The sequence below is a fragment of the Bradyrhizobium sp. SZCCHNS30572 genome (genome assembly GCF_032484415.1).
GTDB lineage: Bacteria > Pseudomonadota > Alphaproteobacteria > Rhizobiales > Xanthobacteraceae > Bradyrhizobium.
Map to the genome: position 1 here is coordinate 115343 of NZ_JAUESY010000007.1, position 115343 is coordinate 230685.

At 65.8% G+C, this 115343-nt stretch carries 98 protein-coding genes and 1 pseudogene (1 of these 99 cut by a window edge); 62 read left to right on the top strand and 37 right to left on the bottom strand.

What is annotated here, in order from left to right; genetic code table 11:
• Positions 1-384: 384 nt before the first annotated feature.
• The 3 genes from QX048_RS20295 to QX048_RS20305 form a co-directional block, all read right to left on the bottom strand.
• Complete coding sequence (locus QX048_RS20295; protein WP_315716350.1) at positions 385-867, bottom strand: A24 family peptidase; 483 nt, start codon at positions 865-867, stop codon at positions 385-387.
• Between the two features lie 329 nt (positions 868-1196).
• On the bottom strand, positions 1197-2609 hold the full coding sequence (locus QX048_RS20300) for a mannose-1-phosphate guanylyltransferase/mannose-6-phosphate isomerase (RefSeq protein WP_315716349.1): 1413 nt from the start codon (positions 2607-2609) through the stop codon (positions 1197-1199).
• Positions 2606-3103 carry a hypothetical protein gene (locus tag QX048_RS20305; RefSeq protein ID WP_315716348.1) on the bottom strand — a complete coding sequence of 166 codons (498 nt, stop codon included), beginning with the start codon at positions 3101-3103 and terminating at the stop codon, positions 2606-2608. Before QX048_RS20305 ends, QX048_RS20300 begins: the two co-directional genes overlap by 4 nt.
• 1278 nt (positions 3104-4381) lie before the next feature.
• Between QX048_RS20305 and QX048_RS20310 the strand changes: the two genes are divergently transcribed.
• The 6 genes from QX048_RS20310 (at position 4382) to QX048_RS20335 (ending at position 8094) form a co-directional block, all read left to right on the top strand.
• Positions 4382-4663 (top strand): type II toxin-antitoxin system RelE/ParE family toxin, encoded by a 282-nt coding sequence (locus tag QX048_RS20310; RefSeq protein ID WP_315751358.1) that lies wholly within the window; start codon positions 4382-4384, stop codon positions 4661-4663.
• Between the two features lie 11 nt (positions 4664-4674).
• Positions 4675-4980 (top strand): HigA family addiction module antitoxin, encoded by a 306-nt coding sequence (locus QX048_RS20315; protein ID WP_315751360.1) that lies wholly within the window; start codon positions 4675-4677, stop codon positions 4978-4980.
• A gap of 1255 nt (positions 4981-6235) precedes the next feature.
• Positions 6236-6988, top strand: a complete 753-nt coding sequence (gene aqpZ / locus QX048_RS20320) for an aquaporin Z (RefSeq protein WP_315826528.1) — start codon at positions 6236-6238, stop codon at positions 6986-6988.
• 133 nt (positions 6989-7121) lie between these two features.
• On the top strand, positions 7122-7400 hold the full coding sequence (locus QX048_RS20325; RefSeq protein WP_315826529.1) for a hypothetical protein: 279 nt from the start codon (positions 7122-7124) through the stop codon (positions 7398-7400).
• 70 nt (positions 7401-7470) lie between these two features.
• Complete coding sequence (locus tag QX048_RS20330; protein WP_315826530.1) at positions 7471-7788, top strand: hypothetical protein; 318 nt, start codon at positions 7471-7473, stop codon at positions 7786-7788.
• Positions 7789-7908: 120 nt separating this feature from the next.
• Positions 7909-8094, top strand: coding sequence for a hypothetical protein (locus QX048_RS20335; protein ID WP_315751364.1), 186 nt, complete (start codon positions 7909-7911; stop codon positions 8092-8094).
• Between the two features lie 30 nt (positions 8095-8124).
• Here QX048_RS20335 and QX048_RS20340 read toward each other — a convergent pair whose 3' ends face one another.
• Positions 8125-8535 carry a flagellar basal body rod protein FlgC gene (locus QX048_RS20340; protein WP_315716344.1) on the bottom strand — a complete coding sequence of 137 codons (411 nt, stop codon included), beginning with the start codon at positions 8533-8535 and terminating at the stop codon, positions 8125-8127.
• A gap of 116 nt (positions 8536-8651) precedes the next feature.
• The gene (locus QX048_RS20345) at positions 8652-8897 is read right to left on the bottom strand and encodes a hypothetical protein (protein ID WP_315826531.1); all 246 of its coding nucleotides are present in this window, start codon (positions 8895-8897) and stop codon (positions 8652-8654) included.
• Between the two features lie 376 nt (positions 8898-9273).
• Here QX048_RS20345 and QX048_RS20350 point away from each other — a divergent pair, with 376 nt between their 5' ends.
• The 10 genes from QX048_RS20350 to glgA all read left to right on the top strand — a co-directional run bounded on the left by QX048_RS20350 (position 9274) and on the right by glgA (position 21170).
• Complete coding sequence (locus tag QX048_RS20350; RefSeq protein ID WP_315826532.1) at positions 9274-10221, top strand: sugar-binding transcriptional regulator; 948 nt, start codon at positions 9274-9276, stop codon at positions 10219-10221.
• A gap of 163 nt (positions 10222-10384) precedes the next feature.
• A complete protein-coding gene (locus QX048_RS20355) occupies positions 10385-11716 on the top strand; it encodes a sugar ABC transporter substrate-binding protein (protein ID WP_315716341.1) in 1332 nt (443 codons plus the stop codon).
• 406 nt (positions 11717-12122) lie between these two features.
• Positions 12123-12995 carry a sugar ABC transporter permease gene (locus QX048_RS20360; protein ID WP_315826533.1) on the top strand — a complete coding sequence of 291 codons (873 nt, stop codon included), beginning with the start codon at positions 12123-12125 and terminating at the stop codon, positions 12993-12995.
• 2 nt (positions 12996-12997) lie between these two features.
• The gene (locus QX048_RS20365) at positions 12998-13828 is read left to right on the top strand and encodes a carbohydrate ABC transporter permease (RefSeq protein WP_315826534.1); all 831 of its coding nucleotides are present in this window, start codon (positions 12998-13000) and stop codon (positions 13826-13828) included.
• Positions 13829-13842: 14 nt separating this feature from the next.
• Complete coding sequence (locus QX048_RS20370; RefSeq protein WP_315716338.1) at positions 13843-14850, top strand: ABC transporter ATP-binding protein; 1008 nt, start codon at positions 13843-13845, stop codon at positions 14848-14850.
• 47 nt (positions 14851-14897) lie between these two features.
• On the top strand, positions 14898-15671 hold the full coding sequence (locus QX048_RS20375) for an SDR family NAD(P)-dependent oxidoreductase (protein WP_315826535.1): 774 nt from the start codon (positions 14898-14900) through the stop codon (positions 15669-15671).
• A 29-nt stretch (positions 15672-15700) separates the two neighbouring features.
• Positions 15701-17350, top strand: coding sequence for an FGGY-family carbohydrate kinase (locus QX048_RS20380; RefSeq protein WP_315826536.1), 1650 nt, complete (start codon positions 15701-15703; stop codon positions 17348-17350).
• A complete protein-coding gene (locus tag QX048_RS20385) occupies positions 17350-18297 on the top strand; it encodes a carbohydrate kinase (RefSeq protein WP_315716335.1) in 948 nt (315 codons plus the stop codon). Before QX048_RS20380 ends, QX048_RS20385 begins: the two co-directional genes overlap by 1 nt.
• 144 nt (positions 18298-18441) lie before the next feature.
• Positions 18442-19707, top strand: a complete 1266-nt coding sequence (glgC, locus tag QX048_RS20390; RefSeq protein WP_315716334.1) for a glucose-1-phosphate adenylyltransferase — start codon at positions 18442-18444, stop codon at positions 19705-19707.
• Entirely contained in the window at positions 19704-21170 is a 1467-nt protein-coding gene (gene glgA / locus QX048_RS20395) for a glycogen synthase GlgA (RefSeq protein ID WP_315826537.1), read from the top strand. Before glgC ends, glgA begins: the two co-directional genes overlap by 4 nt.
• A 26-nt stretch (positions 21171-21196) precedes the next feature.
• On the opposite strand, the gene QX048_RS20400 is transcribed toward glgA, so the two are convergent.
• Positions 21197-22234: a zinc-dependent alcohol dehydrogenase family protein gene (locus tag QX048_RS20400; protein ID WP_315826538.1), complete on the bottom strand. Its 1038-nt coding sequence runs from the start codon at positions 22232-22234 to the stop codon at positions 21197-21199.
• A 255-nt stretch (positions 22235-22489) separates the two neighbouring features.
• Between QX048_RS20400 and QX048_RS20405 the strand changes: the two genes are divergently transcribed.
• Positions 22490-23962 carry a D-aminoacylase gene (locus QX048_RS20405; RefSeq protein ID WP_315826539.1) on the top strand — a complete coding sequence of 491 codons (1473 nt, stop codon included), beginning with the start codon at positions 22490-22492 and terminating at the stop codon, positions 23960-23962.
• 5 nt (positions 23963-23967) lie between these two features.
• Here the strand turns inward: QX048_RS20405 and QX048_RS20410 are convergent, their stop codons facing one another.
• From QX048_RS20410 to QX048_RS20425, 4 genes are all read right to left on the bottom strand, one after another.
• Positions 23968-24990, bottom strand: a complete 1023-nt coding sequence (locus QX048_RS20410) for a caspase family protein (protein WP_315826540.1) — start codon at positions 24988-24990, stop codon at positions 23968-23970.
• Positions 24879-25307: a hypothetical protein gene (locus QX048_RS20415; RefSeq protein WP_315826541.1), complete on the bottom strand. Its 429-nt coding sequence runs from the start codon at positions 25305-25307 to the stop codon at positions 24879-24881. The genes QX048_RS20410 and QX048_RS20415 overlap by 112 nt, the downstream gene beginning before the upstream one ends.
• A gap of 94 nt (positions 25308-25401) precedes the next feature.
• Positions 25402-25872: a hypothetical protein gene (locus QX048_RS20420; RefSeq protein WP_315716328.1), complete on the bottom strand. Its 471-nt coding sequence runs from the start codon at positions 25870-25872 to the stop codon at positions 25402-25404.
• Positions 25873-25891: 19 nt separating this feature from the next.
• A complete protein-coding gene (locus tag QX048_RS20425) occupies positions 25892-26353 on the bottom strand; it encodes a DUF1843 domain-containing protein (protein WP_315716327.1) in 462 nt (153 codons plus the stop codon).
• A 79-nt stretch (positions 26354-26432) separates the two neighbouring features.
• Here QX048_RS20425 and QX048_RS20430 point away from each other — a divergent pair, with 79 nt between their 5' ends.
• Together QX048_RS20430 and QX048_RS20435 are read left to right on the top strand one after the other, a co-directional pair.
• Positions 26433-27959 (top strand): radical SAM/SPASM domain-containing protein, encoded by a 1527-nt coding sequence (locus QX048_RS20430; RefSeq protein WP_315826542.1) that lies wholly within the window; start codon positions 26433-26435, stop codon positions 27957-27959.
• Positions 27946-28404, top strand: a complete 459-nt coding sequence (locus tag QX048_RS20435; RefSeq protein ID WP_315716325.1) for a hypothetical protein — start codon at positions 27946-27948, stop codon at positions 28402-28404. The genes QX048_RS20430 and QX048_RS20435 overlap by 14 nt, the downstream gene beginning before the upstream one ends.
• 358 nt (positions 28405-28762) lie before the next feature.
• On the opposite strand, the gene QX048_RS20440 is transcribed toward QX048_RS20435, so the two are convergent.
• From QX048_RS20440 to QX048_RS20450, 3 genes are read right to left on the bottom strand one after another with little or no spacing between them, the layout of a single operon-like run.
• The gene (locus QX048_RS20440; protein ID WP_315826543.1) at positions 28763-29512 is read right to left on the bottom strand and encodes a CoA-transferase; all 750 of its coding nucleotides are present in this window, start codon (positions 29510-29512) and stop codon (positions 28763-28765) included.
• Positions 29509-30327, bottom strand: a complete 819-nt coding sequence (locus tag QX048_RS20445; RefSeq protein WP_315826544.1) for a CoA transferase subunit A — start codon at positions 30325-30327, stop codon at positions 29509-29511. The genes QX048_RS20440 and QX048_RS20445 overlap by 4 nt, the downstream gene beginning before the upstream one ends.
• A gap of 57 nt (positions 30328-30384) precedes the next feature.
• The gene (locus QX048_RS20450) at positions 30385-31446 is read right to left on the bottom strand and encodes a LacI family DNA-binding transcriptional regulator (protein WP_315826545.1); all 1062 of its coding nucleotides are present in this window, start codon (positions 31444-31446) and stop codon (positions 30385-30387) included.
• A gap of 122 nt (positions 31447-31568) precedes the next feature.
• Between QX048_RS20450 and QX048_RS20455 the strand changes: the two genes are divergently transcribed.
• Together QX048_RS20455 and QX048_RS20460 are read left to right on the top strand one after the other, a co-directional pair.
• Positions 31569-32870, top strand: coding sequence for a Xaa-Pro peptidase family protein (locus QX048_RS20455; protein WP_315826546.1), 1302 nt, complete (start codon positions 31569-31571; stop codon positions 32868-32870).
• 155 nt (positions 32871-33025) lie between these two features.
• Positions 33026-33991, top strand: coding sequence for an NAD(P)-dependent oxidoreductase (locus tag QX048_RS20460; RefSeq protein ID WP_315826547.1), 966 nt, complete (start codon positions 33026-33028; stop codon positions 33989-33991).
• Positions 33992-33997: 6 nt separating this feature from the next.
• Here the strand turns inward: QX048_RS20460 and QX048_RS20465 are convergent, their stop codons facing one another.
• From QX048_RS20465 to QX048_RS20475, 3 genes are all read right to left on the bottom strand, one after another.
• Complete coding sequence (locus QX048_RS20465) at positions 33998-35311, bottom strand: tetratricopeptide repeat protein (protein ID WP_315826548.1); 1314 nt, start codon at positions 35309-35311, stop codon at positions 33998-34000.
• 2 nt (positions 35312-35313) lie between these two features.
• Positions 35314-36324 (bottom strand): aldo/keto reductase, encoded by a 1011-nt coding sequence (locus QX048_RS20470; RefSeq protein ID WP_315826549.1) that lies wholly within the window; start codon positions 36322-36324, stop codon positions 35314-35316.
• Between the two features lie 158 nt (positions 36325-36482).
• Complete coding sequence (locus QX048_RS20475) at positions 36483-36905, bottom strand: PaaI family thioesterase (RefSeq protein WP_315716316.1); 423 nt, start codon at positions 36903-36905, stop codon at positions 36483-36485.
• An 80-nt stretch (positions 36906-36985) separates the two neighbouring features.
• On the opposite strand from QX048_RS20475, the gene QX048_RS20480 reads away from it, so the two are divergent.
• Together QX048_RS20480 and QX048_RS20485 are read left to right on the top strand one after the other, a co-directional pair.
• A complete protein-coding gene (locus QX048_RS20480) occupies positions 36986-37615 on the top strand; it encodes a CoA pyrophosphatase (protein WP_315751410.1) in 630 nt (209 codons plus the stop codon).
• A 25-nt stretch (positions 37616-37640) separates the two neighbouring features.
• Complete coding sequence (locus QX048_RS20485) at positions 37641-38822, top strand: hypothetical protein (RefSeq protein ID WP_315826739.1); 1182 nt, start codon at positions 37641-37643, stop codon at positions 38820-38822.
• An 18-nt stretch (positions 38823-38840) separates the two neighbouring features.
• Here QX048_RS20485 and QX048_RS20490 read toward each other — a convergent pair whose 3' ends face one another.
• Positions 38841-39143, bottom strand: coding sequence for a hypothetical protein (locus QX048_RS20490; RefSeq protein WP_315716313.1), 303 nt, complete (start codon positions 39141-39143; stop codon positions 38841-38843).
• Positions 39144-39316: 173 nt separating this feature from the next.
• Between QX048_RS20490 and QX048_RS20495 the strand changes: the two genes are divergently transcribed.
• The 5 genes from QX048_RS20495 (at position 39317) to QX048_RS20515 (ending at position 44409) form a co-directional block, all read left to right on the top strand.
• A complete protein-coding gene (locus QX048_RS20495; RefSeq protein ID WP_315716312.1) occupies positions 39317-39793 on the top strand; it encodes a hypothetical protein in 477 nt (158 codons plus the stop codon).
• Between the two features lie 208 nt (positions 39794-40001).
• On the top strand, positions 40002-40964 hold the full coding sequence (locus QX048_RS20500; RefSeq protein WP_315716311.1) for a TAXI family TRAP transporter solute-binding subunit: 963 nt from the start codon (positions 40002-40004) through the stop codon (positions 40962-40964).
• A gap of 156 nt (positions 40965-41120) precedes the next feature.
• On the top strand, positions 41121-43214 hold the full coding sequence (locus QX048_RS20505; protein ID WP_315826740.1) for a TRAP transporter permease: 2094 nt from the start codon (positions 41121-41123) through the stop codon (positions 43212-43214).
• Entirely contained in the window at positions 43211-43585 is a 375-nt protein-coding gene (locus QX048_RS20510; RefSeq protein WP_315751414.1) for a DUF1850 domain-containing protein, read from the top strand. Before QX048_RS20505 ends, QX048_RS20510 begins: the two co-directional genes overlap by 4 nt.
• A 23-nt stretch (positions 43586-43608) precedes the next feature.
• The gene (locus QX048_RS20515) at positions 43609-44409 is read left to right on the top strand and encodes an SDR family oxidoreductase (protein ID WP_315716309.1); all 801 of its coding nucleotides are present in this window, start codon (positions 43609-43611) and stop codon (positions 44407-44409) included.
• Positions 44410-44556: 147 nt separating this feature from the next.
• On the opposite strand, the gene QX048_RS20520 is transcribed toward QX048_RS20515, so the two are convergent.
• The gene (locus QX048_RS20520; protein WP_315826550.1) at positions 44557-45327 is read right to left on the bottom strand and encodes a hypothetical protein; all 771 of its coding nucleotides are present in this window, start codon (positions 45325-45327) and stop codon (positions 44557-44559) included.
• A 325-nt stretch (positions 45328-45652) separates the two neighbouring features.
• Between QX048_RS20520 and QX048_RS20525 the strand changes: the two genes are divergently transcribed.
• From QX048_RS20525 to QX048_RS20545, 5 genes are all read left to right on the top strand, one after another.
• Positions 45653-46402, top strand: coding sequence for a tetratricopeptide repeat protein (locus QX048_RS20525; protein WP_315716460.1), 750 nt, complete (start codon positions 45653-45655; stop codon positions 46400-46402).
• Positions 46403-46503: 101 nt separating this feature from the next.
• Positions 46504-47886: a tetratricopeptide repeat protein gene (locus tag QX048_RS20530; RefSeq protein WP_316235510.1), complete on the top strand. Its 1383-nt coding sequence runs from the start codon at positions 46504-46506 to the stop codon at positions 47884-47886.
• 123 nt (positions 47887-48009) lie between these two features.
• Entirely contained in the window at positions 48010-49914 is a 1905-nt protein-coding gene (locus QX048_RS20535) for a propionyl-CoA synthetase (RefSeq protein WP_315716306.1), read from the top strand.
• A 97-nt stretch (positions 49915-50011) separates the two neighbouring features.
• Positions 50012-50284, top strand: a complete 273-nt coding sequence (locus tag QX048_RS20540) for a hypothetical protein (RefSeq protein WP_315826551.1) — start codon at positions 50012-50014, stop codon at positions 50282-50284.
• Between the two features lie 183 nt (positions 50285-50467).
• Positions 50468-51199 (top strand): OmpW family protein, encoded by a 732-nt coding sequence (locus QX048_RS20545; protein WP_315826552.1) that lies wholly within the window; start codon positions 50468-50470, stop codon positions 51197-51199.
• Positions 51200-51484: 285 nt separating this feature from the next.
• Here QX048_RS20545 and QX048_RS20550 read toward each other — a convergent pair whose 3' ends face one another.
• On the bottom strand, positions 51485-52180 hold the full coding sequence (locus QX048_RS20550) for a DUF1013 domain-containing protein (RefSeq protein ID WP_315716303.1): 696 nt from the start codon (positions 52178-52180) through the stop codon (positions 51485-51487).
• Between the two features lie 267 nt (positions 52181-52447).
• On the opposite strand from QX048_RS20550, the gene ispH reads away from it, so the two are divergent.
• The 3 genes from ispH to rnhA all read left to right on the top strand — a co-directional run bounded on the left by ispH (position 52448) and on the right by rnhA (position 54999).
• Positions 52448-53416, top strand: a complete 969-nt coding sequence (gene ispH, locus QX048_RS20555; protein WP_315716301.1) for a 4-hydroxy-3-methylbut-2-enyl diphosphate reductase — start codon at positions 52448-52450, stop codon at positions 53414-53416.
• A gap of 147 nt (positions 53417-53563) precedes the next feature.
• The gene (locus tag QX048_RS20560) at positions 53564-54538 is read left to right on the top strand and encodes a homoserine kinase (protein ID WP_315826553.1); all 975 of its coding nucleotides are present in this window, start codon (positions 53564-53566) and stop codon (positions 54536-54538) included.
• Positions 54535-54999, top strand: coding sequence for a ribonuclease HI (gene rnhA / locus QX048_RS20565; RefSeq protein WP_315826554.1), 465 nt, complete (start codon positions 54535-54537; stop codon positions 54997-54999). The genes QX048_RS20560 and rnhA overlap by 4 nt, the downstream gene beginning before the upstream one ends.
• Positions 55000-55123: 124 nt before the next feature.
• Here rnhA and QX048_RS20570 read toward each other — a convergent pair whose 3' ends face one another.
• The 6 genes from QX048_RS20570 to QX048_RS20595 all read right to left on the bottom strand — a co-directional run bounded on the left by QX048_RS20570 (position 55124) and on the right by QX048_RS20595 (position 62894).
• Positions 55124-55597 carry a YcxB family protein gene (locus tag QX048_RS20570; protein WP_315826555.1) on the bottom strand — a complete coding sequence of 158 codons (474 nt, stop codon included), beginning with the start codon at positions 55595-55597 and terminating at the stop codon, positions 55124-55126.
• Positions 55598-55860: 263 nt separating this feature from the next.
• Positions 55861-56346, bottom strand: coding sequence for a peroxiredoxin (locus QX048_RS20575; protein WP_315826556.1), 486 nt, complete (start codon positions 56344-56346; stop codon positions 55861-55863).
• 144 nt (positions 56347-56490) lie between these two features.
• A complete protein-coding gene (locus QX048_RS20580; protein ID WP_316170782.1) occupies positions 56491-58182 on the bottom strand; it encodes a long-chain fatty acid--CoA ligase in 1692 nt (563 codons plus the stop codon).
• A gap of 191 nt (positions 58183-58373) precedes the next feature.
• The gene (locus QX048_RS20585; protein ID WP_315826557.1) at positions 58374-59789 is read right to left on the bottom strand and encodes a D-alanyl-D-alanine carboxypeptidase family protein; all 1416 of its coding nucleotides are present in this window, start codon (positions 59787-59789) and stop codon (positions 58374-58376) included.
• Between the two features lie 173 nt (positions 59790-59962).
• Positions 59963-61753 carry a glucan ABC transporter ATP-binding protein/ permease gene (locus tag QX048_RS20590; protein WP_315751427.1) on the bottom strand — a complete coding sequence of 597 codons (1791 nt, stop codon included), beginning with the start codon at positions 61751-61753 and terminating at the stop codon, positions 59963-59965.
• An 85-nt stretch (positions 61754-61838) separates the two neighbouring features.
• The gene (locus QX048_RS20595; protein ID WP_315751428.1) at positions 61839-62894 is read right to left on the bottom strand and encodes an ABC transporter substrate-binding protein; all 1056 of its coding nucleotides are present in this window, start codon (positions 62892-62894) and stop codon (positions 61839-61841) included.
• 276 nt (positions 62895-63170) lie between these two features.
• On the opposite strand from QX048_RS20595, the gene QX048_RS20600 reads away from it, so the two are divergent.
• From QX048_RS20600 to QX048_RS20620, 5 genes are all read left to right on the top strand, one after another.
• Positions 63171-63572: a hypothetical protein gene (locus QX048_RS20600; RefSeq protein WP_315716292.1), complete on the top strand. Its 402-nt coding sequence runs from the start codon at positions 63171-63173 to the stop codon at positions 63570-63572.
• A gap of 105 nt (positions 63573-63677) precedes the next feature.
• Positions 63678-64079, top strand: a complete 402-nt coding sequence (gene hisE, locus QX048_RS20605) for a phosphoribosyl-ATP diphosphatase (protein WP_315716291.1) — start codon at positions 63678-63680, stop codon at positions 64077-64079.
• A gap of 69 nt (positions 64080-64148) precedes the next feature.
• Complete coding sequence (locus QX048_RS20610) at positions 64149-64730, top strand: YqaA family protein (RefSeq protein ID WP_315716459.1); 582 nt, start codon at positions 64149-64151, stop codon at positions 64728-64730.
• Positions 64730-65359, top strand: coding sequence for a hypothetical protein (locus tag QX048_RS20615; RefSeq protein WP_315826558.1), 630 nt, complete (start codon positions 64730-64732; stop codon positions 65357-65359). The genes QX048_RS20610 and QX048_RS20615 overlap by 1 nt, the downstream gene beginning before the upstream one ends.
• Positions 65360-65502: 143 nt before the next feature.
• Positions 65503-66471, top strand: coding sequence for a nitronate monooxygenase family protein (locus QX048_RS20620; protein ID WP_315826559.1), 969 nt, complete (start codon positions 65503-65505; stop codon positions 66469-66471).
• An 81-nt stretch (positions 66472-66552) separates the two neighbouring features.
• Here the strand turns inward: QX048_RS20620 and QX048_RS20625 are convergent, their stop codons facing one another.
• The 4 genes from QX048_RS20625 to QX048_RS20640 form a co-directional block, all read right to left on the bottom strand.
• Positions 66553-68124: an ABC transporter substrate-binding protein gene (locus tag QX048_RS20625; RefSeq protein WP_315826560.1), complete on the bottom strand. Its 1572-nt coding sequence runs from the start codon at positions 68122-68124 to the stop codon at positions 66553-66555.
• Positions 68125-68336: 212 nt separating this feature from the next.
• Positions 68337-69869 carry an ABC transporter substrate-binding protein gene (locus QX048_RS20630; protein ID WP_315826561.1) on the bottom strand — a complete coding sequence of 511 codons (1533 nt, stop codon included), beginning with the start codon at positions 69867-69869 and terminating at the stop codon, positions 68337-68339.
• Positions 69870-70000: 131 nt separating this feature from the next.
• Positions 70001-71611 (bottom strand): ABC transporter substrate-binding protein, encoded by a 1611-nt coding sequence (locus tag QX048_RS20635; protein WP_315826562.1) that lies wholly within the window; start codon positions 71609-71611, stop codon positions 70001-70003.
• Positions 71612-71655: 44 nt separating this feature from the next.
• Positions 71656-72291: a hypothetical protein gene (locus QX048_RS20640; RefSeq protein ID WP_315716285.1), complete on the bottom strand. Its 636-nt coding sequence runs from the start codon at positions 72289-72291 to the stop codon at positions 71656-71658.
• A gap of 519 nt (positions 72292-72810) precedes the next feature.
• On the opposite strand from QX048_RS20640, the gene minC reads away from it, so the two are divergent.
• The 4 genes from minC to QX048_RS20660 are packed head-to-tail and all read left to right on the top strand — an operon-like array spanning position 72811 to position 75409.
• On the top strand, positions 72811-73506 hold the full coding sequence (minC, locus tag QX048_RS20645; RefSeq protein ID WP_315826563.1) for a septum site-determining protein MinC: 696 nt from the start codon (positions 72811-72813) through the stop codon (positions 73504-73506).
• A 20-nt stretch (positions 73507-73526) separates the two neighbouring features.
• Complete coding sequence (gene minD / locus QX048_RS20650) at positions 73527-74342, top strand: septum site-determining protein MinD (RefSeq protein ID WP_315716283.1); 816 nt, start codon at positions 73527-73529, stop codon at positions 74340-74342.
• Complete coding sequence (gene minE, locus QX048_RS20655; RefSeq protein WP_315716282.1) at positions 74339-74614, top strand: cell division topological specificity factor MinE; 276 nt, start codon at positions 74339-74341, stop codon at positions 74612-74614. Before minD ends, minE begins: the two co-directional genes overlap by 4 nt.
• Before the next feature lie 21 nt (positions 74615-74635).
• On the top strand, positions 74636-75409 hold the full coding sequence (locus tag QX048_RS20660) for a thioesterase family protein (RefSeq protein WP_315826564.1): 774 nt from the start codon (positions 74636-74638) through the stop codon (positions 75407-75409).
• Positions 75410-75743: 334 nt separating this feature from the next.
• On the opposite strand, the pseudogene QX048_RS20665 reads toward QX048_RS20660, so the two are convergent.
• Positions 75744-75917: pseudogene (locus QX048_RS20665) on the bottom strand (methyl-accepting chemotaxis protein); the annotation flags it as partial.
• A gap of 112 nt (positions 75918-76029) precedes the next feature.
• Here QX048_RS20665 and QX048_RS20670 point away from each other — a divergent pair.
• Positions 76030-76443, top strand: a complete 414-nt coding sequence (locus QX048_RS20670) for a DUF1801 domain-containing protein (protein ID WP_315826565.1) — start codon at positions 76030-76032, stop codon at positions 76441-76443.
• 547 nt (positions 76444-76990) lie between these two features.
• Complete coding sequence (locus QX048_RS20675) at positions 76991-78007, top strand: hypothetical protein (RefSeq protein ID WP_315751438.1); 1017 nt, start codon at positions 76991-76993, stop codon at positions 78005-78007.
• Positions 78008-79254: 1247 nt separating this feature from the next.
• Here the strand turns inward: QX048_RS20675 and QX048_RS20680 are convergent.
• Positions 79255-80817, bottom strand: a complete 1563-nt coding sequence (locus QX048_RS20680; RefSeq protein WP_315826566.1) for an AMP-binding protein — start codon at positions 80815-80817, stop codon at positions 79255-79257.
• A 154-nt stretch (positions 80818-80971) separates the two neighbouring features.
• Between QX048_RS20680 and QX048_RS20685 the strand changes: the two genes are divergently transcribed.
• The 4 genes from QX048_RS20685 to QX048_RS20700 all read left to right on the top strand — a co-directional run bounded on the left by QX048_RS20685 (position 80972) and on the right by QX048_RS20700 (position 83788).
• Positions 80972-81601, top strand: coding sequence for a hypothetical protein (locus tag QX048_RS20685; protein WP_315826567.1), 630 nt, complete (start codon positions 80972-80974; stop codon positions 81599-81601).
• A gap of 57 nt (positions 81602-81658) precedes the next feature.
• Entirely contained in the window at positions 81659-82630 is a 972-nt protein-coding gene (locus tag QX048_RS20690) for a nitronate monooxygenase (RefSeq protein WP_315826568.1), read from the top strand.
• Positions 82631-82712: 82 nt separating this feature from the next.
• Entirely contained in the window at positions 82713-82979 is a 267-nt protein-coding gene (locus QX048_RS20695; protein ID WP_315716274.1) for a hypothetical protein, read from the top strand.
• A gap of 182 nt (positions 82980-83161) precedes the next feature.
• Complete coding sequence (locus QX048_RS20700) at positions 83162-83788, top strand: hypothetical protein (RefSeq protein WP_315716458.1); 627 nt, start codon at positions 83162-83164, stop codon at positions 83786-83788.
• Positions 83789-83882: 94 nt separating this feature from the next.
• Here QX048_RS20700 and QX048_RS20705 read toward each other — a convergent pair whose 3' ends face one another.
• Both QX048_RS20705 and QX048_RS20710 read right to left on the bottom strand, forming a co-directional pair.
• On the bottom strand, positions 83883-84362 hold the full coding sequence (locus tag QX048_RS20705; protein ID WP_315826742.1) for a hypothetical protein: 480 nt from the start codon (positions 84360-84362) through the stop codon (positions 83883-83885).
• A 126-nt stretch (positions 84363-84488) separates the two neighbouring features.
• A complete protein-coding gene (locus QX048_RS20710) occupies positions 84489-85340 on the bottom strand; it encodes an NAD-dependent epimerase/dehydratase family protein (protein WP_315716273.1) in 852 nt (283 codons plus the stop codon).
• Between the two features lie 189 nt (positions 85341-85529).
• Here QX048_RS20710 and QX048_RS20715 point away from each other — a divergent pair, with 189 nt between their 5' ends.
• From QX048_RS20715 to QX048_RS20735, 5 genes are all read left to right on the top strand, one after another.
• A complete protein-coding gene (locus QX048_RS20715) occupies positions 85530-87569 on the top strand; it encodes an NAD(+) synthase (RefSeq protein ID WP_315716272.1) in 2040 nt (679 codons plus the stop codon).
• Positions 87570-87660: 91 nt separating this feature from the next.
• Positions 87661-88350, top strand: a complete 690-nt coding sequence (locus QX048_RS20720; protein WP_315826569.1) for a substrate-binding domain-containing protein — start codon at positions 87661-87663, stop codon at positions 88348-88350.
• 100 nt (positions 88351-88450) lie between these two features.
• Positions 88451-89683, top strand: coding sequence for an MFS transporter (locus QX048_RS20725; RefSeq protein ID WP_315716270.1), 1233 nt, complete (start codon positions 88451-88453; stop codon positions 89681-89683).
• A gap of 126 nt (positions 89684-89809) precedes the next feature.
• A complete protein-coding gene (locus QX048_RS20730) occupies positions 89810-90031 on the top strand; it encodes a hypothetical protein (protein WP_315716269.1) in 222 nt (73 codons plus the stop codon).
• A gap of 85 nt (positions 90032-90116) precedes the next feature.
• The gene (locus QX048_RS20735) at positions 90117-90743 is read left to right on the top strand and encodes a hypothetical protein (protein WP_315716268.1); all 627 of its coding nucleotides are present in this window, start codon (positions 90117-90119) and stop codon (positions 90741-90743) included.
• A 114-nt stretch (positions 90744-90857) separates the two neighbouring features.
• On the opposite strand, the gene QX048_RS20740 is transcribed toward QX048_RS20735, so the two are convergent.
• Complete coding sequence (locus tag QX048_RS20740) at positions 90858-91100, bottom strand: hypothetical protein (RefSeq protein ID WP_315716267.1); 243 nt, start codon at positions 91098-91100, stop codon at positions 90858-90860.
• A gap of 1274 nt (positions 91101-92374) precedes the next feature.
• Between QX048_RS20740 and QX048_RS20745 the strand changes: the two genes are divergently transcribed.
• The 6 genes from QX048_RS20745 (at position 92375) to QX048_RS20770 (ending at position 113301) form a co-directional block, all read left to right on the top strand.
• Positions 92375-94891 (top strand): M64 family metallopeptidase, encoded by a 2517-nt coding sequence (locus tag QX048_RS20745; protein ID WP_315826570.1) that lies wholly within the window; start codon positions 92375-92377, stop codon positions 94889-94891.
• Positions 94884-98390, top strand: a complete 3507-nt coding sequence (locus QX048_RS20750; RefSeq protein ID WP_315826571.1) for a DUF6603 domain-containing protein — start codon at positions 94884-94886, stop codon at positions 98388-98390. Before QX048_RS20745 ends, QX048_RS20750 begins: the two co-directional genes overlap by 8 nt.
• Before the next feature lie 51 nt (positions 98391-98441).
• On the top strand, positions 98442-101738 hold the full coding sequence (locus QX048_RS20755; RefSeq protein WP_315826572.1) for a hypothetical protein: 3297 nt from the start codon (positions 98442-98444) through the stop codon (positions 101736-101738).
• 37 nt (positions 101739-101775) lie between these two features.
• On the top strand, positions 101776-107445 hold the full coding sequence (locus QX048_RS20760; protein WP_316192224.1) for a hypothetical protein: 5670 nt from the start codon (positions 101776-101778) through the stop codon (positions 107443-107445).
• Positions 107438-109321 (top strand): hypothetical protein, encoded by a 1884-nt coding sequence (locus QX048_RS20765; protein ID WP_315826574.1) that lies wholly within the window; start codon positions 107438-107440, stop codon positions 109319-109321. Before QX048_RS20760 ends, QX048_RS20765 begins: the two co-directional genes overlap by 8 nt.
• Positions 109322-110196: 875 nt before the next feature.
• Positions 110197-113301 (top strand): DEAD/DEAH box helicase, encoded by a 3105-nt coding sequence (locus tag QX048_RS20770; protein ID WP_315826743.1) that lies wholly within the window; start codon positions 110197-110199, stop codon positions 113299-113301.
• 297 nt (positions 113302-113598) lie between these two features.
• Here the strand turns inward: QX048_RS20770 and QX048_RS20775 are convergent, their stop codons facing one another.
• The 3 genes in view from QX048_RS20775 to QX048_RS20785 are tightly spaced (at most 21 nt apart) and all read right to left on the bottom strand, a layout consistent with a single transcriptional unit that may run on beyond the window.
• Entirely contained in the window at positions 113599-114096 is a 498-nt protein-coding gene (locus QX048_RS20775; RefSeq protein ID WP_315716258.1) for a 2Fe-2S iron-sulfur cluster binding domain-containing protein, read from the bottom strand.
• A 21-nt stretch (positions 114097-114117) separates the two neighbouring features.
• Positions 114118-114648 (bottom strand): luciferase family protein, encoded by a 531-nt coding sequence (locus QX048_RS20780; protein WP_315826575.1) that lies wholly within the window; start codon positions 114646-114648, stop codon positions 114118-114120.
• A 7-nt stretch (positions 114649-114655) separates the two neighbouring features.
• On the bottom strand, positions 114656-115343 hold the 3' portion of the coding sequence (locus QX048_RS20785; RefSeq protein ID WP_315826576.1) for a 2Fe-2S iron-sulfur cluster binding domain-containing protein. The gene runs 302 nt beyond the window's last position; 688 of the gene's 990 nt are visible here — the last part of the coding sequence; the start codon falls outside the window, past its right edge; its stop codon occupies positions 114656-114658.

Genomic DNA, 115343 nt, shown 5'->3' on the forward strand with positions numbered 1-115343 from the left:
TCTACAGGATGTCAAACGGACGACCGAGCTTCGACGGGAGTATGGCATTCCCCAACAAGAGAGAGGTAGCTTTGGCTACGGCTGCCTGAAGAGTGTCAGGCAGGATGTCATCATCGGAGTGCGATTGTTATACGAGCCGTTGAGTAGCCAACAGTGTTGACGGATACGCTGACCGAATGGTCGATGTTGTGACCGAGAACGGCAGCTGCGCATCGGCGCCACTGAGGATGACCAAAGCGCCATGCAGCAAGCACTCCACTGCTCCAGTGGCGGGTGCACGATCGACCTTCAGCTCTATTCCCGAAACTGACGACGTTCTAAGCTTGATGGTTCAAACGCCCAGGGCTGGGAGAATCCCCCTGCGGGTGCCCGGATGTATACGAATCAAACGAGCCATCGACTTTCCTGCGCAGCAAGGGTGACGAGCAGCCCAAAAGCCAGAAATGGTCCAAACGGGACCGCGCTCTTCCGTGTGACGGAGTAGCCAGCCGCATGTAGGGTGGCGACTACCGCGAGCGCCGATAGTGAGGCGGACAACAACTGGAGAGGGATGCCGACCGAACCAACCCAAAAAGTCGACGCAGTCAGTAGCTTCACGTCGCCTAGTCCCAGGCCCTGCTGCCTTCGGATGACGAAATAGAGCCAGCGTAGGAGCCAGACGGCAGCAGCGACGATCATTGCCTGGAGAACTGTTTCGACGACGGCAGGCAATCCGCCCAGGGCAGCTGCCCGAAACGCCCCAATTAGGGCGATCGTCGCATTCAGCGCGTTGGGTATTGTTCTGCGCTTGAAATCGATCCAAGCCAGCAAAACCAAAAGGCCTGGTAGGAAGATCAGACAAGCCGTAGCTACCCCAAGTCCGGTCATCGCGTACTAATGAGCTGCGCGCGGGGATAGTGCTGGATGCAGTCGAATCCGAATCCCCACAGTGCACATTTGATTGGGAAAATCACCTTCTCGCCCCGCGCGTGAAACAGGCGATTGATATTGCCAACAAAATCTCCGCGTCCGAGTGCTCGATAACCCTGAGTAAACACTCACGCTATTCCCCCATTTCAAGTGTCAATGCGGGAAGTCACGACTTCGCTTCTGGCCGATGTTTTGGTCGTGTTCTCCGTCAAAGTCGGGAGGCAGGCCAGCGGCTTGCCGAGCATCGCCCCCAGCTCGGCTCGCGTGATTCGCGGCGAGACCCCGCCCTACTCGCGGCGGTAATCGTCCTCGATGCGGATGATGTCGTCCTCGCCGAGATAGGATCCGGTCTGGACCTCGATCAGTTCCAAGAGGATCTTGCCCGGGTTCTCCAGCCGGTGCACTGCGCCCATCGGAATGTAGATCGATTCGTTCTCGTGCACGGTCTTGACCGTCTCGTTGATGGTGACCCGCGCCGCGCCGCGCACTACGATCCAGTGCTCGGAGCGGTGATAGTGCTTCTGCAGCGACAGCCGCTGGCCGGGCTTGACGATGATGCGCTTGACCTGGTGACGCTCGCCATTGTCGACCGAGTGATAGCTGCCCCAGGGCCGGTGCACCTTGATGTGCGCCTCGGTTACTTCGGGCGCGACGGTCTTGAGCTTGGCCACCAGCCGCTTCAAGCCGTTGGCATCGCGCTGGCGCGACACCAGCACGGCATCCTGCGCCGCCACCACGACGAGATCGTCGACGCCTTCGAGCGCGACCAGCGCCTTGTCGGTGACCACGTTGCAGTTGCGGGAGTCCTCGAACACGGCGGTGCCGCGCGCGGCATTGCCCTGCCCGTCCTTGTCGGACAGTTCCCAGACCGCATGCCAGGAGCCGACGTCGGACCAGCCGCACGACACCGGGGCGACGGCCGCCCGCTCGGTCTTCTCCATCACGGCATAGTCGATCGAGATCGGCTTGGCCGCGGCGAAGGCGTCGGAGTCGAGGATGATGAAGCCGAGGTCGCGGGCGGCTTTGGCGACCGCATCGGTCACCGTCTGCACGCTGGCGGCATCGAATTTGCGGTATTCGTCGAGCAGGACCGACGCGCGGAACATGAAGTTGCCGCTGTTCCAGAGATAGCCCTCGCGAATGTAGCGCTCGGCGGTCGGCTGATCCGGCTTCTCGACGAATTTTGCGACCGCCCGCACCTCCCCGCATACCGGTGCACCCGGGCTGATATAGCCATATTCGGTGGCCGCGCGCTCCGGATTGACGCCGAAGGTGGCGATGCGGCCGGCCTCGGCGGCAGCGAGCCCCTGGCGGCACGCCGCGAGGAAAGCCGCGGTGTCGCGAACGACGTGATCGGCCGCCAGCGCCAGCACGACGGCGTCCTGATGGCGCGACTGGGCGAAAGCGGCTCCGGCGGCGATCGCCGGGCCTGAATCGCGCCGCATCGGCTCCAGCACGACGTCGGCCTCGATGCCGATCTCGGCCAGTTGCTCCAGCACCATGAAGCGATAGGCCAGGTTGGTGATGATGATCGGCCGCTCGAAAAGATCGGCATCGGAGACGCGCAGCAGCGTGTCCTGGAACGTGGAACGGGCGCCGAACAGCGGCAGGAACTGCTTCGGCCTGACCTCGCGCGAGGCCGGCCAGAGCCGGGTCCCGGCGCCGCCGCACATGATGAGAGGAATGATGCGTCCGGTCATGAAATCAACCCGTCAAATCCGATGGTAGTCGCGGTACCATTTTGCAAAACGTCCGATGCTGTCGGCGATCGACGTCGCCGGCCGGAAGCCGATGTCGCGTTCGAGGTCGCTGACATCGGCATAGTTCGTCTCGACGTCTCCGGCTGCATCGGAAACATCTTCATGATGGGCGGACGGCCGAACTCCTTTTCAAGCACCTTCCCGAGGGCACGCGTGGCCGGGAGTACCGAGCCCGGATCGGCTTGGTGGGCACTGTCAATCGGAACGGTGACGAAGACGCAAGCAGCCGCGGCCGTCTCGCTCGGATCGGTGGTGAAGTGCAAGTCCGGCCGATTCAGAGTGGCCGACGGGATCTCATAGCTGCTGTCCCTACCGTCTTCTAGCTTGGCCATTTGGACGACGTCGATGTCAAATCCGATCGCCGGGTGGCCGGCTTGCACGAACGCTGCCGCGACCGGCGAGCCGGCATAAGCACCGCCTATCGCTGCGATCATTAGTCCATGGGACATAAACTGGTGTTCCGGTTGTTTGCGAGGCCATTGACGCCACCCCGCGGCTGTTTAGCCACTGGGGCGTCAGTACCGCAAGGGGGGCGGTCTCCGCCGCGGCATCGCCTAAAGTCCGGCCCCGCTAGGAGGGGAGTTGCGCGTCGCGCACTCGACTTCGGAATCTTAAGAGCCAAAGTTGCCATGGCGTGGGTGCATTTTGACTCCCCTCTTTGGATCGCGGCTCGCTCGCGTCTTTTCGGGCCAATGAGCTCGAATTCGCCGGACGCATCATGGCCAGCGCGAGAACATTCTCTCGGCGCGTACTGGCGGGGGCCTTCATCGATCAGCCAGCGGAGATTCTCCACGTAGCTCAGGCCAGAGCGGGGGGTAAACTGTGGCGGAGGAGAGATGATCGTCGGGTACACTGGCAGGTACACGATGCCTTTGGAGCGCGAAAAACATCATATTAATCATGCTGATAGAGAAATTTTCGATTCCGCCCCTGGGCACCACGCTTCGCCCGTTGGGCTACGCGTGGCGCAGCCGCGCTGTAGCCCAACGGGCGAAGCGTGCCCGGCGAAGCCTCTTGGCGAAGCCGGGCGTTTGAGCCCCCCAAGTCTCGCTTGAGACCCGCTCTCTGATCTCCGATCAACCTTGTCAAACAGCCTGCCGCTCGTCGCCGTAGCTCGCGCCCATGCGCTCGCAACCTCGCGGCTGGATTGGCCCGAGCTCCGCTGCATGTGAGCGTCCTCATCAATTGAGAGGGCGCAGGGAAGGCCGAGTGCCGACTGGCACCCATGGCCCCCGTGCGAAAGAAGTGCACGGGGCAGGAACCACAGGCTCAGCCGGAAACAACCCGGCCTTCCCTGCGCGATGGTTTGAACGGCTGCTCCGCGCTCTCCCAGGGGACCGGGCTTGCTTGCCCCCGTCATCGGGATGTCGCCGACCAAGACACCAGCATCGGGGTGTCGGGACCACACGGCTTGACCGTCCACGGAACGACGTTCGTCCGCACCCCAAAGGAGATGCTGCGTCGCCCCGCGGCCACCGCTCCCCGCCGCAACGTCTCGTGACGATCGCGATGCGCCCCTCTCAGTGCGGGCGGGATGGCGGGAAATGTGCAGGTGATTTGCCCGACGACCCAAGGGGAATCAGCACGACGGGCAGTTTGTACAGGGCTGGGATACGCTGGCCGACATACGAGTTGGCAGAAACAGCGCGAGCAGCTCAGAGACATCGCCATTGCTTGACGTATGTATCATTAAATGATACATACGTTGGCACATGATCAGAAGCTTCCGCGACAAGATCACCGAGGCTGTCTTCGACGGCGAGAACCCGAAGGGCTTTCCGTCGGATCTGTCAAAAGTGGCCCGCCGGAAGCTGCGTTACCTCAACGCTGCAGCCGATCTCCGCGACTTGCGATCGCCTCCGGGCAATCGGCTGGAGGCGCTGACGGGGGATCGTCAGGGGCAGCATTCGATTCGCATCAATGATCAATTTCGGGTGTGCTTCGTTTGGACGGCGGAAGGTCCGGCGGACGTCGAGGTCGTGGACTATCACTAAGAGGCACTGCAATGACCAAGAAGCTGAAACCCATGCATCCCGGTGAGGTTCTGCGGGAGGAGTTCCTCGATCCTCTCGGGATCTCCGCGGGCGCTCTCGCCAAGGTGTGTGGCCTGCCGCGGACACGAATCGAGCGGATCGCGAGCGAGCAGAACGGCATCACCGCCGACACCGCGCTTCGGCTCGCCAAGGCGCTCGACACGACGCCCGAGCTTTGGCTCAACCTGCAGACGGACTATGACGTCCAGATCGCGAAGCGCGACCTCGGCAAGACTCTCGACCGGATCGAGACGGTGAACAAGCCGCGAGCGGCGTGACCGGGCCACGGCCGCCGAGCGGTCGCGCACTGCGGCCCGGAGTTTCATGCAGCGTCACCGTAATGCGCAGCTTGAAACTCGCGAGAGCGCGGGTGCTATCAAAACGAAAATCAAAGACGCAATCTCACCCGAGCATCACGACACGCGAACTGACGAAGATGATTGAGGGAGTTTCGACCGTCACGATGTCAGCAATCAGGTCCAAGTTCAGGGCGGACCTCAAACGACCAAGAGAACGAGGCGTGCCGGTGTGCATGTAACGTCGAATTCGTTACCAAGTGTGCACTCCGGAATCACGGTGATTTCCTGAATGCCCTTCTTTTTTGTTGCATGCACGGCCACACTTTGGACACGGCTCTCCGCACCTTATCTCAGGAAACTCCTTCTTGGTTTGTTTCTTTGCAGTGGAGGCCTTCTTGGTAGCGGAGGTCTTCTTTGTAGCGAGGCCGCGTTTGACGCTCCTTTTGGTTGAATTCTTCATTTCAAATACTCTTCATTATTATCGTTGCAACTTTAAGTTCAATTTTGCATTCGCGTATTGATGTAGGTCAATATTTGTCGGGGCAGGGCTAGACGTCGATGTGATCTTTCTCACAGCCCGCCACGCGATGGCGCGTCAATGTCGTCCCGTGTGGTCCTGGCACGCCGAACACGCGAGGTGATGACATGCGCTGGAGTGACTCAGCCAAGGGATTTGCGGTCGTTCTGGTGGTGACCGTCGCGGGGTACGTGTCCACGACCTATGTCGACCACCGGTTTGCCGCGCTTGACGCATCCGCGGATGCGACAACGAGCCCGCCTCCGACATCCTCCGCTTGCGTCGGCGAAGATGGGCGCTGGCACAATTGGCCGTGGGCGAACGTGCCGATGCTCTCGCCGGCATGTCGGCAAAATCGATAGCACGTAGCGGATGAGCGGAGCATCATCCGCCATGCGGGATCATCGATGTCGGCCTGGACCGTCGGCCGCAAGCTCGATGAGCAACCCCTCGCCGATCAAGCTGGTTCACGGCAGGAACGAGCTTCCGCCAGGAATGAGCGCCGACGACTGTTGGCAAGCAGCGTAAGCTGGCGGATGACGCTTCGCTCATCCGCCCTACGAACTACGAACGGTCGGACTCTTTCTGACTCAAAGTCACAGGCATCCCACGGCCGACCGCGAATCCGCCTTTGACTCCAGGTTGTCGAAGTGATCATCTTCTCCATTGACGGGAGAGGCAGGCTCCAGCCAATCACACGCACCCAGGGAGGCGATGATGAACGGCATCAACAACAAGCTCGTGGCGGAGGCGATCGGGACGTTCTGGCTGACGTTCGGCGGTTGCGGCAGTGCGGTGATCGCGGCCGGCGTGCCGGATGTCGGGATCGGCATGCTCGGCGTGGCGCTGGCGTTCGGGCTCACCGTGGTGACCATGGCCTATGCGATCGGGCACATCTCGGGCTGCCATCTCAATCCGGCTGTCACCGTGGGACTGGCGTGTGGCGGGCGTTTCCCGACCGGGCTGATCGTGCCCTACATCATCGCGCAGGTGGTCGGCGCCATCGTTGGCGCGGCCGTGCTGTATGCGATCGCCAGCGGGGCGCCGGACTTCAGCACGGCGAGCGGCTTTGCCGCCAATGGCTATGCGGAGCATTCGCCCGGCAAATATGGGCTCGGGGCCTGCCTGCTCAGCGAGTTCGTGCTGACGATGATGTTCCTGTTCGTCATCATGGGCGCGACCCATGGCAAGGCGCCGGCCGGGTTTGCGCCGCTGGCGATAGGGCTGGCGCTGACGCTCATTCACCTGATCAGCATCCACGTCACCAACACCTCGGTGAACCCGGCGCGCAGCACCGGGCCGGCGCTGTTCGTCGGCGGCTGGGCGCTGGCGCAGCTCTGGCTGTTCTGGGTGGCGCCGCTGCTCGGCGGCGCGGCCGGCGGCTTCATCTATCGCTGGCTGAGCCCGGAGCCGGCCGGCGAGGTGACCGGCGAGCGGACGGGGCAGGGCGCGGTCGCGAAAAGCGCCTAGGAGATCTCCCCACGCAGTTGGATCGGGCCGCGTCACGGCGTGGCCGATGCCGTGGTCGCGCCGCTCTTGATCGCGGTCGGCTCTGCTGGATAATGCGCGCCTTGTCAGCGTGCACGATTTTGCAGGTGTCGTGATGAGCCGGAGGAACAACGAGCCGCTGTCCGATCGGGTCGCCAGGGTGGCCGAGGCGCTGCTGGCCGACCAGCATTACGTCAGCGTCGCCGACCTGTTCTGTGGCCTCGGCTGGCTCGATGCGTCGCTGCTGGAGCAGTGGCGGCGTGGGCAGGTTGGGTCGCTGGAGGAGGTCACACGCTCCGGTCTCCCGCGCATCCAAGGGGCCGAGCCCGAGCGAGACCGCCTATGTCGCACAGACGCCAAGCCGGCAGCCGCTGCGGTTCAGCCGCAGCAATGATCCGCAACTTGAAGAGCTGTTCCGGACGCATTGGGTCTCGCCGGCGCTCTCCGAGAAGAAGCGCGAGCGCGTGGCAGTGAAGGCGAGCCGGGCGCCGGAGCTGGTGGCGATCGCGCCGGCGCGGGACGGCTGGAGCTGTCATCGCTGCGGCGGGACCGGCGATGTCCTCATGATGGAGGATGGCGGTCCGGCGTGTCTCTCATGCGTCGGTCTCGGCGATCTCGTGTTTCTGCCCGCCGGCAACGCGCTGCTGTCGCGGAGGGCCAAGGCGAAGAGCAAACGCCATGCGGTCGTGGTGCGCTTCAGCCGGACGCGCGGGCGCTATGAGCGGCAGGGGCTGCTGGTGGAGCCAGGGGTGCTGGCCGAGCTGGGTCAGGACACCGCGTGAGCACGGCGCAGGACGCGCTGTCGGTCGTCTCCATGATCTCGCCGTGCTACGATGCTCGTCGTCCGCAGGGGCATCCGGTCCGCCCGCTCCGGCGTTCTGCAGCGACAGGTGAGGGCCGCAATGTTCGTCGACTTGCCCGGCCACTGGCCGCATGATCCGAAGCCGGAGCCGCCGAAGCGACGGCTGTCGCCGCGGCGTGAAAAGCTGCTGCTCGTGCTGATCGGCTTCAACATGATGCTGCTTATGGTCGCGCCTATTGGCGGTGCCACGCTGATCCACTGGCTAGTCGCCGTATTCTCGCGCTGACGCGGGAGACGCCGGGCTATCGAGGCCGGCCTACACCTTCATGTCGATCACGGTGCGGCTCATCTCGTCGCTCGCCTTCAGCACTTTCGCGTTCGCGGCGAAGCTGTATTTGGCGACGAGCTGGCTGATCATCTCCTGCGCGAGATCGACATTGGGCGCGGCGACGAGGCCATCCTTGTTGGCGAACGGCGCGGTGGGATCGTAGCTCGCGGACGTACCCGAGCTCGAACGCGTGATGGTCGTCTGCGTGCCGCCGCCGGCGACGTCGCTCTGCACCAGCTCGAGCGGGTCGTAGGCCTTCGGCGCGCCGGCCGGCAGCGTGCCGTCGGCATTGGGCAGCGCGCCCGTGCTCCTGGCATTGGCGACGTTCGAGGCGGACACCTCGAGCCGGCGCGAGGCGGCTTGCATGCCGGAGACTGCGATGGTGGCGGTGGGACTCATGGCGGCGCTTGCTGATGACGTGATGCGCCAGCTAAGCCCGCGGCGCACCAAGCAAGTGTCAAGACCGCCGATGAGACTCGAGCGTCCGGCTCAAGGTTTTGTTCACCATCACGAACTCAACGCGGCCCGTTTGGATCGTCGCGCAGCAGCGCCAAGGCGGTGGGCACATCCATGGCTGCGGAGACGAGCACATATTCGCCGCGTGCCGCGTGGACGCCCCCGGTGACCACGACCGCCCGCTTCGGGCAGAGGCCGAAGCAGCTCGTCGCGATGACGCGGGCGGGCTTCTCGCCTGCGCGGTTGCCGGGGCTGCCGCGGGATTCCAGCGCGTGCTTGAGGGCCTTCTTCAAGGCCTTGTTCAATGCTTTGGGGTCATCGCTGCGCTTCAGGCAATTGCGGCAGACGAACACCGGAGCGGCGCGGTGGGGGCGGACGAGAGAGGGGAGGGCCATGCCCCCGAGCTAAGCGGCCGGCCGAGCCGCCGCATCCCGCGGGGATGCGCAGCCGTCGTGCGCCGAGCGAGGATCCGCGACGCTGGGCGCAACCTGCCGAGATTGGGCTATTGCCCACGATCAGAGCATATGATCTGGTCTGGATGACCCTGCCGCGTTCCTCCTGGGGATGGTGGCGCGCCTCGGTCCCCGGCGCCGTGAGCGCCATGGCATAGTGCAGGCCGATCAGCGTCGGGCCGCGCTCGGCCGGGAAGACGTGTTCTGAAAGGGAGGCCGGCTCGGCGTCATGGCGGGCGACAGCGACAAATCACGGCTCGACGATGCCGCTCGCGCCGGCTGGCTGTACTTCATCGCGGGCCATACCCAGGACGAGATCGCCCGGATGCTGCAGGTGTCGCGCGCCTCGGCGCAGCGGCTGGTGTCGCTGTGCCTTGCCGAGCGGCTGATCACGTTCCGGCTCGAGCATCCGATCGCCTCGTGCATGGCGCTGGCCGCGCAGCTCAAGGCGCGCTTCGCGCTGGTGCACTGCGAGGTGGTCCCGACCGATCCGGCCGCGCCGGCCGGCGCGGCGGGGATCGCCGAACGCTGCGCCAACCTGCTGGAGACGACGCTGCGCGCCGAGACGCCGGTCATCATCGCGCTCGGCACGGGCCGGGCGGTGCGCGCCGCGGTCGAGCGCGTCTCGCCGGTCGACCGGCCCGAGCACCAGATCGTCTCGCTGGTCGGCAACATCCTGGCCGACGGCTCCGCCAGCTTCTTCGACACCGTCGGCCGGCTCGCCGACCGCACCGGCGCGCGGCATTATCCGATGCCGCTGCCGTTCCTGATGGGCACCGAGGACGAGCGCGACCGCATGGTCCGGCTCGATGCCATCGCCAAGGTCAAGGCGGTCGCCGACAAGGCCGACCTCAAGCTGGTCGGCATCGGCCAGATGGACCAGAAGGCGCAGATGCATGTCGACGGCTTCGTCACCCGCGACGAGCTCACCGAGATGATGCGGCTCGGGGCCATCGGCGAGATCACCGGGTGGGCCTATGACGCCAACGGCAGGGTGATCGCCGGCGGCACCAACCGCAGGCTCACCAGCATTCCGCCCGAGGTGCCGGCCCGCGCGATGACGATCGCGGCGGCGCTGGGACCGGCGAAGATCCCGGCCATCCGCGCCGCGCTGACCGGGCGGCTCATCAACGGCCTGATCACCGACGAGGCCACGGCGCGCGCCATCCTGGCGTGAAGGCCCGCGGCGCTGCTGCGCATTGTTCTATCAAAGATCGGATTCCTGTCGCGCCGCACAACCTGTGGGCGCCGGCGCATGCTTGACAAAGCCCGATCAGTGTTGTGAACATCAGCCCAGCCCGTGAGCATATATTCAATAACCGCGGGAATGGGAGGAGACCGTGAAGACCATCTTCACTCGGACGAGCACGCTTGCCGCCCTGCTGGGCGCCGCCACGCTGCTGACACATGCGCCCGCACTGGCGGAGACGAGTCTGACGATCGCCACCGTCAACAACGGTGACATGATCCGGATGCAGGGCCTCACCAGCGAGTTCACCAAGGCCAATCCCGACATCTCCGTGAAATGGGTGACGCTGGAAGAGAACGTGCTGCGCCAGCGCGTGACGACGGACATCGCCACCAAGGGCGGCCAGTTCGACATCCTCACCATCGGCACCTATGAGGTGCCGATCTGGGCCAAGAAGAACTGGCTGGTGCCGCTCGACAAGCTCGGTGCCGACTATGATGCGGGCGACATCCTGCCCAAGATCAAGGACGCCGTGTCGGTCGACGGCAAGCTCTATGCAGCGCCGTTCTACGGCGAGAGCTCGTTCGTGATGTACCGCACCGACCTGTTCGACAAGGCCGGGCTGAAGATGCCGGAGAGCCCGACCTGGGACTTCGTCGTCGACGCCGCCAAGAAGCTCACCGACAAGCAGGGCGGCGTGTACGGCATCTGCCTGCGCGGCAAGGCCGGCTGGGGCGAGAACATGGCGTTCCTGACCGCGATGTCGAATTCGTTCGGCGCGCGCTGGTTCGACGAGAAATGGCAGCCGCAGTTCAACACGCCGGAATGGAAGAAGACGCTGACGACGTATGTCGAGCTGATGAAGGAGGCCGGCCCTCCCGGCGCCAGTTCGAACGGCTTCAACGAGAACCTCGCGCTGTTCAACTCCGGCAAATGCGCGATGTGGATCGACGCGACCGTGGCGGCCTCGTTCGTGACCAACCCGAAGGAGTCGAAGGTCGCCGACAAGGTCGGCTTCGCGCTGGCGCCGAACACCGGCCTCGGCAAGAACGCCAACTGGCTGTGGGCGTGGAGCCTCGCGGTGCCCGCCGGCTCGCAGAAGGTCGAGGCGGCGGAGAAGTTCATCGCCTGGGCGACCAGCAAGGACTATCTGAAGCTCGTCGCGTCGAAGGACGGCTGGGCCAACGTGCCGCCGGGCACGCGCACCTCGCTCTACAAGAACGAGGAGTACCTGAAGGTCGCGCCGTTCGCCAAGCTGACCCTGGCCTCGATCGATGCCGCCGATCCGAACAAGCCGACGGTCAAGCCGGTGCCTTACGTCGGCGTGCAATACGCCGCGATTCCTGAATTCCAGGGCATCGGCACCGCGGTGGGGCAGCAGTTCTCCGCTGCGCTGGCCGGCTCGATGACCGTCGATGCGGCGCTCGCGGCGGCACAGTCCTCCACCGAACGCGAGATGAAGCGCGCCGGCTACATCAAATAGGCGCGCAAAGTTATCAGCTCGACACGAAACTCCTCCCGAGCTGATCACTGGCGGCCATCCCTCCCCACAGGGATGGCCGCATTTTCTCTCCAACGTTGTTCGAGCTCTCGCCCGGACGACGGTGCGCTCCCTCTCCCCGCTTGCGGGGAGAGGGTTGGGGTGAGGGGGACTCTCCACGAATACCGCGCTCGCGGAGAGTCCCCCTCACCCGGATTGCATCTGCCGATGCAATCCTCTCCCCGCGGGCGGGGCGAGGTGCACCGAGCCCGAGGCTTTATTCTCACGGCGGCGTGGTCATTGCGAGGAGCCGAAGGCGACGAAGCAATCCAAAGTCCCCCCGTGATTGTGGATTGCTTCGCTTCGCTCGCAATGACGGCAGTGTTCATCGAGCAAATGGACAGCGGCAATGGCCACCAGACAGACGCAACTCCTCGCCCGCGCGCTGATGTCGCCAGCGGTCATCCTGCTGTTCATCTGGATGATCGTGCCGCTGGCGCTGACGATCTATTTCTCGACCCTGCATTACAGCCTGCTCGATCCCGGCTCGGAGAGCTTCGTCGGCTTCGAGAACTTCACCTACTTCCTCACCGATCCCGCCTTCCTCGCCTCGCTGCAGAATACGCTGGTGCTGGTCGGTTCGGTGCTGCTGCTGACCATCGGTCTCGGCATTCCCCTCGCGATCCTGCTCGACCAGCCCGTGATCGGCCGCAACATCATCCGTCTGATGGTGATCGCGCCGTTCTTCGTGATGCCGACGGTCAGCGCGCTGGTCTGGAAGAACCTGCTGATGCACCCGGTGTCCGGCCTGTTCGCCTGGATCGCGACCTCGCTGGGGCTGACGCCGATCGACTGGTTCACCGACGCGCCGCTGCTCGCGGTCATCTTCATCGTCGCCTGGCAGTGGCTGCCGTTCGCGACCCTGATCCTGCTGACCGCGCTGCAGTCGCTCGACGAGGAGCAGAAGGAGGCCGCCGAAATGGATGGCGCCGGCGCGGTGTCGCGCTTCATCTATCTGACCGTGCCGCATCTGGCGCGCCCGATCACGGTGGTGATCCTGATCGAGACCATCTTCCTGCTCACGGTGTTCGCCGAGATCTTCGTCACCACCGGCGGCGGGCCGGGGTTGCAGACCACCAACATCGCCTTCCTGGTCTATTCCCAGGCGCTGATCCAGTTCGACGTCGGCACCGCCTCGGCCGGCGGCCTCGTCGCGGTGGTCATCGCCAACATCGTCGCCTTCTTCCTGGTCCGCATCGTCGGCCGCAATCTGGAGGCCTGACCATGGCGCGCAAGGTCACTGGACGTCATGTCGCGATCTCGACCGTGGCCGCTTGGCTGGCCGGCTTCGTGATCTTCTTCCCGATCCTGTGGATGGCGCTGGCGAGCTTCAAGACCGAGCTGGAGGCGTTCGCGACGCCGCCGTCGTTCCTGTTCTTCCACTGGACCACCGAGAACTACGTCACCGTGCAGGAGCGCAGCGACTATCTGCACCACGCGCTGAACTCGCTGATCATCGCCGGCGGTTCGACCCTGATCGCGATGCTGATCGCGATCCCTGCGGCGTGGTCGATGGCGTTTGCGCCGACCAAGCGCACCAAGGACATCCTGCTCTGGATGCTCTCGACCAAGATGATGCCTCCGGTCGGCGTGCTTGTGCCGATCTATCTCATCTACAAGAATTTCGGTCTGCTCGACACCCGCACCGGGCTGGTCTTCATCCTGTGCCTCGGCAATTTGCCGATCGTGATCTGGATGCTGTTCACCTACTTCAAGGAGATCCCGAAGGACATCCTCGAGGCAGCGCGGATGGACGGCGCCACGATCGGGCGCGAGCTGATCTACGTCCTGACGCCGATGGCGATCCCGGGGCTGGCCTCGACCCTTCTCCTGAACCTGATCCTGGCCTGGAACGAGGCGTTCTGGACCTTGAACCTGTCGACCTTGAATGCGGCGCCGCTGACGACCTTCATCGCGTCCTATTCGAGCCCGGAAGGCCTGTTCTGGGCGCGGCTGTCGGCGGCGTCCACGCTCGCGATCGCGCCGATCTTGATCATCGGCTGGTTCAGCCAGAAGCAGCTCGTGCGCGGACTGACCTTCGGCGCAGTGAAGTAACGAAAGGGCTGACCATGGGACGGATCACGCTGGAAGGTGTGCAGAAATCGTTCGGGCCGGTCCACATCATCAAGGGCGCCGATCTCGACATTCCCGACGGCGCCTTCGTGGTGTTCGTCGGCCCCTCCGGCTGCGGCAAGACTACGCTGCTGCGGCTGATCGCGGGACTTGAGGACGTCTCCGGCGGACGGATCCTGATCGACGGCAACAATGTCGTCGATGTGCCACCGGCCAAGCGCGGGCTGTCGATGGTGTTCCAGTCCTACGCGCTGTATCCGCATATGAGCGTGCGCGGCAACATCGCCTTCGGCCTGAAGATGGCCGGGCTGCCCAAGGCCGAGATCAACCAGAAGGTCGAGGCGGCCGCGGCCACCTTGAACCTCACGCCCTATCTCGATCGAAAGCCGCGCGAGCTGTCCGGCGGCCAGCGCCAGCGTGTCGCGATCGGCCGCGCCATCGTGCGCGAGCCCAAAGCGTTCCTGTTCGACGAACCGCTGTCCAATCTCGATGCCGCGCTGCGCGTGCAGATGCGGCTCGAGGTGACGCGGCTGCAGAAGCAGCTCGGCACCACCGCGATCTACGTGACGCACGACCAGGTCGAGGCCATGACCATGGCCGACAAGATCGTGGTGCTGAACGCCGGCCGCATCGAGCAATATGGCTCGCCGATCGAGCTCTATCAGCGCCCCGCCAATCTGTTCGTCGCCAGCTTCATCGGCTCGCCGAAGATGAACCTCATCACCGGCGCGGAAGCGGACAAACACCATGCGACCACGATCGGCGTGCGGCCCGAGCATGTCGCGGTCGTCGACGACGGCGGCGAGGGCTGGCCCGGCAAGGTGGTGATCGCCGAGCATCTCGGCAGCGACACCTTTCTGTACGTCGATGCCGGCGCGCTCGGGACGCTCACCGTGCGCGTCGTCGGCGAGAAACGACTCGGTGCCGGCGACACTGTGACGCTGCGGCCCGAGCCCAGCCGCATCTACCGCTTCGACGAGAGCGGCAATTCGATCTTCGCATGAGAGGTGACGTCCCCTCCGGGCGTCAACGACAACAACGGACCACGACGATGTATCTCGAAAAATTCAAACTGAACGGCAAGACCGCGTTGGTCACCGGCGGCGGGCAGGGCATTGGCCTGGCTTGCGTCGAGGCGCTGGCGGAGGCGGGCGCGCATGTCGTGATCGCCGATCGCGACGCCAAGGCGGCGGCGGACGGGCAGGCGGCGATGAAGGCCAAGGGCTATGACACCGAGACCGCGCTGATGGACGTCACCAACTCGGCTCAGGTCAACGAGGTGGCCGACGATCTGGTCGCGCGCTACGGCGGCATCGACATCCTCGTCAACAATGCCGGCATCGCGCGCAGCGAGACGCCGGCCGAGACCGTCACCGACGAGCACTGGCTGAACGTGCTGGACGTCAATCTCAACGGCACCTTCTGGTGCTGCCGCGCCTTCGGCAAGCACATGCTGGCGGCCAACAGTGGCGCCATCGTCAACATCGGCTCGATGTCCGGCTTCATCGTCAACAAGCCGCAGGAGCAGTGCTTCTACAACGCGTCCAAGGCTGCGGTGCACCATCTGACCAAGTCGCTGGCGGCCGAATGGGGCGCGCGCGGCATCCGCGTCAACGCGGTCGCGCCGACCTATATCGAGACGCCGCTGAACGCCTTCGTGAAGAGCAATCCGCGCATGTACGACGCCTGGATCGGCGGAACCCCGATGGGCCGCATGGGTCAGGTCGAGGAGATTGCCTCGGTGGTGTTGTTCCTCGCTTCCGAGGCGGCAAGTTTGATGACCGGCAGCGTCGTCGTTGTCGATGGCGGCTACACTTGCTGGTAAGCTCGCGTCAGAATTGACGGGAGCGAAACATGCGGCAGGCGTTCATCGGTGTCGATGTCGGCACAACCAGCACGCGCGCCGGGATTTTTGACGGCAACGGCCGGCTGCTTGCCGCGGCGCGGCATCCGATCCAGACTTGGCACGAGGCCGGTGATGTCGTCGAGCAGTCGTCCGACGACATCTGGCGTGCGTGCTGCGCGTCGGTCAAAGCCGCGCTAGCGGAGGCCGCGATCGCGCCGGAGCTGATCAAGGGGGTCGGCTTCGATGCCACCTGCTCGCTGGTGGTGCTGGACCGCCAGGGCGCGCCGGTCACCGTCAGCGGCTCCGGCGACGCCAGCCGCAATGTCATCGTGTGGATGGATCATCGCGCGCTGACGGAGGCGCGCGACATCAATGCCACCGAAGACGAGGTGCTGCGCTATGTCGGCGGCTCGATCTCGCCGGAAATGGAGATGCCGAAGCTGCTGTGGCTGAAGCGGCATCTGCGCAAGAGTTTCGATGCGGCCGGCCATTTCTTCGATCTCGCCGACTTCCTCACCTGGCGTGCGTCAGGCTCTCTGGCACGCTCGATGTGCACGGTCACCTGTAAATGGAATTATCTGGCGCACGAGACGTGCTGGAGCGCGGCCTTTTTTCGCCGTATCGGGCTGGAGGATTTCGTCCGCGAGGATTACGCGCGGATCGGCACCGAGATCGTCGCGCCCGGTACGCCGCTCGGCCGTGGGCTGTCGCAGGACGCGGCCGAACAACTCGGGCTCGTCGCGGGTACGCCGGTCGGAGCCGCGCTGATCGATGCCCATGCCGGCGGCATCGGCGCCATCGGTGGCCGCGCGGCTGACGGCGGGGAGGTCGATGTCTGCGACCGGCTCGCCTACATCATGGGGACTTCGGCCTGCATCATGGCGACGACGCGGGTGCCGTCCTTCGTGTCCGGCGTGTGGGGACCGTATTATCAGGGCATGGTGCCTGGGTTCTGGCTCAACGAGGGTGGCCAGTCTGCCGCGGGGGCGGCGATCGATCATCTGCTGCGCTCGCACCCGGCCGCGGCCGAGGCGACCGCTGCGGCGCGCGCGGAAGGGCTCGACCTGATCACCCTGCTCGAAAAACGGATCATGGCGCGGGTGCCGAATGCCGGCAGCGCGGCGCTGCTGGCGCGAGATCTTCACATTCTCCCGGAATTTCTCGGCAACCGCTCGCCCTATGCCGATCCGGACTCGCGCGCCGTCATTGCCGGCCTTGATCTCGATGCCGATGTCTCCGCGATGGAGCGGCTGTTCATGGCCGGGTTGTGCGGGCTCGCCTATGGCCTTGCCGACGTCATCGATGCCTTCGCCGCCAACGGCGTTACCAGCCGGACGCTGGTCATGGCGGGTGGCGCCTCACGCAGCCCGCTGGTACGCCAGATCATGGCCGATACGACGGGATTGACGGTGGCGCTGCCGGGCACCCAGGAGCCGGTGCTGCTCGGTGCGGCCATGCTCGGCGCGGTCGCCAGCGGCGCTTTCCGCTCGATCGGCGATACGATGGCCTCGATGTCCTCGCTCGGGCGTCTCAGCGACCCGACCGATCCGAACATCGCGGCCTTCCATCGCCGCAAGCGGCGCATCCACGGCTTGCTGCGAGCGCTTGATCGCGAGAGCCGTTCCGTGATGCATGGTGCCGATGAGGAGGCACGCTGATGATCCTGAGCTGCGGCGACGCGTTGATCGATTTCGTCCCGGCCAGATTGGCCGACGGGCGCGATGCCTTGCGGCCAGTGGTCGGCGGCTCCTGCCTGAACGTCGCCGTCGGCGTGGCGCGGCTCGGCGCGCCCACGGGCTTCGTCGGTGGCATCTCGACCGACCTGTTCGGCACCATGATCGCGGCGCATGCCCAAGGCTCGCACGTCGACCTCGGCTACGCCGCGCGCAGCCCGGACCAGACCACGCTCGCTTTCGTGCGCCATGTCGGCAGCGAGGCGCAGTATGCCTTCTACGACGCCGAGACCGCCGCGCGGAAGTGGACGTTCCGGCCGGGCAGTATTGCCTTTGCAGACATCGACGCCATCCATGTCGGATCGACCACGTTGATCCACGATCTCGGTGCCGCGGAGACCCGTGCGCTGATCGCCGCCACGCAGGGCGCGGTGACGATCTCCTTCGACCCGAACTGCCGTCCGAATCTGGTGACTGATAAGGCTGGCTACCGCGCTGAGATGGATGGGTTCGCCGCGAGCGCCGACCTGATCAAGATGTCGGATGTCGATTTCGACTATCTGCATGGCCACGACGACTACGCTGCGCGGGCGGACGCGCTGCTGGCGCGCGGCGCCAGCCTGATCGTCGTCACGCGGGGTCCCAAGGGGGCGCTCGGCTGGCATGCGCAGGCCGGCGCGGTCGAGGTCGCGGTCCCCGCGATCGAGGTGGTCGATACGATCGGCGCCGGCGACTCCTTCCAGGCGGGGCTGTTGTTCGCGCTGCGCAAGCTCGGCCGCATCGACCGGGAGGCCCTGAGAGGATTGAGCCAGACCGAAATGCGCAAGGCGCTCGCCTTTGCCGCAGCCTGTGCGGCCGTCACCTGCACCCGCGAGGGCGCCGACCCGCCGCGCTGGGACGACGTGGCTGCAACCTGGGATCGCCTGGGCTGAAGCTCCCCATTGCACTCGTCATTGGGAACTGGTTGGCTGTTCCCCCGTCATATGTGAGTACCGGACGAGGAAGCGCGATCGCGAGACTCCTCTGCCCGGGCCGCGGAAATCTTGACGCGACAAAGAGTTGCAGGGAGGAGAACCATGGCACCCGCCGCACGGACCGAGCCGCTGTCCCGTCACGCGCTGGCCTTCGTGTTGGCTGGCGGACGCGGCAGCCGGCTGCTGGAGCTGACCGACCGGCGCGCCAAGCCCGCCGTCTATTTCGGCGGCAAGTCGCGCATCATCGATTTCGCGCTGTCGAACGCCGTCAATTCCGGCATCCGGCGCATCGCCGTGGCGACACAGTACAAGGCGCACAGCCTGATCCGCCATCTGCAGATGGGCTGGAACTTCTTCCGCCCCGAGCGCAACGAGAGCTTCGACATCCTGCCGGCGAGCCAGCGCGTCTCCGAGACGATGTGGTACGTCGGCACGGCCGACGCCGTGTACCAGAACATCGACATTCTCGAGACCTACAACACGAAATACATCGTCGTGCTGGCCGGCGACCACATCTACAAGATGGACTACGAGCTGATGCTGCAGCAGCATGTCGACCAGCGCGCCGACGTCACCGTCGGCTGCCTGGAGATGCCGCGCGAGGACTCCTCAGGCTTCGGCGTCATGCACATCAATGAGGACGACACGATCCGCGACTTCATCGAGAAGCCGGCCGATCCGCCGCCGATGCCGGGCAAGCCCGACAAGTCGCTCGCGAGCATGGGCATCTACGTGTTCGACGCCAAATTCCTGTTCGAGGAGCTGAAGCGCGACGCAGCGGAACCGAATTCCAACCACGATTTCGGCCGCGACATCATTCCCTACATCGTCAGGAACGGCCGCGCCGTGGCGCACCAGTTCTCGCGCTCCTGTGTCCGCGCCGCCCACGATCAGGGCAGCTACTGGCGCGACGTTGGAACGGTGGACGCCTATTGGGCGGCCAATCTGGATCTGACGGACGTCGTGCCCGAGCTCGATCTCTACGATCGCTCCTGGCCGCTCTGGACCTATTCTGAGATCACGCCGCCGGCCAAGTTCGTCCATGACACGGATGGACGCCGCGGCGAGGCGACCTGCTCCCTGGTGTCCGGGGGCTGCATCGTCTCCGGCGCCCAGGTGCAGCGCTCGCTGCTGTTCACGGGAGCGCATCTGCATTCCTACGCCAAGCTGCAGAACGCGGTGCTGCTGCCCTACGTCAACGTCGCGCGCCATGCGCGCCTGACCAACGTGGTGGTCGATCGCGGCGTGCAGATTCCGGAGGGGCTCGTGGTCGGCGAGGATCCGGAGTTCGACGCCAAGCGGTTCAGGACCACGGAGAACGGCGTGACCTTGATTACCCAGCCGATGATCGACGGGCTCAATTCATGACGCCACTGCGCGTTCTGTCGGTTGCGTCGGAGGTCTATCCCATCGTCAAGACGGGCGGCCTCGCCGATGTCGTCGGCGCCCTGCCGTGGGCGCTGATGGCGGAGGACGTCGAGGTCCGCACGCTGATCCCGGGTTATCCCGCGGTCATGAAGGCGTTGGAGCAGGCCAGCGAGATCAGCTCGCTGCCGAACTTCTTCGGCGGCAACGCCCGGCTGCTCGGCGGCAGCCATGGCGCGCTCGATCTGTTCGTGCTCGACGCGCCGCATCTCTACGACCGCGAGGGCAACCCCTATCTGGGGCCCGACGGCAAGGACTGGCCGGACAATGCGTTCCGCTTCGCGGCACTGGCCCGCGCGGCGTCCTATATCGGCCTCGGCGCGGTGCCGGCTTTCGTGCCCGATGTCGTCCACGGCCACGACTGGCAGGCTGGGCTGGTGCCGGCCTATCTGCTGTACAGCCACCGGCCGCATCCCGGCACGGTCATGACCGTGCACAATCTGGCGTTCCAGGGCCGCTTTCCGCGCCACTTCCTGCCGCCGCTCGGCCTGCCGCCGGAATCCTTCTCGATCTACGGCCTCGAATATTACGGCGACATCAGCTTCCTCAAGGCGGGTCTGCAGTTCGCCGACAAGATCACGACGGTGTCGCCGACCTATGCGCGGGAAATCCAGAGCGACGAGCAGGGCATGGGCCTCGGCGGCCTGCTGCGTCAGCGTGCGTCGGACCTCGTCGGCATCCTCAACGGCATCGACACGGCGGTGTGGGATCCCGGCAGCGATCCGGCGATCGCCTCGCATTTCGGTATCGACCGGATCGAGGCGCGGGCGCCCAACAAGGCCGCGCTGCAGACGCGCATGGGCCTGCAGGTGGCGCCGGAGACGTTCCTGCTCGGCGTCGTCAGCCGGTTGACCTCGCAGAAGGGGCTCGACCTGCTGCTGTCCTGCCTGCCGACCTTGACCAGTAGCGGCATCCAGCTGGCGCTGCTCGGCGACGGCGAGGCCGAGCTGCGCGACGCGTTCCGTGCCGCGGCCGCGAACGAGCCCGGAAAGATCGGCGTCGTCATCGGCTACGACGAGGACTTGGCGCATCTCATCCAGGCCGGCTGCGATGCGCTGGTGGTGCCGTCGCGGTTCGAGCCGTGCGGGCTGACGCAGCTCTGCGCCCTGCGTTACGGTGCGCTGCCGATCGTCACTGCGGTGGGCGGTCTCGCCGACACCGTCATTGACGAGACCGAGGCCGGCGTCGCCGCAACCGGGTTCAAGTGCGCGTCCGTGACAGCGGAGGCGCTCGATCAGACCCTGCGCCGCGCCGCTGCGGCCTTTTACGCCGCGCGCAGCAACGCCTCGAACTGGACCCGCATGCAGCTCAATGCGATGCTGACCGACGTCTCCTGGCGCCACCGCGCCGGCCGTTACGCCGAACTCTACCGGCAGATCGTCGCGCAGCGGCGTCCGGCAGGCTGAGCGCCGCGGCGTACGGGTCGGGAGGCCTATGCCTCGATGAGAACCTTCAACGCATGGGTCTTGGCCGCGGCGCCGAACGTCTCGTAGGCATCGAGGATCTGATCAAGCCTGAAGCGATGGGTGATCAGCCGCTTCGGTTCGAGCTTGCGCGACTGCACCGTCTTCAGCAGCATCGGCGTCGTCACCGTATCGACCAGCCGCGTCGTGATCGCGATGTTGCGGTCCCACAGCTTCTCCAGATGCAGGTCGGCCTTGACCCCATGCACGCCGACATTGGCAATGGTGCCGCCGGGGGCGATGATGTCCTCGCAGGTCACGAACGTGGCGGGCATGCCGACTGCCTCGATCGCGGTGTCGACGCCGCGGCCATTCGTCAGCGCCAGGACCTTCTCGACGGCCTTGCCGTCGGCGTTGTTGACGACGCTGGTGGCGCCGAAGCGGGTGGCGACCTCGAGCCGGTTGTCGTCGAGGTCGATCATGATGATCTCGGCCGGCGAATAGAACTGTGCCGTCAGCAGCGCCGCCAATCCGATCGGGCCGGCACCGACGATCGCCACCGCCGATCCCGGCTCGACCTTGCCGTTGAGCACGCCGCATTCGAAACCGGTCGGCAGGATGTCGCTCAACATCACCAGCGCATCTTCCTCAGTCCCAGGAGGCACGTGGTAGAGGCTGGTGTCGGCGTGAGGCGTGCGAACATACTCCGCCTGCGTGCCGTCGATCTTGTTGCCGAGGATCCAGCCGCCATGGCGGCAATGCGAATACATGCCGCGCCGGCAATAGTCGCAGGTTCCGCAGGCCGAGATGCAGGAGATGATGACGTGGTCGCCCGGCTTGAACGCGCGCACGGCGCTGCCAACCGCGTCGACCACGCCGACGCCCTCGTGGCCGAGAATGCGGCCCGGTGTACATGTCGGCACGTCACCCTTGAGAATGTGAAGGTCGGTGCCGCAGATCGTCGTCTTCAGGATTTTGACCACCGCATCGCCAGGCTCGATGATGGTCGGCTTCGGGCGCTCGTCGAGAGATTTCTGGCCGGGACCATGATAGACCAGGGCTTTCATGACGTACCTCCGCAGGTTGCTTCCCGGAGGATGGATGGCGCCAGAGAGATCGCGCGCCGTTGAGGCGTATCAATCCTGGCCAGAGTCCCTATCACTATCGTGTGTCCCGGGTGGCCAGGACGAAAGGCGACGGCGGATGCGCGTCGCGCCTCCAATGCAGTCCAGCCCGGCTCGGATCACATGCGCATCGCTCTGGACGCATCGGTGCGGCTCGCGGATAGTCTCCCGGCTTCCTACAATTCCGCGTGAGATTTCATGACCGACAACCAGCCTTCGTCCGAGTCCTTCGACCTGATCATCCGCGGCGGCACCGTCATCGACGGCACGCGTGCGCCACGCTTCGAGGCGGATGTCGGCATCAAGGACGGCCGCATCGTCGCCATAGGCGGGCTTGACGGCCGGCGAGCCACGCGGGAGATCGATGCCACCGGCCTCATCGTTGCGCCGGGCTTCATCGACTCCCACACCCATGACGACAGCGCCGTGCTGGTCGATCCCGACATGACCTGCAAGGTCTCGCAGGGGGTGACCTCCGTCGTGACCGGCAATTGCGGCGTCAGCATCGCGCCGCTGAAGCCGGGCTCGCCGCGGCCGATGCCGCTCGGCTTGCTATCGCCAAGCGAGGGACAGGTGGTCGAGTATGCCGCGTTCGCCGACTACGTCGCCGCGCTGCGCACGGCGCCCGCGGCGGTCAACGTAGCGCCCATGGTCGGCCACACCGCGCTGCGTGCGTCGGTCGTGAGCGACCTCGGCCGGGCCGCGACGGAGGTGGAGATCGCCGAGATGCGCGCGCATGTGCAGGACGCGCTCGACGCCGGCGCCATCGGCGTCTCGACCGGGACGTTCTATCCGCCGGCGGAGGCGGCGCCGACCGAGGAGATCATCGAGGTGTGCCGTCCGCTCACCGGCAGTGGCGGCGTCTATGCCACGCATATGCGCAACGAGGCGAACGAGGTGATCCAGTCGCTGGAGGAGAGCTTTGCCATCGGCAAGGCGCTCGACGTCCAGGTCGTGATCTCGCATCACAAGGTGGTGGGGCCAGCGAATTTCGGCCGCACCAGGGAGACGCTGCCGCTGATCACGAAGGCGATGAGCTGCCAATGCGTCGCACTCGACTGCTATCCCTACAACGCCTCGTCGACCATGCTGCACACCGACCCGGCCAAGCTGCAGGTCAAGGTCGTCGTCGCGGCCTCCGGACCCCATCCGGAAATGGCGGGTCAGGATCTCGCCGACATCGCAGCCGCCTGGGGCGTCGACCGGCTCGAAGCCGCCAAGCGGCTGCAGCCGGCGTCGGCGATCTACTTCGCGATGGACGAGGCCGACGTGCAGACCATCCTCGCCTTCGAGCCGACCATGATCGGCTCCGACGGTCTGCCGTTCGGCGAGCGTCCGCATCCGCGGCTCTGGGGCACGTTCCCGCGCGTGCTCGGCTACTACTGCCGCGAACTCGAGCTGTTCTCGCTGGAGACCGCGGTGTGGAAGATGAGCGGGTTGACCGCGCGGAATTTCGGCGTCAAGGGACGCGGCACGATCGCGGTCGGCAACCATGCCGACATCACGATCTTCGATGCCGCCAGCGTCCGGGACAGCGCGACCTATGATGCCCCCTGCGTGCCGGCCGCCGGCATCGAGGCCGTCATCGTCAATGGCGCGCTGACCTGGTGGCAGGGCACGCACCAGAAGGCGCGTGCGGGGCAGGTGATCACGCGCGGATCACGGCGGTGATCTAGCTAGATCGTGAACGGGCGCTGGCTGTCGTACTCACGATCTTCCTTGCCGGTCCTGTAATGGTTCGGCGATTGCGTCGGCAGCATCTTGCGCTGAATCTGAAGGTGGAAATCGTTGTAGTTGCCCTTGAATTGACCGTTCGCCCAGACCAGCAGCAGCGCCGCGGTGAAGACGCTGTTGATGGCGCCATCGAATGACACCTGATTGTCCTGGCAGCCCGAGATCAGACGGATGCTGGCCTTGGCGACATCCCTCGACTCCGCACCCGGCGCGCCCTTTGCGGCCCGGCCGATGGCTTCATAAAATGCGCGGTTCTGCTCATAAGTACGAAGGGCGATATCCTGCGGCAAGAACTTGGGCGCATAGCTGATCCCTTTCGTCGCGGCCCTGCCGGCCACGGCGATATCCAAATTCCCCGCGAAGCCGGCGGCCTGCGCCATCTCGTAGTAGCTCACCTTGGCCACAGTGCCGCTATGGCAGGAATCGGAGAGAATCAGAACACGAACACCATCGGCGATCGCGCCGTACACGCGATAGAGTTCATCATCGATCATCTGTCCGTCATAGAGGCACCAGGTCTCATCGAGTGCGTCGATCTCGTCACCATCGAGGTCCGGAACCTGGCTGCCGTGGCCCGAATAGGTCAGCAGCAGAATGTCTCCGCTGTTCAAGTCGCGGGCGGCCATCGTCAGCATGTCGGTCACGGCGCCGCGCGTGGCCTGCTCGCTGAGCAGAATGCCGGTCCGATAGCCCGCCGTCTTCGCAATCGCCTCCATTGCGCGCGCATCATTCTCACAGGCGTTCAGCTTGCCGTCCCACCCAGCATAGTGCTTCGGATCCAGCCGATTGAGACCGATATGCAGCGAAATGCCCTTGGCCATTTCCGTCCCCCTGATGTCTCGGCTCGCAAACATCAAGCCGGCGGTTCGAGCCGATTGCCGCTTTCCGTGACCACCCAGGCGCAGACCGCGCAGATCGCATCGCCGTAGTCGCCGTGCCAACGGCAGTTCGCGCGGATCGAACACCGCGGCAGCGCCACGGTCCGCTCATTCGGCAAGAGCTCCAGCCCGTGCTCGTTCAGGATCTTGGCGACACCACAGCGCTTGCCGTCCCACTTTCCGCAGCCGCGCGCGAGGCACGGCGACGAGAAGCGGAAGCGCTGTTCCGGCGGACGTCCCTGCCGGGCGATCGCGACGAAGGCGGCGTCGACCTCGAAGCGCTCGGGAATGAAATCGATCCGGCCCTCGGCATTGACGATGCCGAGCAGCGTGTTGCCGTCGGCGCAGCGCGAACTCGGGCACATCGGCACCGACTTCGGCTTCACGGATGCTGCATCGGACATCGCCTGAACGCCTCTCGATTAGCTCTCGCCTCGCCCGGCTTGCTTGGTCTGGACATCGCCGTGATCCGAACGTGTGCCGGGCATTCGACCGCACTCAGGGATTATCCAGCTTCGGTCGATAGACAGCTCCGTAAATGTGGGAGCCAGGTCCCGCTCCGAACGCCTTGATCTGCGACAGCGGCGTCGCAACCATGTCGCCGCGCGTATCGAGCTTTGCGATTTCAGCCGTCACCGCCTTCTGAATGGCTTGCTCGATCTCAGACTTCAACTGGCCGGAGAGCGGACCGCCATCGATCTGAGCGACGAAGCGCTCCATCTCCGGCGCGGGCGCCGCCTTGTCGCCTCCACGCTTCGCAATCTCAGCGTCCAAAGCGGCCAGCGCCGCAACAAGATCACCCTGGACGCCGACGATCTGGCGCGCATGGTCGCGCAACGACACCAGATCGTCGATGGATGCGGGCCCTTTGACGGCCGCCGCCAACGCGTTGCCAATGGCAACGCCATAGACCATGATTGCTCCACCGGCGAAGGATGCGATTCCGCCAGCTGTACTCTTCTCGGTCATGATGTCGCCCTCCAAACCTTCAAGGCGCTGACTGAAGATCGATCGTGGCGATCAGACCCGCAGTGGCGCCGCCGTGCGTTCCCCCGAACGATTGGATTTGAGACAACGCCGTGATCTTCAGGTCGCCGCCGCTGTCGTGAGCGGCAATGGCAGCCTTCACCGCATTATTGACGGCCTGCTCGATGCTCTGTCTCGCCTGTGGCTCGATCGGAAGGCCGGTGATCTGCACGGTGAAGCGTTCGGATGGCACCACCTCGGCAGGCGCCGCGCCCTTGGCGGCCGCCTGTCCGCCGCGCTTGACGATTTCCTCGTCGAGCGCGTTCACCGCAGAAACCAGATCGCCTTGAGCGTCGACGATCGCCTTCGCGTGCGAGCGCAATGTGACCAACTCGTCCAGAGTGATACCGCCACTTGCGAGCGCATTGCCGATCGCAAGGCCGTACAGAGGCACCACTCCGCCTGGAACGCCTTCCTTCGCCAAATTCGCCTCCCTCGTCCTCTATACAATCTAAGGTTAGTATTTTACGATACCAATCGTCAACGATGTCGCGGCAAATTTCATGTTCTCTCGTGTACCCCACGCCGATACCGAGATGCCGGTCCGATCAATCCCTTCCGGCGGCTTGCCTACCGCTCAACCGCGCTATGTGGTCTGGGAGATCACGCTCCTCTGCAACCTGAAGTGCAGCCATTGCGGGTCCCGGGCCGGCGCACCTCGCAATGACGAGCTGACCACCGCGGAATGCATCGCTCTGATTGGCGAACTTGCGCGCGCTGGCACCAAGGAGATCGTTCTGATCGGCGGCGAAGCTTACCTCCGCCCCGATTGGCTGGTCCTCGTCGAGGAGATCACTCGCAACGGCATTGTCTGCGGCCTGCAGACCGGCGCCCGGGCACTCACGGAAACGAAGATCGAAGCAGCCGCGCGCGCCGGACTCAAGACCGTCGGCGTTTCCATCGACGGCCCGGCCGCTACACATGATCGGCTCCGCGGTATCAAGGGCAGCCACGGCCAAGCGGTGGCCGCGATCCGGAACGCGCGAAAGCATGGGCTGATGGCGACCGCCAACTCGCAGGTCAATCGTCTTACCCTGGGCGGCCTGCGCGACATTTTCGATACGATCATCGACGCCGGGGCGTCCGCCTGGCAGATTCAGCTCACCGTGCCCATGGGCAATGCGGCCGATGCTCCATCCTTGCTGCTGCAGCCCTTCGATCTCGCTGCGCTGATGCCGGAGCTGTTTGCACTGTTCGAAGAGGGCCTCGATCGCGGCCTGCAGCTTATGCCCGGTAACAACATCGGGTATTTTGGCCCATACGAAGCGGCTTGGCGCAGTACCTCCGGACGATTCGAATACTACGGCGGCTGCCAGGCCGGACGGGCTGGCCTGGGAATCGAGGCTGACGGCGCCATCAAGGGCTGCCCGTCGCTCCCCACGGCCGCCTATGTCGGCGGCAATATCCGCGATCGATCATTTACCGACATCTGGAACGACAGCGCCGAACTGCGTTTCATGCGCGATCTCGACGAGAGCCGCGGGCGCCGCTGGGGGTTCTGCGCCAAATGCTACTACGGTCCGATGTGCCGCGCCGGGTGCAGTTGGACCACGCACGTGCTGTCGGGACGGCCTGGCAACAATCCGTTCTGCCACTACCGGGTATTGCGGCTGGCCGAACGCGGCTGGCGCGAGGTGATCGTGCAGCGGACGAGGCCATCGGGACGACAGCCGTTCGACCATGGCTGCTTCGACATCATGATCGAGGACGCCCACGGCCGCCGATACGGCCAGGAAGTGTACGCGAGCGACGAGTTCCAGGATCTCGCGCCTGACGCGGCGGCGAGGCTGGACCAGCTGCTGCTCTGCGAGTCCTGCAAGCACTTCTTCTATCAGGGAGAGCCGGAATGCCCGCATTGCCACGCAGGCGCGGACGCAACGAACAGTGCCGATGATCACGTGCGGGTCGTGCAACGCGTCATGCAGCACCACAACGAGATCGAACAAATCCTGCGCCGTATCGCGGCGCCGGCGAAAGTCGTCTGGTCCAATCAAACCCAACCGAGGAGAGTATCCCATGAATGCAAATGAAGACGTCAGAGCCGCGCTGGCGAACATTCCCGTGTCCTGGCTGCACATGCCGGCTCTGGCGTTCGCTGAAGCAGGAGCAGCGGGCGCGAAGGAATTCGGTCCGAAGATCGCGCCCGCCGTGCTGGCGCTCGGCGCTGCAGCCGCAGGAGCGATCATCGGCGGTGGCCTGCAACTCACGCATCAATACCTTCACGACAGCAAAGCCGGACCTGTATCGTATCAGGGCATCGACAAGGTGATCTGCACGGCGACCTTCGCCGAGATCGAAGCAGCCGCAACGCGCATCTACCAGGAGTCCGCCCAGGCCAAGGACGGCAATGCGCTGCAGCAGATCATCGATACTGCGGCAGGCGCGAAGTTCGTTCCGGCGCTGGCGCCCGTTGCCGGAGCGGCGGCGGCCTTCATTGCCGGTGTCTATGCCGGTGCTGCGGCGGCACGTCACTGATCAACAGTGAAACTGATCAACGCTGAAGGCGGCGCGCGGCTTGCCCGTGCGCCGGTTTCACCGGCGCGGCATCGCATGATGCCGACCGAGTCGACGGGCGGCTTTGGCCCCCCGGGCATCGTGGACGGCGCGTGCGCCAGACCCGCCGCTACCAGCGGCGGCAAACCGTTCCGGTCGCAGCATAGCTCAGCGGAATGGCGATGGGCCTGAGTTTTCTTACTCGTTCGTCCATTTGAGCCTTGGCGGATTTGCCGAGTTCAAAATGCCCGCCCCGCGGCGCGCGGTGGCCTATCCATCCAATTGGCGATCCGATTTTGGCGTCGGCACCAGCATGGACAGGCGTAGCCTGGATCGCTAGCTAAGCCGCTGCAGCCATCGCGCGCGCGAATTCCGGATAGCATTCGGCGAGCTCGTCGAGGATCCGGCCGCGGATCAGCTCGACCGTCGCCCGGTCCGGCGCGGGCGTGGGCGGCACGATCTCCGGCACCGCATAATCGAATCCGGTGCGATCGCGCACGTCGTCGGCGGAGTAGCCCGGGTGCACCGAGCGCAGCCGGAAGCTGCCGCGCTCGCGGTCGAAATCGAACAGCGCCAGATTGGTCAGCAGCGCCTGCGGGCCGCCGCGCCGCTTCACCTCCGGCGTGGTCGCGGCGGCGCTGACGAAATCCACCTTCGGCACCAACACGCGCGGCGAATGCTCCTCGCGAAACAGGATCACCCGCGGAATGAGATGGTAGAGATAGGCCGAGCCGAACGAGCCCGGCCAGCGCACATCCATCCGCGGATAGTCGCCGGTGCCGACCAGGTTGATGTTGCCGCTACCGTCGATCTGACCGCCGCCGAGAAAGAACGCGTCGACGCGGCCCTGCGCGGCGCAGTCGAACAGCTCGACGCCGCCATTGGTGAAGAAATTGTGCCGGCTCGAGCCGAGGATCGAGATGCGGACCGGCGGCTTGCCCGCTTGCGCGTTCCGTGCGCGCAGCAGCATCGCGCCGGCCGCCGGGATCGGCGACGAGGCGCCGACAGCGACATGGCGGATGCCATCGAGCAGGTCGGCGATGGTGGTGATCAGCAGCTCCTTGCGCGCGCGTTCATCGTGCATGGTCATGCCACCTCCTTGCTGCGGGCCAGGAAGGCGGAGAGATAGCTGCGAAAGCCCTCGTTGGTGCGCGCCATCGCGGCGTAGCGCGCCAGCTCGGCGCCATCGGTCTCGTATTCGTCCCACAGCGGCAGCGGCCAGGCCCCGTTCGCGGCCACCGCGATGGCATCGACATACAGCGCCGGCAGCACGCCGGCCGCCGAGTCTTCGGTCGCCATCAAATCGCGATCGACGATGCGCTCGACGGTGACCAGCGTGCGCTTCGCCGCATAGGCCATCGTCGCCAGCTCGCGGTAGCGACCGATGCGGACATTGCCGAAGCGGTCGGCCTCGGGCGCATGAAACAGCGCCACGTCGGGCGTGATCGCCGGCACCACGACCACCTTGCCGGGCTCGCCGACCGGACTGTCGATCATCTTCCAATCGGGGCGGACCTGCAGCAGATCGCTGCCGATGATGCCGGCGATCGGCATGAACGGCACGCCCTTCTGCCCGGCCAGCAGGCCGGCATGGATCGCAGGGCAGGTGGCATCGCGCAGGCGGATGCTGCCGTCGCGCACGGCCGAGACGAAGCGCGGTGCGCCGCCGGCCTCGCCGAGCGAGACGGCGCTGGTTTCCACCACCGCGGCCACGCCGGCGCCGATCAGCAGATCGGCCTGGAGGCCTGATATCGGCACGCAGACGAGATGCAGTCCGGTGAGGCCGGCCTCGATCATGGCCGCCGTCGCCGCCATCGAGACGCCGGCACGGTCGACCGGGATCGCGATCGATTGCCCCGGTGCGATGGATGCGACGAGCGCCTCCAGACCGACCATCTCCGTCATCGGCGTATCCTCCCGTAGTTGCTTTGCCGCGCAGTGTAGCGATGCCCCGCGGACCTGTCAGTGCTCGTATGCGATCGTCGAGCCGCGGATGATGAGCTCCGGCGCCAGGACGATGTGGTCGGTCGCTGCCTCGCGCCCGGCAAGGCGGTCGAGCAGCAGCCGCGCCGCGGCTTCCCCCATGTCCCGCTGGGCGATCCGCACCGTGGTCAGCGGCGGCGCGACCATGTCGACGAACGGCATGTCGTTGTGGCCGACCACGGAGACATCACCGGGGCAGGTCAGGCCGCGCGCGGCGATCGCGTCATAGACGCCGAGCGCCAGCAGATCATTGGCGGCGACGATTGCGGTCGGGCGCGTCCGCCGCGCGAGCAGGCGCAGCGCAGCCTCGCGACCCGCCGCCCGCGTATAGGCTTCGACGGCTTCGACCTTCGCATGGCGGGCGGACAGTCCCGCGACCCTGATGCTGGCCTCGAAGCCGGCGCGGCGCCGTGCGCCGGTCGAGATGTGCTGCGGGCCCGCGACGTGACCGATGCGGCGGTGGCCGAGCGCGACGAGATGCTGGACGGCGAGACGCATGCCGGCGGCATCGTCGCTGGCTGCCGAGGGCAGGAGTCCGGCGGCATCGACGCGATTGACCAGCACCACCGGCAGCGCCACGTCCAGGCAGTGCTTCACGACATCGTCGCGCAAGCTCACCGTCGCCAGCACCAGACCGTCGACGCCGCGGGCAATCAGCCGGTCGACCAGATCCTGCTCCGAGCCCTTGCTGCCGACGTCGACGACGATCGTCGCATAGCCCTCGGCGTTGAGATGATCGGCGATGCCGGACAGCACGGGTGGGAAGCCGGGATCGGCGATATCGGGCGCGAGCACACCGATCAGGCCGCTGCGCCCGGTGCGCAGGCCCTTCGCGGCCATGTTCAGCCGATAGCCGAGCGCGTTGGCGGCGGCCTGGATCCGCTCCACGACATCGCCCGCCACCAGATGCTTCATGGCCGGGCTGAGCGCGCGCGACACCGTGGAGGGATGCACGTCGCAGCGCGCGGCGACGTCCTTGATCGTCGGGCGTGAGGACGCCGTTGCGCGCGGGCTCCTTGTCGATGACGACGTCCGTTTCATCCCCGCTCCCCGATGCCGCAGCGCAACGACGTTTTGATCGCGCGGTACCTTGACACATTTTGTGTGCGTGCAATAAATCCGGCTCTGCAATCGATTGCAACAGCACAATGGGAAACGTCCACATGACAGCCAGCGCGTTGAAGCCGCATCTGGTCAGTCCGGAGCATCTCGATCCGCATTGGCGCTGGGGGCGGGCGATTCCGTCGCATGGCCATGTCTCGGTGGATTTCGAGCGCCGCGTCGATTTCGACAGGTTGCGGCGCTACCGGCTGGCGCGGGCGCGCGCGGCGCTGAAGGCGTCGGGCTATGGTGCGCTGCTGCTGTTCGACGTCAACAATATTCGCTACGTGTCCGGCACCAAGATCGGCGAATGGGAGCGCGACAAGCTGTGCCGTTTCGCGCTGCTGGCCGGCGACGGCGAGCCGATCGTGTGGGATTTCGGCTCGGCGGCCGTCCACCATCGTCTGTTCTGTGACTGGCTGGCGCCGGAGAACTGCCGCGCCGGCATGCTCGGGATGCGCGGCACCGTGCCGCCCGCGGTCGGGCTGATGAAGGCGCATGCCGAGGAGGTCATGAGCCTGTTGCGGTCGGCCGGCGTTGCCGACATGCCGGTCGGCGTCGACCTTGCGGAAACGGCGATGTTCTTCGAGCTGCAGAAGGCCGGCATGAAGGTGGTCGATGGCCAGCAGGTCATGCTGGACGCGCGCGAGATCAAGAACATCGACGAGATCATGCTGTTGAATCAGGCCGCGGCCATGGTCGACGGTGTCTATCATTCGATCTACGAACACCTGAAGCCGGGCGTGCGTGAGAACGACATCGTCGCGCTCGCCAACAAGATGCTCTACGAGATGGGCTCCGACGACGTCGAGGCGATCAATGCCATCTCCGGTGAGCGCTGCAATCCGCATCCGCACAATTTCACCGACCGCATCCTGCGTCCGGGCGACCAGGCGTTCTTCGACATCCTGCAGTCCTATCAGGGCTACCGGACCTGCTACTACCGCACTTTCAACGTCGGCCGCGCCACGCCGGCGCAGCACGACGCCTACAAGCAGTGCCGCGAATGGCTCGATCATGCGATCGCGCTGATCAAGCCGGGCGTCTCGACCGACACCGTCGCCAAGGTCTGGCCTAAGGCCGAGGAGTTCGGCTTTCCCTCGGAGATGGCCGCCTTCGGCCTGCAGTTCGGCCACGGCCTCGGGCTCGCGCTGCATGAGCGCCCGATCATCTCGCGGCTGGTCTCGCTGGACAATCCGATGGAGATCAAGACCGGCATGGTGTTCGCGCTCGAGACCTACTGTCCGGCGACCGACGGCTTCTCGGCCGCGCGGATCGAGGAGGAGGTGGTGGTCACCGACAAGGGCTGTCAGGTGATCACGCTGTTCCCGGCCGAGGAATTGCCGATCGCCAACCGCTATTGAGCGAACGGACGGTGCGACCAGGAGAGTGGTCTTCGTGTTTTCGTCATTGCGAGCGAAGCGAAGCAATCCAGGGCGGCATCCGTGACTCTGGATTGCTTCGTCGCTTCGCTCCTCGCAATGACCGCATCCGTGATAAGTAGGACGAGGAGACGACAATGACCACGACGCATTCGCTCGGCTGGATCGGCATGGGGCGCATGGGCTATCCCATGGCCGAGCGCCTGCTCAAGGCCGGCCACAAGGTGTCGATCTACAATCGCACCCGCGCCAAGGCCGAGCCGCTAGCGGCGAAAGGCGGCGTGATCGTCGATCGTCCCCGTGATCTCGCCGCGTGCGACATCGTGTTCACGATGGTGTCGACGGGCAAGGATCTCGAGCAGGTCTATTTCGGCGACAACGGCCTGGTGGCCGCCAGTTCCGGATCGCGTCCCCGGATCCTGGTGGACTGCTCCTCGATCGGCATCGAGCAGTCGGAGGCGATCGCCGCCAGGCTCGTTCGACTTGGCTGTGAGTTCGTGCGCGCGCCGGTGTCCGGCAACGGCAAATGCGTCAAGGCCGGCAAGCTGTCGTCGGTGGTCTCCGGCCCCAAGGCCGCATTCGAGGTCATCGCACCGTATCTGGCGAAGATCGCTGTCTCCGGCGTGTCCTATGTCGGCGAGGGCGAGCTCGCGCGCATCTGCAAGATCGCGCACAACGTCTTCCTCGGCGTCGTGATCCAGAACCTCGCCGAGATCACCATCCTGGCGCAGAAGGCCGGCGTGCCGCGCCATGCCTTCCTGAACTTCATGAACGCCAGCGTCATGGGCTCGACTTTCACGAAGTACAAGAGCAACGCGCTGGTCAATCTCGACTGGACCACAACCTTCACGCCGCCGCTGCTGCGCAAGGATCTCGATCTCGGCCTGTCGGCAGCGCGCCAGCTCGACGTCGCGATGCCGGTGACGGCCGCGACGCGCGAGGCATTGCAGGCCCATGTCGGCGCGGCCTCGCTCCAGGTCGATCCCGCCGCTTATCTGGAGAAGGATTTCGCGGCGCTGCTGGAGACCGTGGCGCTCGCGGCGGGTCTCAAGCTGCAGCCCGAGAATGTGCCGATGCCGACCGGGCTGGAGACCGAGGGATAATCCGGCTCACCTCGCGGTGAGCGCCCGCCAGCGTGTGTCGCGCGCGGAGGGGCGGCGGTGCAGGCGGGCATCGAGCAGGTCTCGTGCCTGGGCCAGCGCGCCGCTGCGGATCAGCGCCAGGATGTAGATGTCCTCGATCACCTCGCGCTGGGCGTGGCTGCCGCCGATGCGGGGGAGATCGCCGATGACGGGCGCAAGCTCGCGCGCGCATCCGCGCCAATTGTCGTCGGCGAACGCACGCAGCGCCCGCAACATGTGCGGCACGATGCGCCCGGCCGGCAGCCTGCCCTCGGCCTGCCGCCGCTCGATCGCGGCAAGGCGTCCCTTGAGCGCGGTGCTGTCATGCGTTGCTGCCGCGATCATCACCAGATGCATCTCGGCGAAGGCGAGGGTCGAACCCGTGAAGCGCGTGCTCGCATAGGCCGCCGTGTCGGCCCATGCGTTGGGCGGCACCGGTTGCTCGTCAGCCATCAGCCGCCACAGCAGCGAGGCGCAGTCGGACAGGGTGTTGAGCGGCGGCGCCGAGTCCATCGTCGGCACCAGCACGTCGGTATAGACCGCCCGCGCCTTGTCGGCATCGCCCCGGTCCAGCGCGCCGAGCGCCTGGTGCCAGCAGATATGGCCATGCAGCATTCCTGTGCGGTCATAGTCGCCGATCCACCCCTCGACGAGCGCATCGGCCTCGTCCACCGCGCCTTCCTCGAACATCGCATGCAGCAGCGCATGCACGGCATAGGCGTTGTGCCGGCGCAGCGCGAAGCTGCGCTCGGTGACGGCGCGGCCCTTCGCCAACTCGCCGGCCTCGGTCAGGGCCCAGCCATGGTTGGACATGAACCACCAGTCCTCGCCATAATCAGCGGCGAAGCGGTCGCAGAGGTCGCGGCGGGCGGCATCGTGATCGGCGCGGCCGGAGAAGGCGAGCAGGCCGAAAGCGCCGAGCGGGAGCGCCATGATCATGGCGTCCCGCGGCCAGTTCGCCAGATGCGCCAGGGTCGATGTCAGAGCGTCAGTGCTGCGTCCCTCGATGGCGAGCACCAGGGTCGCGACATGGCTCTGCTCGCGCGGGGTGCCGCGCTTGGCAGCGAGGTCGCGGGCGCGTGCGATGGTCTGCAGCGCCGCCTCGCGCTGCATGTAGATCGCGTGGATGCGGGCACGCGCCGCGTGCGCCAGCGCGAACTCCGGATCGAGCATGATCGCCCGCTCGAACGCGTCAATGGCCCCGGGCCAGAATGCGAGCAGCAGATCCATGCCCTCGCGATAGGCTGCGGCCGCGTCAGTGGAGGCGGTCGACAGTGGCAGGCCGTAGCGATCCTCCTCCATCTTTAGCCCACCCGCGGCCTGCGGCCCTCGATCGGATAGGCCGGATCGTTGTAGCCCGGCGTCGAGGCGTGACCGGTCACGACCAGCCGGTCGATCAGCGCCTCGTCGTCGGCGGCAAAGGGATAGTCGAGCGCGCGGATGTAGTCGTCCCATTGCGCCTCGGTGCGCGGACCCGCGATCACGGAGCTGATGAAGGCCGAGTTGAGCACCCAGGATACGGCGAACTGTCCCGGCGTGAAGCCCTTCGTCTCGGCGTGACGCTTGATCTCCTGCGCCAGCTTCAACGATTCGGGCCGCCACTCGGTCTGCATCATCCGCGTATCGTTGCGGCCGGCGCGGGTGTCCGTGTCCGGCGGCGCATCGGGGCTGTACTTTCCGGTGAGCACGCCGCGCGCCAGCGGGCTGTAGGGCACGACGCCGAGGTCGTAATAGCCGCAGGCCGGCAGGTGCTCGACCTCGGGCATCCGGTTCATCGCATTGTAGTACGGCTGGCTGACGACAGGACGGTCGATGCCGATGGCTTCGCAGAGATTGCAGATTTCGGCGAGCCGCCAGGCGCGGTAGTTGGAGACGCCGAAATAGCGGATCTTGCCGGCACGCATGAGATCGCCGATCGCGCGCACGGTTTCCTCGAGCGGTGTCGCGTGATCTTCCTTGTGCAGGTAGTAGATGTCGATGTGCCCGGTGCCGAGCCGCCGCAGGCTTTCGTCCGCGGCCTGCAGCACCCAGCGCCGCGACAGGCCGGCGCGGTTGGGATCGTCGCCCATCGGATTGGCGAGCTTGGTGGCGACGATCCAGCGGTCGCGCTCGCGCGCGATGGCGCGGCCGACCACCTCTTCCGAGACGCCGTTATTGTAGGCATCCGCGGTGTCGATGAAGTTGATGCCGGCGTCGCGCGCTTTGGCGATGATGCGGGCGGATGCCGGCTCGTCGGTGGGACCGCCGAACATCATCGTGCCCAGGCAGATCGGCGACACTTTCAGGCCGGAACGGCCGAGCTGGCGATAGTCCATTGATGCCTCATTCTTGCCACACGCGCGCATGGGTTTGATAGGACGATAAACCCATCAACGCGTCATTGCGAGCGCAGCGAAGCAATCCAGAGTCCTTTCCGCCACCCTGGATTGCTTCGTCGCTGCGCTCCTCGCAATGACGGCGGAGCGAGTGACCCCTATTCGCTCTTCAAGATCTTGAACACGCCCGAGGCCATCGCGATCACGCGAGGTCCGGCCGTGACCTCGGTGGTGATGAACACCAGGCTGCGGGTGATCCGCACCACATGCGGCCGCGACACCAGGGTCTCGCCGATCTTGCCGGACTCGACGAAATGCGTGTCGAACTGGATCGTCGCCATGTGCTCCTTGCCTGCGGCGTAGCGGGCCGTCATGCCGCAACTGCGGTCGGCCAGCGTCATGATCACGCCGCCCTGGACCAGGCCGCGGCGGTTGTGGTGCTTGTCCTCGGTGACGATGGCGTACTCGTGGACACCGCCGACGACCCGCTGCCACAGCGGGCCGATCAGATGCAGGAAACCGGAGGTGTCGACGATCTCCCAGCCGTCGGACGTCATCCTGGCCGCGGCCGATTTCGTCATCGCTGAAGACCCTTCCCGTTGTGGCCCGAGCCGGCCTGGAGGTCGTTTCATCTGTCGCCGGCCTGGTGTAGTCAAGCTGCATGCCGATGCCGTTCGACGATGCCACCAGGCGGAAAATCGCAAGCTGCTGCGCGGGCTTCGTGCGGTTGGAGGCGACTGCGGCGGCGGCCTCGCTGAAGCGCGCGGCGGTGGTGATCGCGCTGGCCCCCCACCACGAGACCGGCAACACGGCGCTGCTGCTCACTCTGCGTGCCGCAGGGCTGCGCAGCCATGGCGGGCAATGGGCGCTGCCGGGCGGACGCTGCGACGCCGGCGAAACGACGGTCGAGGCCGCCCTGCGCGAGCTCGCAGAGGAGCTCGGGCTGATCCTGGCGCCGGATGCGGTGCTGGGCCTGCTCGACGACTACCCGACACGGTCGGGCTATCTGATTACCCCGGTCGTGGTATGGGCGGGCGATGGCCGCACGCTGCGGCCGAATCCGGACGAGGTCTCCTCGGTGCACCGGATCGGCCTGGATGCGATCACGGCGGATGACGCGTTCGACTTCACCGTGATCCCAGAGAGCACGCGGCGCGTGATCCGCTTTCACGCCCGCGAGGGCCTCATTCACGCGCCCACCGCAGCGCTGATCTATCAGTTCCGCGAGGTGCTGTCCGGCCGCGACACCCGGGTGCATGAGCTGGAACAGCCGGTGTTTGCCTGGAAGTAGCCGCCGTTTCGGCTACAAGGGCGGCATGCTTCATCAGCCGATTCGCACGCTTGTCCTGATTCTCGCCTGCGCGGTCGCGGGCGCACCGCCATTGCTGGCCGTGGAACCCGCGCCAGTCGCAGCTCCGCGCGATGCCTTGGCCCAGATGGCCTCGCCCGCCGCGATCGCGGAGTACCAACGCAGGCTCGCCGAATATCAGCAGGCGCGGGCGGTGTTCGACCAGGAGGCGGGCGCCTACTGGAAGGCGATCTCGGATAAGCGCCGCATCCGCAACGCCAAGCGCCGCGACCGCCAGCCGATCGGGCTCGACGACTACGTGCTGGAGCAGCCGCCGGTCTACACGGGGCCGAAGCGGCCGGTGAACCCCGAGCCGGAACCTGAGGGCGAGCCGCGCGAGCGCAAGTACATCCCCGTGGTCGCCGACCTCGTGAAGGCGGCACAGGAGCATTTCCAATGGTCGCCGCAGCGCCCTGCCAATGACATCGATTTCAAACGCGCCTATGCGCGCTTCGCCGCGGCGTCGGGACTGACGCGCGAGCAGGCGGTGCGCGTCTATGCCTTCGAGACCGGCGGCAACGGCAAGCACGACTCGCAATCGGGCTTCAAGGGCAACCGCGCGATCTCGACCGCGATCGGCTACAATCAGCTCTTGACCACCAACAGCGTCGAGCTGCTGGCCGAGCAGGGGCCGCTGTTCATCCGCCTGCTCGGCGAACGCGTGGCTCGGACGTCCGGCCCGGCACGCGGCGCGATGGAGCACAAACTCGCGGTCCTGAAGAAGATGGTCGCGATTGCGCGCTCCGTGCCGGACGACTGGTCGGCGCATGAGAAGATCGGCAACACGCCGCAAGGCTGGGCCATGCATGCGATGGTGCTCGACATCGACGTCGGGCCGATGCTGCAGACCCACAAGCTCTTGACCTCGGTGCTGTTCGCACGCGCCAAGGGCTACATGAGGCCGCTTTCGGCCGCCGAGCTCGAGATGATGAATCTCACCGGTGACGGCACGGGCTTCGACATGGTGACGATGCCGCTCGAGATGCGCGATCAGGTTCCGACCGCCAACTTCTTCCAGCGCGGCGGCTACGAGCGCAATCCGGTCGCCGTTCGCCACAACACCGTGGCGAAGCTGCTTGCAGTGACGGATTCCAGGATGGACTCGCTCAGCAGCCTGCCCGGCGCCAAGGAACTGGCGGCCGCGTTCTGAGGCTGCGCTCGCTCGCCTTTACTCATCCGCGCCGAACGAGAAGCTGCCGTCGCCGTCGAGATAGGGGGCCGTCCGCATGTAGAGCTGACCGTTCTGGCCGACGAAGAACAGCGTGCCCTTCGGTACCTTCTTGGCGCCCTTGAGCAGCATGTCGGCGTTCTTGGTGCCCATCTTGTAGGCGAGCGTCCGGCCATCCTTGCCATAGGCGTAGCCCATGTCGGGCTTCAGCTCCCACGGCTCCGGTGGCGCCGCGCGCACCGCGCTGGTCAGTGCACCCAGCGCACCGAGGGCGATCAGGGCTTTCAGAACCAAGCTCTTCATGTCCTCCTCCAATCGATGTCGTCTCGAACAAATCACGAACGCTGACGCGACGTCAACGTCGCCCCGTCGCAGTGCAGTGATCGTTGGGCGGATTTTCCATTCGCCGATCTCGCGATTATCCTGCAGCGTGGTTTAGAAACATAGGCCAAGAAAACAATTTGGGGATGATTCGGATGAGCCTTGTCACGAAGATCGGTTGGGTTGCGGCGTTGTCGCTGGTGACGTTGGCATCCGCCCGGGCCGACGACTTCAAGCTGTCCAACAACCAGCGCATCGCCTGCAGCCGCGGTCTCTCCGCCGGCAAGCTCAATACGGCCGTCTGCAAGTCCTACGCCTACCTCTTCAACGTGAAGACCTCGGAATATTTCCGCTGCCAGGTCTCACTGTCGCTGACCCGGGACAACAAGGAAGTCATCAACGTCCAGACCGACGGCGGCTGCACCAGGAAGCCGCGCGTGTTCGACACCGATTCCAAATATGAGTTCGACGCCACCGAGACCGAGCCGGCGAACACCAATTCCTTCTTCGGCAATGGCGGCTATTCGATCTGGGTGGCGGATACGACCCAGCAGAAGGTGCGCGGCTGCATGACGATCTCGTCCGGGCTCGGCTCGGACATCTCCAAGTGCCTCGACATGACGTTCCAGTGACCGGCGGCCTTGCGAGCGAGGCGGCCCGCTCCTCTGGGCTGCACCTGCGGTTCAAGCTGGTGGTGCTGTCAATGTAAGATTGAACGCGGGGCGCATCGGTCCCGGCCTCGCGCCGTGGGAGCGGGAGAGGCTGGTGCGCCAGTCTTTCGGATGGGTTGACCCCGCGCCCGCAGCCGTCCAATTTGCGGCAAAATCAATGGGAGGATCCATGCGCTTCTCGAAAATCTCTGGCACTGCAACCGGTTTCATTCTGGCAGCCGCCTGTCTGCTCGCGGCGCCAGCGGCGCAGGCCCAGAGCTTCATCAACGTGCTCACCGGCGGCACGTCGGGCGTCTACTATCCGCTCGGTGTCGCGATCGGGAAGATCTACGGCGACAAGATCCCCAATGTGAAAACCCAGGTGCAGGCGACCAAGGCCTCCGTCGAGAACCTGATCCTGCTGCAGCAGGGCCGCGGCGAGCTCGCCTTCGCGCTCGGCGACTCCCTGAAGGCCGCCTGGAACGGCGAGGAGGAGGCCGGTTTCAAGACCAAGCTGGACAAGCTGCGCACGATCGGCGCGATCTATCCGAACTACATCCAGATCGTCGCGACGGCAGAGTCCGGCATCAAGACGCTGGCGGATCTCAAGGGCAAGAGTCTGTCGGTCGGCGCGCCGAAGTCCGGCACCGAGCTCAACTCGCGCGCGATCCTCGCCGCCGCCGGCATGAGCTACAAGGATCTCGGCAAGGTGGAGTATCTGCCGTTCGCCGAATCGGTCGACCTGATGAAGAACCGGCAGCTCGGCGCCACCTTGCAGTCGGCTGGCCTTGGCGTCGCATCGTTGAAGGATCTATCGACCTCGTCGCCGATCACCGTGGTGTCGGTGCCGAAGGAGGTCGTCGACAAGATCGGGCCCCCGTTCGTCGCGGCGACCATCCCGGCCAACACCTATACCGGCCAGGACAAGGACGTACCGACCGCGGCCGTGATCAACTATCTCGTCACCAGCTCGGCGGTATCCGACGATCTCGCCTACCAGATGACCAAGCTGATCTTCGAGTCGCTGCCGGAGCTCGCCAATGCGCATGCCGCCGGCAAGGAGATCAAGCTGGAGACGGCGGCGCAGGACAGCCCGGTGCCGCTGCACCCCGGCGCGATCCGCTACTACAAGGAAAAGGGCATCCTGAAATAAGGACGCTGCTCGCCCGGCCTGCCTTGTAGGCCGGATCATTCGCAACCGGCTGCGTGGGAAACATTCCGCGCAGTCTTGTCGTTCAGGTGATTGCGGCCATGGTCAGCAGCGCCTGATGGGCGCGTTGGGGGGATCATGACGATCGAAGCCGTGAACATGGAAACGCCGGTCAAGGTCGAGTTCGACAATTTCGAGCACGGCTTTCCGGAAGGCTTCGGCCCCGGCCGCTGGGGCTATCTCGCCTACGGCATCGGGCTCGCCTTTGCGATATTCCAGCTCTACGTCGCCGCCTTCAACTATCTGCCGAGCCAGGTCGTGCGCGGCGTCCATGTCGGCTTCCTACTGCTGCTGACCTTCGGCCTGATCGGCAACTTCACCGCCAGGACCGACGCCGGGCGCATCGCGGGCTGGACCATCGGCGCCATCGGCTTCCTGTGCGGCCTCTATCAGTGGATTTTCTATGCCGACCTGATCGCGCGCGACGGCGATCCGACGCGCACCGATCTCGTGGTCGGAACCCTGCTGGCGGTACTGATCTTCGAGGGCACGCGCCGGCTGATGGGGCTCGCGCTGCCGCTGATGTGCGGCGCCTGCCTGTTGTACTGGTTCTTCGGCCAGTATCTGCCGGCGCCGCTCAACCATCGCGGCTATGATTTCGATCAGGTGATTACACACCTCTCCTTCGGCACCGAGGGCTTCTACGGCGTGCCGATCTACGTCTCGGCGACCTACATCTTCCTGTTCATCCTGTTCGGCTCGTTCCTCGAGCATGCCGGCATGATCCAGCTGTTCACCGACGTCTCGCTCGGCCTGTTCGGTCGCACCCGCGGCGGTCCTGCCAAGGTCGCGGTGTTCGCCTCCGGCATGATGGGCACGATCTCCGGCTCGGGCGTCGCCAACGTCGTCACTGTCGGCCAGTTCACGATTCCGCTGATGATCAGGTTCGGCTATCGCCGCGCCTTTGCCGCCGGTGTCGAAGCCACGGCGTCGATGGGCGGCCAGATCATGCCGCCTGTGATGGGCGCGGTCGCCTTCATCATGGCCGAGACGCTGGGAGTCGACTACTCGGTCATCGTCAAGGCCGCCGTGATCCCGGCGATCCTGTATTTCGCTTCGGCGTTCTGGATGGTGCATCTGGAGGCCGGCAAGCACGGCCTGACCGGCATGAAGCCGTCGGAGATCCCGAGCGCCTGGAAGGCGCTGGTGGCGCGCTGGTATCTCGTGCTGCCGCTCGCCGCGCTGGTCTACATGCTGTTCGAGGGTTTCACGCCGCTGTATGCGGGCTCGATGGGACTCGCGCTGACGGTGGCGCTGATCCTGGGCACCTCGATCACCATGGGCTTCTCCAACCAGGTGCTGCGCTACGTCTTCTGGATCGGGCTCGCGCTCGTCGTCGGCGCGCTGTCGCGCAACGGCCTGCAGATCATTCCCGTCGCCTCCGTCGTCGTTGCGCTCATCGTCATCACCGGCTTCGTGCGCGGCGGAATGGGCACCTTGCACGCCTGCCGCGATTCTCTGGCTGAAAGTGCGAAGTCGGCGCTGACCGTCGGCATGGCCTGCGCGATCGTCGGCGTCATCATCGGCATGATGACGCAGACCGGCGTCGGCTCGATCTTCGGAAGCTGGGTGATCGGCCTCGGCAAGACCAGCCTGTTCGCGGCGCTGATCATGACCATGCTGCTGTCGATCCTGCTCGGCACCGGCATCCCGACCATCCCGACCTACATCATCACCGCGGCACTGGCGGCCCCCGCGCTCGCCAAGCTGGGCGTGCCCCTGATCGCGAGCCACATGTTCGCGTTCTACTACGGCATCATGGCCGACCTTTCGCCGCCGGTCGCGCTGGCCGCGCTGGCGGCCGCCCCGATCGCCAAGGAGAATCCCGACAAGATCGGCTGGGAGGCGATGCGGATCGCGCTCGCCGGCTACGTCATTCCGTTCCTGTTCGTCTACTCGCCCGCGCTGATGCTGCAGCCGGGTGACCCGATGGAGACGCAACTCGGCTTCATCGGCGCGGTGGCGTATGCTTCCGTCAAGGCGCTGATCTCGATCGGCCTGTTCGGCATGGTGGCGATCGGCTTCCTGTACGTGCGCATGACCCTGGTCGAGCGCCTGCTGGCGTTTGTCGCGTCCGTCTGCCTACTCGGCGAATTTCCCTACAGTGACGTGCTGGGATTTGCCCTGGCGGTGGTGATCGTGGCGTGGCAGTGGCGGCAGCGGCCGCCGGCTGCCGTGGCGGCGTCCGCTTGAGCCTCTGCCTCGCCTCATCAGGTGTGGTGAAGGCGCTGACCCTCGCCGGCTTCACCTTGGCCTGGACCCACTCGGTCGAGAGGACCGCGTGGCAGGAGGACTGGCGCGTCACGTCTGACGGTCTCGAACTGGTGCAGGCGCGCGTCAAGGGCTCCGGCGCGGGCATGGAGCCGCCGCCGGAGGCGCGGCTGGTCGACGGCTGGTTCCAGTGGCAGACCCAGCGGGGGCCGCTGTCGCGGATCGTGCTCGCCAATTCCGGCGCGGCCGGCGAGTGGCGCATCTGCGCGGACGGGCAATGCCGGACGCTGTCGGACATCTTCGGCCATGACATCGGCGCAGCGACCATCACGATGAGCGCCTGTACCGAATAACGAATAAGCGACGGGAGAACACGATGGATCGTCTCAGGGGCAAGGTGGCGCTGGTGGTCGGTGCGGGCTCGATCGGGCCGGGCTGGGGCAACGGCAAGGCCACGGCCGTGACCTTTGCGCGGCAGGGCGCCAAGGTGTTCTGCGTCGACCGCAACAAGGACGCCGCCGCGGAGACCGCCTCGATCATTTCAGGCGAAGGCGGGCAGGCCGAGGCGTTCACCGCCGACGTCTCGAAGGCCGTCGAGGTCGAGGCGATGGTGAAGGCTTGCGTTGCCGCCTATGGCCGTATCGACGTGCTCGACAACAATGTCGGCATCGCCGAGATGGGCAGCGTCGTCGATGTCGAGGAGGCCGAGTGGGATCGCGTGTTCGCGGTCAACCTCAAGAGCGCCTATCTCGCCATGAAGCACGTCATTCCGGTGATGATCGGGCAGGGCGGCGGCTCCATCATCAACATCTCTTCTGTCGCCTCGATCCGCCAGGTCGGCATCTCCTATGTCAGCTATGGCGCCAGCAAGGCGGCGATGAACCAGATGACGCGCACGACCGCGGTCGAGTTCGCGCCGAAGCACGTCCGCGTCAATGCGATCCTGCCCGGGCTCATGAAGACGCCGATGGTCGAGCACTCAGCGGGGCTGGCCGCGAGCTACGCCAAGGGCGATGTCGAGGAGATGTGGCGCAAGCGTGATGCGCAGGTGCCGATGGGGCACATGGGCGACGCCTTCGACGTCGCCAATGCCGCCTTGTTCCTCGCCTCCGACGAGTCGCGCTATGTCACCGGCACCATGCTGGTGGTGGATGGCGGGCTGACCTGCCGGAGTTAGGTCTCGCCGCGCGCGTCATTGCGAGCAACGCGATGTGTCCGCCGTCGCTCGAAGAGCGAAGGCGGAAGTCTCCAGGAAGCACTGGATTGCTTCGTCGCCTTCGGCTCCTCGCAATGACGCGTGTTACAGGAGAGATCAGCGCTGCGGCTATTGCGCCATCGCCAGCATGCCGCCTGCAATCGCATGCCACGTCGAGGTCATGCTGATCGGCCAGTTCAGGAGCTTCACGGCGATCAGCGCCAGCCCGCCATAGACGTAGACCCGGTGGACGCGTCCGAACGTGCGGCGGTCGTGGACGATCGCAACGACGAGCAGCAGGTAGGCGACGAAGGCCGGTGGGATCGTCACGAACACCGGCGGCGGGCCGAGCGGGCCGGGCGGCGCCAGGAATGTCAGGAACCAGCGCGCCACGGCGGCGTCGAGCAGCGAGATGCCGGCGAGCAGCATCAGCCGCTTGTGCGTTTCCGGCCGGCGCAGATGGACAACCGCGAGCGCAAAGACCACGGCGAAGAAGGCGATGCCGCTGAGGGGCACGATGGCAAAGGCGATGCCCTCGTTGGCCTGACCCATCGCCGCGGAGCGCTTCATCGCCTCGACGGCAACGAGGAAGCCAAAGATCGTCATCGCCGTGGCGAGCGATACGCCGAAGATGCCGAGCGAGCGGTGCCGCGCCGTGCGTCCGGATGCGGCAAGCCAGCTCTGCAGCGCGAAATACAGAGTCCAGGCGAAGAACAGGAAGCCATGGAAATGAATCACGGGCGCGCCGGAGAATGAGCCGCGGGCCAGTGGCAGCCAGTAGGTCGGTGCGAAGCCGATGATCGCAATGGCCATGCAGGCCAGAGCCATGTTGAAATAGAAATAGCGCGCAGGGGACGCAACGACGCCGCGTGCGCGCGAATTGTCGGTCAGAATAGTCATGCGGTTGTGTCTGCGGGGACCGCAACAGGTTCAAATGGCGACCGAGGACGTCGCCGGGGTGCGCATCCACAACATCTTGAGGGGAATGCGCGGCACGATCACGCGCATTTCAGTCGAGGCCGCAATCCACTCGCGAGCTCCCGTTCGCAAAGGTCGCCTTCTCCCGGAAAGGGACTGTCGCACCGCTGCTGCCGCTGTATAGTTGAAGTGCCGCGGCGGCGATTGCGCCCCCCGCGCGCCGTGCCGGATCGCCCACGACCTGAGAGAGCCATCTGCCTTGACCGCATCCGTCTCCTCGTGGGCTGCTGCCGATCGCCGGGATGGGGTGCTGCGCCTGGCCGCGCTGGTCACGCTCGGATGGCTGGTCTCGACCCAGGCCCATGCGGTCGGCGCGGCCGAGCCCGGCAAGGAGCCGGCGGTGGATGCCGGTGCCTGCATCGCGGCCTCGGAGGCGCACGATGGCGACAAGGTGCTCACCGAATGCGGCGCCGTGATCGACAATCCCAAGGCCGCGAGGGTCGATCGCATCAACGCACTGATCGCGCGCGCCTCGATCTTCATCACCAGGGGTGAGATCGATCGCGCCATCGCCGATTACGGCGTGACCTTGCAGCTCGACCCGACCCTCGCCAGCATCTTCAACGCGCGCGGCGAACTGCATCGCAAGAAGGGCGACCGTCCGAAGGCGCTGGCCGATTTCGCCGCGGCGCTGCGGCTCAATCCGGATCACGCCAGCGCCCGCAGCAACTACCACGCACTCGCTGTGGAGCTCGAGCGCCTGGGCGCGCAGATGGCCGTCGCGGGGCGGCCGAGCTTCAATTGCGCCACGGCGCGTCGCGCCGTGGAGAAGGCGATCTGCGCCGATCCGGAGCTCGCCAATCTCGATCGCGAGATCGACGGCGCGCAGGCCCGCGTCGTTCGCGAGGCGGCCGGCCCCGCCGCAGCCCGCGCCCTGCAGCGCGAGCAGGACGCGTTCATCGCGCGGCGCAACGCCGGCTTTGGCAAGCCCGGCTACGATCTCAAGAAGGCGATGGAGGACCGCCTGCGGCGGCTGAACGGCGTCGACGGCTATTAACCATCGGCGTGGCCGCTTGAACCGGGTTCCGGCCGGAGACGACAACGGGGGAGATCAGCGTCTCACCCGCAACAGTCGAAATTCGAGCCGAGTCCATGCCGATGCACGCTTTCATTCGTTCGATTTCATCCTGCTCATCCTACCTCGCGCTGGGTCTTGCAGCCGGTCTTGTCCTTGGCCTCGGGGCCCAGCCTGCATTCGCCGCGGACCCCGAATGCGCTTTGGGCAGCAAGGCGCCCCCGTCCGAGCTCATCACCGCCTGCTCGACCGCAATCGAGCAGGCATCGAGTTCGCCGAAGGATCAATCCATCGCCTTGGTTGCCCGCGCCGATGCCCGTGCGCGTACCTCGGGCGGCCTGACCCAGGCCCTGAAGGACCTCGACCGTGCCATCGCGCTCGACGGCAAGAATGCGCGCGCCTATCGGCTGCGTGGCGACCTGATGCGCGAAGCCGGTGGCGATGCCGGTAGGGCGGCGGCCGATCTGAGCATGGCGATCTCGCTCGATCCGAATGACGCCGAAGCCTATGAGCTGCGTGGCGTTGTCTATACCGAGCAGCGCCGTCTTGATCGCGCTCTGGCCGACTACGACCAGGCGATCCGGCTGAAGCCCGACTACGCGCAGGCCTTTGCCGACCGCGGCGTCGCCTTCTACCTGCGCGGCGACAACGAGAAGGCCGTGCGCGACTATGACGAGGCGATCCGGCTCGACCCGAAACGGCCGCGCACATTCACCAACCGTGCCGCGGCCTACAAGAAGCTTGGCCAGATGGACAAGGCGCTGGCCGATGACGATGAGGCGATCCGGCGCGATCCGAAGGTGTCGGAATATTACGACAATCGTGGCCTCACCTACGCCGCCATGAAGGAGTACGACAAGGCGATCGCCGATTATGATCAGGCGATCAGGATGGAGCAGCGGGCAAATTTCTTCACCAACCGCGGCGATTCCCATCAGTTCAAGGGCGAGCTCGGCGCGGCGCTCAGCGACTACGACGCCGCGCTGCGGCTCGATCCGAATTTCGCGCTCGCCTACAACAACCGGGCGGTGCTGTACAAGAAGATGGGCGAGCGCGCCAAGGCGCTGGCCGACTACGAGGCCGCGCTGCGGCTGGATCCCGGCAACGACAATGCCATCGCCGGCCGGCGCGTCATGCTGGCCGAGATCAAGAAGTTCGGCGCCGAGCCGCCGCGTCCGTTGAACGCGCCGTCAGAGCGAAGCGGTCCGTCGTTCGATTGCGCCACGGCCGCGCGCGAGGTCGAGAAGGTCATCTGCGCCGACCCGCAGCTCTCGGTGCTCGATCTCGGCATTTCCGAAAGCTATGCCCGGCGCTTGAAGTCCTCCCGCGGCCGCGCCGCTGCCGAGCTGCGCGGAACGCAGCGTGACTTCATCGCGGAGCGCAATGCCCGGTTCGGCAAGCCCGGCTACGACCTTCGTCTAGCCCTGCAGCGTCGCCTGGATACCCTCCGCGATGGAGCGCATTGATCCGGCCCGGAAAATGGCGCGGACGTCCGGGCCTGCCTGATCTGGATCAATTCATGACGGCTTGAACTGTCGCTTTGTCCCGTGACAATACTCGGGAATAAACACAGATCTTGGGGAAACGTCATGAGCGCTGCGAGCCGCTATCACGAGGTCCATGCACGGTCGCTGCAGGACCCGGAAGGGTTCTGGGCCGAGGCCGCCCGCGCGATCGACTGGATCGAGCCGGCCAAGACCATCTTCGATCCCGCGATGGGCGCCTACGGCCGCTGGTTTGCGGGGGCCGTCGTCAATACCTGCTACAACGCGCTCGACCGCCACGTCGCCGCCGGCCGCGGCGATCAACTGGCGCTGATCCACGATTCGCCGCTCGCCAGCTCGGTCACGAAGCTCACCTATGCCGAGATGCTGAAGGAGGTGCAGACGCTCGCCGCGATCATGCAGGATTTCGGCGTCGGCAAGGGCGACCGCGTCATCCTGTATATGCCCATGGTGCCCGAGGCGATGGTCGCGATGCTGGCCTGCGCGCGCATCGGCGCGGTGCATTCGGTGGTGTTCGGCGGCTTCGCGGCCAAGGAGCTCGCGACCCGCATCGACGACGCCACGCCCAAGCTCGTGCTGTCGGCGAGCTGCGGCATCGAGCCCGGCCGCATCGTGCAATACAAGCCTCTGCTCGATCAGGCGATCGAGCTCGCCGACAACAGGCCCAAGGCCTGCATCGTCCTGCAGCGTCCCGAGCATGTCTGCGAGCTGAAGCCCGGCCGCGATTACGACTGGGCGGCGCTGCGCAAATCTGCGCTCGCCAATGGCAAGCTGGCGCCGTGCGTGCCGGTGCTGGCGACCGATCCGCTCTACATCCTCTATACCTCCGGCACGACCGGCAAGCCGAAGGGCGTGGTGCGGGACAATGGCGGGCACCTCGTCGCGCTGAAATGGTCGATGGAGAATCTCTACGGCATCAAGCCGGGTGAGGTCTGGTGGTGCGCCTCCGACATCGGCTGGGTGGTTGGCCACAGCTACATCATCTACGGCCCGCTGATCCATGGCGCGACCTCGGTGATGTATGAGGGCAAGCCGGTCGGAACGCCCGATGCCGGCGCGTTCTGGCGCGTCATCAGCGATCATAAGGCGGTCGCTCTGTTTACCGCGCCCACGGCATTCCGCGCCATCCGCAAGGAGGATCCGGAAGGTACTTTCTTGCGCAAATACGATCTATCGCATTTCCGCACCCTGTTCCTGGCCGGCGAGCGCGCCGATCCGCCGACGGTGGAATGGGCCGAGCAGCAATTGAAGGTGCCGGTGATCGATCATTGGTGGCAGACCGAGACCGGCTGGTGCATCGCCGGCAATCCGGTCGGCCTTGGCCTGTTGCCCGTGAAGCACGGCTCGCCGACGGTGCCGATGCCGGGCTACCAGGTCGACATCGTCGACGAGGCCGCCAAGCCGGTGCCCGCCAACACCATGGGCTCGATCGTGATCAAGCTGCCAATGCCGCCCGGCTGCCTGCCGACCCTGTGGCAGCAGGAGGACCGCTTCAAGGAATCCTATCTCAGCGAATTCCCCGGCTACTACAAGACCTCAGACGCCGGCTACAAGGATGAGGACGGCTATGTCTTCGTGATGGGCCGCACCGACGACATCATCAATGTCGCCGGCCACAGGCTGTCGACCGGCGGCATGGAAGAGATATTGGCCTCGCATCCCGACGTCGCGGAATGCGCCGTGCTCGGCATCAAGGATGCGATCAAGGGCGAGGTGCCGTGCGGCTTCATCGTGCTCAAGGCCGGTGTCTCGCGCAGCCCGTCGCAGATCGAAAAGGAGATCGTGGCGCTGGTACGCGACAAGCTCGGACCGGTCGCTGCGTTCAAGCTCGCCATCACCGTCGGCCGGTTGCCGAAGACGCGCTCCGGCAAGATCCTGCGCGGCACGATCAAGAAGATCGCCGACGGCGAGCAATGGAGCATGCCGGCCACGATCGAGGATCCCAAGGTGCTCGAAGAAATCGGCGAGGCGCTGAAGAGCCGCGTCTGACGCGCCGCCGCTGAACGTGCCCCGGGCTTGACCCGGGCGCCCATTCTCGTCAAGCAACGGCGTCAGACCAGCCCGATTGACGAGAATGGAACGTTCGATGCGACAGACCTCCGCCCGCCTGGCCCTGGTGCTGATGGCCGTATTTTCGCTCTCGGCCTGCGCCTCCCGCAACCAGGGTGCCGCGGTGGCGCTCGGCAATGACGATGATGATGCGGTCTGTCAGGCCGGTGGCAAGGTCGCGCCGGGCTCCGCCGAATATGTCGCCTGCCGCAAGGACCGCGACGTGCAGCGGCAGCGCGCCGAGGCACGTGCCGACCGCCGGCAGCGCGATCTCGGCGAATACATGATGAACCATCCCGACCGGCCCTGAGCGCCAGTGCAAGCGCCTCTCATGGCGCGTGACTTCGATGCAACAGTTGCGTGACATCGGCACTGCAACAATGCCGATTGATTGAGATCAAATCCAAGCCCATGGCGTCCCTGCCACATCTGTGACCGCAAGGCGCGGCCGTGCCCGCGCAAATGTTGCTCAAGGGTGGCTATGGGGATCTCGATGAACAGGATGTTGAAACTCTCGTCGTCGCTGCTGGTGCTGGCGGCGATCTGCGGAGCCATGGGCTCGGCGCAAGCGGCCGACCTGCAGGCGGCGCCGGTCTACACCAAGGCGCCGGTGGTCGAGGCGTGGAATCCGTGGATGCTTCGTGTGCGCGCGCTCGGCGTGCTGCCGGATGCTGGCGGCTCCACCGTGAACGTGACCGGCGTGCCGGCGCTGTCGTCGCCGAACTCCGGCCTGTCGATCTCCAACTCGGTCGTGCCCGAGCTCGACATCAGCTACTTCTTCACCAAGAACATCGCGGCCGAGCTGATCCTCGGCGTCACCCGGCATTCCATCGGCGGCACCGGCTCGCTCGACGGTCTCAACATCGGCAAGGCATGGCTGCTGCCGCCGACGCTGACCCTGCAATATCATTTCACCGATTTCGGCGCGTTCAAGCCCTATGTCGGCGCGGGCGTGAACTACACGGTTTTCTTCAACCAGAGCGCCGCGAACCAGGTGTGGAACGGTCTTGCCGTCACCAACCTGCACATCTCCAACCAGTGGGGTGCCGCGGTCCAGTTCGGCTTCGACTACATGCTCGACAGGCACTGGGGCCTGAACGTCGACGTCAAGAAGCTGTGGCTGCAGCCGAACTACTCGGCGACCGTCAACGGCGCAATTCCGGTCACCGGCCGCGCCAACATCGATCCGTGGCTGGTCGGCGTCGGCGTCACCTACAAGTTCTGATTTTTTCAGTTCCTCCCAAGACTGTCATGGCGCCGGCATTCCCGGCGCCATTTTTTTGGACTGTTTGCGGGTCGCGAAGCTCGGGCTCGGGCCTGTAAAACAGGTGTCGTCCCGGCCTTGAGCCGGGACCCATACGCCGCAGCGGGAGTGAGGAAAGACGCGCTGAGTTACAGCCAGCTTGGGCCGTCACGCAATCCTGTGGTTATGGGTCCCTGCGTTCGCAGGGACGACACCGATGGTGGGGCAGTCGCGGGTGAATTGACCCGAGGACAGGAGGTGCCCGTCCTACTCCTCCTCGTCGTCCTGCTTCTTGCCGCCGATGGTCTTGAGCTTGGCGAACACGGCGTCGACGTTGAGATCGTCCTCGTCGCGGCCCGCCGGCTCGTACTCGTCCTTGCGCGTGGTCTCGGAGGCCGGGAGCAGGGTGGCGCCGCTGTAATTGGCGTCGAGCGGCTTTTCCTTGGCGGCACGCTGGACCTCGAAGTCGAGCTCGATCTGCGAGCACAGGCCGAGCGTCACCGGATCCATCGGCGTCAGCGTCTGCGCGTTCCAATGGGTGCGGTCGCGCACGCTCGCGATCGTGGTCTTGGTGGTGCCGACCAGGCGCATGATCTGGGCGTCCTTGAGCTCGGGATGGTTCCGCACCAGCCAGAGAATGGCGCTCGGGCGCTCGTGGCGGCGCGAGACCGGGGTGTAGCGGGGGCCCTTGCGCTTGGGCTGCGGCGGCAGCACCACCTTGCTCTCCTGCAGCCGGAGCCGGTAATTCGGGTCGCGCTCGGCTTTCTCGATCTCCTCGCGGGTGAGCTGCCCGGTCGAGATCGGATCCATGCCCTTGATGCCCTGGGCGGCGTCCCCGTCGGCAATGGCGCGCACCTCCAGCGGGTGCATCTTGGTGAAATCGGCGACCTGGTCGAAGGTCAAGGCGGTATTGTCGACCAGCCACACGGCAGTTGCCTTCGGCATCAGCGGGGCGTTGCTCATGGCAAATCTCCTTTGTGCTCCGCCCCGGCCCTGGAGGCGAAACCTGCGGTCATCGGCGATGACGGGAATTGGCCCTATATAAGCCGTCCCGGGGGCAGGGCGCAATGGCCTGGAGAAAACGGCCTTGACAGCGCTCGAAAGCAGTCCCAAGTCCTACCCAAACGAGTGTCAGACCCAAGTTCTTCGCGTATCGACCGCCCCCGCTTGCCGGCCCGGGGGTCCGTGGTCGCCGAAACCAGCCCGCATAGATCAGCTCAGACCAGCCCCATGGCAGCCAAACCAGACCTCAAAATCGTGCTTTGCTCGCCGCGCGGCTTCTGCGCCGGCGTGGTGCGCGCCATCGACACCGTGGAACGGGCGCTCGCCATCTATGGCGCCCCGGTCTATGTCCGACACGAGATCGTGCACAACAAATACGTCGTCGACAGCCTGAAGACCAAGGGCGCCATCTTCGTCGAGGAACTGGCGGAGATTCCCGACAGTACCAATGCACCGGTGGTGTTCTCGGCCCATGGCGTGCCGAAATCGGTTCCGGCCGAGGCCCAGGCGCGCAACTTCTTCTCCCTGGACGCGACCTGCCCGCTGGTGACCAAGGTCCACCGCGAGGCGGCGATCCACTTCAAGCGCGGCCGCGAGATCCTGCTGATCGGCCATTCGCACCATCCGGAGGTGGTCGGCACCGTCGGCCAGCTTCCGGCCGGCGCCGTGACGCTGATCGAGACCGCCGAGGACGCGGCGACCTTCACCCCGAAAGACCCCAACAACCTCGCTTTCGTCACCCAGACCACGCTGTCGATCGACGACACCAAGGATATCGTCGCGATCCTCAAGGGCCGTTTCCCGAACATCTCGGGCCCGCACAAGGAAGACATCTGTTACGCCACCACCAACCGCCAGCTGGCGGTCAAGAAGGTGGCCCCGGTGGTCGATGCGCTGATCGTGGTCGGTGCGCCGAACTCGTCGAACTCGCAGCGCCTGCGCGAGGTCGCCGAGCGCGAGGGCTGCCCGATTGCCGTGCTGGCGCAGCGCGCCTCGGACATCGACTGGGCGCGCTTCGAGGGCATCAAGAGCCTCGGCATCACAGCCGGCGCCTCGGCGCCGGAGGTGATCGTCGAGGAGATCATGGGCGCCTTTGCCGAGCGCTACGTGCTCCATGTCGAGACGGTCTCTGCGGCGGAAGAGAACGAATTCTTCCCGCTGCCGCGCTCGCTCCGGCCGGAAGCGGCAGCCGAGTAAGTCGGCCGCTTCTTTTCCGCCCTCGGCGGCCTCTCGGCCTTGAACGCGGCGCCCGCATGCGCGATGAAGGGCGCTACGGGCCTGTCCGGTGACGAAGTTCGCATCGGAGAGGCGGGGGCAGGCGAACTTCGATAACTGGGATAGCGCATGGCGGTCTATACCGACGTCGCCGCCGACGAGCTTGCGGATTTCCTCAAGACCTACGACATCGGCGAGCTGCTCTCTTACAAGGGCATCGCCGAAGGGGTCGAAAACTCCAACTTCCTGCTCCACACCACCAAGGGCTCCTTCATCCTCACGCTGTACGAGAAGCGCGTGGCGGTGGATGACCTGCCGTATTTTCTGGGCCTGATGGCCCACCTCGCCGAGCGCGGCGTGAGCTGTCCGCAGCCCGCCCGCAACCGCGACGGGGCGGTGTATTCGAGCCTGTCCGGCCGGCCCGCGGCGATCATCAACTTCCTGGAAGGCATGTGGCCGCGCAAGCCGAACGTCACCCACTGCGCCGGCGTCGGCGCGGCGCTGGCGCAGATGCATCTGGCCGGACGCGACTTCCCGCTGGTGCGCAAGAATCCGCTCTCGGTGACCGGCTGGCGGTCGTTGTTCGCGCAGGCCGCCGGCCGCGCCGACACGGTGCAGGCCGGCCTCTCCGCGCTGCTCTCCGCCGAGCTCGATCATCTCGGGCGCTCCTGGCCGACGCATCTGCCGGAAGGCGTCATCCACGCCGACCTGTTTCCGGACAACGTGTTCTTCCTCGGCGACAAGCTCTCAGGGTTGATCGACTTCCCGTTCTCCTGCAACGACATTCTGGCGTATGACGTCGCGATCTGCCTCAACGCCTGGTGCTTCGAGGTCGATCATTCGCTGAACGTCACCAAGGCGCGCGCCTTCTTCAGCGCCTATGGCCGCGTCCGGCCGCTGTCGGAGGCCGAGCTGGAGGCGCTGCCGCTGCTGGCGCGCGGCGCCGCGATCCGCTTCCTGCTGACGCGGCTGGTGGACTGGCTCAACGTGCCTCCCGGCGCGCTGGTGAAGCCCAAGGATCCGCTCGAATATGTCCGCAAGCTGCGCTTCCACCAGGCGGTGACCAGCGTGCGCGACTACGGCATCGGTGGAGCAGTGGCGTGAGCGAGCATCCGGTCGTCAGCATCTACACCGACGGCGCCTGCTCGGGGAATCCGGGGCCGGGCGGCTGGGGCGCGATCCTGCGCTTCGGCGACAACGAAAAAGAGCTCAAGGGCGGCGAGCCGCACACCACCAACAATCGCATGGAGCTGATGGCCGCGATCTCGGCGCTGGAGGCGCTGAAGAAGTCGTGCCAGGTCGAGCTCTACACCGACAGCCAATATGTCCGGCAGGGCATCACCGGCTGGATCCACGGCTGGAAGCGCAACGGCTGGAAAACCGCCGACAAGAAGCCGGTCAAGAACGCCGAGCTGTGGCAGCGGCTCGACGCGGCGCTGAAGCCGCACAAGGTCAACTGGCACTGGGTCAAGGGCCACGCGGGCCACCCGGAGAACGAGCGTGCCGATCAGCTCGCACGCGATGGCGTGGCGATGGCCAGGATGCAGAAGAACGTGCGGGGCTGACGGGTTGGTTAACCGAATCATCGCCCCACACTCGACTTTCGTCGCCCGGCTCGAGACCGGGCGATCCAGTACTCACCACCGGTCGTGTTCAATCGGCGTACTGGATATGAATCAGGGCGGGCCCCTAATTTGCACCGCGCCGATGCCAGGTCTCAACTGCCGCTGCGAAGAGCCGCTTATGTTCCTCCGAGTCGAATGCTCGGCGCGGAATCAAGAGGGCATTTCCGTTCTTCCCGGTGATTGTGACTAGCTCAGGCGTCTCTTCGATCGTGGATATCTCTCTCCAGCTCCATGCACGGCTCTTGTTGCCGATCTTGGTGTAGAGGCCATCTTCGCTGGCTGTGAGCTCTCGGTGCTGCGGCTTGAACATCAGCTGTGGGAAAGCGACGAGAAACGCCACGAAAACGCCAGCGGCAAGCAGGCCATAAAGCAGTTTTGCGTAATCATGCGGTGGCCAATGGCCATCCCAAATGAGTGCGAGCGCAATGAAGAAAAGAGCGGAATATGCGTGCAGCACCCAGAGTTTCTTGCGCCAGGCGCGCCAATACCAATCCCAGACCTCAGCCCGAGTACTGGCGTATTTCAGCGTGACGGCCATCTGAACTTTCGACGCTGGCGAGAGGCGGGGCGGGCTGGCGCAGATGTTCGTCGGTGATATCGTCGATGAGCTGCACCGGCGCTCAATCCCACCCGTTAGTCTTATTATTCAACCGTCATCGCCCGGCTTGACCGGGCGATCCAGCACTCACCGGCCGTCGTGTTCTGGCGATAGGCCGAGGCTTACTGGATTCCCCGCTTTCGCGGGGAATGACACTGGTGAGTCGGGAGGCGGTGTGCCTCGTATCGGAGGCCGGCGCGGCTTTACAGCTGCCCGAGCAGCGTGTCGCCGCCGGAGACCTCGACCTTGCCCGGGGCGGCTTCGAGGTTCAGCTTGGTGACCTTGCCGTCCTCGACCAGCATCGAATAGCGCTTGGAGCGGATGCCGAGGCCGGCGCCGGACGCGTCGAGCTCCATGCCGATCGCCTTGGTGAACTCGGCATTGCCGTCGGCCAGGAACACGGCCTCGTCGCGCTGGTCGGTGTCGCGCTTCCAGGCGTTCATGACGAAGGCGTCGTTGACCGAGACGATCGCGATGGTGTCGACGCCCTTGTCCTTCATCGCATAGGCGTTGAGGAAGATGCTGGGCAGATGCATCTTGTGGCAGGTGCCGGTGTAGGCGCCGGGCACCGCGAACAGCGCGACCTTCTTGCCCTTGAAGATGTCGTCGGTGGTTTTGACCTGCGGGCCTTCGCCGGTCATGACGCGGAATTGGGCCTGCGGCAGCTTATCGCCAACCTGGATGGTCATTCGAGTTACTCCTTCCCCTGGATGTGTCTTGCGCGGTGCGCGCTACACTATTCGGCGGGCCGGAAACGGCAACGGCCCGCCGTGATCACGTATCCGTCATCGCACGTCCCTCATCGCGCGCCGGGGCTTGCGGCGCCAATGGACTCAGGCCGCTGCTGCCGGCTTCTTCTTCTCGTCGCGCAGCTCCCGGCGCAGGATCTTGCCGACATTGGTCTTCGGCAGCTCGGTCCTGAACTCGATCTGCTTCGGCACCTTGTAGTTCGTGAGCTGCTCGTGGCAGTGCTTGATGATGTCCTCGGACGTGAGGTTGGGGTCCTTCTTCACCACGAACGCCTTGACGACCTCACCGGTCTTCTCGTCCGGCAGCCCGATCACGGCGGTCTCCAGCACGCCCGGATGGGTCGCGATGACCTCTTCGACCTCGTTCGGATAGACGTTGAAGCCGGAGACCAGGATCATGTCCTTCTTGCGGTCCACGATCTTGACCGAGCCGTCCGCGGCCATGACGCCGACGTCTCCGGTGCGGAAGAAGCCGTCTGCCGTCATCACCTTGGCGGTCTCGTCGGGACGATTCCAGTAGCCTGCCATCACCTGCGGGCCCTTGGCGCAGATCTCGCCGGGTTGTCCCAGCGGCACTTCGTTGCCGTCGTCATCGCGGATCGAGAGCCAGGTCGATGGCAGCGGCAGGCCGATGGTGCCGGTGAATTCCGTTGAGGTCGGCACGTTGCAGGTCAGCACCGGCGCGGTCTCCGACAGGCCGTAGCCTTCGGCGATGCTGCAGCCCGTCACCTGCTTCCACTGCTCGGCCACCGGGCGCTGCACGGCCATGCCGCCGCCGTTGGAGACCTTCAGCTTGGAGAAATCGATCTTGCGGAAGTCAGGATGATGCAGCAGGCCGTTGTAGAGCGTGTTGACGGCCGGGAAGGTGGTGACCTGATACTTCATGAGCTCCTTGATGAAGCCGGGGATGTCGCGCGGATTGGGGATCAAGAGATTGGCGCCGCCCGCGCGCACCGCGAGCAGGAAGCAGCAGGTCAGCGCGAAGATGTGGTAGAGCGGCAGCGCGCAGACGATCAGCAGCTGATCGACATGCGGCGGCTTGTCCATCACCGGCTGCAGCCACGCATCGTTCTGCAGCACGTTGGCGACGACGTTGCGGTGGAGCAGCGTGGCGCCCTTGGAGACGCCGGTGGTGCCGCCGGTATATTGCAGGAAGGCGACGTCGTCTGGACCGATGGTGGGCTTCTGGAAGCGCTTGCCGCGGCCGGCGGCGAGCGCATCGTTGAAGGGGACCGCGCCCGGCAGCGAGAACGCCGGCACCATCTTCTTCAGGCGGCGGACGACGAGGTTGACGATCACGCCCTTGAAGCCGAGCAGGTCGCCCATGCTGGCGACGACGATGTGCTTGACCTGGGTGTGGCCGACCACCTGCTGCACCGTGTGGGCAAAGTTCTCCAGCACGATGATCGCCTCGGCGCCGGAATCCTTGAGCTGGTGCTCGAGCTCGCGCGGCGTGTAGAGCGGGTTGACGTTGACGACCGCGTAGCCCGCGCGCAGCACCGCGGAGATCGCGATCGGATATTGCAGCACGTTCGGCATCATCAGCGCGACGCGCGCGCCCTTTGCCAGCCCCAGGCCCTGCAGATAAGCGCCCATCGCGACCGACATATCGTCGAGCTCGCGATAGCTGATCGCCTTGTCCATGCAGATGAAGGCCCGGCGATCGGCGAATTTCCTGAAGCTCTCTTCCAACAGGTCGACGAGCGACGGGTATTTGCCCGGATCGATATCGGCGGGAACGCCGGCCGGATAGTGCTTGAGCCAGATGCGCTCCATGACCCTTCCTCTCTGATCGTCTCTTGTTCGTCTATCGGCAGCCGCCGGCCTCGCTCGGGCCGGCGGCGCCAATATCGAATTTCCGGCCGTTCAAGGCAAGCGGCCGGCGCGGCGACGAAAGGGGAGGGACGGGCGGTCCGGGCCGAGGGCCCGTGCCAATTGCTGGCTGCGGCCGTATGCGCCGCGCGGGATCAGCCGTCCTTCGGCGCGGGCTTGCCGTCCGTCTTCGGCTTTGCGGCAGCCTTGGGTTTGGCGGGCTTGGGCGCGTCGGAGCCGGCTTTTTCCGCCGTTTTTCCGCCGGCTTCGTGCTTGGCGGCGACGTGGCGGGCCGCGCCCGGCTTGGCCTCAGCCGGCTTGGCCTGCGGCTTCGCAGCGGCCTTCGCATCCGCATCGGTCTTGGCGGCGGTCCGGGTCGCCGGCTTGGCGTCCTTCCGGGCGGCGGCATGCGCCTTCTTGCCGCGGTGCCTGGCCGGCGTCTGCGCGTCGGCATCGGCGGCGACCGCGGCGATCAGCGCCGCGCCGGTGCGCGTCGGGCCGGTGTAGACCAGCACCGGCTCGGACGGGGCGGGCGCCGCCGCCAGCAGCTCGGACGGCTTCATGGTCGGCGTCTGCAGGCCGGCGAGCAGGGTGCCGCCGGTCGCTTCGCCGTCCGCACCGGCAACGGTGTCCTCGTCGTCGTCGCTGGCTGGTCGGTGGCGGCGGCCGTTGCACATGTCGTCGCGCAGGTTGGGCGGCGTCGCGTCGACGGGGGCCAGCTGATCGACCGTGCCCAGCGGCGACTTCAGCCAGCTCAGCTGGTTGCCGTTGAAGCCGCGGTCCAGCATCTGGATCGCGCGCACGGCGCGCATCTGTCCCGAGGAGGCGCCGAGCACCACCGCGATCAGGCGCTTGCCGTTGCGGGTCGCCGACGCCACGAGATTGTAGCCGGAGGCGCAGATGAAGCCGGTCTTGAAACCGTCGGCGCCGGGATAGCGCCCGATCAGCTTGTTGAAGTTCTGCACCACGCGGCGGCCGTAGCGGATCGACGGGATGTGGACGAAATATTCGTACTCCGGAAGATCGCGGATGATGGCGCGCGCCAGGATCGCGAGATCACGCGCCGAGGTGATCTGGCCGTCGGCAGGCAGTCCGTTCGGATTCACGTAGCTGGTCTGCGTCATGCCGAGCTTGCGGGCGGTGTCGTTCATCATCGCCGAGAAGCCGTCGATGGAGCCGCCGACGCCCTCGGCCAAGACCACCGCCATGTCATTGGCGGACTTCACCAGCATCATCTTCAGTGCGTTGTCGACGGTGACCTGCGTGCCGGGCCGATAGCCCATCTTCGACGGCGACTGTGATGCCGCGGTCGGTGAGACCGTGAACAGCGTGTCGAGCGTGATCTTGCCGTCCTTGACCGCCTTCAAGGTGACATAGGCCGTCATCAGCTTGGTGACCGATGCAGGATACCACGGATAGGTCGCGTTCTGCGCCTCCAGCACCTTGCCGGTGTCGGCTTCGACGAGCAGCAGCGCCTCGGCATGGGCCCAGCGCGGCGCGAGCACGAGAGCGGCAGCGAGAGCGATGATCTTGATCGGGGCGTAGCGGAACAACAGGCGAAGCGTCTGCACTGGTCTGGTCCGGTCCTTTGAGACCCGCCTCGCGCGGCGAGGTGGGCAAGCGGGCTTTCGGGTTTCAAGCGTGTCCGGCGCCGCTTTGGTTGCGGCAGGCCGCGAACCTATACCGGCTCGACGCTGGCGAACAGAGGCCAGCCATTCAATTCCACGATGAAAGCGTCCCGCGATCAGGTCTTGACGATGGTGCCGTCGCTCTCGGGCGCTGCGAGAGTCGCGCGCGCGCTCTCCTGCACCATGAACTGGGCCTTCGCGAGTTCCGCGAAGTGGCCGCCCTTGGCGACGAGTTCATCGAACGTTCCGCTTTCGATCACGCGTCCGTTCTCGAACACCAGGATTCGCGTCGCGTTGCGGATGGTCGAGAGCCGGTGTGCGATCACGAAGGTCGTGCGTCCCCTCATCACCTCGTCGAGCGCCGCGTTGAGCTTGGCCTCGGTGACGGCATCGAGCGCGGAGGTCGCCTCGTCGAGAATCAGGATCGGTGGATCCTTCAAGAGGGCACGCGCGATCGAGAGCCGCTGGCGCTCGCCACCGGACAGCATGCGGCCGCGCTCGCCCGCGTTGGTATCGAAACCCTGGTCGGCACGATCGATGAAGTCGAGCGCCTGGGCGCGCGCGGCGGCGGTGCGCAGCTCCTCGTCGGTCGCGTCGGGCTTGCCGACCAAAAGGTTCTCGCGGATCGAGCGGTTGAACAGGAGCGCCTCCTGGAACACGACGCCGATGTTCCGGCGCAGCGCCGCGAGCTTCAATCCGCGCACATCCATGCCGTCGATCTTGATGAAGCCCGACTGCGGATCGAAGGCGCGATGCAGGAGCGCGATCGCCGTCGACTTGCCGGCGCCGGTCGGGCCGACCAGCGCGATGGTTTGGCCGGGCAGCGCGGTGAAAGTGAGGTCCTCCACCGCCGGCCGCTTGCCGTCATAGGAGAACGACACATCGTTGAATTCGACCAGGCCCGAGAGTCGGCCGACCTCGATCGCGTCGGGGCGGTCGCGCACGGCCGGCACGGCATCGAGCACGGTGAAGAACTCGGCCAGCCGCGGCGCCTCCATGAACACGTTGTTGATGAAGGACACGACCTGCTCCAGCTTCTGGATCAGCATGGTCGCGAACGACACGAACATCACGATCTCGCCCACCGACGTCAGCCCGGCCTGATGCAGGGCGATGCCGAGTGTGAAGATCGCGAGCACGGTGATGGTGGTCGAGGCACGCGTGATGACCGTCACCAGCGCCCACCAGCCGAGCACCGGCATCTGCACCGACAGCAATTGTCCGGCGACGGTGCGCAGGCCCTGCACCTCGGCATCGATGCGCACGAAGCTCTGTACCAGCGCGACGTTGCCGAGCGCGTCGGAGGCACGCGCCGACAGGTCGCTGTAATGCTCCTCGACCTCGCTCTGCATGCCGTAGGTCTTGCGCACGACCAGGGTCGTCAGCACGGTGAACACGACGCACAGCACGAACAAGAGGATCGCGAGCCGCCAGTTGAGATAGAGCGACAGCGGCAGCAGCACCAGCACCGACATGATCGCGGCGAAGTGCTCGCGGAAGAACGACAGCCACAGCTTCCACAGCGCGTCGGTGCCGTTGATCATCACCTTCATCAGCCGGCCGGAATGGGTGCCGGAATGGAACGTCAGCGGCAGCTGCAAAATGTGCTCGAAATAGCTCGTCAGCACCGCATGGCGCTGCCGGTGCGCCAGCCGGTCGGCCTGCAGCGCGACCCAGGCGCTGGCCAGAATCGTGAACAGGCCGAATCCGGCCCAGGCCGCGAGCAGCGGCCAGGCGGTGCTGGCCGAGGCCTTGCCGGAGAGCGAGTCGACAATGCGTCCGAACAGCACCGGGTCGGCGAACTGCGCCACCGCCAGCGCCAGGTTGGCGATCGCGAGAAACCAGCCGAGCCGCGCCTCCTTTCCGAGCAGATGGAGCACGCGGGCATAGATGCGGAGCAGGGACATGGCGGGGCGCTTCGTGTCGGCAGTTGGAATCAGCGCTGGGCGCGCGGCACCATGTTAGCAAGGGAACGGCCGCCGCGGCGAGCGCTCAGTTGACGAGCCGGCTGTCGGCGGGCGGCAGGAAGCTGTCGTCGAAGATGTCGGCGGGTTGCGGACGCTTGTGGTGGAATTTGCCGTCCTCCGCGAGCTGGTCGAGGGCCCGCTCGAACCGGGCGGGCTCGATGCTGCCGATGCCATCGCGGCGGACGTCCGGCGTCAGCACGTTGTCGACGAGCACGCTCTGCAGTCGCTGCAGCTCGAGCTCGCGGGAGCCGTCATCCATCCGGCTCACCACGTCGGCGATCGCGCCGGCAGGGTCCTTGATGGCAAGCTGGAGCCCCGATGTCAGCGCGCGCAGGAAGCCCTTCACCGCCGCCGGCTGCTTGGCCGCAAAGCCGGGATTGACGATCACCGCATGGCCATAGGCCTCGCAGCCATAATCAGCGAAGCGCAGCACCGCGAGATCGGCGGCGGGCACGCCGCGGTCGCGCAGATTGATCGCCGAGAGATACGAGAAGCCGCTGACGGCATCGACCTGGCCGGCGGACAGGATCGGCTCGCGCACGGCCGCGCCAACGCGCGACAGCTTGATGGTCTCGGGCCTGAGATGGTTGTGCCTCACGACCGCCGGCCACAGCCGGATCGAGAGATCGCCCTCGGCGACGCCGAGCGTCTTGCCTTCGATGTCGCCGAGCCCGTTGATGCCGCGACTCCTGCGCGCGATGATCGCATAAGGCGCCCTGTTGAACAGCACGAACACGGCCTTGACCGGCTGGCTGTTCGACGCGTCGCGATAGCGGATCAGCTCGTTGATGTCGGCGAGCGCCATGTCGGTCTCGCCGGAGGCCACCCGCGCGATCGCATCGGGAGAGCCCTTGGCCGTGGTGATGGTGACGGTCACGCCCTCGGTGGCGAACAGCCCGCGGCTGGCGGCGAGGACCAGTGGCGCCATGCTGCCATCGAGCGGCCGATCCAGCGCGAACATGACGGCGACCGGACGTTTCGGCTCCTCCGCTGCGGCTTCCTCTCTCGACAGGCATGAGGGCACGACGAAGGCGGCGAGGAGCGCCAAGGCAAGCAGGGTGACGGGTCGTCGCATGCGCATCATGTCACGCCGGTATTCGCAGGCCGTACCGATCTTGTCACGCCGGTATTCTAATCAGTTCGCCGGCCATCGCGGGATCGAGATGTCAATTTCGTGACAGCGTCGCGGTGTCGCTGCCGCTCGGGGCCGGCGGTGCCTGATCATGTCGGATCGAATGTGAACGGTCCATGAGCAAGGCCTGCGGCGATTTGCGGCTTCGACTCCGGGTTTCGCGAGGGGAACTGTGGGCGCAGTTCGCGAGTTGGTACCCGAGATTAGATCGTACGGAGGATCCACATGATCGCACAGCGCGGAAGTTTTTCACGCTTTGGCCGTGCTACCGTCCTGGCGACGGTGGCCGCGGTGACTTTGACGGCCGTGCAGCCGACACTCGCCTTTGCCGGCTCCGCGCCGGCCGAGAAGGGCGTCGTCGCCAAGACGGCCAATGATGGCGGCCTGACCGATGTCAGCGCGCGCCGGCGCCACTATCGCGGCAATGGTGGCGCGGCGGCTGCGGCGGCGTTCGCCGGGATCGTCGGCACCGGACTTGCCATCGCGGCGACGCAGAACCGCCGCTCCTACTACGAGGACAACTATTACTATGGCCGGCCGGCCTATTATGGCTACGGACCGCGCTATCAGTATTACGGCGGCGGCCCCTATTACGGTGGCGGCTATTACCATCACCCGCATTGGTGATGTGAGATCGGACGAAACGATCCGCCGGCCGCCGTGCCGGCGGATTTTTTCTTGCCTGCCGCGAACGTTAATATGCGGACCATCGAATTTAACTATTGTGGCCAGATGACTGATTCGATCGATCGGCTCTATCGCGCTGTCCTGGCGGCCAGGGATCTCGACCCCGCGCGATCGCGCACGGCCAAGCTGATGCAGCAGGGCACGGCCAAGATGGCCAAGAAGCTCGCCGAGGAGGCGATCGAGGTTGCGATCGATGCCGTCGGCGGCGACGCCCAGGCCGTGGTGCGCGAAAGCGCCGACCTGATCTACAATCTGGCCGTGCTGTGGGCCGAGCTCGATGTCCAGCCCGAGGACGTCTGGCGCGAGATGGAACGGCGCGAGCTGATGCTCGGCATCGCCGAGAAGCTGCCGAAATCGCCGGTCAAGGTCGCCAAGGCCGCGCCCGGACGGGTGGCGGGGCGACCGATCGTCGCGGCCGAAAGCCGGACCATCCGCAAGCGGCACTAGTGTGGCGGTCCGATTCGGGCCGACATATGGGCCATGGACAAATCCTGCCCGGTTTGCTTCATCGCCAGCATGCTCAGACGGATCTACGACTGGTGTATCGACGCCGCCCACAAGCCGCATGCCATGTGGATCATGGCCGCGGTTGCCTTCGCCGAAAGCTCGTTCTTTCCGGTGCCACCGGATGTGATGCTGATCCCGATGTCGCTGGCGAAGCCGCAGCGGGCGTGGCTGTTCGCCGGCGTCTGCACCGCGGCCTCGGTGGCGGGCGGCCTGGTCGGTTATGCCATCGGCGCGCTGCTCTACGACTCCCTCGGCCATTGGCTGATCCAGCTCTACGGCCTCGGCGACAAGGTCGAGGCGTTCCGTGCCTCCTACGCCGAGTGGGGCGCCGTCATCATCCTGGTGAAGGGATTGACGCCGATCCCCTACAAGCTGGTCACGATCACGTCGGGCTTCGCCGGCTACAATCTCTTTCTGTTCGTCGTCTGCTCGATCATCGCGCGCGGCGGCCGCTTTTTCATCGCCGCGATATTGCTCAACCGCTATGGCGAATGGATCAGGGTGCGCATCGAGAAGCATCTCGGCCTGTGGGTGGCGATCGGCGCGGCCGTGCTGGTGGCCGGATTCGTCATCGCCGTGAAGCTGATCTGATGCGGCCGCTGCGCCCGGGGCTGGGGGCAGGCGCGGCGCTGCTCGCCGTCGTCTCGGTTCTCTCCGCCGCCGCGGCATGGGCGCAAACGACGCCTTCCTTGGGGCTGCGAGAAGCGCCGCAACAGCCACCGCAGCAGGCGCGTGCCGTCCAGCCTGCGCCGCCTTCCAGTCCGGGTCTGGTGGAGGAGCTCGGCAAGCTGTTCGAGAAGATGTCGATCATTCCGCTGAAGCCTTCGGGCGATGCCCGCGCCGGGCCGCCGGCGGCCGGCAGCGATCCCACCGGCGCTGCCGCGGATCAGCCCGCTGCGACACCGGTGCAGCCCGGTGGCCCGGTCGCGCCGAAGGGCGGCGCCGACGTGCTGAAGGAGACCGGCGAGACCTTGTCGCGCCTCGCCCAGCCCTCGAGCATGATCTCCGGCCGCTCGGTCTGCCCGATCGCCGCCAACGGCACGCCGGATTGCAAGCTCGGCGCCGACCGGTTGTGCCAGGGCAAGGGTTACAAGGAAGGCAAGAGCCTCAACACCGATTCTGCGGAGACCTGCTCGGCGCGGGTGCTGATCCCCGGTCGCGAGCGCAAGCCGGGCGATTGCCGGACGGACACCTACGTGACCTCGGCGCTCTGCCAATGACGCCGGCACGCCAGCGTCTCAACGCAAGACCCTGGTCCGGCTTTTCCGGTCCCTCTGCGAGCGAATTGCCATCACGGCATGATGTCGGGCATGCTCGCGATCACGAGTGTTTCCGCATTTCAACGCAAGAGGAATTCCCATCCATGTCCATGCCCGCCTTGTTCAAGGGCCGCCTGACGATCCCGGTGATCGGCTCGCCGCTGTTCATCATCTCCGTGCCCGACCTGGTGATCGCGCAGTGCAAGGCCGGCGTGGTCGGTTCGTTTCCGGCGCTCAACGCGCGGCCGGCCGCGCTGCTCGACGAATGGCTGGCGCGCATCACGGAGGAGCTCGCTGCCTATGACCGGGCGCATCCGGAACGCCCGTCGGCGCCGTTCGCCGTCAACCAGATCGTGCATCGTTCCAACAACCGGCTCGAGCAGGATCTCGCGCTGTGCGAGAAGTACAAGGTGCCGATGATGATCACCTCGCTCGGCGCGCGCGAGGAGCTGAACCAGGCGGCGCACGGCTGGGGCGGCATCGTCTTCCACGACGTCATCAACCAGACCTTCGCGCACAAGGCGATCGAGAAGGGCGCCGACGGCTTGATCCTGGTCGCGGCGGGCGCCGGTGGACATGCCGGCACGATCTCGCCGTTTGCCTTCGTGGCGGAGACGCGGAGCTGGTTCGATGGCCCGATCGCGCTGTCGGGCGCGATCGGGAACGGCCGCGCCATCCGTGCCGCGCGCGTGCTCGGCGCCGACTTCGCCTATATCGGCTCGGCCTTCATCGCCACCAAGGAGGCGAATGCGGTCGAAGGCTACAAGCAGATGATCACCAGCTCGGGCGCCGACGACATCGTCTATTCGAACCTGTTCACCGGCGTGCACGGCAACTATTTGAAGCCGTCGATCGTCGCAGCCGGCCTCGATCCGGACAATCTCCCGACCTCCGATCCGTCGAAGATGAGCTTCGGCACCGACGCCTCGGGCGAGCGCGCCAAGCCGAAGGCATGGAAGGAGATCTGGGGCTCAGGGCAGGGCATCGGCGCCATCAAGGACGTGCTGCCCGCCGCCGAGCTGATCGCGCGCTTCAAGAAGGAATATGACGAGGCAATCGATCCGCCGCTCTAAGCGGCTCCGCGACGGACAAAAGAAAAGCGCGGCAGCCAGGGCTGTCGCGCTTTTTTGTTGAGGTCGCAACAAGCGGGCGGGCTATTCCAGCTCGATCGCCTGGAACTTGCCGCGCTCGTCGAGCGCCGTGCCCCAGATCTTATGCGAGGCCTGGTGTTCGGCGCGGCCGAAGCCGAGCTTGGCGCCGAGACCGAGATCGATGTCACGCATGTTCTCCAGCGTGTCGATCAGCGCCTCGGTGTCGAGCTGCGGGCCGACCCGGCGCAGCGCCTGGACCAGCACGTTGGCCGAGACGTAGCCTTCGAACGACACGTAGGACGGTGCCTCGCCCGGGAAGTACTTCTCGAGCGCGCTCTTGTATTCGAGCACGGCGCTCGAATAGCCGCCGACGGCCGGCACCACCTGGGTGACGATGACGCCGCTGGCATAGCGCGGGCCGAGCAGCATCAGCTCGTCCGAGAGCTCGGTCGAGCCCACGAAGGAGACGTTGGTGTAGATCATGTGCGGGAACAGATCGCGCGTCTTCTCGATGAACTTCGCGGCGGCGCGATAGGTTGCGACCATGACGATCGCCTTGGGCGGGTTCTTCAACGCCCTCAGCTGGTTGACCGCGTCGTCCACATCGACCGTGTTGCGCTTGTAGTTGAGGCGCAAGATGGACGTGTCGGCAAGGCCGAGCGAGCGGAAGGCCTTGGCCACACCGGAGAAGCCGGCATCACCATAGGCGTCCTGCTGCGCGAACACGGCGATGTCCTTGGCCGGCAGGCGGCGCAGCTTGACCAGATAGCGAACGACGGTGTCGGTCTCTTCGGCGTAGCTGGCGCGATAGTTGAACACGTACCGATCCGGCGGATCGTTGCGCAGGAGGTTGGCGCCGGTGAACGCGCCGTAGAACAGCACGCGGCGCTGCAGGGCGTAGGGCATCGCCACGGCAGACGTCGGGGTACCGACATTGCCGACGAAGCCGAACACCTTGTCCTTCTCGTAGAGCTGCTTCATCGCGTCCAGCGTCCGCGACGGCTCGTAGCCGTCGTCGGCCGAATAGAGCCGCAGCGAGCGCCCGGCGATGCCGCCGGCGTCGTTGGCGCGGTTGAAGGCGGCCTCGATGCCCATCTTCATCTGCCGGCCGAGCTCCTTGGCAGCGCCCGAGAATGGAGCGGCGATGCCGAAGCGGATCTCGTTGGCGGTGACGCCCTGCACGTTGGTGGTGGACGCTGGCGGCAGCGTCGCGGTCGGTGCCGTCGCAGCCACGGCCGCGGACGGGGCGATCACCCCGGCGAGGCTGGTGGCGGTCTGGCTCGGCGCGCTTTGCCCGAGCGAGCGCTCGAGCTCGGCGAGCTGGCGGCCCGCGGAGTTACAGTCGGTCTGAGCCGCCCCGACGCGGTTGCGTCCATCGGCGACGTAGCCGTTGAAGACGCGGGTGAGCTCGTCACGATCCGAGCCGCCGGTGGAGGCCTCCCGGATCACCTCGCGAAACTTGTCGACAATGGCCTGAACGCGGCCCTGGTCGATCGCCTGACAGGCGGATGCTGCTCCCACGATCGGCCCGACCCGGCTCGCAAGATTACGCACCACATCCGCATTGGTGCCCGCCGCGCTGGCGGGCGTTGCGAGCAATGCCGCAACCAAGAACACGCTACAACGAAAGTTCATTGCCACTATCCCACTTTGGACCCCATCCAGGTCTTCCGCCTGGTGAATTGACGCCGTGTCTGCGACGGAGAAGACATAAGACCGTCACCATGCACAGACCAGCCTTTCCTAAGAGCATGACCATTTCGGTAACCCGACACGCCTTTTTCCGATCATACTTTAGGACCTGCTAACGAAACGTCTTCACCAGTTCTTCCCCTTAGAAGCTAATTCTACTCAAGTTCGATTGCCTGATACGTGCCGGTTTCGTCGAGGGCGGTACCCCAGATCTTGTGCGAGGCCTGGTGCTCCGCGCGTCCAAATGCGAGCGTCGTGCCGAGGCCGAGATCGAGGCTGCGCATCGATTCGAGCGTGTCGACCAGTCGCTCGGTGTCGAGCGGATTGGTCTGCTTCAGCGCCTGGATCAAAATCGTCGCCGCGATATAGCCTTCGAGAGACGTATAGTCCGGCGCCTCGCCGGGCGCGTATTTGGCCAGGGCGTTCTTGTAGTCGAGCACGAGGCTCGAATAGCCAGAAACCGCCGGCACGCCCTGCGTCACGATGACGCCGTTGGTGAAGCGCGGGCCGAGCAGCTTGAGCTCGGCCGCGAGCGAGGTCGAGCCGACGGCGGACACGTTGGCGTAGATCAGGCCCGGCACCGCGTCGCGCGTCTTCTCGATGAACTTCGCGGCGGCGCGATCGGTCGCTACCATGATGACCGCCTTGAGTCCCGGCTTGTGCGCCTTGACCTGATTGACCGCCTCTTCCACGTCCATCGTCGCGCGCGGATAGTTGATGCGCGTTACGGCATCGCCGATGTTCAACTGCCGGTAGGCCTTCGCGACACCGGCGAAACCGTCGTCGCCGAATGGGTCCTGCTGGGTGAACACCGCGATCTGCCTGGGCGAGACGCGCTTCATCTTGATCAGGTAGCGCACCAGCGCGGCCGTCTCCTCGGCGTAACTCGCCCGATAGTTGAAGACGTAGCGATCCGGCGGATCGCGTCGCACCACTGCTGCGCCGGTGTTCGGTGCAAAGAACAGCGTGCGCCGCTCCAGCGCATAGGGGATCGCCACCTGCGAGTTGGCGGTGCCGACGTTGCCGATGAAGCCGAACACCTGCTCCCTGTCGTAGAGCTGCGTCATCGCCGCCAGCGTGCGGCCCGGATCGTAGCCGTCGTCCGCCGCCACGAGACGGAGCATGCGCCCGTTGACGCCGCCGGCGTCGTTGGTGCGTGCGAACGCGGCCTCGATGCCCTGGCGCATCTGACGCCCGGTCTCCTTGCGGATGCCGGAGAACGGCAGGACCATGCCGAAGCGGATCTCGCGGTCGGTGATGCCGCGCACGGGGCTCGCGGTGACGGCGCCAGTCGTCGTTTCGGCCTTGACCGGTGTGATCGGGGCCGTCGCCGCAGCCGGCTGGTCGAGCGAGCGTTCGAGCTCCGTCAGTTGCCGCTCCGCGGCGGCGCAGGTCGCCTGCGAGGCGCCCGTACGACTACGGCCCTCGGCGATGTAGCCATTGAAGCTGCGGGTCAGCTGATCGCGCTCGCCGTCATTGCTCGTCGCCTGGCGGATGGCTTCGCGGAATTTGTCGACCATGCTCTGGACGCGGCCCTGCGCGATGTCCGGGCAGGCGGACGCCTGTCCCACGATCGGTCCGACACGGCCGCCAAGCTCCCTGACGACGTCGGGAGCCGCCGCCAAAGCGGGGCTGAAGGGAGCTACGAAAACACTCCCGATGATCAACGCGGACCAACGCACGGCCATCGAACCTTCCACCTGCTCAGCTTGTTTCAAACCCTCTTCGTTCTACTATTCGTGGCATTTCGAATTAATGTCGGGTTTCTCTGTCGCTCTTTTGTCCTGGTAGTTGAGGCCGTCGCGCCTCTAGCGGTATCCTATTCAAGTTCGACGGGTTGGTAGGTGCCGCTCTCGTCCAGTGCCGTGCCCCAGATCTTGTGCGAAGCCTGGTGTTCGGCGCGGCCGAAGCCGAGCTGCGTGCCGAGGCCGAGATCGATGTTGCGCATGTTCTCGAGCGTTTCGACCAGTTGCTCGGTATCGAAGTTCGGACCGGCGCGCTTCAGTCCCTCGATCAGGATGCTCGCCGCGATGTAGCCCTCGAGCGAGGTGTAGTCGGCCGGCTCGCCCGGGGCATATTTCGCAAGTGCGGTCTTGTATTCGAGCACCAGGCTCGAATAGCCGGAAACGCCGGGCACGGTCTGGCTGACGATCACGCCCTCGGCGTAGCGCGGTCCGAGCAGCATCAGTTCGCTGGCGAGCGCCGAGCCAGCAACCGCGGAGATGTTGGCGAAGATGACGCCCGGAAATACGCCCTGGGCCTTCTCGATGAACTTGGCTGCGGCGCGCGTCGTCGCCAGCATCACCACCGCCTTGACCGGGGTCTTCAGCAGCTTCAGCTGATTGATGGCGTCGTCGACCTCGACCGTGTTGCGCGGATAGTTGACCCGCACGATCGAATTGTCGCTGACGCCGAGCGTGCGGAACGCCCTGGCCACCCCGGCGAAGCCGGCGTCGCCGAAGGCATCGTTCTGCGCGAACACGACGATCTGGCGCGGATGCAGCCTTCGCATCTTCACGAGATAATGGACCAGCGCGTCGGTCTCCTCGGCATAACTCGGCCGGTAGTTGAAGACGTAGCGGTCGGGCGGATCGTGGCGCACGACGTTGGCGCCGGTATAGGGCGCGAAGAACAGCGTGCGGCGCTCGAGCGCGTAGGGGATGGCGACCGCGGCGGTGGCCGAGCCGAAATTGCTGATATAGCCGAACACCTGCTCCTTCTCGTAGAGCAGCTTCATCGCATCCAGCGTGCGCGCGGGATCGTAGCCGTCATCGGCGGTGACGAGCTTCAGCATGCGGCCGTTGACGCCGCCGGCCTCGTTGGCGCGATTGAACGCCGTCTCGACGCCGATCTTGAGCAGTCGCCCGCTCTCCTTCACCGGTCCGCTGTAGGGAATGACCATGCCGAGCTTGATCTCGCTCTGCGTCACCCCGCGTACGTTGCCGGCCGGCGGCAGCAGTTGCGCCGGTACAGTCGCGGCCTGCGCCGTCGCAGGTCCGATGCTCACGGCAGACAGGTTCGCGCGCGCCGGAGGCGGCGCTGCGATGGATTGTTCGAGATCGGCAAGCTGCCGATTGGCGCCGCCGCAATCCAGCCGGCCCGACGTGACGAGGCTGCGACCTTCGGCGACATAGCGGTCCAGCAGGCGCGTCAGTTCGTCACGGTCGGCCTCGCTGGAGGCGGCCTCGCGGATGACGAGCTGGAATTTCTCGATGATGGCCTGGATGCGCGGCCGGGCGATGTCGCGGCACGCGAGCGCGGCGCCAATGATCGGGCCGACGCGGCTGCCGAGCTGGCGCGCCACGCTCACACTCTCGCCGGGCGCAGCAGCGGCCTCGCCGGCCACGAGGGACGCGAGCAGGATGGCTGCCATACGGGCGTGAGCCAGCGGACGGCGTGCTGCCGCTTTCTGCGGTAGGACGTCGATCATCGTCGCCTGTGATGTGTTGGAAGTCGGATCAGTCGTGCAGAGGGTTAGCGAACCCGCTCCATCTGACCCGTCTTCTGGTTCCACTGCATGAACTGCTGCAGCATGGGCTTTTCTGGAGTATCGGTCTCTGCCGTCGGCGCCGGAGCGTCCGCGAGCAGCGATTTGAACTGCGACAGCGCCGGAGCCTGCGGCTCGACCCGCTCGGGCAGCGCGCTGGTCTGGTCCGCCTTGGCGTCCTGGACGTCGGCGGCGACCGGCGGCAGCGTCTTCATCGACTGCACGGCTGCGACGAAGGACGAGCTGGCGTCGGGCTGGCGCCACACCGGCACGATGTTGACGAAGAACAGCGCGACGACGGCGGCGACGCCGGTTGCGGCGGCGAAGCGGCCGGCCACCTTGAACACGACCGACCGGCGGTCGCGCTCGCGCTCCAGATCCGGCGGCTCGCGCATGACTTGCGGATTCAGCGACTGGCGAAGGGATTCGAACACGGCGGTCTCCAGGCGAGCATCGAGCGGTCCTTGCTGTCCCGAAGCGGGACGCTCGGCCGCCTCCGCTGCCTTGGCATTGTCACCGACGAGAGATAGACGCGCGGCTTCCGGACGTTCGCGCAGCCACCGCGGTGCGTAATGCAGCGGGTCCTGCGGGTTCATCGGATTCTGTTCACTCAACGAACTCATACGCTACTCCTCTGACGCTCGATTCCGGTAACTGATACGCTTCTGCCACGGTTCGTATGAGAGCTAGTTTCAAACGAAGAGCGGGAGCCGGTCTGCCACTTCAGTCCACACGGAATCACTCGCAGAATCAGACGTTTCGCGTCGATCAACGATCGCACGCCAGCGGTCCCTTCCTGCAAGGCGCCGTGGCACGTTTGCCGTGCCTTGGGCGCCTCTATCGATCCCATGCCCCGCCCCCTGACGAGTGTCAATCGATCGGAACCTCCTAAAGTCGTCGGTTCCGAATTATATGTACGTTAAAGTTATCATCATGATGTGATTAAAATGAGGCATGACAGGTCTTGACGCAGATGCTCATGAATTGCGTCTCATTGATGCCAAGATTGCGCCTTGATTCGATCATCATCGAACTATGTCGGGCGGGCCGCTGTCGATTTTTGAGCGGCTTAGCGTCGATTTAACCATCCGTTAACCATCTGGCGCCGACAGTTAACCAATCACTAAGAAGGGTTGGGTCGGATGGTCATGAGTGCCAGCGCTGAAACGGTGCGTCCTGTTATTCGTCTGCGCGGGCGCTCCTACGTCGCCTTCGTGTTTTCGCCGGTTGTGCCGATTGCCGATTGGCTGGCTGAGCTCGACGCAACGCTCGCGGGCTCGCCCGGCTTCTTCGTCGGCAAGCCGATCGTGCTCGATCTCTCAGCGCTGGATCTGAGCCCGCTCGCCATCACCCATCTCATCAAGAGCATCGAGTCGCGCAACATCCGCGTGCTCGGACTCGAAGGCGTCGAGCAGGGGCGGCTGTCGCTCGGCATGCCTCCCTTGTTGTCGGGCGGCCGTCACTGCGCCGTGCAGGAGATCGAGCCGGAGAAGCCGTCGCTGCAGCAGCCGACCTCGCTGCTGCTCGACCAGCCCGTACGCTCGGGCCAGTCGATCGTGTTTCCCGATGGCGACGTCACCGTGCTCGGCGCGGTGTCGTCGGGCGCCGAGATCGTCGCCGGCGGCTCGATCCACGTCTACGGCACGCTGCGCGGCCGCGCGATGGCCGGCATCAACGGCAACGCGGCGGCGCGCATCTATTGCCAGAAGATCGAGGCCGAGCTGGTCGCGATCGACGGCTACTACCAGACCGCCGAGCAGATCGACGCCGCGTTGCGCGGCCGGGCCGTGCAGGCGCGGCTCGAAGGTCATTCCATGAAGATCGTTGCATTGAACTGAGTAGCAGGAGGATCCGTGACATGTCGAAAGTACTCGTAGTGACGTCGGGCAAGGGTGGCGTCGGCAAGACCACCACGACGGCGGCGATGGGCGCGGCGCTGGCGCAGGCCGGCGAGAAGGTCGTCGTCGTCGATTTCGACGTCGGCCTGCGCAACCTCGATCTGGTGATGGGCGCGGAACGCCGCGTGGTGTTCGATCTCATCAACGTGGTGCATGGCGTCGCCAAGCTGCCGCAGGCTCTGATCCGCGACAAGCGGCTGGAGAATCTCTGGCTGCTGCCGGCGTCGCAGACCAAGGACAAGGACGCGCTGACCGAGGACGGCGTCGGCCGCGTCATCGCTGAGCTGCGCAAGACATTCGACTGGGTGATCTGCGACAGCCCGGCCGGCATCGAGCGCGGCGCCATGCTGGCGATGCGCTATGCCGACGAGGCTCTCATCGTCACCAATCCGGAAGTGTCGTCGGTGCGCGATTCCGACCGCATCATCGGCATGCTCGACTCCAAGACCGTGCGCGCCGAAAACGGCGAGCGCGTCGAGAAGCACATTCTCATCACCCGCTACGATGCCGGCCGCGCCGCGCGCGGCGAGATGCTGTCGATCGATGACGTGCTGGAAATCCTGGCGACGCCGTTGCTCGGCATCGTGCCGGAGAGCCAGGACGTGCTGCGCGCCTCCAATGTCGGCTGCCCGGTGACGCTCAACAGCCCGGCGAGCGCCCCCGCACGCGCCTATCACGATGCGATGCGCCGGCTGCTCGGCGAGGAGGTCGAGATGCAGATCCCGACCGAGCGCAAGGGCCTGATGAACCTGCTCTTGGGACGGAGGGCTGCATGAGTGTGCTGCGGCTCTTTACGGGGCGTGCAGCCTCCGCGCCCGTCGCGCGGGAACGGCTGCAGATCCTGCTCGCGCACGAGCGCAGTCTGCGTGGACAGCCCGATCTCCTGATGCAGCTGCGCGAGGAAATCCTCGCCGTGGTTTCGCGCCATGTGGTACTTGATCCGGACAAGGTCATCGTTCGCATGGACCGGGGAAAGCATGTCTCGACGCTCGAGGTCGACATCGAACTGCCCAATGGCGCCGACCGCGCCTTTGCCAGCGCCGGCTGAGACGTGGCGAGGCGCGCGCTGATGCGGCCGATCTTCCGCATCGCGGACAATCGGGTCGCCGTCGGCTCCGATGCTGCGGGACCCTGGGATCCGACCATGCAACATGGGTCTGCGCCATCGGCGCTGGCCGTGTGGGCGGCCGAGCGCATTCCGACGAAGTCGCCGATGCGCATCGCCCGCGTCACCATCGACCTGATGCGCCCGGTGCCGCTCGCAGAGCTCCTCATCGAGACCGAGGTGCTGCGCGAGGGGCGCAAGATCCAGCTCTGCGCCGTGCGCTTGCGCGCCGGCGACACGGTGGTCGTCACGGCGACGGTGCTCAAGATCAGGCAGGACGCGGTGCCGCTGCCGGACGATGTCCGCGAGCTGCCGGTCGATCTGGTCGGCCCTGACGATGCGCTGCCGGAGCCGGCTGATTTCTCGACCAGCCCGTTCGTGCGTGGCATGACGCTGCGCGCCGCGCGCGGCCGGTTCGGCGTCAAGGGTCCCGGCGCGATCTGGTACCGCGTCGACTGGCCGCTGGTCGAAGGCCACGCCGTGTCGCAGGCGATGCGCGCCGTGGTCGCGAGCGACTTCTGCAACGGCACCTCCGCCGCGCTCGACTTCCACAGCTATACGTTCCTCAATGCCGACCTCACCGTGAACATGGCCCGCGAGCCGGTCGGCGACTGGATCCTGCTCGACGCCGAAAGCTGGATCGGCCCGGACGGCGCGGGTCTGGCGATGGCGCGGCTGGGCGATGTCAGGGGCTATTTCGGCCGGGTGGTGCAGAGCCTGGTGATCGAAAAGCGGTGAGGGGGCGGTCAGCCGTCCGGATTGCGTTCACGGCGAGTTGGCGAACTGATCACCGCACCGGCGCTGCCTCGTTTCCAACGGCGTGCTGCGGCGAGGTGTTATTAAGTTGGGCCGGTGATCGGCAGTTGCCTGCTTCGTTTCCGGTGAACCGATCAACCCCGCGCCAAGCTCCGCTGTGCCCTCTCCCCCGCTTGCGGGGGAGAGTTGGAGAGGGGGCGCCACGCACACCGCCGCTGGAGCGGCCCCCTCCCTAGCCCTCCCCCGCAAGCGGGAGAGGGAACAAACTGCCGTTGTCGCGAGTGAACGAGTTCAACGACGAACGATTTCGCTCTTGCGCCGCCCGCACCGTGTTCAAGAATCGTCCCACCTCCAGCTTCAGCCGGTTGCTGTCCTGTGACAGCGACTGCGCCGCCGACAGCACCTGGGACGAGGCCGAGCCGGTTTCGCTGGCGTCGTGCTGCACCTCGGTGATGTTGGACGACACCTCGTTGGTGCACTGTGCCGCTTGGCCGTGGAGTTATCAATATTGCTATAAACTTGAGCAGGCCAAGATGGTCGTATAACTACGACGCGGACTACACGCAGGTGAAACGACAAGCAGGTGGATGGGAATAAGCGTCATGGCGAAACCAACGAAGGCTACGAGCGTCGGCGAGGGGAACCAGTCTCCGTCGGAGCTGATCGACGCCCGGATCAAGGAGCTCGGGGATTGGCGCGGCGTCACGCTCAGCTACGTCCGCGATCTCATCAAACGGGCCGATCCCGATATCGTCGAAGAGTGGAAGTGGCGCGGCGTTCCCGTATGGTCGCATGCCGGCATCGTCTGCACCGGCGAGACCTACAAGGCCGCGGTGAAGCTGACCTTCGCCAAAGGAGCCTCGCTGCCGGACCCTTCCGGCCTGTTCAACGTCAGCCTCGACGGCAACACCCGCCGCGCCATCGACCTTCATGAAGGCGACGTGATCGATGAGACTGCGTTCATGGCGCTGATCCGCGCCGCGGTGGCGCTGAACATGACGAAGGGGAAGCGGTAGGGCTGGTGCATCGCTCCGCGCAGTCAGTATCAACGATCCAGGTCGCTGCTCACTCACCACGTCGTCGCGAGCGCAGCGAAGCAATCCAGGGCCAAGTCGAATCATCTGTCTGGAAGGCCTGGATCGCCTCGTCGTTTCGGGGGCTCGCGACGGCGGTGTGCCGGTCGCCGACAACCTTTCGCAAGGATGACCCGTGTGCATCGAGGTGGGAGGAGGTGGCGGCCAAGGTTGCGCTCTGCCGAGAAACACGCTAGTTCAGCGCATCCCAACTTCAACGCAGGAGGCGACGATGTTCAGACTCACGCGCTTCCCGGGCTCGCTGCGCGATCATTGACGCGGCCGACCGGGATGATTGTCCCGGCCATGATTTGACCCTTTCGCATCTCATCGAAAAGCCCGTGGCCCTCGTGGCCTGCGCTTGAACCGTCGTGTCATGACATCAAATCTCTTGCTGACTCCCAGCCGGGAGCCGGAGCGTTCCGACCTGCGCGAACGCCGGCTGCGGCGCTATTCGTCTCGTCTGCAATCCCGCGTGCGCGCATGCGCGATGCGACATCCTCATCTCGCCGACCTCGCGTTGAGCTTTCCGGCGCTGCTGTTCGCGCTGGCGGTGCCGCGCCCGGATGTCGATCCGGAGCGGGCGATCGCGTGCGTGATCGCGGGGCGTCCGCTGGCCGAGGCGGCGGCCGCGGCCGGTCTGCCGCTCTGGCTGCGCAAGCTGCCACCGGAGGCGTTCGTCCGTCCGATCCCACCATTGCCAGACGGCGAGCTGTTCCGGCGGCAGATCGGCAACCATTTGCCGCGCTCGCCGAAGCTGATGCCGACCTGGCTGCAGCTCGTGGCGGAGATGGCGGCGCTGGCGCATGAGCCGGCCGCGGTGTGGATCGCCCGTGAGTATCTGCGGGCGCCGCTGGTGCTGAAGCGCGACCGCATGCATCTGCTCGGTCTGTGGATCTGGTTCTCGGGGCAGCCCGCCGGCTTCGGCCGCGAGCTCGTCGAAAGGCCGTGGACGCCAGCCATGAAGCTCGATGCCGCAATGACGGCTGCCCTCGCTTGGCGAGGGAAAGTCTCGCTGCATCTCAATCTCGGTCAACGGCCAATCCGCGACATGTGGCTCCATCCCGGTCGCGTCGGGGACTATGAGTTTCGGCCGCTGGATGACATCCCGGATCTGGTCGACGAAGCGATGACTATGCGCAATTGTGTCCGCACCTATGGCTCCGACATCGCCCACAATCGCTCTCGGCTGTGGAGCGTCCGGCACCTGGGCGAACGCGTCGCGACGCTGGAGGTCGCCGTCCGTTTTCCTGATCCGTTGTTGGGCATCGTCCAGCTCAAGGGACGGGGGAATGCTGACGTCGCCCGCGAGCTCTGGTGGATCGCGCGGCGCTGGCTGCACCTGCACGATCTGTCGCAGATCGAGACCGGTCGAATGAAATGGCGCCAGGCCCCTGTGGATCTCACCACATGGCGAATGCTGTGGCGGCCGTATTGGCTCGCCAAGCGCCGCATCCCGGACTGGTTGCCGCTCGCACCGTCGCGCGCTGCGTTCGCGGCGTTGTGAGATGGTTGTCGTGTCTGGACGCTCGTCCGACAAAATCAATGTCGTCCCGGCGAACGCCGGGACCCATAACCCAGGGCCATATTCGAGGCACGCGCATTGATGCATCCGGGCTCGCCACGTCCTGGGGTCTCGGTCCTGGGTCGCGCGAACGCGACGATGCCTGCACATCGTCCGGCTTCGCTTGTTCGGCACGACAGCGGGTCGGAGTGCAGACCGGCTTTTCGTTGGGCCCTCTGTCGCGCGTCGCCTGGGATTCGTTGTGCCGCAGCGAGGTTGATTTGGCCGACGAGCAGGCTTGCTTCCCCATCGATACTTTCCGGCGCAGGTCGGGCGTCCGCAGCGGCGCGCGCAAAGACGAAATTCGCTCGCGCGATCAAGCTGATTTGGGCTGTCCAGATGCGGAGCGAAAAATATTCGACTTTGCATTTTCAGAAATCCATGGTCTATTCTCCGCATCCCGCTTCACTGACGAGGGGCGCTTCGCGAACGTCACGATGCGTTGGGGTGGGATGCGGTGGCCGCGATGGGGCGCAGCATGCTTTGGGCATGCCGACGTACGCCACGTCGCGGACGGTGAAGTCGCAGGGTCCTGGCCTCCCGACGCTGAGGTCCGCGCAACGCGTGAAACGCGTTGTCGCCACGGTGGCAAACAAGCCGGTCACCGAGGAGACTGCGTATAAATCGTAAAGCCATCGCGCAGGGAAGGCCGGGTCTATCCGGCCGAACCTGTGGTTCTGCCGCGTGCTTTTTTGCTGCACGCGGACCGCAGGCCTCGGTCGAGGCCTGGCCTTCCCTGCACCCTCCGTGAGTTGGAGGGGAACGACACCAGCAAGACTCGGACGCAGATGCGCCGCGAGGCAGCAATGTCATGTCTGCAATGGGGGCAGCGCATTCAGTGTTGTTTGGATACAGCGGATCGCGTGGCGAGTATCGCGCCACACAAAGGCTGTCGTCCCGGCGAACGCCGGGACCCATGATCATAAGACGATGGTCGAGGCACGCGGGTCGCTACGTCAGCGCTTACGACGCTGCCCTGTGGTTATGGATCCCGGGTCGCGCTTCGCTTGCCCGGGACGACAGCGGAGCGCGGCGGCTACGGGCGAGAGCTTCCATCGGCATTGCAAAGCCGCGAGTCTGGATTGCCGTCGTTGCGAGCGGAGCGAAGCAATCCAGGGCCTCATCCGCGGCCCTGGATTGCTTCGGCGCAAGAGCAATGACGGTGGCGATCGAGGGAGCTGATGATGCCGCTACCCCACCATCCGCCCGCGGCCCTCCCAGAACCGTGCGCGCAGCACCTTCTTGTCGACCTTGCCGACGCCGGTCATCGGCAGCTCCTTGACGAACGAGATGCTCTTGGGCGCATGGGCCGAGCCCTTGCGCGCCTTCACGAGCTCGATCAGCTCGGCAGCGTCGATCTGCGCGCCGGCGCGGGGCACCACGATCGCGGTGACAGCCTCGCCCCATTTGTCGTCGGGCACGCCGACCACCGCGCACATCGCCACGTCGGCATGTTGCGTCAGCACGTCCTCGATCTCGCGCGGGAAGATGTTGAAGCCGCCGGAGACGATCATGTCCTTCTTGCGGTCGAGGATGTACATGTAGCCGCGCTCGTCGCGGCGGGCGATGTCGCCGGTGTGCAGCCAGCCGTTCTTCAAGGTCTCGGCGGTGATGTCCGGCCGCTGCCAATATTCCGCCATCACATGCGGCGCGCGCACGCAGATTTCGCCGGCCTCGCCCGGCGCGACCTCCTGATCATGGTCATCGAGGATCTTGACCTCGCAGGCCGCGATCGGGAAGCCGCAGGACAGGAACAGCTCCGGCTGCTTCGGATCATGATCGGCCTTCCGCAGCACCGAGACGGGATAGCATTCGGTCTGGCCATAGAGCTGCGAGAACACCGGGCCGATGCGCTCGATGCCTTCGACCAGCCGTGTCGGCGACATCGCCGAGGCGCCGTACAGCACGAGCTCGAGCGAGGAGAGATCTGTCTTAGCTAACGCGGGATGATCGAGCAGCACGTAGATCATCGTCGGCACGAACAGCGTGAAGTTGATGTGCTCGCGCGCGATGGTCGCGAGCACGGCCTCCGGATCGAAGCTCTTCAGCATGTGCACGGTGCCGCCGCGCATCAGGGTCGGCAGCACCTTGGTGCCGGCGACATGGCTGATCGGGGCGACCGTCAGATAGCGGGCGCGCTCCGGGATCTCGAAATCGGCGAGGATCGCGGTGGCGAAGCCGCCATATTCCCGGTGATGGCGCAGCGCGCCCTTCGACTTTCCGGTGGTGCCGCCGGTGTAGTTCAAGGTCGCGATGTCCTCGGGCGTGGCGAAGTTGCGCGCGCTGGCGTGGCCTGACTGCTCGATCGCGGCGAGGAGGTCGACGCCATAGCCGGCTGCGCCCAGCGTGAACACGTGGCGCAGGCCGCCCGAGCGCGCGGCCAGTTCGCCGCCGCGGTCGTGGAACGCGGCGGCATCGATCACCAGCACCTGCGATTCGGAATCGGCGAGCTGGAACAGCTGATCGTCGAGCGAGCCCAGCGGATGCAGCCAGGTGATGGCGAGCCGCGACAGCTGCGCCGCCGTGCCGGCGCACCAGGCATCGGCGCGGTTCGCGCTGAGGAACGCGACGCGTGTTCCCGGCGGCAGGCCGAGCCGCATGAACACGTTCTGCATGCGGCCGATCAGGTCGATCGCGCCCTGATAGGTCAGCGATCCGTCCGGCCAGCTGAAGGCGGTGCGCGACGGATGACGCGACAGCGTGAGCAGGGTCTGCTCGCAGACGACCGGAAACGAATGAAGCTGTGGGCTCATGGACGATCCTCCCGAGATGCCGCGATCGTTGTGGCGTCGCGGGGCTTGTTGCCGACGCTATCAGAAAGCCCATCGCGCTCAAGGCGCGCTTGTCGTCCTCGGAACATCGCTGCGCGCGCCGCGTTGCCCGGCCGAACAATAGCGGAGCAAGGCCATGCGCACCTCGACAGCTTTTTTCGCGGGAGCCGGAACGGTCGCCATCGCCGTCGCGGCCGGTCTCGGCGGCGGGCTCATGATCGCGGAGGGCATGCATCCGAGTTCGCAGGCGTTCGAGCAGGCCAAGCTCGCGCGTTCCGTGCCGGAGACGCCGTCGCCAAGTCCGACGACCACCTCGTATCTTGCGGCAACGCAGGCGGCCGCGACCACGCCGATCAAGGTGGCGCCCGCAGCAGCGGAGACGGGGCCGGCGACGCCGGTATCGCCCAATCCCTCGCCCCCGCCGCAGGCTGCTGTGCCGGACGCGACGGCTGTGCCCGCCGCCTCTTCGGCGCCGGCCAGCACGCAGGCCGGTACCGCCGAGGACGTTCAGGAGAAGGGACAGGACAAGGCCGCAGCGAAGGCCGAGGACGCGGATATCAAGGCGCGCGGGGCGGAGCGCAAGCGCGTCGCGGAGCAGCGCCGCACCGAGCGGCACCGGCAATATGTCGAGCGCCGGCGCCAGCGCCGCGAGCAGGATCTGCGCGCGGTCGAGCAGGCCGTGCGTGAGGATACGACGCCGCGCGCCTATGCGGCGCAGCCGGTCGGCATGGAGGGGCCGCGCTTCAGCTTCTTCGGCGACGATTGATCGCACGCGGCGGCGCCGTTATCCCTGAGCCCAACAAGGATCAGGGAGGGACGCGCCGTGCAGGACACTCGATGGGACGGGCTGCGGGCGCGGCTGCGCCTGCCGCTGATCGCAGCGCCGATGTTCCTGGTGTCGGGAATCGAGCTGGTGAGCACGGCCTGCACCAACGGCGTGATCGGCGCGTTCCCGACGGTCAATTGTCGAACCCCCGACGAGCTCGACGCCTGGCTGCTCCAGATTGCCGATCGGCTTGCGCGCAGCAGCGATGCGAGCGGCGCTGCGGCTGCGCCGGTCTGCCCGAATCTGATCGTGCATCAATCAAACGCGCGGCTGCAGGACGATCTCGCGGTGCTGTTGCGGCGCCGCCCGGAGATCGTGATTACCTCGGTCGGCTCGCCGGCAAAGGTTGTTGCGCCCTTGCATGATGCGGGCGCGCTGGTGTTCGCTGACGTCGCCTCGATCCGTCATGCAGAGCGCGCGGTCGAGGCCGGCGCAGATGGCCTGGTGCTGCTCACGGCCGGGGCGGGCGGCCAGACCGGCTGGCTCAATCCATTTGCCTTCGTGCGCGCGATCAGGGCGTTCTTCGCCGGGCCGATCGTGCTCGCCGGCGGCATCAGCGACGGCGTGGCGTTGCGGGCGGCCGAGGTGCTCGGCTGCGATCTCGCCTACATGGGCACGAAGTTCATCGCCACGCGCGAAAGCCTTGCCGATGACCGGTACAAGTCGATGCTGGTCGCGAGCTCGGCCGACGACGTGCTGCTCACCTCGGCCTTCACCGGCCTGCCGACCAGCATGCTCCGGCCGTCGATCGTCGCGGCCGGGCTCGATCCCGAAGCCTTGCCGGCGCGTGGCGCGATCGAGATCGGCAGTGACATCGACATCGCTGCGCGCGAGGCGCGGCCGAAACGCTGGCGCGACATCTGGAGCGCCGGGCACGCGACCTCGGGGGTCACCGACATCCCGTCGGTCGCCGTGCTGGTGGCGCGCACGGCTGATGAGTACGGCGGCGCGGGTGGCCTCCGGCCATGAGAAAACGTGATGTGTGTCCTTAAGGCACCATTAACCATCGGGTCCCACAATCCGCGGAGCTTGAACTTGGCGGAATCGTGCGATGGGCATCGGGCTACGGCAGGACAAAGAGCGGGTGACGCTCGAGGAGATCCGGATCCGCGTCGGGCATGCTCTGCAGCGGCATCCGCTATGCCGCAACGTCCAGTTCGACATCATGAGCGTTCCCCGCACCGCCCGCGGCGGGAACTGGACCATCAGCTTGCATTCGGTGGAACCGGCCGCGCTTTGGGAAGCCTCCGACATCGTTGCCGACATCCAGGCCGCGTACGATCTGCTGATGCCGGCCGAGCTGTCTTCGGCGGCGTGAAAAAAAATGTCCGTCATGTTCACAGGGCAGAATGGTGGCCTCTGTGTTTCTGTGGCATCGTAAAGCCTTAATTAACTCCCACTTTTCGGCAAAGTGCGGCTTTCCGCCGGGATACGGAGAATTGCGTGACGAAGTCGATCGCTTTTGTCGCTTTGCTGGGCGTGCTGATTGCAGGCGCGGCCGTGACGAGCGTCCTGATGCAGGACAGCGTGCCTTCGGCCGGTGCGATGATGCCGCCGGTGGTGGCGAAGAGCCCGCTCTCCAATCGTGAAGCCAAGGGCGACCGCCTGGCGATGGTCACACTTGCGACCCCCGAGGTGCAGCAGCCGAGTGCCCCGTCGAAGGCGACGCTGCGTCAGGCCTATGCCTATGCGCCGTCCGAGCCGGAGATGGCAAAGGCGTCGGCTGCCGCGGTCGTCGCTGCCGAGCCGATGGTGCCGAAGTCCAAGATTCTCGCCAGGAGCGAGCCGGCCCCGGCGCCGCTGAAGCCGGAGGTGCAAAAGGCCTATTCGTTGCTGTCGGACGGCCAGATCGCAGGCATCAAGGAACGGCTGCGGCTCTCGTCGAGCCAGGAATATTATTGGCCGGCGGTCGAGACGGCGCTGCGCGCCGTCGCCCGCAAGATCCACGCCGGACGCCAGGGCGCGGCGAAGCCGGGCGCGGTGGCGCTCGATCCGGATTCGGATGAGGTGCAACAGCTGAAGTCGGCCGCGATGCCGCTGCTGTGGCAGTTGCGCGAGGATCAGAAGGACGAAGTGCGGCGGCTTGCGCGCACCATCGGCCTCGACAAGGTCGCAGCCGCGATCTGATCGGGGCGATCCTCCCGGCGTGAACATCAAACTGGAGTGAACATCAAGGAAGGCCGCGCATTGCGCGGCCTTCTTGCTTTCGAGAGGCGCTTTTTCACCTCGCCGGGGGATTGGCCTCCGGATGCCCGCCGCTCTCGGGGCCGGCTCCCGTCGACGACGACGCGGGCGCGGTACGCAGGTCCGGGCCGGGCCGTGCCGGCTGGGTCATGGTCGGGGCTTCCGGCGGGGTGATCGCGGCGCCGGCGCCGACCGTGGTGCCGCGGTCGGTGTTGGTCGGCGCTGACGGCACTGGCGTCGGCTTGTCGCCGCCGGCGAAGCGCGTCGCGCCGCCGCTCTGATAGCCGGCAACCAGCAGGCCGGCGACCACCAGCGCGAGCACGAACAGGCCGCCGAGCTCGGGCAGGGCACCTGACGGGACCACGCCGCGGCCTCGGCCGTCTCCCTCGAGCGCCACCGCCGCGATCTCTCGGTTGTGCCGCGAGCGCAGGAAGGCCAGGAACGCGCCGGCGGCGATGACGATCGCGGCCGCGAGCGTGAAGAACATCAGCCAGCTGATGGGTTGATCGCCTTGCATGTCGAACATCCTTTGATCCGTGAGGGCTGCGCGACGTACAGTCGCGTCAAACCCGCATGACAATCTCTGTTCGTTGCAATCGTCAGTGGCGTGAAAGGTTTCCCGCCCGGCGGCGGAAATCTCGCGTCAGCGCCCTTCGCCGGCGGCCCATAGCGCCTCGAGCCCGGCGCGATAGGTCGGGTAGGCGAAGCCGACGCCGAGCTCCTGCCTGGCGCGGATATTCCGGATGCGCCGGTTGCTGGCATAGAAGCTGCGCGCCATCGGCGACAGCTCGGCGCGGTCGAACGGCAGTTCCGGCGGCGGGGCGATGCCCATCAACGCAGCGGCATAGGCGATGACGTCCTGCGGCGGCGCAGGCTCGTCGTCGACGATGTTCCAGGCGCCGCCTGACCCGCGCTGGATCGCGCCCATGATCGCGCTGGCCGCGTCATCGACATGGATACGGTTGAACACCTGTCCCGGCTTGACGATGCGCCGCGCCCGCCCGGCCCGCAGCTCGACCAGCGCGTTGCGGCCCGGCCCGTAGATGCCGCCGAGCCGGAGCACCGCGAGCCGGTCACCGATCCGCGCGCGCCAGTCCTGCTCGACGCGGACCCGGGCCTGCACCCGGTCGTGCTCGGGCGCCAGCGGCGTGTCCTCATCGATCCAGCCGCCCTGATGGTCGCCATAGACGCCGACGGTCGAGAGATAGACCACGTGCCGCGCGCGCCCCGCCGTGATGGCGTCGCCGAATGCGGCCAGCGCCGGGTCGCCGCCTCCTCCAGGCGGCACCGAGATCAGCACGACGTCGGCCTGCGCCGCCTTCGCCAGCGTCGCGGCCGCGGGGGCCGTGCCGTCGAACAGGTCGATGTCATCATGCGCCAGTCGCGCGCGCTTGTCGGCGCTGCGGACCGTGCCGCCGATGCGGGCGAACGCGCCACGGTGCAGCTCGACGAAGCGCTGGGCGGTGTAGCCGAAGCCGATGATGAAGAGGTTCATGGATGCCGTTCACCTGGACTTGCGCGAAGGAGCGAGCCTTCGAGTTACCCGGCACCGGGTGGCCCGCGCAATTCAAATGACGCGCGCGGAGTCACCCTGCGGACTGGGCGGTGCTGACCTGCCGCGCTTGTTATGGCTCCCGTCATGGTCCATGTCGTATGATCAGGCGACAGGAGATGGACTGCCACGATGAATTTCCATTCGATCTACCGCCACGGCTTTGCCCGCGTCGCTGCCTGCGTCACCGCCTCGAGCGTCGCCAACCCGACCGCCAATGCGGCGGCGATCCTGGCCGCGGCGCGCGCCTGCCATGACCAGGGCGCGGCGGTCGCGGTGTTTCCGGAGCTCTGTCTGTCCGGCTACGCGATCGAGGACCTCGTCAAGCAGGACCCGCTGCTCGACGCCGTCCAGCGCGGGCTGCTCACCCTCGTCGAAGCCTCGCACGACCTGATGCCCGTCCTGATCGTCGGTGCGCCGTTGCGCTTTGCGCATCGTGTCTACAATTGCGCCGTCGTGATCCACCGCGGCGAGGTGCTCGGCGTTATTCCCAAGAGCTACCTGCCGACCTATCGCGAATTCTACGAAGGCCGCCACTTCGCCTCCGGCGCCGGCATCCGCGGCGAGATGATCGAGGTCGCCGAGACCATGGCGCCGTTCGGCACCGACCTTCTGTTCGCCGCCGCGGATGTCGCCGGCCTCGTCATCGGCGTCGAGATCTGCGAGGACATGTGGATCCCGGTGACGCCGGCGTCCGAGCTCGCGCTCGCCGGCGCCACCGTGCTCGCCAATCTCTCGGGCAGCCCGATCACGGTCGGCCGCGCCGAGTCCCGCTCACTGTTGTGCCGCTCGACCTCGGCGCGCTGCCTCGCGGCCTATGTCTACGCGGCGGCGGGCGTCGGCGAATCCACCACGGATCTCGCCTGGGACGGCCAGACCTCGATCTTCGAGAATGGCGTGCTGCTCGCCGAGAGCGAGCGCTTCCGCCAGACCGGACAGACCATCTTCGCCGACGTCGATCTCGATCTGCTGCGCCAGGAGCGGGCGCTGATGGGCACGTTCGACGACAATGCGCGCGCGCAAGGCGCCGGCATGCACTGGCGCCGCATCGGCTTCGAGCTGCAGCCGGCCGAGGGCGACATCGGCTTCATGCGCAGCATCGAGCGCTTTCCGTTCGTGCCGAGCGATGCCGCGCGGCTCGATCAGGACTGCTACGAGGCCTACAACATCCAGGTCGCCGGCCTGACGCAGCGGCTGCGCGCAACCGGCACCAAGCGCATCGTGATCGGCGTCTCCGGCGGGCTCGATTCCACTCATGCGCTGATCGTCGCGGCGAAGGCGATCGACCTGCTCGGCCTTCCCCGCACCAACATCCTGGCCTACACGATGCCCGGCTTCGCCACGGGCGCGCAGAGCAAGTCCTACGCGCATGCGCTGATGTCGTCGCTTCAAGTCAGCGCCGCCGAACTCGACATCCGCCCCGCGGCGACGCAGATGCTGAAGGACATCGGCCATCCCTTCGGCCGCGGCGAACAGGTCTACGACGTCACCTTCGAGAACGTGCAGGCCGGGCTGCGCACCGACTATCTGTTCCGCCTCGCCAACGACCGCGGCGGCCTCGTGCTCGGCACCGGCGATCTCTCCGAGCTGGCGCTGGGCTGGTGCACCTATGGCGTCGGCGATCAGATGGCGCACTACAACGTCAATGCCGGCGTGCCGAAGACCCTGATCCAGCATCTCATCCGCTGGGTCATCGCCTCGCATCAGTTCTCGGCCGATGTCGACCGCACGCTCGAGGCGGTGCTGTCGGCCGAGATCTCGCCGGAGCTGGTCCCGGTGAAGGAGGGCGAGACGCCGCAGAGCACCCAGGCCACGATCGGCCCCTATGAGCTGCAGGACTTCAATTTGTTCTACACGCTGCGCTACGGCATGCGCCCGTCGAAGATCGCCTTCATGGCGCATCACGCCTGGAAGAATGTCGGCGACGGCGCCTGGCCGCCGCATTTCCCTGCCGACAAGCGCCACGCCTATACGCTTCCCGAGATCAGGAAGTGGCTGGAGGTGTTCCTCAAGCGCTTCTTCGCCTTCAGCCAGTTCAAGCGCTCGGCGATGCCGAACGGCCCGAAGGTGGTGGCCGGCGGCGCCCTGTCGCCGCGCGGCGACTGGCGCGCCCCGTCCGACGGCAACGCCACCGCGTGGCTGGAGGACCTGGAGCGCAACGTGCCGAAGTGACGACCATCTTGCTCCGCCGCCGCGCTTGCCATATCCGAGACGTGCGCGTCCGCCTTTGCGGCGTCATCGACATCGTTGAACGGAGCAGATCATGAGCGTGACCGCCGCCGGCATTTCCTCGATGGCGACGAGGCAGATCCTCGCTGAGCTCGCCGCCGCCTATGAGGAGGCGACCGGCGAGGTGATCACGATCGAATCCGTCGGCGGCGTCGATGCCGCCAAGCGCATCCGCGCCGGCGAAGCGTTCGACTTCGCCGTGCTCGCCTCCGATGCGCTGCAGAAGCTTGAAAGCGACGGCCATCTCGTTCCCGGCAGCATCATCGAAATCGCGGAATCGCCGATGGCGATGGCGGTGCGCGCCGGCAGCCCCAAGCCCGATCCGCTCGACGAGGCCGCCGTGCGCAGGGCGATGGAGAACGCCAGGGCGATCGGCATCTCCACCGGCCCGAGCGGCACGTATGTGCAGAAGCTCGCCCGCGACTGGGGCCTGGAGAGCGAGGGCACTTCGCGCCTGGTCCAGGCCAAGCCCGGCATTCCCGTCGCCAGGCTGCTCGCCGATGGCGAGGTCGACGTCGGCTTCCAGCAGCTCAGCGAGATGCTCGGCGCGCCCGGCATCGATATCGTCGGCCTGCTGCCCGCGTCGCTGCAGCCCGGCACCGTGTTCGCGGCGGCGTTGTGCAAGGCCGGCGCGCATACCGAGGCGGCGCGGGCCTTCATCGAATATCTGGTCTCGGAGGAGACCGCCGAAACCAAGCGCCAGCACGGCATGACGCCGGTGTGAGGCGCCGGCCCCACAGCCCGCGAAAAAATCCGATCGCCGCGTGTCGTCTCGGCCTTGTCCCGATCGTCTTCCAACCGAACAATCGGGAAGGAGACGGCGGATGAGCACATCGTACTATCGCTGGGTGATCGTGGCGGCCGGGGGCGTGCTCGGCTGCGTCGCCGTCGGCGGCCTGTTCTCGCTGCCGGTGTTCCTCAAGCCGATGGCCGCCGAGACCGGATGGTCGGTCGCGGGGATCTCCACCGCGATGACGATCGGCTTCCTGGCGATGGCCGTCACCAGCATGGGCTGGGGCACGCTGTCCGACCGCATCGGCCCGCGTCCCGTGCTGCTGATCGGATCGATCCTGCTCGCCGTCAGCCTGCTGCTGGCAAGCCTGACATCCTCGCTGTTGGCGTTCCAACTGCTGTTCGGCCTGATCGCAGGCATCGCGACGGCGGCGATCTTCCCGCCGGTCATGGCGACCGTCACCGGCTGGTTCGACACCCATCGCAGCCTCGCGGTGTCGCTGGTCTCGGCCGGCATGGGCGTGGCGCCGATGACGATGTCGCCGCTCGCGGCCTGGCTCGTCTCCAGCTACGACTGGCGGACCGCGATGCAGTGCATCGCCGCGATCGTGGCCGCCATCATGATTCCCACGTCGCTGCTCGTGGGCCGTCCGCCATCGTCCGCGCCCGGCGACGCCGTCGCGTCGGGTCCCGCCGCCGGGCCGGCCGAGATGACGCGATCGGCGGCGCTGCGCTCGCCGCAGTTCCTGATCCTGCTCGCCACCAACTTCTTCTGCTGCGCCACGCATTCCGGCCCCATCATCCACACCGTGAGCTATGCCGTCACCTGCGGCATCCCGCTGATGGCGGCGGTGACGATCTACAGCATCGAGGGGCTCGCCGGGCTCGGCGGCCGCATCGCCTTCGGCCTGCTCGGCGACCGCTTCGGCGCCAAGCGCGTGCTCGTTCTCGGCCTGCTCGCGCAGGCGTTCGGCGCGCTCTCCTATGTGGTCGTGCGCGACCTCGCCGCGTTCTATGCGGTCGCGGCCACCTTCGGCTTCCTCTATGCCGGCACCATGCCGCTCTACGCCGCGATCGCGCGTGACAATTTTCCGCAAGGCATCATGGGCACGGTGATCGGCGGCACGGCGATGGCCGGCAGCCTCGGCATGGCGACCGGCCCCCTGGCCGGCGGCCTGATCTACGACAGCTTTGCGAGCTACACTTGGCTCTATGTCGGCTCGTGGGTGATGGGCCTCGGCGCTGTCATGATGATGATGACCTTCCGGCCGTTTCCCAAGCCGGTGTCGCAGCCTGGCGCCGTGCCCATGCAAGCGCCGGCCTGACGCTGCTGCATCGCACCTTCACGCGCGCCGTCGGAATCGAACAACAACGCTTGATCCCCCGGCAGGAACTGTGATGTCGCAGCCGGGTTGGGCGGCGTGGAGTTCAACCGGATGGAGATCGGATCCATGAAGAAGACCCAGCTTGCCATTGCCACCCTCGTCGCCGCCACCCTCGCCGCCGTCCCGCTCGCCGCGCAAGCGAAGCACCACAAGAAGCACAACGCCGCGACGTCGACCACCTCGTCGCAGACCACCGGCAGCAACATGAAGTCCGGCCGCGATTCCACCTCGTCGAGCCAGGGCAATGTCGGCCCGGGCACGAACCAGGCGGGAAGCATGGGGAAGTAACAAGCCGGGCACTTTCGTTCAGCGACGGGAAAGCAGCGCTGGCCTTCCCGTCGCCGCTGGACAGCATTCTTTTCCAGACGGCGTGTTGCAGACCTTGCTGCCATCGTTGGCGCTTGATGCTAAACGAACGTTCAGTGACGTCAGTGATCGCCGTGTTGCGAATTCGTGCGGTGGAGGTGCATCGTCGATGTTGGCGAGGGGGCGAGATTATTATCTCGGGCTGAGACGCCGCTATGAGCCGGACGTCGCCAAGCTTGTCATCGTCGCGGAATCGCCGCCGGCCTCAGGAAAATACTTCTATGACTCGGCCGGCTCGATCAGCGAGCCGTTGTTCACGGCCCTCATGCGCCAGATGGGAGCCACCCCTGCGACGAAAGAAGAGGGGCTGCGACAATTTCAGCGCAAGGGATGGGTGCTGGTCGATGCGACCTACCAGCAAGTGGACAAGCTGCCGAAAGACGCGAGTCAGGATAGGAATGCGTTGATCGAAGACGATTACCCGCTGCTCGTCGCGGACCTATCCAGCCTTGTGTCGGATCGCGGCGTTCCCCTGATCTTGATCAAGGCAAACGTCTGCCGGATTCTGGAGCCTCGACTGACAAAGGACGGCTTCAACGTGATCAACGCCGGCCGCCCGGTCTATTTTCCGAGCACGGGACAGCAGAAAAGGTTCGAGCAGCAGTTCGCCGACGTCCTGAGGTCGGCTGACTGAGGTTTGACGGTCAAGGGCGAGGCACTGGTCGGCGATGTGCCGTCAGTCTCGGTCAGCATCCCCCATCTTGCGTGGGTCCAGCAGGTGACGGCAACGTGCGATGCACGCTGCCGATCATTTCGACGCCTCCTTGATCTTGTGCTCCAGATGCCCGGTGCCGTGATCCCTACGCAGCTGGCTCAGCGAGGTCTCGTTGAGCTGAAGCAGCACGTCGCTGAGTTTGGTCGAATCCGGATAACCGGCCGCGAACGACTTTCCGTAGATCTTGCGCAACGTGCCGACCAGCGTGTTGCCATGCTTCCTGCTGATCTCGCCATCCTTGTCGCGGTGGCGGCCGTCGAGGCCCGGTTCCTTCATGCGTCTCTCCCCTGATGCGGCTGGTGCCGTAATGCGACTTGCGCGCTTAGGAAGGGGAGCCTGCGCTCAATCGATGAGATTGGCAATGCTGCGGCGTGATACACGGGGTTCACGCGCGGTGCACCAAGAGAATCTGCGAATGAGTTGCTTGTCATACCGGGCTCCGTCCTTCCTGCGCGGCCGCAACCGCCTCGACTCGGCGAAGGCTCGGGCATGCACGTCGTTCAATCATGTTGGTCGAAGTGAATGGCCGGGACGGAGCCAGGCTATGACGGTGGAAAGATATCTGGGCGGAAACCCGGGTTCTTGGATGCGATCGCCGGGCCGCTCGACGCTGGCCAAAAATCCCTCGTTCTTTTTATCGGAAATCATGCTTTACTCCGTTCATCCCGCCTCATGCAGAGGGCGTACGCGTCGTCACGATACGTGGAGGTGGGCTGCGATGGACGTGGATGCTGCGCCAGACGAGCGCTTGCGTCGCGGACGGCGAAGTCGTGTGGTCCCGGCCTCCCGATGCTGAGGTCAAGCCTGCTGTTGATGCGCAAGCGTCACGCGGGCGATGGGGGCAAGAAAGCCCGGTCCCCAAGGAGAGCACGAAGGACACCGTTAAAACTGATCGCGCAGGGAGGGCCGGGTCGTCCGGCTGGACCTGTGGTACCTGCCGCCTGCATTTTTTTTCGCAGGCGGGCCACGGGCCTCAGTCGAGGTCCGGTTCTCCCTGCGCCTCTGGTGTTTCGAGACGCGCGCGACCAACGCATTCCTCGGACTCATCGAGCCGCGAGACCGCGCGCGCACGCCTGAACCGACCGCAAGTGGCTGTTTGACATCTGAATGACGTGACGATGCTTGTCTGCGCCCGTGACAACGCCGAGCAGCGTCGGGCCGAACCCACGGATAGGAGACGCGGTCAGTCGCAGTGCGTCTCAAGAAGCGTGACGCGGTCAGAAACCGGGTCACGCATCGGTCTCGTACCCCCGCGGGGACAGCGACGAACCCAGCGCCTTCCAATCGCTTCTCATCGGAAACCACGGAGCGTTCGTGTTCATCTGTGAACGATGACAACGAGATGCTCTACGCCGCCGGCATATGCAGCAGGATTGGCCCCAGTGATGGAGAGCTCCACTCGGCAAACGACGATTGCAGAAGGATATCGAGACAGTATCACGTTGAGGTTGTATTGAGAAGGCTTGGGTGTACAATCTTCGTGATGCCAGATTTCCGATGGGAACGACGGGCTTCCCAATAGTTCTGCTGGCTGAGAGGGTTGTGCCGGCATGCCTCTCATCGTCTATCCGCATTGCGACATGCACGTCGCGCTGAAGAAGCCCGCGACCAAGGTGCTGCCGTTCCGCGTGTTCGACCAGGATCTGCCGAACGGCTCGACGACCTACACGCTGACCGACGTCACCGCGGACTGCAATTTTCGAATCCTGGCGCCGTACAACCCGGTCGGGTCCCGGCTGACCAGCGTCGTGACGATCGATCCTGCGGCGCGCACCATCACCGGCGACGACGTCGGCACCAACCTCGTGGTGATCGAATACGGCCCCGGCTACATCGTCGCGCGTATCCAGGTGCACGACGATGTGCTCGGCTGGTGGTTCGGCAACTCCTCGATCACCACGGCGCTGCATCCGACGGTCGCCCACAGCCAGCCGACGCTGTGCGCGCTGTTCAGCGACGATCCGACCGGGACCGATCTCGTCGGCGACATCACCGGGCACGGCTTCGTCACGCTCAGCTCGGCAAGTCCCGGTACCTTCGTGGTGGCAAATACGAACAATGAGGGACGGTTGAGGGGCGTGAGCGAGGGGGCGGCCCAGCTCGACGGCAGCTTCCTCGGTGTCAACCAGAGCCTGCCGGTGAAGGTGGTCGACTACGCCAAGATCCGCGACAACATCTCAACGGTGCGCGCCGGCGACCTCGCCAATGCCGCCGAGATGCACAACATCCTGTTCCTCGCCGAAGGCTTTCGCGCGTCCGAGAAGGACAAGTTCGACAAGATCGTGCAGGAAGCGGCGGACGGTCTGTTCTCGCAGAAGCGCCACGAGCCCTACGGCACGCTCGCGGGCAGTTTCAACGTATTCAAGGCGTTCCAGGCGTCGGAAGAGCAGGCGGTGACCTGCGGCTGGCGCGTCAACGACGAGGAGACCTCGGAGCTTAGCAGGGGCGGACCGATTCCGTGGAATTACAGCGTTTCGGACGACAAGAGCATCTACGAGGTCGACGAGCTCGTGGCCCGCGTCGGCCTGCCGCTCCGCAACGAGACTGCGACGCCGGCGCAATTGAAGGCGCGCTGGGCGGGTCAGTCGCTGCCCAACTACGATGCGGCGAAGGTCAACGACACCCTGATCGAAGCGTGGAGGAAGCAGAAATCGCTCGGCATCCTGGAGGCACGTGACACTTTCTACGGCCTGATGCTCGGCTCCCGCTGGGGCGACCGGTCGGCAAAGTCCGGGGCCGCTTTGACGATGCCGGCGGCGGATGCGGCGGGCGATGCCAACCTCGCGCCACTGATCGCCCGCGCCTATCAGTTCTTCAAGCCGGCCAGCGTCACCCGGCACCTTGCCCCGGATCCGCGCCGGCATCCGCCGGAGCTCGCTCGGAACGGCCGCGCGAACGTTGCGGCGCCGATCATGGCCTACCTGTCCGGACTGCGGCTCGGGTCGTCGCCGCATACCGCGCTCGGCGCCGAGTGGATACCGGACGGCACCTTCAAGCGCAGCCGCGGCCTGATCGCCATGATCACCAACGAGGACATGATCGGCGGCACCAATTTCAACCAGTCGACCGTGACCGCCAATTCGTTGCAGAGCCTGAAGACGCTCGACTTCGAATATCCTGCGACCAACACGGCGACGAAGAAGGTGATGCGGCGCAAGCCTGCCAGCGACATCGACGCCGACCTCACCGATATCATCGACACGGTTGCGCACGAATTCGGCCATTCCTTCAATCTCGGCGACGAATACGAAACCAGCGCCGAAGACAATGCGACCGCTTCGAGCGAGTACGATAACATCGTCGCGCTCGCCGACATCTTTCAGGATCCGAGCTACGCCGCCAACCACTCCCGTCTGGTCGATCCGTCCAAGGTGAAATGGTTCGAACTTCTCAGGGTCCAGCTTTCGGCCAAGCTGACCCAGGCTTCGACCCAGCAGGGTGGCTCGATCGAGGTCAGGATCGACCCGCGCCAGATCCCGCGCTGGGTGCAGGCGAAGGCGGCCGGCCGCCAGGCGTTTCTCCGCCGCATCCAGATCACGGCGATCGGCCAGCAACTGCCACTCACGTTCACCGATTCCGATTACCTCGTCAGACTCGACATCGGCGACATCGACCAGAACCTCGGCTCGATCCGGCTCGGCGGGCTGGAATTGCCGCCGGCGCCGTTTCCCGTGTTTCCGAAAGGCTCGCTGCTGTTCGTGCCGCGCCGCGACGATGCGGACGCGCTGGTCTATGTGGTGGAAAAGAAGGTGCGCGACTTCATCACAGGCAACCATCTGCCGCTCAACAAGGATACCGACACCGCTCATGTGAACGACGAGGCCGACGACCCGAAGGACATCCCGAATTTCAAGCCGCCATGCAAGGCGCAGCGGCTGGTCGGCCTGTACGAAGGCGCAAACAACTTCACCGGGCTGGTCTATCGTCCGGCCGGCGACTGCAAGATGCGGAACAGCAGCGGCACCTTTTGCCATGTCTGCAAATGGCTGATCACCAACCGCATCGATCCCGCACTGCACGACGTCGTCGACCGCGAATTCTATCCGGAGGCCAAGAAGAATGGCTGAACCGGGCGCCCTCGAAACGATCGTCGCCGAGATCGGCAAGCTGCTGCTGCCGCTGCGGGCGGCGGTGGAGTCGCCGGCCGCGTTCCAGGGCCTGCTGCTCAAGCTGGGCTGGGATTCCGACGTAATTCCGAAGCCGATCGCCGATCTCGCGGTCGACTTGCAGCTGCTGTTCGATCGGCTCCAGGCGCTGGTCGGCGGTGGGCTGTCGCTCGACGGCGAAGTGGCGTCCGACGGCGAGACGACGGTCGTGTCCGGCTCGCTCGAAGACGCCTTCAAGACCATCGAGGCGATCGCCGGCGTCGTGCAGGCGATCGACGACCTCGTCTCGGCGCCCGGCGGTGCATTTTCGGCGACGCTGAACGCCGATAATTTCAAGGGCGAGTTTCCGGGGCAGCTCGTCGGCTATCTCTTCATCACCTATCTGCGCAACCATCATCCGGGCATCGGTTTCGCGCTGCAGGCGCTCGGCGTCATCCGCACCCGCTATACCGCGCCCGCCGGTAACCGCCCGGACTACATCGACTACAGGTTCAGCTTCCCGGACCTGCCGAAGATCGTCTCCGACCCGGTGACACTGTTCGAGAACGCCTTCGGCTGGGGCACCGACAGCTTCGACTTCTCCAGCTTCGCGCGGCAGATCGACAGCCTCGCGACCGGGCTCGGGCTCGACGTCCGGATGGTGGAGGTGCCGGATCGGGTCGCGCGCGCGCTCGAAGGCGGCCCTCCGATCGGGCGTGCCGCCGTGCGCAAGCGGCTCCGCTTGGTGTTCTTCGAGCGGGCGCGCGACGCGGGACGGCTATCGGCCGAGCTCGGACTGTTCCCGCTGCCAAAGTCCGGGAGCAAGAAGCCGGGCTTCGCGCTGCTGCCGTCGTTCAGCGGGCTGCTGTCGGTGCGGATGCAGCTCGGTCCGACGATCGCGGCGACGATCTCGAGCGACCTCGATCTCACCGGCGGTGTCGGCCTGATGGTGCGGCCGGGCAGCGGCATCGACATGGTGATCGGCTTCGCAGGCAGCGGCGCGCCGACGTCGGCCAAGGGCACCGCGCGCGTCGAAGTGGAATACTCCGTCGCCTCCGGCAGCCCGACCATCGTTCTCGGCACCGGCGAGGGCACGCGGCTCGAATACCAATCGGTGAGCGGTGCCGGCGGTTTCACACTGGTGGCGGGCAAGGACGTCGAGGTGTTCGCCGAGGCGGACCTCAAGGGCCTCGCTTTCGTCCTCGACGCGTCCGGCTCGGACGGCTTCATCTCGACCATCCTGTCGGGCATCTCGACGCGGTTCGAGTTCGATCTCGGCCTCGGCGTCGCCTATCCGCGCGGCGTGTATTTCCGCGGCACCTCGCATCTCGAGATCCAGATCCCAGCGCATATCGACCTCGGTCCGATCCAGGTGCAGGGACTGACGCTCGCGGTGACACCGTCGGCTGACGGCCTCCCGATCGATATCGGCGCGACGCTGAAGGCGGCGCTCGGTCCGCTGGTCGCGGTGGTGGAAAACATCGGGCTGCGGACCGATCTCGCTTTTCCGGGGAGCGGCGGCAACCTCGGCCCGATCGATCTATCCTTCGGCTTCAAGCCACCGAACGGCGTCGGGCTGTCGATCGATGCCGGGGCGGTGAAGGGCGGCGGCTATCTCTTCATCGATCCGGACCGCGGCGAATATGCCGGCGCGCTGGAACTGAAGATCCTCGACTTCCTCTCGGTGACGGCAATCGGCGTCATCACCACCAAGATGCCGGACGGGTCAAAGGGCTTTTCCTTCATCGCCATCATCGCGGTCGAGTTCAATCCCGGATTGCAGCTCGGTTTCGGCTTCACCCTGCTGGGAGTCGGCGGACTGGTCGGGCTCAACCGCTCGATGGACCTCGACGCGCTAGTCAACGGCGTGCGCGCCGGCTCGCTGGACTCGGTGCTGTTCCCGCACGACGTCGTCGCCAACGCGCACCGGATCATCTCCGACCTCCGTACATTCTTCCCGCCAGAGCAGGGGGCCTTCCTAATCGGCCCGATGGCGAAGTTGGGCTGGGGCACGCCGACGCTGATCAGCCTGTCGCTCGGGATCATCATCGAGATTCCCGGCAACATAGCCATCATCGGCAAGTTGACGGTGGCGATCCCGGACGAGCGGCTGCCGCTCATCATCATCCAGGTCGCCTTCATGGGCGCGATCGAGTTCGACAAGAAGCGCGGCTGGTTCTTCGCCATCCTGTACGAATCCCGCGTGATCTTCATGCCGCTCGACGGCGGCATGGGCGTGCTCGCGTCGTTCGGCGGCGACGCCACTTTCATCGTCTCCGTCGGCGGCTTCCACCCGGCCTACAATCCACCGGCGCTGCCGTTCCCGCCGATCCCCCGGATCGCGATCAACATTCTCAACACGCCGGTGGCCCGCATCCGGGTCGACGCCTATTTCGCGGTGACGTCGAACACCGTGCAGTTCGGCGCACATGCGGAGCTGTATTTCGGCGTCTCGATCGCCAACATCGAGGGCCATCTCGCCTTCGACGCGCTGTTCCAGTTCTCGCCGTTCTATTTCATCATCACGATCTCTGCCTCGCTGTCGGTGAAGCTGTTCGGCGCGGGGCTGTTCAGTATCCGCTTCCGCGGCTCGCTCGAAGGCACATCGCCCTGGCACGTCGAGGGCACCGGGAGCATCTCGCTGCTGTTCTGGGACGTCGACGTCGACTTCTCCCACACCTGGGGCGACAAGGAGGACACCAGCCTGCCGCCGGTCTCCGTGCTGCCCCTGCTGGTGGCGGAATACTCGAAGGCGGAGAATTGGACTGCCGCGCTGCAGAACAGCAGCAGGCTGTTGGTGACGCTCAAGACCGTGGACGCGGGCTCCGATCTTGTCCTGCATCCGGTCGGTTCGCTCAAGATCACCCAGCGTGCGATCCCGCTCGGCATCACCCTCGACAAGATCGGCGCGCAGCGCCCGGACGACGCCAATTACTTCTCGGTTGCGACCGCGACGTCGGGCATCGAGAAGCGCGCCACCATCCGGGAGTCGTTCGCGATCGCCCAGTTCAAGGACCTCAAGGACGGCGAGAAGCTCAGCGCGTCCGACTACGAGGCCGAGGAGGCGGGGCTGGAGCTGTCGGTCACTGGCAACCAGGCAAAGACCAGCTATGTCACCAAGCGCATCGCCCGCTACGAAGAGATCATCGTCGACAACAATTTCAAGCGGGCACGCCGGCGCTTCGTCACGCTCATCTCCGGGCTGTTCACGCACTTCCTGGCCAACAACGCCGTGGCGCGGTCCGAGATCTCGGCGAAGTCGCGCGATCTGAAGCACGTATTCGACGACAAGATCGCGGTCGATCAGACGTCCTATGTGGTGGTGAGCCTGGCCGACAATTCGCCGATCGCCGGCGCGCCTGCGTCGTTCCAATCGCGCGCCAGCGCCGGTGAATTCATGGCGGCGGAGGCGCGACGCAATCCGAACTTCACCAGCGAGGCCCATATCGTGCGCCCGCACGAGATGAAGCGCGCGGCGTAGCGGAGGCACGATGATGGCGGGCGATCCGGCGAGGCGGCGGGGAGGAGCGGGATGAGCGACACGATCGGCACCTATTCCTTCCTGCCCTGGCTGCGGCTCGGCGTGGCGAACAGCATCACGGCGTCCGACAACGACAACTCGGTGGCGCTGCGCGCGACGATCAGGGTCGACTTGTCGCTGGCCGGGCGGCCGGTCCAGGGCGACACGGATCTGACGGCGACGATTTCGCGCGATGTCGCGCTCTATGGTCCCGGGGACATCGTCGGCATCGATCCGATGGCGGTGGTGAAGGTGGAGCCGCGCGACTGGATCACCAATTTCGAGCCGAACTACCTGCCCTTCGTTGAGTTCTACGACGAGGATTTTCCGTGGCGCTACACGCCAGCGGCGCCGGACGAGTCGCGCCACCGGCTGCGCCCGTGGCTCGCACTCCTGGTGCTCGAGGTGGAGGAGTTCAAGGAAGTCGCGGTGTCGTCGGCGCGGCCGCTGCCGGCGATCGAGGTGACGGGCGATCCGGCCTCGGTATTTCCGCCCGCCGACCAGCTTTGGGCCTGGGCGCACGTCCACGTCAACCGCGACCTGATCCAGCAGGACGGCGTGGTGGAATCGACCAATGCGGACCAGGCGAGGGCGCGACTGGAGAGCCTGCTGGCCAGCAATCCGGACTACGCCTATTCGCGCGTCCTGTCGCCACGTCAGTTGAAGCCGAATACGTCCTACCATGCGTTCGTGGTGCCGACCTTCGAGAGCGGCCGTCTCGCCGGCCTCGGAATCGCGCCGGCGGCGAATCCCGCACTCTTCGCCACCCTGTCGGCCTGGGCGGACTATACCGACCGGCCGTTCCCGACGCTGCATCCGGTGTACAAGCGGTGGTACTTCAAGACTGGGACGGTGGGCGATTTCGAGTACCTCGTCCGCCTGTTGAAGCCGCGTCCGCCGGACTCGCGGCTCGGCCGCCGCGACATGGACACGCAGACGCCCGGCTCCGGGATGCCGCCCATCGCGGTCGCCGGGCTCCACGGGGTGCTGCGGCTCGGCGGCGCGCTCAAGGTGCCGGACGAGGCGCTGACCGGCGCGCAGGAGGCGGAAGCCGCGGCCTACGAGGGCTGGGACGAACCCTACGCGCACGAATTCGAGAAGGCGCTGGCGGGCTTCGTCAACCTGACCGACGACTATGCCCGCGAAGGCGCGCCCGACCCGGTGATCACGCCGCCGCTGTACGGCCGCTGGCACGCGCTCACCGAACGGCTGCTTGAGGAGGCGGACGGCAGCGACGCGCCGCAGCCGCGCAACTGGGTGCACGAGCTCAATCTGGACCCGCGGTTTCGCGTTCCCGCCGCGTTCGGCACGGCGGTCGTGCAGAAGAATCAGGAGGCCTATATGGACGCCGCCTGGGACCAGGTCGGCGACATCCTTGCGGCGAACCGGCGGATCAGGCTGGCGCAATTCGCCAAGGCCGCGGCCGCGATCTGGCATGCGCGCCATCTCGGGCCGCTGAAGGATCTCAGTGCGGAACGCGGGCTGACAATGATGGCGCCGGTGCAGCGCCGGGTGATCGCCGACGGCTTCACGCTGCGCCATCGGCTCAAGGAAAGCACGGTGCCCCGCGCGGCGCTGTCCGCGCCGTTCCGGCGCGCGGTCCGGCCGCGCGACCAGCTCGCGGCGACGCTCGGCTTCGACTCGCCGAAAGGCGCCGAAGAGCTGCTGGAGAAGATCAATCGCGGCGAGGTCAGCGCGGCGCCGCCGCGGGTCACCCCGGAAGCCTTGCCGGTGGTGGAGGATGTCGCCGCGCAGCTTCAGCCGAAGTCGCTGCCCGCGGAGCTGACCAACTGGCTCACCAAGCACCGCTGGGCGAAGTGGGTCCTACTGGTCGTTCTGCTGCTGCTCGCCGTGCTGCTGCTGGCCGTCGCCGTCCCGCTCGCGATCGTGGTCGCGGCAGCGGCGCTGGCGCTGTTCCGATGGCTGGTGCGGCTGGAGAAGCAGGCCGGCATCGCGACCGGCGTGTTGCCGCAAGGGGCTTCGCCCGAGATCATCGACGCGCTGCCGGGCTTTCCGTCGTTCACCATCCGCGATCCCGATCCCGCCGCGCCTGAGCCTGTCGGCGGCGCTTCGTCCGCCGACAGCCCGGAGGCGGCGCGCTTCAAACTGGCCCTCAAGGATCTCAACCGGCTGCTCACGGTCAGCGCCGATCTCGGCAAGCCGCCGTTGCGCAAGCCGATCGACATCGCCGCGCTCGGAGCGTCGACCTTCGCTGCGATTGATCCCGACAAGACGGTGCCCGCCTTCACCTTCTCCTCGATCACCATTCCGCCGCGAGTGCTGGCCATCAACGGGATCGCGACGCTGCTGCAGCCGGAAGTGTTCAAGCCTGTGATGGCATATCCGGAAATCGACCTGCCGATGTACAAGCCGCTTCTCGGTCTGTCCGACGAGCACTTCCTGCCGAACATCGACAAGATTCCGCAGAACACGATCACGCTGCTCGAGACCAATCAGCGTTTCATCGAGGCCTACATGGTCGGCCTCAACCATGAATTCGCCCGCGAGCTGCTGTGGCGCGAATATCCCACCGACCAGCGCGGCAGCTGCTTCCGCCAGTTCTGGGACCCGAGCGGCGTGATCGACCGGGAGGGCCTGTCGAAGGACGAACTGCGCGAAAAGCTCCGCGATATTCCGCCGCTCCACACCTGGTCGCTGTTCTCCAAGCTCGGCGATCACGACCATCGCGAGAAGCCGGGCGAGAACGAGGAGGAAGTCGTCCTCGTCATCCGCGGCGAGCTGCTGAAGAAATATCCCACCGCGGTGATCTACGCCCAGAAGGCGCGCTGGCAGCGCGACGACGGCGGCGCGATCAATCCCCGCGTCGAGCGGGTGCTGGAGACCGACGGTCCGGTGGAAGACCGCCTGCGCACACCGCTCTACGAAGCCAAGGTCGATCCCGACATCACCTTCATTGGCTTCGACCTGACCTCGAAGGAGGCAAAGGGAGGCACCGGCCGCGGCAATTCGACGGCGCCGGGCTGGTTCTTCGTCATCAAGGAGCGGCCCGGCGAGCCGCGCTTCGGCCTCGATATTTCTCGCGACGGGCCGCTCAACGTCTGGAACGACCTCGCCTGGCCTGACGTGCTGTCCGACGCCGACAAGGGCTTTCTGCAGATCAGGCCGGGCGGGCCGACCCTCACCCTGGACGATCCGGTGGCGCCGGAGCTGCAGGAGAAGAAACAACAGTACGACGAGGACAAGGCGCTACGCTGGCATCCGGACAGCAACTCCGCGGAGCTCGCCTACATCCTCTACCAGGTTCCCGTGCTGGTCGCGGTGCACGGCAGCGAGATGCTGCCGAACTGATCGCGCAGCGGACACGACAGGGGGCGGCGGAGGCGAAATGTCCGAGTTCGATGATATCCGCAAGGAGCTGGAAGCGTCGCGCGCCGCGGCCGATGCGACGTCGCGCGAGATCGGCCGACTTCGCCACACCCGCGCGCGGCTGATCCGCGACCGCGCACGGGCCGCGCGCGTCAGCAAGGGCGCCGATGATCCGGCGCTGGCGGCGATCGACAAGGAGACCAAGGCGGCGGCCTCCGAGATCGAGCGGCTGGGCGGCGCGCTGAAGGCGGCGAAGGACGAAGTGGTCCGCAATATCGGGCTGTTTGCGAACTTCACCGACCCACGCCGCAACATCGGCCTGCTGTCCGATCAGACGCCGATCCTGCTGATGCCGCTGCGGATCGAAACGCGCTTCAAGCAGGTGGCGGAATTCGGCGGCGACCGCGACGAGCTGTGGGTCCGGGTTTATCCGGACGACATCGCCGTCGACAGCTTCGAGGAAGCGTTGTCGGAAGACGAGGTGAAGCGCGTCCAGGCCTATTGGGCCGACGTCTGGCGGGCGAACCACGACACCGCCGGGGAGCGGGCCGCCTGGCGAACGCTCGTGAGCGGACAGGGCTCGGGGCGGTCCTACTACGTGACCCAGACTCATCGTCCGCTCAACGAGGCGGCGCGACCGGCCAGGGTGGAAGGCGTGCCGACCGTGATCCTGACGGTGGTGACCAGCGCGCCGCTGGCCGATCCCGAGCGAGGTACGGTCAGCGCATTCTGGATCGCGCTGTGGCGCGCCGGCACGGACGTGGCCGCGCAGACGGACGCGATCGCCGCGCTCGACAACGCGCTCGGGGCCGAGCGCGCCGCGGCGGTCCGTGAGGCGTACCGGCCGCGGAATCTCGCCGACGCGCCGCCCGAGGGCGCGGACCGCGCGACCACCACGGTCATCGCCGCGTATCTGGAGTTTCCCGCCGCGGACGCCACGCCGATGCGCGAGACCGGCTGGTCGCAGCCGGCGACCGCGCGGACCTTGCCTGATCGTCTCGTCCTGCTCGGCTACAACGGCGGAACGCTCGAACTCGAGCAACTCGGAAAACCGATTCCGTCGCCGCTGCCGGTCACGCCGTCGCCGACCGGAACGGACGACGCGTCGGTCGCGCACGACGGCGACGACATCACGTTCGGTCCGGAGCTCGAATGGGTGCGCAACTTCGACCGCGCCGTCGAGACCGGCATGGGATTCCGGGTGCCGCTAACGCCGCCCGCCTTCCGCCGCGGCTTCGATCAGTTGATGGTGCTCGGTGTACGGCTCGGGGCCGATGCAGACGCCGGCCGGGTCGCGCTGGAGCAGTTGTTCGCCCATCATCATCAGTCGAAGGCCGGGTTCTCGATCCTGCCGCAGGGCCAGCCGACCAACAACGTCGAGGGCGAGGGCGCCGCCTACAGCTGGCGCGAGGAGTCCGACGTCAGCTTCGATCACTACTTCGGCACTCCGCCCCTGGACCCCGACGGATGGTTCGAGCGGACAGACGGACGCTGCCTCGCCGCCACGCTCGGTCTCGATCCGGCCGCGCTGGCGGCGATCCCCTTCTACCATCGCCACGACGTCAACGACGCCCGCGCCATGAACACGGCACTGTGGCCGGCTACGCTCGGTTACTTCATGGAGAGCATGCTTCATCCGGTCTTCGACGATTCGACGGTGGAGCGGACCCGCGACTTCTTCGTTCGGCACGTGTCGGCACGCGGGCCGATGCCCACGATCCGCGTCGGTCGTCAGCCTTACGGCATCCTGCCGGCGACGCCGCGCTCGCGCATCCAGTGGATCTTCGCGGGGGCGAACGTCGCAGTCGGAGCCGCGCACGCGCCGGACGATCCGGAATTACGGTTTCTGACGCGGTTGTATCAGTTGCTGCGCAAGGTCGAGGCCGACCTCGAGCCGCTGATGTCGCGGGTGTCCTACATCGGCAAGCCGGGCGGCGACCGTCATCAGATATTGCTCGATGTCCTCGGTCTGCACGCCGGATCGGTGGAATTCCAGCAGCGCTTCGCCGAAAGCTTCAAGGAACTGTACAACCGCCTCGCGATGCAGGGGGCGGGCGGCGCCTTGGTCGCGCTCCTGCTCGCCGCGGGCTATGTCGGAAGCGGGCTCGATCTGCTGAAGCAGCTCGGCTACACGCCGCCCGAGGGGATCGAGGTGCCGGACATCCTCGAGAAACTCTTTCTCAAGGCGCCCAACCAGCTCAAGGGCCCGCTGATCGACGACCGTCCGTTGTCGGAGACCGAGCAGATCCGCGCCTACACCGCCGGCGGCGACAACTACATCGGCTGGCTGATCAAGGCTGCGGCGACCTCACACGATGCGCTGCGGCTGCAGCAGGGCTTCACCCAGCGCCCGAACGCGCTGCTGTATCTCATGCTGCATCACGCGCTCGACCTGAGCTTCGTCGAGACCAGCATCCGCCTGTTCTTCAATGCCGGGCTGATCGGCGAGACCGAGTTGAAGGCGGCGCGGCGCGAGCCGAAGTTCTTTCAGGTCGAGGAGGCGAGCCTCGCCGTGCCGGCTGCGGCCGGCGGCAGCCGCTGGCGCTACCTCCACCGCAGCGACGCCGCGGTCACCGGAACGGGACTGAGGACGGTCGGCGAGTTCATCCCGACGGTGCTGACCTCGATGGTCGCCACCGCGTATCTCAAGCGCCAGCTCGATGCGCTCGAATGGCTGAAGAGGTCCCCGACGGCGGTTCTTGAACGGGTGTTCGTCGAGCATCTCGACCTCTGCACCTACCGGTTCGACGCCTGGTACGGCGGCATCATGAGCCGCCAACTGGAACGGATGCGCTATCCGCACGGTGCCGGCCGGGGGACCGCTCAGCCGGGCGCACCGGCCGGCGAGGCGAAGACCGGGATCTATCTCGGCGCCTATGGCTGGCTCGAGAACGTCAAGCCGGAGTTCAAGAAGCTGACGGCGGTCGAACTGCCGGCAAACCTCGCGGCGATCTTCGCCGATCCGGATGCGCCGCCGCTGATGCGCGACCGCAGCAACCAGGGCTACATCCACGCGCCGTCGCTGAACCAAGCGGTGACCGCCGCGGTGCTGCGCAACGGCTATCTGTCCAACGCCACGCCCGACAATCCCGGCAGCCTCGCCGTCAATCTCAGCTCGGAACGAGTCCGCATCGCGCTGTCGATCATCGAGGGAATGAAGGGCGAGCAGAGCCTCGGCGCGCTGCTCGGCTACCAGTTCGAGCGCGGCCTGCACGACCGCCACGACGTCGAAGTGGACGGGTTCATCTACGACCTCCGCAAGGCGTTCCCGCTGGTCGGCGACCGGCTGACTCCGACGCGTACCGGCCGGCTCGACGCGTTCGGTCGGCGACTGCGGATCAACCGGGTGGAGGCGCGCAACGTCATCGACGGCCTTGCTTTGGTCGAGCACATCAAGACCAGCGGCGTGAGCAGCTACCCGTTCGGCCACGATGCCGACCTGCCGGCGGCGAGCCCGCAGCAGGCCGCGGCGATCACCGCCGAGGCCGCGCGGATTGCCGACATCGCCGACGCGGTCGCCGACCTCGCGATGGCAGAGAGCGTGCATCAGGTGGTGCAGGGCAATTACGACCGCGCCGGCGCCGTGCTCGACACCTACTCCAAGGGAAAATTCCCGGCGACCCCCGACGTGGTGCGCGCGCCGCGGTCGGGGGTGACGCTGACCCATCGGGTGACGCTGCATCTCAAGGCCGGGCTCGACCCGAACGACGGCGCGCTGACATCGCCGCGGGCGAAGGCGGAGCCCGCGCTCAACGCCTGGCTCGCGGGCATTCTGCCGCCGCCGGCAGCGGTCGCCTGCTCGGTGACGGTCACCGACCCGCTCGATCTCTCCTCCGTCACCTACAACGTGACGCAGGCCGATCTCGGCCTGCTGCCGATCGACCTGCTGTATCTGCTCGATCCGGACAACGATCCAGCCGCCAAGGCGCTCGACGATCTGATCGAAGCGCATGTGATCGCCGTCCATGCACCGCGCCCGGACGCAATGCTGACGATCGCCTACCGCGAGAGGATTGCGGCGATCGCCGGGCATGTGCCGCTGTTCGAACTGTCGGCGTTGGTGCGGCATCTCAGAAGCCTGCTACTGCGTTCACGTCCGCTCAAGGCGAGCGACATGGCGATGGCCGGCGAGGCGAACGAGGCGGTCGATCTCGACGCGGCGCTCGCGCGCGAGCGGGCAACGCTGCCGCGCGATCTGCTCGCCGCGCGGCTTGCGGATCTCGACGCCTTCCGTACGGCGCTGCAGGCCCGCCTCGACGCCAAGCAGGAGGCCCAGATCGCCACGGAGATCGAGCAGACGATCACCGGCTTCGTATCGGTGATGCAGGGTCTCGGTCCATTCGCGGCGTTGCAGACCGGTACCGGTGCCGTCTACGCCGATCGGCGGCGGATCTTCTCCCAGTTGCACGCCGTACTCGCCGGCTACATCGCTCGATGGACCAGGCAACTCGCCGAGTTCGACGCACGCATACTCGCCTACGACGCTGATTCCGGCGCGCCGGACGCGGCGAAGTTCCTGGCGCTGCGGGTGGCCGAAAAGCTGATCGCGACCACGGCGACCGACCCTCTACCGGCGCAGCCGGACGATTTCCGCGACGATCTCATGAGCGGCAAGCGCGCCGCCTTCGTTGGACAGCGCGCCGTTCTTATCATGCTCTACGACAATGCGTCCGATCTCGCCGCCTTGCATGACGGCATCGAGGCGTCGAAGGCTGCGAACGCCGCGTTCGACGCGGCGGCGATCGACATCGCGGCACAGCGCACGGCGATCGTCGCCCTCGCAGAGGACATGGCGAAGCGCACCGCCGCGCTCGCGCTCGAACTGACGACGCGGCTGCCGGCGATCCAGGCCCGGCTCGATCAATACGATGCCGCGGCGGAGGCGAAGAACAAGATCGAGGCGTTGACCGCGGCGGCGAAGCTGCTGTTCGGCGACGATTTCAAGATCGTTCCGGATTTCGGTCTGCCAGCGGCGCAGGCCGGTGAATGGAGCAACGCCTGGGGCGCGGGGGCGCAGGCGGACGAGGCCATTCTCGGGTTCCTCAAGACGACGATCGGACGCCGCTTTCCGCTCGACGACTGGTTCACGGGCGTCGCGCGGGTGCGGTCGAAGCTGCACGATCTGGAAGCTTCGCAGCACCTCGCCGACGCGTTCACGGGGGCGGGCGTCGCGCTGCAGGCGCTGCAATTTCCGCATCGCCCCGAGTTGCCGTGGCTCGGACTCGAATTCCCGGAGACCGATGCCGACGGAAAGCCGTTCGTGATCGACGAGGACAAGCTGCTCTATACCGCGCATTTCGCCGAAAGCTTCGATCCGGCGCGGCGGCAACTCGGGCTGTTGCTCGACGAGTGGACCGAAGTGATCCCGCGCCCGACCGAGGATACCGGTCTGGCGTTCCACTTCGACCGGCCAAACGCCGAACCGCCGCAGACTCTGCTGCTGGCGCTGCCGCCGAAATTTGTCGGCTCGTGGCAGTGGCAGGATCTCGTCGACACGGTACGCGAGACGATGGACCTCGCCAAGAAGCGCGCGATCGAGCCCGACCACGTCGACACGACCGCCTATGCCCGCTTCCTGCCGGCGCTGGTGTCCGCCGTGGCCTTCCATCCGATCACGGCCTCGCTCAACTTCGCTTTCAACAACAACCTCGCCGCGGTGCTGGCCGAGACGGAGACGGGCAATGGCTGACTATGTCGCGGTTCAGAACCTCTCCGCCGTGTTCTCCGGCAAGGTGAAGCTGCCCACCATCACGTTGTGGAACAGGCTCGAGGGCCGTCCACGCACGCACGATTTCGACCGCGCGCTCAAGGCCGAGGTCCGTGATCCGCTGTGGCTGCTGACGAAGCAGTGGCAGATGGGCGAGTTTCAGGGCGACGACGCCGGCTCGCCCGTCGTCGCCAAGGTGCACATCGAGACCACCGAACTGACGAAATACCGCGCGGCCGGCAATCCGCCGGAAGCGTTTGCGGACGACGTACCGCTCGAAGCCAAGGTCGAGCGGCGGCCGATCCCGTTCCGTCTCGCCGGCCAGAAGATCGCGTTCGATCTCCGCATCGCCCTGGGCCGGCGCTGGCTGAAGCTCGTCGCCGGCATCGAGCCGGGGCTTGCCCAGCAATTCATCGCGGCGCTGCCGGTCGCCATGCCAGATCCGGCGCTCAAGGCCGATGCGCCGGTCGCCGCCCATCGCGAAGCCTGGCAGACGATGGCGGCGCTGGCCGGCCGGTCGATGGACGGCTACGACCTCGTCGAGCATCTGACGGCCGCGCCCGGCAATCACGCGCACGACCTCGTCGTGCTCGGCAATCCGGCCAGCGCCGCTGCGATCGAGACGGCGGAGGCGGAATTCCTTGGGTGGTACCGGGAGGCGTTCTACCAGCCCGCCGCGGGTGCCGCCGATGCCTGGCTGCCCGATCGCCTCGAATACGCCTTTGCAGCGTCGGCGCCCAAGGCGGGCGGCGAGAAGCTCGTGGTCGCCGACGAATACTTCCAGGGGCATCTCGACTGGTACAACTTCGACGTCGACGCCTCCGGCGCAGGACTCGGTGACCTCGCGGACGCGCCGCCGCCGGCCGCCGTCGAGACGACCTTTACGGCGTCGTTCATCCCGGCGCCGATCCAGTTCGACGGGATGCCGAACACACGCTGGTGGACCTTTGAGGAGGGACGAACGAATTTCGGCGACATCGATCCGGAGACGACGGACGTCAACAAGCTGCTGCTGATCGAATTCGGCCTCGTCTACGCCAACGATTGGTTCCTGATGCCGTTCACCGTGCCGGCCGGGGCGATCACCCGGGTCGCCGGCATGAGCGTGACCAACGTCTTCGGCGAGCGGATCTGGGTCGAAGCCGCGGGCAAGGGCACGGACGCCGATTGGCAACGCTGGTCGATGTTTACGCTGGCGACGAAGGGGAGCGACGACATTCCCGCCGATCTCAGCCTGTTCATCGTGCCCAGCGTGCCGAAGATCCAGGAGAGCGAGCCGCTGGAGTCGGTGGAACTGTTCCGCGACGAGATGGCCAACATGGTGTGGGGTGTCGAGTCGCGGGTGATGTTGGCTTCGGGCGACAGCAAGAGCGGGCGCAGCGCCGCGCTCGACACCCGCCGCTATTTCCGTCGCCTGGTGGAGGAGAGCCTGCCGCCGGACCCACCACCTGCGCCGCCGATCGAGAACGACGCCGCGATCCGCTATCGGCTGATGAGCGAGATGCCGGAGAACTGGATCCCATTCATCCCGGTGCACATCGACAACGACAGCCGCGAGATCCAACTGCGTCGCGCTGCAATGTTGCGGGTCATCGACCGTGACCCGGATCCGCCGGTGCGCGTCGAACCTCGCACCGATCTGCTGCGCCACGGTCTCGACCTCCCGCAGCAGCAGGGCTACAATCTTCATGAGGAGGAGGTGCCGCGCGCGGGCATTCGTGTCACCCAGAGCTTCCAGCGCACGCGCTGGTACAACGGCCGCACTTTCGTCTGGCTCGGCATCCGCAAGGAGACCGATCGCGGCGAGCGGTCGAGCAAGCTCGCTTTCGACGCGATCCTTCCGAAGCGGAAGGCATGAACGCATGAAACGTCACCGTCGAAATATAGCGGTGGCGCGGCCGCCGGAGATTGAGGGTTGAACGGGCGCGCGTCATTGCCAAGTCGGGAATTTCTCGCGCGACGGCAGACGCCCGGCGCCCCAAGATTACGTAGCGGCCAGCAAGTGTGAATATCCGAAGATCCGTTCTCAACCTCAGCGCTTCCTTCACGACATAGGAGCAACGGAGAGCGAGCACGAGGAACGCCGTTCAAGATTGAGCGCGAAGAAGTTCGCCTTGATTGTGCCGAATCGAGGGTCACTGCGTTATCGTACGTTGCGGCTTGAGCATCTTCGGCAGAGGCCCATATCCATAAGGGCAGAGATCACGCGGGATCGCTCATAGCACGGCAACCGCCGGCTCTGCTCAAACCTGGTGATGGGTAGTCCCACCGCAGCCCGTCTCAGCCGGGCTCATGAATTCTGTGCAGCCCAGTCACCAAGGCGGTAATCACGCTTATCACGGCGCTCGTACCATGGTCATTCAAGAACGAATCTCTGCGTCATGGTTGTCATGCACCTCAGTCTGCCACGTGGAGCGCGACGATGGTGCTGGTTGGTGACACCGTCGCACTTAAGGGGAGAACGGTGATCGACACTCCGAAGTTTGGATCCCTTGAAGCCGTCGAATCCGCTAAAGCTCGACAAAGATTCGCAGGCTTGCCTCGCATTCGTCAATTCAGCACGAGAATTCAGTGACCACTGCTCTTCGTACGCCCCGTGGCTCAACGCCGCGCAAGAACACATCAGCAAAGCGCTCCGCGTCACCAAAGGCCGCCCCGCGGAAGAAGACATCTGTTGCGGCAACGACGAAGGCTCCGATTCGGACTGGCATTTCCTCCTCGTCGCCGCTGGGCATGTTGGCGCTGTATCTTACCGCGCGATGGCGTGCTTCGGGCCGGGGCGGACTTGTGTTTCTCGCCGAAAATGAGAGCCGAGCCGAGCTGTTGGGTTCGATCATCCCAGTTATCGAGCCGGCCTGTGATGTGCTCGTCTATCCCCGTTTGAACACGCTTCCGTTCGATCAGCTTGAGCCTTCACGTGATATCGCGGGCCGGCGGAGCTCCGTCTTGAGACGCCTTGCCAGGGCAAAAAAGCCGATCCTGCTGATCGCGACGGCGGAGGCCATAATGGAGCTCCTGCCGTTGCCTGCGAACTGGTCTCGTATCGGATTTCCCCTTCGGACCGGGGCCGTCTTTTCCGAGGAAGACCTTGAGGCCCGTCTGAAGGCTCTCGGGTACGACCTGGACGACAGTCCGGATTATCCCGGTGGAGTTTTGTTTCACGGCAACACCTTCGAGATCTTCCCGGCCGGCGCGTTCGGACCTTTTAGGATAGAGCATTCCGGAGGGAGAATCCGGCGTATTGCAGCGATCAATCCGATAGACCAGGAGGTGATTTCCGAAACGAAGGAACTCCTGATTGACCCGATGTCCGAGCGGCTGGCGTTCACGGGCCGGGCTCGAAGAAGGTCCAGCCTATTGGACTATTGTGCACGCGCCAAATGGATCGCCGACAGCACCGTGCCCAGGCACGCCGACACCTGGTTGAGCACGATCGAGGATGCGGCCGCCCGCAGTGAGCGTGACCGTGCCTATCTCAGCCGACGCGAATGGGAGCTGGCGGCCAGGAAGATCACTGTGTTGCCGCCAACCACTCCGTATCGTGCGACGCCAGAGTTCTACAAGGCAGCCTCTCCGCGGAAGGCGCTCCGTGCATTTATCGAGGAAGCCCAGCGCGGAAGCGCACGTGTGCTTTTCGTCGCTGCCGTCGAAGCGGATTTGCGTGTGATGGCCCGGATGAGCGCTATCAAGGCCGAATGCGTGCCCGATTGGACGCAGGCGACCGCAAGGGGCAGGCAGCAGGCCGCATTGTTGGCAGGCTTCGATGCGGGCTTTGTCGTTCCTGGAAAGAAGCCCCTCGTGGTCATCACTGCTGCCGACGTGCTCGGCAGCAGGGCACACCAACCGCAACCGATGAACTGGGCATGGACGCCCGGCTTCGATTCGGGAGATCTCCCCGAACTCGGATCCGTGGTCGTTCATCTGCAACGTGGACTCGCACGCCTTGGCGGCCTGAGATCCATGGGCACGGGAGATCTTTCGGCGCGCGAGATGGTCAGGTTGGTATTTGCCGGAAACGACGCCGTTCTCGTCCCTCTCGCAGAATTGGCGCTGATCTGGCCCTACGCCGCTGAGCTCGGAGACACCTCGCTGGACAAGGCCGACGGCAGCTCGTGGCGGCCGCGGCGAGCTGCTGCCGAGACGGAGATTCACGTGGTCGCAAAGGAGCTGGCCAAGCAGATGAGTCAGCGCCGGCGGCGCCCGGCTCCGAAGCTCGTGCCGCGCCCTGCTGTCTATGAGAAGTTCGTCGCGCGGTTTCCCTATTTCACCACCTCCGATCAGGCGAAGGCCATCCGCGACGTTCTGGATGATCTTGCATCGGGGCACCCGATGGACCGGATCGTCTGTGGAGACGTCGGCTTTGGCAAAACCGAGGTGGCGCTGCGCGCAGCGGCAGCCGCCGTGCTGGCCGGAAAGCAGGTCGCTATCGTCGTGCCGACGACAGTGCTGGCACGACAGCATGTCGAAACCTTCCGCAAGCGCTTTGCGCCTCTTGGCATCGATGTTGGAAACCTGTCGCGGGTTGCCTCGACCGCCGAAGCGCGAGAGGTAAGGGAGCGCCTCAAGAGCGGAGAACTCAGGGTCGTCGTCGGGACCCTCGCGCTCGCATCCAAGGAAGTGAGATTTGCCGAACTTGGCCTGATCATCATTGACGAGGAGCAGCATTTCGGCGCTGCCGAGAAAGCCATGCTGTCGGGCCTCAATAAGAACGGCCACCGGCTCTGGATGAGTGCGACACCGATCCCCCGCACACTTGCGGCCGGCTTGACGGGCTTGAGGGATCTCAGCGTGATCGCAACCCCGCCGGTCCATCGTGTTCCGGTTGCCACCAAGGTCGCACCGCTTTCGGACATAGCTATCGCCGCTGCGCTGGTTCGTGAGCACAGACGTAACGGTCAGAGTTTTGTCGTTTGTCCGCGGATCCAGGATCTCGATCCCATGCTCGCCAGGATCCATGCGCTGGCGCCGGAACTACGTATCATTGCCATTCACGGCAAGATGCCGACGGACGAGATTGACGAGAGGTTGATGGGGTTCGTCGAAGGCCGTGCCGATGTACTACTTGCGACCAACATCGTGGAAAGTGGCCTCGATATCCCACGTGCGAACACCATCGTTGTGTGCTGGCCCGAAAAATTCGGCCTGGCACAATTGCATCAGCTCAGGGGGCGAGTAGGACGGGGCGGCATCCGGGCGTTTGCACATTTCCTGACGGAAGGCGGCTCCGAACGCTCGGAAAAGCGGCTTTCCGTTCTCGAGGAATTGAGCCGTCCGGGCGCTGGCTTCGCGATCAGCGCTCGCGACCTCGATCTCCGCGGCGGCGGCGACCTGCGCTCCGATCGACAATCCGGCCACATGCAGGTGTTCGGACCGACGCTCTACGGCCACCTTCTTACGCTTGCCCTGGAGGGAGACCGCGATGGAATGTCCGCCCTCTGGATCCCCGAGTTGAATCTTCCCATTCCTGAGCTGCTTCCTTCGAGCTATGTGCAATCGGAGGCGGTCAGGCTGGAGATCTACGCTCGAGCCGCCCGGTGCCGGAGTGATGACGAACTGGAGGAGCTCGAGGATGAAACGCACCGCCGATTCGGCAAGCTGCCATCCGAGGCCAGCAATTTCTTTGCTGTCGCCAAGCTCAGGATAAGTTGCAGGCAACGGGGGATCATGCGTCTCGATGTCGGCCCGGATGCGATTGCTGCAACGATGCTCGCAGGGAGGATCGGTAAATTACGCTCGCGGTCACTGCAGCGCGAGGGCGATCGCGTCGTCTATCCCGGGCGCAGCGATGAACCTGCTTTACGACGGGTCGAACAGTTCTTGGATCTGCTGGACGAATGACGAGGGATGCGCCACTCAACTTGAAGCGGTCTTGTGTGATCTCCTCAGGCCCCGAAATGAAAGCGATGGCGCTTGACCCTTGGCAAGGACGATTGAGAGAACCCGTGTTGCGCTGACGCAGAGACGATCGTTCGAGGCTGTTCTGAAGCAGCTCGTCGGATGCCGTGGATCGTTCGAGTTCAGAGCTGCGCTGGCGGCCGACCCAGCCCGGACCCAACAAACGAATGCGCCAGTGATAGAACCAGCTTCACCTTCTGCGGCTTTGATGGTCACCAACTCATACTATGCAAAAGAACGCTATTTTGGTTTTGATCCAATCAGCCCCATCTGAGCGGATGTCGCCGGCTCATCTGTTCGAGTCCCTGTTGCTGAACGGGTGCACGCGTCGACTCGCGCCTTAGCGCGTCCGCGGCGAAACCGGAGACGTGCGCCGGGCGGATAGGCTCGCGCCAACTGATTGTGCTCGATCCGGTGTTGCATCATGTCCCGTCGGGTCTGGCGCTCGTCGAGCATCAGGACCAGATCCGAGCAGGGCTTGGTCGAACACAGCAGCAGAAAGCCGGCTTCAGCGTCCTGAGGGTAGACCGTCAGCGCATCGGAGCGGTCCACGTTGCCCGATACCAAGCGCGCGGCGCATGCGAGGCACCAGCCCTGCTCGCAGATGTAGGGCGTCTCGATGCCGGCGTCGATCATGCTGTACAGCAGATATTCGTCGGATATGGCGTCGAATGTGAACGTCCCCTCCGGACGTTCCAGCCGTATGCGAAACCGCCTGGTGCCGCCTTCATTGGTCATGGCCGAGAGCTCCCTCATCGCTCACCACCGGCTGTCGGGCAATGCGACGTCGCCGATGCGGCCGCTCGCGTAGCAGTGCGCGGCCGCGATGATCCGCGCCGCAACCGCCAGCTCGCTTTGATCGCGCGGCGCGTAGACCACGAGGCTCTGCGGCGGCACGGCGCCCGCCATGTAGCGTGCGAACGGATGCACCGTGCCCCAGCCCTTGGCCGCCACCTTCTGCGCCCATTCCGGCCGCAAGGTCAGGTGCAGCGACCCGTCGGGGCGAACGATGAGCCACACCGGCGCGAACACGAAGGCCTCCGGCTGGCCCATGGCATGGATGTCATCGAGCGCGAAGGCGCGGCCTGCGGCGTTCATCGGCGCCGGTACCTCTTCGACGCCAGCCAGCGCGCAGGCGCAGGACACGAGCTGTGCGGCGTATCCGGCGGGCGAGGTGTCGCCGAGCTGGTGGCAGGGCCATGTTGGTGCGAGCCGCGGCGCGCTGCCGGGACGTGTGGCGAGACGGCGCAGTCCAGGCGCCATCGCCCAGATGGGTGCAGCACCGCGCACGCCTGCTCTAGCCGAAGCTGTCATAATGAACCTGCGTGATCGGAACATCGGCGGCGCGCAGCAGCGACCTGACCGCGTTCACCATGACCGGCGGGCCGGCGACGTAGAACTCGGCCGCCGCGGGATCCAGGACTGCGCCCTGGATGACATCGGTGACGAAGCCGGCCGCATGCGGCCAGCCGGACGGCGCGTGCTCGACCACGGGCAGGTAGCGCGCCCGGGGAGTTTGCGTGATCGCCGCCGCCAGCATGTCATCAGCGGCGAGATCCGCCGGCGTGCGGGCGCCGTAGATGACGTCCGCGGGCGATCCGAAATCGAGGTGCGCAGCCGCGGCCTCGCGCAGCATCGCCAGGATCGGCGCGATGCCGGTGCCCCCCGCCACGAACACCTTGCGGCCCGGCTGTCGACGCAGCGTGCAGACGCCGAACGGCGCCTCGATGGTGATGCGCGTCCCCGGAGCCAACGCCGCGAGCGCGTTGCTGCCTGTGCCGCCATCGTAGCGCTTCGCAATGAACTGCAGGATGGTGCTGCCCGGCAGGTTGCACATCGAGTAGCAGCGCCGCAGCCCGTTGCCGAGATGCAGGATCGCATACTGCCCCGGCCGGAAGTCGATCGGCTCGGCCGTCTCGAAGCTGAATTGGCGGATCTCCGGCGCGAGATCGTCGATGCCGCGCAGGGTCGCCTGTTGCTCGACG

Excerpts from the sequence above, each read along its gene's own strand:
- QX048_RS20295 (WP_315716350.1), bottom strand. The coding sequence starts at position 867 with ATGACCGGACTTGGGGTAGCTACGGCTTGTCTGATCTTCCTACCAGGC.
- QX048_RS20300 (WP_315716349.1), bottom strand. The coding sequence starts at position 2,609 with ATGACCGGACGCATCATTCCTCTCATCATGTGCGGCGGCGCCGGGACC.
- QX048_RS20305 (WP_315716348.1), bottom strand. The coding sequence starts at position 3,103 with ATGATCGCAGCGATAGGCGGTGCTTATGCCGGCTCGCCGGTCGCGGCA.
- QX048_RS20310 (WP_315751358.1), top strand. The coding sequence starts at position 4,382 with ATGATCAGAAGCTTCCGCGACAAGATCACCGAGGCTGTCTTCGACGGC.
- QX048_RS20315 (WP_315751360.1), top strand. The coding sequence starts at position 4,675 with ATGACCAAGAAGCTGAAACCCATGCATCCCGGTGAGGTTCTGCGGGAG.
- aqpZ (WP_315826528.1), top strand. The coding sequence starts at position 6,236 with ATGAACGGCATCAACAACAAGCTCGTGGCGGAGGCGATCGGGACGTTC.
- QX048_RS20325 (WP_315826529.1), top strand. The coding sequence starts at position 7,122 with ATGAGCCGGAGGAACAACGAGCCGCTGTCCGATCGGGTCGCCAGGGTG.
- QX048_RS20335 (WP_315751364.1), top strand. The coding sequence starts at position 7,909 with ATGTTCGTCGACTTGCCCGGCCACTGGCCGCATGATCCGAAGCCGGAG.
- QX048_RS20340 (WP_315716344.1), bottom strand. The coding sequence starts at position 8,535 with ATGAGTCCCACCGCCACCATCGCAGTCTCCGGCATGCAAGCCGCCTCG.
- QX048_RS20350 (WP_315826532.1), top strand. The coding sequence starts at position 9,274 with ATGGCGGGCGACAGCGACAAATCACGGCTCGACGATGCCGCTCGCGCC.
- QX048_RS20360 (WP_315826533.1), top strand. The coding sequence starts at position 12,123 with ATGGCCACCAGACAGACGCAACTCCTCGCCCGCGCGCTGATGTCGCCA.
- QX048_RS20365 (WP_315826534.1), top strand. The coding sequence starts at position 12,998 with ATGGCGCGCAAGGTCACTGGACGTCATGTCGCGATCTCGACCGTGGCC.
- QX048_RS20370 (WP_315716338.1), top strand. The coding sequence starts at position 13,843 with ATGGGACGGATCACGCTGGAAGGTGTGCAGAAATCGTTCGGGCCGGTC.
- QX048_RS20375 (WP_315826535.1), top strand. The coding sequence starts at position 14,898 with ATGTATCTCGAAAAATTCAAACTGAACGGCAAGACCGCGTTGGTCACC.
- QX048_RS20380 (WP_315826536.1), top strand. The coding sequence starts at position 15,701 with ATGCGGCAGGCGTTCATCGGTGTCGATGTCGGCACAACCAGCACGCGC.
- QX048_RS20385 (WP_315716335.1), top strand. The coding sequence starts at position 17,350 with ATGATCCTGAGCTGCGGCGACGCGTTGATCGATTTCGTCCCGGCCAGA.
- glgC (WP_315716334.1), top strand. The coding sequence starts at position 18,442 with ATGGCACCCGCCGCACGGACCGAGCCGCTGTCCCGTCACGCGCTGGCC.
- glgA (WP_315826537.1), top strand. The coding sequence starts at position 19,704 with ATGACGCCACTGCGCGTTCTGTCGGTTGCGTCGGAGGTCTATCCCATC.
- QX048_RS20400 (WP_315826538.1), bottom strand. The coding sequence starts at position 22,234 with ATGAAAGCCCTGGTCTATCATGGTCCCGGCCAGAAATCTCTCGACGAG.
- QX048_RS20405 (WP_315826539.1), top strand. The coding sequence starts at position 22,490 with ATGACCGACAACCAGCCTTCGTCCGAGTCCTTCGACCTGATCATCCGC.
- QX048_RS20415 (WP_315826541.1), bottom strand. The coding sequence starts at position 25,307 with ATGTCCGATGCAGCATCCGTGAAGCCGAAGTCGGTGCCGATGTGCCCG.
- QX048_RS20420 (WP_315716328.1), bottom strand. The coding sequence starts at position 25,872 with ATGACCGAGAAGAGTACAGCTGGCGGAATCGCATCCTTCGCCGGTGGA.
- QX048_RS20430 (WP_315826542.1), top strand. The coding sequence starts at position 26,433 with ATGTTCTCTCGTGTACCCCACGCCGATACCGAGATGCCGGTCCGATCA.
- QX048_RS20435 (WP_315716325.1), top strand. The coding sequence starts at position 27,946 with ATGAATGCAAATGAAGACGTCAGAGCCGCGCTGGCGAACATTCCCGTG.
- QX048_RS20440 (WP_315826543.1), bottom strand. The coding sequence starts at position 29,512 with ATGACCATGCACGATGAACGCGCGCGCAAGGAGCTGCTGATCACCACC.
- QX048_RS20445 (WP_315826544.1), bottom strand. The coding sequence starts at position 30,327 with ATGACGGAGATGGTCGGTCTGGAGGCGCTCGTCGCATCCATCGCACCG.
- QX048_RS20450 (WP_315826545.1), bottom strand. The coding sequence starts at position 31,446 with ATGAAACGGACGTCGTCATCGACAAGGAGCCCGCGCGCAACGGCGTCC.
- QX048_RS20455 (WP_315826546.1), top strand. The coding sequence starts at position 31,569 with ATGACAGCCAGCGCGTTGAAGCCGCATCTGGTCAGTCCGGAGCATCTC.
- QX048_RS20460 (WP_315826547.1), top strand. The coding sequence starts at position 33,026 with ATGACCACGACGCATTCGCTCGGCTGGATCGGCATGGGGCGCATGGGC.
- QX048_RS20465 (WP_315826548.1), bottom strand. The coding sequence starts at position 35,311 with ATGGAGGAGGATCGCTACGGCCTGCCACTGTCGACCGCCTCCACTGAC.
- QX048_RS20470 (WP_315826549.1), bottom strand. The coding sequence starts at position 36,324 with ATGGACTATCGCCAGCTCGGCCGTTCCGGCCTGAAAGTGTCGCCGATC.
- QX048_RS20475 (WP_315716316.1), bottom strand. The coding sequence starts at position 36,905 with ATGACGAAATCGGCCGCGGCCAGGATGACGTCCGACGGCTGGGAGATC.
- QX048_RS20480 (WP_315751410.1), top strand. The coding sequence starts at position 36,986 with ATGCCGATGCCGTTCGACGATGCCACCAGGCGGAAAATCGCAAGCTGC.
- QX048_RS20485 (WP_315826739.1), top strand. The coding sequence starts at position 37,641 with ATGCTTCATCAGCCGATTCGCACGCTTGTCCTGATTCTCGCCTGCGCG.
- QX048_RS20490 (WP_315716313.1), bottom strand. The coding sequence starts at position 39,143 with ATGAAGAGCTTGGTTCTGAAAGCCCTGATCGCCCTCGGTGCGCTGGGT.
- QX048_RS20495 (WP_315716312.1), top strand. The coding sequence starts at position 39,317 with ATGAGCCTTGTCACGAAGATCGGTTGGGTTGCGGCGTTGTCGCTGGTG.
- QX048_RS20500 (WP_315716311.1), top strand. The coding sequence starts at position 40,002 with ATGCGCTTCTCGAAAATCTCTGGCACTGCAACCGGTTTCATTCTGGCA.
- QX048_RS20505 (WP_315826740.1), top strand. The coding sequence starts at position 41,121 with ATGGAAACGCCGGTCAAGGTCGAGTTCGACAATTTCGAGCACGGCTTT.
- QX048_RS20515 (WP_315716309.1), top strand. The coding sequence starts at position 43,609 with ATGGATCGTCTCAGGGGCAAGGTGGCGCTGGTGGTCGGTGCGGGCTCG.
- QX048_RS20520 (WP_315826550.1), bottom strand. The coding sequence starts at position 45,327 with ATGACTATTCTGACCGACAATTCGCGCGCACGCGGCGTCGTTGCGTCC.
- QX048_RS20530 (WP_316235510.1), top strand. The coding sequence starts at position 46,504 with ATGCACGCTTTCATTCGTTCGATTTCATCCTGCTCATCCTACCTCGCG.
- QX048_RS20535 (WP_315716306.1), top strand. The coding sequence starts at position 48,010 with ATGAGCGCTGCGAGCCGCTATCACGAGGTCCATGCACGGTCGCTGCAG.
- QX048_RS20540 (WP_315826551.1), top strand. The coding sequence starts at position 50,012 with ATGCGACAGACCTCCGCCCGCCTGGCCCTGGTGCTGATGGCCGTATTT.
- QX048_RS20545 (WP_315826552.1), top strand. The coding sequence starts at position 50,468 with ATGAACAGGATGTTGAAACTCTCGTCGTCGCTGCTGGTGCTGGCGGCG.
- QX048_RS20550 (WP_315716303.1), bottom strand. The coding sequence starts at position 52,180 with ATGAGCAACGCCCCGCTGATGCCGAAGGCAACTGCCGTGTGGCTGGTC.
- ispH (WP_315716301.1), top strand. The coding sequence starts at position 52,448 with ATGGCAGCCAAACCAGACCTCAAAATCGTGCTTTGCTCGCCGCGCGGC.
- QX048_RS20560 (WP_315826553.1), top strand. The coding sequence starts at position 53,564 with ATGGCGGTCTATACCGACGTCGCCGCCGACGAGCTTGCGGATTTCCTC.
- QX048_RS20570 (WP_315826555.1), bottom strand. The coding sequence starts at position 55,597 with ATGGCCGTCACGCTGAAATACGCCAGTACTCGGGCTGAGGTCTGGGAT.
- QX048_RS20575 (WP_315826556.1), bottom strand. The coding sequence starts at position 56,346 with ATGACCATCCAGGTTGGCGATAAGCTGCCGCAGGCCCAATTCCGCGTC.
- QX048_RS20580 (WP_316170782.1), bottom strand. The coding sequence starts at position 58,182 with ATGGAGCGCATCTGGCTCAAGCACTATCCGGCCGGCGTTCCCGCCGAT.
- QX048_RS20590 (WP_315751427.1), bottom strand. The coding sequence starts at position 61,753 with ATGTCCCTGCTCCGCATCTATGCCCGCGTGCTCCATCTGCTCGGAAAG.
- QX048_RS20595 (WP_315751428.1), bottom strand. The coding sequence starts at position 62,894 with ATGCGCATGCGACGACCCGTCACCCTGCTTGCCTTGGCGCTCCTCGCC.
- QX048_RS20600 (WP_315716292.1), top strand. The coding sequence starts at position 63,171 with ATGATCGCACAGCGCGGAAGTTTTTCACGCTTTGGCCGTGCTACCGTC.
- hisE (WP_315716291.1), top strand. The coding sequence starts at position 63,678 with ATGACTGATTCGATCGATCGGCTCTATCGCGCTGTCCTGGCGGCCAGG.
- QX048_RS20610 (WP_315716459.1), top strand. The coding sequence starts at position 64,149 with ATGCTCAGACGGATCTACGACTGGTGTATCGACGCCGCCCACAAGCCG.
- QX048_RS20615 (WP_315826558.1), top strand. The coding sequence starts at position 64,730 with ATGCGGCCGCTGCGCCCGGGGCTGGGGGCAGGCGCGGCGCTGCTCGCC.
- QX048_RS20620 (WP_315826559.1), top strand. The coding sequence starts at position 65,503 with ATGTCCATGCCCGCCTTGTTCAAGGGCCGCCTGACGATCCCGGTGATC.
- QX048_RS20625 (WP_315826560.1), bottom strand. The coding sequence starts at position 68,124 with ATGAACTTTCGTTGTAGCGTGTTCTTGGTTGCGGCATTGCTCGCAACG.
- QX048_RS20630 (WP_315826561.1), bottom strand. The coding sequence starts at position 69,869 with ATGGCCGTGCGTTGGTCCGCGTTGATCATCGGGAGTGTTTTCGTAGCT.
- QX048_RS20635 (WP_315826562.1), bottom strand. The coding sequence starts at position 71,611 with ATGATCGACGTCCTACCGCAGAAAGCGGCAGCACGCCGTCCGCTGGCT.
- QX048_RS20640 (WP_315716285.1), bottom strand. The coding sequence starts at position 72,291 with ATGAGTTCGTTGAGTGAACAGAATCCGATGAACCCGCAGGACCCGCTG.
- minC (WP_315826563.1), top strand. The coding sequence starts at position 72,811 with ATGGTCATGAGTGCCAGCGCTGAAACGGTGCGTCCTGTTATTCGTCTG.
- minD (WP_315716283.1), top strand. The coding sequence starts at position 73,527 with ATGTCGAAAGTACTCGTAGTGACGTCGGGCAAGGGTGGCGTCGGCAAG.
- minE (WP_315716282.1), top strand. The coding sequence starts at position 74,339 with ATGAGTGTGCTGCGGCTCTTTACGGGGCGTGCAGCCTCCGCGCCCGTC.
- QX048_RS20660 (WP_315826564.1), top strand. The coding sequence starts at position 74,636 with ATGCGGCCGATCTTCCGCATCGCGGACAATCGGGTCGCCGTCGGCTCC.
- QX048_RS20670 (WP_315826565.1), top strand. The coding sequence starts at position 76,030 with ATGGCGAAACCAACGAAGGCTACGAGCGTCGGCGAGGGGAACCAGTCT.
- QX048_RS20675 (WP_315751438.1), top strand. The coding sequence starts at position 76,991 with ATGCGACATCCTCATCTCGCCGACCTCGCGTTGAGCTTTCCGGCGCTG.
- QX048_RS20680 (WP_315826566.1), bottom strand. The coding sequence starts at position 80,817 with ATGAGCCCACAGCTTCATTCGTTTCCGGTCGTCTGCGAGCAGACCCTG.
- QX048_RS20685 (WP_315826567.1), top strand. The coding sequence starts at position 80,972 with ATGCGCACCTCGACAGCTTTTTTCGCGGGAGCCGGAACGGTCGCCATC.
- QX048_RS20695 (WP_315716274.1), top strand. The coding sequence starts at position 82,713 with ATGGGCATCGGGCTACGGCAGGACAAAGAGCGGGTGACGCTCGAGGAG.
- QX048_RS20705 (WP_315826742.1), bottom strand. The coding sequence starts at position 84,362 with ATGCAAGGCGATCAACCCATCAGCTGGCTGATGTTCTTCACGCTCGCG.
- QX048_RS20710 (WP_315716273.1), bottom strand. The coding sequence starts at position 85,340 with ATGAACCTCTTCATCATCGGCTTCGGCTACACCGCCCAGCGCTTCGTC.
- QX048_RS20715 (WP_315716272.1), top strand. The coding sequence starts at position 85,530 with ATGAATTTCCATTCGATCTACCGCCACGGCTTTGCCCGCGTCGCTGCC.
- QX048_RS20720 (WP_315826569.1), top strand. The coding sequence starts at position 87,661 with ATGAGCGTGACCGCCGCCGGCATTTCCTCGATGGCGACGAGGCAGATC.
- QX048_RS20725 (WP_315716270.1), top strand. The coding sequence starts at position 88,451 with ATGAGCACATCGTACTATCGCTGGGTGATCGTGGCGGCCGGGGGCGTG.
- QX048_RS20730 (WP_315716269.1), top strand. The coding sequence starts at position 89,810 with ATGAAGAAGACCCAGCTTGCCATTGCCACCCTCGTCGCCGCCACCCTC.
- QX048_RS20740 (WP_315716267.1), bottom strand. The coding sequence starts at position 91,100 with ATGAAGGAACCGGGCCTCGACGGCCGCCACCGCGACAAGGATGGCGAG.
- QX048_RS20745 (WP_315826570.1), top strand. The coding sequence starts at position 92,375 with ATGCCTCTCATCGTCTATCCGCATTGCGACATGCACGTCGCGCTGAAG.
- QX048_RS20750 (WP_315826571.1), top strand. The coding sequence starts at position 94,884 with ATGGCTGAACCGGGCGCCCTCGAAACGATCGTCGCCGAGATCGGCAAG.
- QX048_RS20755 (WP_315826572.1), top strand. The coding sequence starts at position 98,442 with ATGAGCGACACGATCGGCACCTATTCCTTCCTGCCCTGGCTGCGGCTC.
- QX048_RS20760 (WP_316192224.1), top strand. The coding sequence starts at position 101,776 with ATGTCCGAGTTCGATGATATCCGCAAGGAGCTGGAAGCGTCGCGCGCC.
- QX048_RS20765 (WP_315826574.1), top strand. The coding sequence starts at position 107,438 with ATGGCTGACTATGTCGCGGTTCAGAACCTCTCCGCCGTGTTCTCCGGC.
- QX048_RS20770 (WP_315826743.1), top strand. The coding sequence starts at position 110,197 with ATGTTGGCGCTGTATCTTACCGCGCGATGGCGTGCTTCGGGCCGGGGC.
- QX048_RS20775 (WP_315716258.1), bottom strand. The coding sequence starts at position 114,096 with ATGACCAATGAAGGCGGCACCAGGCGGTTTCGCATACGGCTGGAACGT.